General features: G+C 72.2%; 52 protein-coding genes and 1 tRNA gene (1 of these 53 running past the window's edge). 35 read left to right on the top strand and 18 right to left on the bottom strand.

The annotated features are described in order from the left end of the window. On the bottom strand, nucleotides 1-893 hold the beginning of the coding sequence (locus AB0M67_RS27480) for a transglycosylase domain-containing protein (protein WP_365749664.1). Its footprint begins 1,426 nt before the window's first position; only the first 893 of its 2,319 coding nucleotides appear in the window; its start codon is at nucleotides 891-893; the stop codon falls past the left edge of the window. A 397-nt stretch (nucleotides 894-1,290) separates the two neighbouring features. On the opposite strand from AB0M67_RS27480, the gene AB0M67_RS27475 reads away from it, so the two are divergent. Beyond that, entirely contained in the window at nucleotides 1,291-1,635 is a 345-nt protein-coding gene (locus AB0M67_RS27475) for a WhiB family transcriptional regulator (RefSeq protein ID WP_030353248.1), read from the top strand. Nucleotides 1,636-1,873: 238 nt separating this feature from the next. Here AB0M67_RS27475 and AB0M67_RS27470 read toward each other — a convergent pair whose 3' ends face one another. Continuing rightward, nucleotides 1,874-3,286 (bottom strand): ArsA family ATPase, encoded by a 1,413-nt coding sequence (locus tag AB0M67_RS27470; RefSeq protein WP_365749662.1) that lies wholly within the window; start codon nucleotides 3,284-3,286, stop codon nucleotides 1,874-1,876. Further along, nucleotides 3,283-4,248 (bottom strand): ArsA-related P-loop ATPase, encoded by a 966-nt coding sequence (locus AB0M67_RS27465; protein ID WP_365749661.1) that lies wholly within the window; start codon nucleotides 4,246-4,248, stop codon nucleotides 3,283-3,285. The genes AB0M67_RS27470 and AB0M67_RS27465 overlap by 4 nt, the downstream gene beginning before the upstream one ends. Before the next feature lie 86 nt (nucleotides 4,249-4,334). Between AB0M67_RS27465 and AB0M67_RS27460 the strand changes: the two genes are divergently transcribed. The 4 genes from AB0M67_RS27460 to AB0M67_RS27445 all read left to right on the top strand — a co-directional run bounded on the left by AB0M67_RS27460 (nucleotide 4,335) and on the right by AB0M67_RS27445 (nucleotide 7,018). Further along, a complete protein-coding gene (locus AB0M67_RS27460) occupies nucleotides 4,335-4,496 on the top strand; it encodes a DUF4177 domain-containing protein (protein WP_014178397.1) in 162 nt (53 codons plus the stop codon). Continuing rightward, nucleotides 4,493-4,963: a RidA family protein gene (locus AB0M67_RS27455; RefSeq protein WP_365749659.1), complete on the top strand. Its 471-nt coding sequence runs from the start codon at nucleotides 4,493-4,495 to the stop codon at nucleotides 4,961-4,963. Before AB0M67_RS27460 ends, AB0M67_RS27455 begins: the two co-directional genes overlap by 4 nt. Before the next feature lie 232 nt (nucleotides 4,964-5,195). Beyond that, nucleotides 5,196-6,191: an NUDIX hydrolase gene (locus AB0M67_RS27450; RefSeq protein ID WP_365749657.1), complete on the top strand. Its 996-nt coding sequence runs from the start codon at nucleotides 5,196-5,198 to the stop codon at nucleotides 6,189-6,191. Continuing rightward, on the top strand, nucleotides 6,188-7,018 hold the full coding sequence (locus tag AB0M67_RS27445) for an MBL fold metallo-hydrolase (RefSeq protein WP_365749655.1): 831 nt from the start codon (nucleotides 6,188-6,190) through the stop codon (nucleotides 7,016-7,018). Before AB0M67_RS27450 ends, AB0M67_RS27445 begins: the two co-directional genes overlap by 4 nt. 95 nt (nucleotides 7,019-7,113) lie before the next feature. Here the strand turns inward: AB0M67_RS27445 and AB0M67_RS27440 are convergent, their stop codons facing one another. Continuing rightward, entirely contained in the window at nucleotides 7,114-7,788 is a 675-nt protein-coding gene (locus AB0M67_RS27440; RefSeq protein ID WP_030353254.1) for a Crp/Fnr family transcriptional regulator, read from the bottom strand. Between the two features lie 315 nt (nucleotides 7,789-8,103). On the opposite strand from AB0M67_RS27440, the gene nth reads away from it, so the two are divergent. The 3 genes from nth to AB0M67_RS27425 all read left to right on the top strand — a co-directional run bounded on the left by nth (nucleotide 8,104) and on the right by AB0M67_RS27425 (nucleotide 11,355). After that, nucleotides 8,104-9,090 carry an endonuclease III gene (gene nth / locus AB0M67_RS27435; protein WP_365749654.1) on the top strand — a complete coding sequence of 329 codons (987 nt, stop codon included), beginning with the start codon at nucleotides 8,104-8,106 and terminating at the stop codon, nucleotides 9,088-9,090. A gap of 174 nt (nucleotides 9,091-9,264) precedes the next feature. Then, on the top strand, nucleotides 9,265-9,990 hold the full coding sequence (locus tag AB0M67_RS27430; protein WP_365749651.1) for a CoA pyrophosphatase: 726 nt from the start codon (nucleotides 9,265-9,267) through the stop codon (nucleotides 9,988-9,990). 165 nt (nucleotides 9,991-10,155) lie between these two features. After that, the gene (locus tag AB0M67_RS27425; protein WP_365749649.1) at nucleotides 10,156-11,355 is read left to right on the top strand and encodes a MarP family serine protease; all 1,200 of its coding nucleotides are present in this window, start codon (nucleotides 10,156-10,158) and stop codon (nucleotides 11,353-11,355) included. A gap of 56 nt (nucleotides 11,356-11,411) precedes the next feature. Here the strand turns inward: AB0M67_RS27425 and AB0M67_RS27420 are convergent, their stop codons facing one another. From AB0M67_RS27420 to AB0M67_RS27395, 6 genes are all read right to left on the bottom strand, one after another. Then, the gene (locus tag AB0M67_RS27420) at nucleotides 11,412-11,591 is read right to left on the bottom strand and encodes a hypothetical protein (protein WP_365749647.1); all 180 of its coding nucleotides are present in this window, start codon (nucleotides 11,589-11,591) and stop codon (nucleotides 11,412-11,414) included. A 241-nt stretch (nucleotides 11,592-11,832) separates the two neighbouring features. After that, nucleotides 11,833-12,822, bottom strand: coding sequence for an alpha/beta hydrolase (locus AB0M67_RS27415; RefSeq protein ID WP_365749645.1), 990 nt, complete (start codon nucleotides 12,820-12,822; stop codon nucleotides 11,833-11,835). Next, nucleotides 12,819-13,313, bottom strand: a complete 495-nt coding sequence (locus AB0M67_RS27410) for a phage holin family protein (protein WP_365749643.1) — start codon at nucleotides 13,311-13,313, stop codon at nucleotides 12,819-12,821. Before AB0M67_RS27410 ends, AB0M67_RS27415 begins: the two co-directional genes overlap by 4 nt. A gap of 62 nt (nucleotides 13,314-13,375) precedes the next feature. Continuing rightward, nucleotides 13,376-14,773, bottom strand: coding sequence for a Na+/H+ antiporter NhaA (gene nhaA, locus AB0M67_RS27405; protein ID WP_365749764.1), 1,398 nt, complete (start codon nucleotides 14,771-14,773; stop codon nucleotides 13,376-13,378). A 235-nt stretch (nucleotides 14,774-15,008) separates the two neighbouring features. Further along, a complete protein-coding gene (gene acs / locus AB0M67_RS27400) occupies nucleotides 15,009-16,964 on the bottom strand; it encodes an acetate--CoA ligase (protein ID WP_365749640.1) in 1,956 nt (651 codons plus the stop codon). Between the two features lie 255 nt (nucleotides 16,965-17,219). Then, complete coding sequence (locus tag AB0M67_RS27395; RefSeq protein WP_365749639.1) at nucleotides 17,220-19,934, bottom strand: SulP family inorganic anion transporter; 2,715 nt, start codon at nucleotides 19,932-19,934, stop codon at nucleotides 17,220-17,222. Between the two features lie 304 nt (nucleotides 19,935-20,238). Here AB0M67_RS27395 and AB0M67_RS27390 point away from each other — a divergent pair, with 304 nt between their 5' ends. Further along, the gene (locus AB0M67_RS27390) at nucleotides 20,239-21,516 is read left to right on the top strand and encodes a hypothetical protein (RefSeq protein ID WP_365749638.1); all 1,278 of its coding nucleotides are present in this window, start codon (nucleotides 20,239-20,241) and stop codon (nucleotides 21,514-21,516) included. Between the two features lie 47 nt (nucleotides 21,517-21,563). On the opposite strand, the gene AB0M67_RS27385 is transcribed toward AB0M67_RS27390, so the two are convergent. Both AB0M67_RS27385 and AB0M67_RS27380 read right to left on the bottom strand, forming a co-directional pair. Then, complete coding sequence (locus AB0M67_RS27385) at nucleotides 21,564-21,731, bottom strand: hypothetical protein (RefSeq protein ID WP_365749636.1); 168 nt, start codon at nucleotides 21,729-21,731, stop codon at nucleotides 21,564-21,566. A gap of 5 nt (nucleotides 21,732-21,736) precedes the next feature. Further along, on the bottom strand, nucleotides 21,737-22,723 hold the full coding sequence (locus AB0M67_RS27380; RefSeq protein ID WP_365749635.1) for an ATP-binding protein: 987 nt from the start codon (nucleotides 22,721-22,723) through the stop codon (nucleotides 21,737-21,739). Between the two features lie 102 nt (nucleotides 22,724-22,825). Here AB0M67_RS27380 and AB0M67_RS27375 point away from each other — a divergent pair, with 102 nt between their 5' ends. Then, a complete protein-coding gene (locus AB0M67_RS27375; RefSeq protein ID WP_365749633.1) occupies nucleotides 22,826-23,701 on the top strand; it encodes an oxidoreductase in 876 nt (291 codons plus the stop codon). A 419-nt stretch (nucleotides 23,702-24,120) separates the two neighbouring features. Here the strand turns inward: AB0M67_RS27375 and AB0M67_RS27370 are convergent, their stop codons facing one another. Further along, nucleotides 24,121-24,957: an HAD-IB family hydrolase gene (locus tag AB0M67_RS27370; RefSeq protein ID WP_365749631.1), complete on the bottom strand. Its 837-nt coding sequence runs from the start codon at nucleotides 24,955-24,957 to the stop codon at nucleotides 24,121-24,123. Between the two features lie 515 nt (nucleotides 24,958-25,472). Between AB0M67_RS27370 and ssd the strand changes: the two genes are divergently transcribed. The 7 genes from ssd to AB0M67_RS27335 all read left to right on the top strand — a co-directional run bounded on the left by ssd (nucleotide 25,473) and on the right by AB0M67_RS27335 (nucleotide 30,542). Next, nucleotides 25,473-26,570 carry a septum site-determining protein Ssd gene (gene ssd, locus AB0M67_RS27365; RefSeq protein WP_365749629.1) on the top strand — a complete coding sequence of 366 codons (1,098 nt, stop codon included), beginning with the start codon at nucleotides 25,473-25,475 and terminating at the stop codon, nucleotides 26,568-26,570. Nucleotides 26,571-26,605: 35 nt separating this feature from the next. Beyond that, complete coding sequence (locus AB0M67_RS27360; RefSeq protein WP_365749762.1) at nucleotides 26,606-27,754, top strand: TadA family conjugal transfer-associated ATPase; 1,149 nt, start codon at nucleotides 26,606-26,608, stop codon at nucleotides 27,752-27,754. A gap of 11 nt (nucleotides 27,755-27,765) precedes the next feature. Further along, on the top strand, nucleotides 27,766-28,632 hold the full coding sequence (locus AB0M67_RS27355) for a type II secretion system F family protein (protein ID WP_365749760.1): 867 nt from the start codon (nucleotides 27,766-27,768) through the stop codon (nucleotides 28,630-28,632). Then, the gene (locus AB0M67_RS27350) at nucleotides 28,629-29,396 is read left to right on the top strand and encodes a type II secretion system F family protein (protein WP_365749627.1); all 768 of its coding nucleotides are present in this window, start codon (nucleotides 28,629-28,631) and stop codon (nucleotides 29,394-29,396) included. Before AB0M67_RS27355 ends, AB0M67_RS27350 begins: the two co-directional genes overlap by 4 nt. A gap of 57 nt (nucleotides 29,397-29,453) precedes the next feature. Then, the gene (locus tag AB0M67_RS27345) at nucleotides 29,454-29,654 is read left to right on the top strand and encodes a DUF4244 domain-containing protein (RefSeq protein WP_365749625.1); all 201 of its coding nucleotides are present in this window, start codon (nucleotides 29,454-29,456) and stop codon (nucleotides 29,652-29,654) included. A gap of 61 nt (nucleotides 29,655-29,715) precedes the next feature. Continuing rightward, a complete protein-coding gene (locus AB0M67_RS27340) occupies nucleotides 29,716-30,141 on the top strand; it encodes a TadE family type IV pilus minor pilin (protein ID WP_365749758.1) in 426 nt (141 codons plus the stop codon). Beyond that, entirely contained in the window at nucleotides 30,138-30,542 is a 405-nt protein-coding gene (locus AB0M67_RS27335) for an Rv3654c family TadE-like protein (protein WP_365749623.1), read from the top strand. The genes AB0M67_RS27340 and AB0M67_RS27335 overlap by 4 nt, the downstream gene beginning before the upstream one ends. Here AB0M67_RS27335 and AB0M67_RS27330 read toward each other — a convergent pair. Continuing rightward, nucleotides 30,539-33,106 carry a DEAD/DEAH box helicase gene (locus AB0M67_RS27330; protein ID WP_365749621.1) on the bottom strand — a complete coding sequence of 856 codons (2,568 nt, stop codon included), beginning with the start codon at nucleotides 33,104-33,106 and terminating at the stop codon, nucleotides 30,539-30,541. The genes AB0M67_RS27335 and AB0M67_RS27330 overlap by 4 nt on opposite strands. Before the next feature lie 79 nt (nucleotides 33,107-33,185). On the opposite strand from AB0M67_RS27330, the gene AB0M67_RS27325 reads away from it, so the two are divergent. From AB0M67_RS27325 to AB0M67_RS27275, 11 genes are all read left to right on the top strand, one after another. Further along, complete coding sequence (locus AB0M67_RS27325; RefSeq protein ID WP_003967428.1) at nucleotides 33,186-33,539, top strand: STAS domain-containing protein; 354 nt, start codon at nucleotides 33,186-33,188, stop codon at nucleotides 33,537-33,539. 100 nt (nucleotides 33,540-33,639) lie between these two features. Beyond that, nucleotides 33,640-34,086: an ATP-binding protein gene (locus tag AB0M67_RS27320; RefSeq protein ID WP_365749619.1), complete on the top strand. Its 447-nt coding sequence runs from the start codon at nucleotides 33,640-33,642 to the stop codon at nucleotides 34,084-34,086. Between the two features lie 248 nt (nucleotides 34,087-34,334). Beyond that, on the top strand, nucleotides 34,335-36,746 hold the full coding sequence (locus AB0M67_RS27315; RefSeq protein WP_365749617.1) for a sodium-translocating pyrophosphatase: 2,412 nt from the start codon (nucleotides 34,335-34,337) through the stop codon (nucleotides 36,744-36,746). A gap of 276 nt (nucleotides 36,747-37,022) precedes the next feature. After that, nucleotides 37,023-37,610, top strand: coding sequence for a small secreted protein (locus AB0M67_RS27310; protein ID WP_365749616.1), 588 nt, complete (start codon nucleotides 37,023-37,025; stop codon nucleotides 37,608-37,610). A gap of 162 nt (nucleotides 37,611-37,772) precedes the next feature. Then, on the top strand, nucleotides 37,773-39,278 hold the full coding sequence (locus AB0M67_RS27305; RefSeq protein WP_365749614.1) for a methyltransferase: 1,506 nt from the start codon (nucleotides 37,773-37,775) through the stop codon (nucleotides 39,276-39,278). A gap of 195 nt (nucleotides 39,279-39,473) precedes the next feature. Further along, on the top strand, nucleotides 39,474-39,671 hold the full coding sequence (locus tag AB0M67_RS27300; protein ID WP_365749612.1) for a hypothetical protein: 198 nt from the start codon (nucleotides 39,474-39,476) through the stop codon (nucleotides 39,669-39,671). Between the two features lie 395 nt (nucleotides 39,672-40,066). After that, nucleotides 40,067-42,916 carry a type I DNA topoisomerase gene (topA, locus tag AB0M67_RS27295; RefSeq protein ID WP_365749610.1) on the top strand — a complete coding sequence of 950 codons (2,850 nt, stop codon included), beginning with the start codon at nucleotides 40,067-40,069 and terminating at the stop codon, nucleotides 42,914-42,916. Nucleotides 42,917-43,093: 177 nt separating this feature from the next. Continuing rightward, on the top strand, nucleotides 43,094-46,552 hold the full coding sequence (gene tmk, locus AB0M67_RS27290; RefSeq protein WP_365749608.1) for a dTMP kinase: 3,459 nt from the start codon (nucleotides 43,094-43,096) through the stop codon (nucleotides 46,550-46,552). Between the two features lie 149 nt (nucleotides 46,553-46,701). Beyond that, nucleotides 46,702-47,907: a DNA polymerase III subunit delta' gene (locus AB0M67_RS27285; RefSeq protein WP_365749606.1), complete on the top strand. Its 1,206-nt coding sequence runs from the start codon at nucleotides 46,702-46,704 to the stop codon at nucleotides 47,905-47,907. A gap of 167 nt (nucleotides 47,908-48,074) precedes the next feature. Beyond that, complete coding sequence (locus tag AB0M67_RS27280) at nucleotides 48,075-49,628, top strand: alpha/beta hydrolase (protein WP_365749605.1); 1,554 nt, start codon at nucleotides 48,075-48,077, stop codon at nucleotides 49,626-49,628. Nucleotides 49,629-49,737: 109 nt separating this feature from the next. After that, nucleotides 49,738-49,811: transfer RNA gene (locus AB0M67_RS27275), tRNA-Thr, on the top strand. Nucleotides 49,812-49,896: 85 nt separating this feature from the next. Here AB0M67_RS27275 and AB0M67_RS27270 read toward each other — a convergent pair. The 4 genes from AB0M67_RS27270 to AB0M67_RS27255 form a co-directional block, all read right to left on the bottom strand. After that, on the bottom strand, nucleotides 49,897-51,042 hold the full coding sequence (locus AB0M67_RS27270; RefSeq protein WP_365749757.1) for an acyl-CoA dehydrogenase family protein: 1,146 nt from the start codon (nucleotides 51,040-51,042) through the stop codon (nucleotides 49,897-49,899). A 75-nt stretch (nucleotides 51,043-51,117) separates the two neighbouring features. Continuing rightward, complete coding sequence (locus tag AB0M67_RS27265) at nucleotides 51,118-51,345, bottom strand: MbtH family protein (protein ID WP_365749603.1); 228 nt, start codon at nucleotides 51,343-51,345, stop codon at nucleotides 51,118-51,120. 4 nt (nucleotides 51,346-51,349) lie between these two features. Continuing rightward, complete coding sequence (locus AB0M67_RS27260) at nucleotides 51,350-59,698, bottom strand: amino acid adenylation domain-containing protein (protein WP_365749601.1); 8,349 nt, start codon at nucleotides 59,696-59,698, stop codon at nucleotides 51,350-51,352. Between the two features lie 92 nt (nucleotides 59,699-59,790). Further along, complete coding sequence (locus AB0M67_RS27255; RefSeq protein ID WP_365749599.1) at nucleotides 59,791-60,732, bottom strand: alpha/beta hydrolase; 942 nt, start codon at nucleotides 60,730-60,732, stop codon at nucleotides 59,791-59,793. Nucleotides 60,733-61,244: 512 nt separating this feature from the next. On the opposite strand from AB0M67_RS27255, the gene AB0M67_RS27250 reads away from it, so the two are divergent. The 7 genes from AB0M67_RS27250 to AB0M67_RS27220 all read left to right on the top strand — a co-directional run. Next, nucleotides 61,245-62,003 carry an alpha/beta fold hydrolase gene (locus tag AB0M67_RS27250; RefSeq protein ID WP_365749598.1) on the top strand — a complete coding sequence of 253 codons (759 nt, stop codon included), beginning with the start codon at nucleotides 61,245-61,247 and terminating at the stop codon, nucleotides 62,001-62,003. Nucleotides 62,004-62,283: 280 nt separating this feature from the next. Further along, the gene (locus tag AB0M67_RS27245) at nucleotides 62,284-65,199 is read left to right on the top strand and encodes a LuxR C-terminal-related transcriptional regulator (protein WP_365749596.1); all 2,916 of its coding nucleotides are present in this window, start codon (nucleotides 62,284-62,286) and stop codon (nucleotides 65,197-65,199) included. A gap of 119 nt (nucleotides 65,200-65,318) precedes the next feature. Next, the gene (locus tag AB0M67_RS27240) at nucleotides 65,319-68,117 is read left to right on the top strand and encodes a LuxR family transcriptional regulator (protein WP_365749595.1); all 2,799 of its coding nucleotides are present in this window, start codon (nucleotides 65,319-65,321) and stop codon (nucleotides 68,115-68,117) included. 259 nt (nucleotides 68,118-68,376) lie between these two features. Beyond that, nucleotides 68,377-86,847, top strand: coding sequence for a type I polyketide synthase (locus AB0M67_RS27235; RefSeq protein WP_365749593.1), 18,471 nt, complete (start codon nucleotides 68,377-68,379; stop codon nucleotides 86,845-86,847). A 22-nt stretch (nucleotides 86,848-86,869) separates the two neighbouring features. Continuing rightward, nucleotides 86,870-101,218: a type I polyketide synthase gene (locus AB0M67_RS27230; RefSeq protein WP_365749591.1), complete on the top strand. Its 14,349-nt coding sequence runs from the start codon at nucleotides 86,870-86,872 to the stop codon at nucleotides 101,216-101,218. Nucleotides 101,219-101,224: 6 nt separating this feature from the next. Next, complete coding sequence (locus AB0M67_RS27225) at nucleotides 101,225-113,044, top strand: SDR family NAD(P)-dependent oxidoreductase (RefSeq protein ID WP_365749589.1); 11,820 nt, start codon at nucleotides 101,225-101,227, stop codon at nucleotides 113,042-113,044. A gap of 140 nt (nucleotides 113,045-113,184) precedes the next feature. Beyond that, nucleotides 113,185-115,343: type I polyketide synthase (locus tag AB0M67_RS27220; RefSeq protein WP_365749587.1), on the top strand; the 2,159-nt coding region annotated here is incomplete at its 3' end.

Here is a 115,343-nt window from a genome sequence, read left to right as displayed (position 1 = left end):
GCCCCGGCGACTGCCGTGATGCAGCCGTTCTCGGGACGGCTCACCTTCAGCTTGATCTGCGTGGCCTTGGCGCGGTCGGCCTCCGCCTGGGAGATGTCACGGACGTCGGCCATCCGCTGCAGCACGATATTGCGCCGCTTGGTGGCCTCCTCCTCGTCATTGACCGGGTCGTACCGGCTCGGTGACTGGACGATGCCCGCCAGCATCGCCGCCTCTTCGAGCTTCAGGTCCTTGGCCGGCTTGGAGAAGTAACGCTGGGCGGCGGCCTCGATGCCGTAGGCCTGCTGTCCGAAGAAGGTGATGTTCAGATAGTTCTCAAGGATCTTCTTCTTGCCCAGCTCCTCCTCGACCTGGATCGCGTACTTCAGCTCCTGGATCTTGCGGCCCAGGGTCTGCTGGGTGGCCTGCGCGACCTTGTCCGGGTCGTCACCGGCCTCCTCGACGAAGACGTTCTTCACGTACTGCTGGGTCAGCGTCGAGGCGCCCTGGGCGACGCCGCCCGACTGCGCGTTGCGGTTGACCGCGCGCAGGACGCCCTTCAGGTCGATGGCCCCGTGCTCGTAGAAGCGCGAGTCCTCGATCGCGACGATCGCCTTCTGCATGTACGGGGAGATGTCCTTGAGCGGGACGACTGTGCGGTCACGTGAGTAGACCGTGGCGATACGGCCGCCCTGGGAGTCCAGGATCGTGGTTCGCTGACTCAACGGCGGCGTCTTGAGGTTGGCGGGGATCTCGTCGAATCCCTCGACCGTCCCCTTGGCGGCGAGCCCCAGCGCCCCGAAGGCCGGCAGGGCGATTCCCGCGAGCACCGCTCCCGCGAGCACGCTGACACCGAGGAACTTGGCGGCCTGCTGGGTCCCGGTCAGACCCCCGCCCGAGCGCTTCTTTGGCATGAGGGCAGCCTACGTTCTCAATCGCCGGACACGCGTCAAGGCTCTGGCCTAAGCTGTCCCCAACTGTCACAGCAGTGCGGTTGTGTATCAAGCACTCGGCGTGAACTTTCCATGAACCCGAAACATGGAGAATTGACGCCCGAATCCTCCGTATTTAGCGTGAGATGCCCCTTGTGGCCTTAGTGAAATACCCGACTCTGTCGGATGTGTCGGTTATGCCCTCGGCTCACTCCCCTGGGTGATCTGCCGCGTACGCATAGTCCGTTCGGGCCATTCAAGATTGGGCCCGAAGGGGGTGTTGCGCTGTGTCCGCCTTCCGTAACGTCCTCAACTGGCAACGGTGAATATGCCGCTGCCGCCGTGGGGGAGCCTCGATTCGGGAGAGGACGGCGCCAGCATGGGCTGGGTAACCGACTGGAGTGCGCAGGCAGCTTGCCGCACTACCGATCCAGATGAACTGTTCGTGCAGGGTGCGGCGCAGAACAGGGCCAAGGCGGTGTGCACCGGATGCCCGGTGCGGACCGAATGCCTGGCCGACGCGCTGGACAATCGCGTCGAATTCGGCGTGTGGGGCGGAATGACCGAGCGGGAGCGCCGCGCACTGCTGCGCAGGCGACCGACCGTCACCTCGTGGCGCCGGCTGCTTGAGACCGCCCGCACGGAGTATGAGCGCAGCGCGGGTCTGTTGCCCGTGGGCTTGGAGGATGACGAGACGTACGAGACGTACGCGGCAGTGGGGTAATCAGTGGGGGAGCCGGTGGGGTAACCCAGGCCAGGGGGTGGCCGGGGTGGCCACCAGCTCCTGCTGAGGGCGCCAGGACGCGGCGGTGAAGTGGGCGAAGCGGGCGGCGCGAAGTGGGCGTCGCTTCGGGCATGTCGTATCGATTCGATGGCGTAGCGAAGCGATGCCCTCGGTGGCTTGCTGTACGGCTTGCTGTGCCCGGGGCTCGCTGTATGGTGCTCAGCTCGCTGTACGGCGCTCAGCTCGACGTGCCACCCGCCGCGAGGCGGTCCGCGATGGCCCTGAGCCCGGCAAGGTCGTGAACGTCGCCGGGAAGGGCGGGGACCTCCGCCACCGCCACCTCGGGGTGCAGTGCGGTGAAGCGGTCGCGCGTGCGCTCTTCACGTGCGAGCACCTGCATCCGCTCGGCGTGCAGCCGCAGTAGACCCGCCGTCAGCTGTTCCACAGTTGTGACAGAAGGTGTGGCAGAAGCCGCGGCAGGCGTCGCGGCGGGCGTTGTGGAAGACGCTGTGACAGGCACGACCGATTCGGGTGCGGCCGAGGCGGCGGGCATGGTGGATACGTCAGATGTGTCAGATACGTCAGTCTTGGCAGACTCGTGAGGTGAGGCGGGAGCGAGGGGCTCGTGCGTCTCGGAGGCTTCGGGAGAAGAGCCGACCGCGACTGCACTGCCACGACTCTGAGCATTCCCTGCCCCCTGATCCACAATGCGGCCGTCTTCAAGATTTTCCGCCGCGGCCCGCGCCCGCTCCGCCGACAGCCGTGCCGCGCCACTGCCATGGACGCGGTTGAGTACCAGCCCGGCCAGTGGCATTTCCTCGGCGGCCAGCCGCTCCACGAAGTACGCCGCCTCCCGCAAGGCGTCCCGCTCCGGCGCCGCGACCACCAGAAACGCCGTCCCCGGCGCCTGAAGCAGCCGGTACGTCGCGTCGGCGCGCGTGCGGAAGCCGCCGAACATCGTGTCCATCGCGGTGACGAAGGTCTGCACATCACTCAGGAATTGGCCGCCGAGCAGCTTTCCCAGTGTGCCCGTCATCATCGACATGCCGACATTCAGAAACTTCATCCCCGCCCGGCCGCCCATCTTGGCCGGGGCCATCAGCAGCCTGATGAACTTCCCGTCGAGAAAGGAACCGAGCCGCTTCGGCGCGTCCAGGAAGTCCAGCGCGGAGCGCGACGGCGGCGTGTCGACGATGATCAGGTCCCAGTTGTCGCGGGCCCGCAGCTGCCCCAGCTTCTCCATCGCCATGTACTCCTGCGTGCCCGCGAACCCGGCCGACAGGGACTGGTAGAAGGGGTTCTCCAGAATGGCGCGGGCCCGGTCCGGGTCCGCGTGTGCCTCGACGATCTCGTCGAAGGTGCGCTTCATGTCGAGCATCATGGCGTGCAGTTCGCCGGGGCCCTCGACGCCCTTGACCTGCCGCGGCGTGTTGTCGAGCGAGTCGATCCCCATCGACTGGGCCAGCCGGCGGGCCGGATCGATGGTCAGGACGACCACCTTCCTGCCGCGCTCCGCCGCCCGTACGCCGAGAGCCGCCGCGGTCGTCGTCTTGCCGACACCGCCAGAGCCGCAGCACACGACGATACGAGTGGCCGGGTCGTCGAGCAGCGGATCGATTTCGAGTGGGGCGGCGGCGGAGTGCAGGGTCATGCGAAGACCTCCCCGAGTTGCCGTAGCTCCCCCGCCAGGCGGTACAGACCGGCGAGGTCCATTCCCTCGCCGACCAGGGGGAGTTCGTACGTGGGCAGCCCCAGCTTGGCCAGGACGGCCCGCTGCTCGCGCTCCAGCTCCACGCGCTGCGCGTGCTCGGCCGCCTGGTCGAGCAGCGGCCCTACGAGCTTCGTGGGCGCGGGCACACCAGCGGCGGCGAGCGCCTTGGCGACCTCCTTGCGGCGATCGCCGGCCGCGGCGCGAACGGCGGCCTCGTCCAGGAGATGCGGCCTGACCATGTTCACGATCACCTTGCCGACCCGCAGCTCCGCACCCCGCAGCTCGGCGACGCCGTCCGCGGTCTCCTGGACCGGCATCTCCTCCAGCAGCGTCACCAGATGTACGGCCGTCTCGGGTGACTTCAGGACCCGCATCACGGCCTGCGCCTGATTGTGTATCGGGCCGATCTTCGCCAGCCCCGCGACCTCGTCGTTCACATTGAGGAAGCGGGTGATGCGACCGGTGGGCGGGGCGTCCATCACGACGTAGTCGTAGACGAAACGTCCCCTCTTGTCGCGTCTGCGCACGGCCTCGCACGCCTTGCCGGTCAGCAGTACGTCCCTGACCCCGGGCGCGATCGTCGTCGCGAAGTCGATCGCGCCGATCTTCTTGAGCGCCCGGCCCGCGCTGCCGAGCTTGTAGAACATCTGGAGATAGTCGAGAAGGGCGCGCTCGGCGTCGATGGCCAGCGCGTACACCTCGCCGCCGCCCGAGGCGACGGCGATCTTCCGCTCCTCGTACGGAAGGGCCTCCGTCTCGAAGAGCTGTGCGATGCCTTGTCTGCCCTCGACCTCGACGAGGAGTGTGCGCTTCCCCTCGGTGGCGAGGGCGAGCGCGAGGGCGGCGGCGACCGTCGTCTTACCGGTACCGCCCTTGCCGCTGACGACCTGGAGCCTGCTCACGTATTCGAGCCTAACCAGTCGGGCCGCGGGCTACGCACGAGGCCGCCCCGCGCTACGACTCACGCGGTACGGCTACAGTCGCCTCCATGACCAAGTGGGAATACGCGACCGTGCCCCTTCTCGTGCACGCGACCAAGCAGATTCTGGACACCTGGGGCGAGGACGGCTGGGAGCTCGTCCAGGTCGTTCCCGGGCCGAACAACCCGGAGCAGCTGGTGGCTTATCTGAAGCGGGAGAAAGCCGCATGAGCGGAGCCGTCGAGGCCACCCTCGCCGAACTCGGGCTGAGGCTGCCCGAGGTCGTACCGCCGCTGGCGGCCTATCAGCCGGCCGTACGGTCCGGTGCGTACGTCTACACCGCGGGCCAGCTCCCGATGGTGGAGGGCAAGCTTCCGGTCACCGGCAAGGTCGGCGCCGAGGTCACCGCGGAGGAGGCCAAGGAGCTTGCGGCCACCTGTGCGCTGAACGCCCTGGCCGCCGTGAAGTCCGTCATCGGCGATCTGGACCGCATCGCGCGCGTGGTGAAGGTCACGGGCTTCGTCGCCTCGGCCGCGGACTTCACCGGCCAGCCGGGTGTCCTCAACGGCGCGAGTGAACTGCTCGGCCAGGTCCTCGGCGACAAGGGCGTGCACGCGCGCAGCGCCGTGGGCGTGGCGGTGCTGCCGCTGGACGCGCCGGTCGAGATCGAGATCCAGGTGGAGCTGACCGAGAGCTGAGCGAGGGCTGAGCGGAGGTTGGCCGCGGACTGAGCGAGGAGCGCGGGCCGCGTCTGGAGCTACCGCGTCTGGCGCTACCGCGGTTGGCGCTTCCGCGCTCGGTGCTTCGTTGGAGATCCCCCCGGTGCATGTATGTGTGCTGCACCGGGCGGGATCTTTCTGTACGTGGTGCCGCAACACATGGCCTCCAGCGCCTCTCGAACATCCCCGCGCCAGCGCATAGCATCCGGCCATGCCCAATGGTCAGTGGTACCCGCCCGAATGGCCCGTGCGGATCCGGGCCCTCGCCGCCGGTGAGATCACCGCGATGACTCCCCGGCGGGCCGCGACCGTGATGCTCCTGCGCGACGATCCCGCCGGTCCGGCCGTCCATATGCTGCGGCGCCGCGCCTCCATGGCGTTCGCCGCCGGCGCGTACGCGTACCCCGGCGGCGGAGTCGATCCCCGGGACGACGACAGGACCGTCGGCTGGGCCGGCCCCGGCCGTGACGTATGGGCGCGACGGCTCGGCGTCGACGCCGCGTCCGCGCAGGCCATCGTGTGCGCGGCGGTCCGCGAGACCTACGAGGAGGCCGGCGTCCTGCTCGCCGGGGAGACCGCCGACACGGTCGTCGGCGACACCACGGGCGACGACTGGGAGGCCGACCGCGACGCCCTCGCCGGGCACGAGCTGTCGTTCGCCGAGTTCCTCAACCGGCGCGGGCTCGTCCTGCGCAGCGATCTGCTCGGCGCGTGGGCCCGCTGGATCACCCCCGAGTTCGAACCGCGCCGCTACGACACCTGGTTCTTCGTGGCCGCGCTCCCACCGGGCCAGCGGACCAGGAACGTCTCCACGGAGGCCGACCGGACGGTATGGATCAGACCGGCCGAGGCGACGGAGGCGTACGACAGGGGCAAGCTGCTGATGATGCCGCCGACCGTCGCGACGCTGCGTCAGCTCCAGTCGTACGGTACGGCCGACGAGGCGCTCGCCGGCTCCGACGGCCGCGATCTGACGCCTGTACTGGCCACGGCCCGGCTGGAGGGGGAGGAACTGGTGCTCAGCTGGCCCGGCCACGAGGAGTTCACCAAGCGCGTGGAACCGCGTCCGGGCGAGCAGCAGGGCCGGAACCCCGGCCCCAGCCACAGCCCCAGCCCGGATCGGAGCCCGGGGCAGAGCCCGAGCTCCGATCCGAGTCCGAGGCAGAGCCCGAGCGCCCATCCGTATCCGTCCGGAGGTCCCCGATGACCGACGCCGCCGCCCTTCCGGGCCAGCCGCGCGGCGGGGTGCTCTCCGGCCCCGCCACGGCCCGCGCCATCAATGTCCTCGCCCCGAACGCCTCCGCGATGACCCTTGACGGCACCAACACCTGGATCGTCTCGGAGCCGGACTCGGAGTCGGCGGTCGTCATCGACCCGGGCCCGCTCGACGAACTCCATCTCAAGGCGGTCATCGATGTCGCGGAGAGGGCCGGGAAGCGGATCGCGCTGACCCTGCTCACCCATGGCCACCCGGACCACGCGGCCGGCGCGGCGCGCTTCGCCGCGCTCACCCGTACCCCTGTCCGTGCCCTGGATCCGGCGCTGCGCCTCGGGGACGAGGGGCTGACGGCCGGGAACGTCATCACCACCGGCGGCCTTGAGCTGCGGGTGGTGCCCACCCCGGGCCACACCTCCGACTCGCTCTCCTTCCATCTGCCCGCCGACCGCGCGGTGCTCACCGGCGACACCATCCTGGGCCGGGGTACGACACTCGTCGCGCACCCGGACGGCAGGCTCGGCGACTACCTCGACTCGCTCCGCCGGCTGCGCTCGCTCACGGTCGACGACGGGGTCCATACGGTGCTGCCGGGCCATGGGCCGGTTCTGGACGACGCCCAGGGCGCGGTGGAGTTCTATCTCGCCCATCGTGCGAACCGGCTCGCCCAGGTCGAGACTGCCGTGGAGAACGGGCACCGTACGCCCGCCGAGGTGGTGGCGTATGTGTACGCGGGTGTGGACAGATCCCTGTGGCCCGCGGCCGAACTGTCCGTAAGGGCGCAGCTGGAGTATCTGCGCGAGCACGGCCTTATCTGAAGAAGAAAAGGGCTCGGAAGGGATAGCGCGGCGAAGGGCCCCGCCAGGAGGCGGAGCCCTTCGTCAAGCCGGTCCGGTGGTGCCGGCGGTGGGTGTCAGCGGGAGCGCTTCGCGAGGCGCTCCACGTCCAGCAGGATCACCGCGCGCGCCTCAAGGCGCAGCCAGCCGCGCTGCGCGAAGTCGGCGAGCGCCTTGTTGACCGTCTCGCGGGAGGCGCCGACCAGCTGGGCCAGCTCTTCCTGGGTCAGGTCGTGGACGACATGGATGCCCTCCTCCGACTGGACGCCGAAGCGGCGCGACAGATCGAGGAGCGCGCGGGCCACGCGGCCGGGGACGTCGGAGAAGACCAGGTCGGACATCTGGTCGTTCGTCTTGCGCAGTCGGCGTGCGACGGCGCGCAGCAGGGCCGTGGCCACCTCCGGGCGGGCGTTCAGCCAGGGCTGGAGGTCGCCGTGGCCGAGCCCGAGGAGCTTGACCTCGGTGAGCGCGCTCGCGGTGGCGGTGCGCGGGCCGGGGTCGAAGAGGGACAGCTCGCCGATCAGTTCGCCGGGACCGAGTACGGCCAGCATGTTCTCGCGGCCGTCGGGGGAGGTGCGGTGAAGCTTGACCTTGCCCTCGGTGACCACATAGAGGCGGTCGCCCGGGTCGCCCTCGTGGAAGAGCGCGTCACCGCGCGCGAGCGTCGCTTCACTCATCGAGGCGCGGAGCTCCGCCGCCTGCTCGTCATCGAGCGCCGCGAAGAGCGGGGCACGCCGCAGAACGTCGTCCACGTGTTCTCTCCTTGTCGGACCTGCTCAGGGAACTGTGGTCCCCACCTGCGAAGGGACCGTGGTCCCATGATGCCGTACGTACCGCTTGTTCTCGGGTGGCTTGGCATCCCCGGGCTGATTGGCCCGGCTGTCGAAATCCGGTTGTTCGAAACCGTGCGATCAGTCACAAGTTTGACGTACGCGCGTGCCCAACTGTGCCCTGGATGCCGATTCGGGTGGCGATGGGCCGTGGCCGGGGCGGATGTCAGTGCGGGGCTTTACGCTGGCCGGGTGTCCAACTCGCCGGTGACAGCGCAGGCCAAGGGGGCTGGAAGAGTGTCCGCGGAGCAGAATTCCGCTGTGGGCGAACAGCCCTCAGCGAAAGGGAAAAAAGCCGCAAAAGGGTCAACGGGCAAGGCGGTGACCAAGGCCGCGGCGAAGACCACGGCCAAGTCCACGACCAAGTCCACGGCCAAGGCGGCGACGAAGGCGGCGGCCAAGACCACGGCCAAGGCCGCGCCCGAGACGGCCGCCAAGCCCGCCGCCAAGACCACGGCCAAGCCGGAATCGCATCTGGCGATGGTCCGCCGGGCCCGTCGGATAAACCGTGAGCTGGCCGAGGTCTATCCGTACGCCCATCCCGAGCTGGATTTCCGGAACCCGTTCGAGCTGCTGGTGGCGACGGTTCTGTCCGCCCAGACGACCGACCTGCGGGTCAACCAGACGACGCCCGCGCTCTTCGCGAAGTACCCGACCCCCGAGGACATGGCCGCGGCCGTGCCGGAGGAGCTGGAGGAGGCCGTCCGCCCGACGGGCTTCTTCCGGGCCAAGGCGAAGTCGCTCATCGGGCTGTCCACGGCGCTGCGCGACCGGTTCGACGGCGAGGTCCCGGGCCGGCTGGAGGATCTGGTGTCGCTGCCGGGCGTGGGCCGCAAGACGGCGAATGTCGTTCTCGGCAATGCCTTCGGGGTCCCCGGCCTCACGGTCGACACCCACTTCGGCCGGCTGGTCCGCCGCTGGAAGTGGACCGAGCAGGAGGATCCGGAGAAGGTCGAGGCGGAGATCGCCGCGATCTTCCCCAAGAGCGAGTGGACGATGCTCTCGCACCGCGTGATCTTCCACGGCCGCCGTATCTGCCACTCCCGTAAGCCGGCCTGCGGTGCCTGTCCGATCGCCCATCTCTGCCCCTCGTACGGAGAGGGCGAAACGGACCCGGAGAAGGCGCGCAAGCTGCTGAAGTACGAGATGGGCGGCTATCCCGGCCAGTGGCTGAGCCCGCCCGCCGACTACCCGGGCAAACCGGCCCCGGCGCGCGGTGAGTAGGCGAGCGGCCCGCTCCGTATGAGGACACGACACCAACCCGGCGCGCGCGACGCGAGCACGCGACGCGCGCGAAGCACGAAGCACGAAGCACCGAAGCACGAAGCACGAACGAGTGGAGCCGGATGCGGGCGGAACGATCCGGCCGACGGCAGGCGTTGTACGACAGGGGTGCCTATGACGCGAGCTGAAGAGACCTACCGAGCGAAAGAGACCTACGGCGACCCGGCGACGGCCGGCGTCACCGTCTCCACCGACGGGCTGCCCGACTGGCTGATGCCCGTCGTGCGCGCCGCGCGGACCGTCGTACCGGAGGAGCTCAGCCGCTTTCTGCCGCCGGAGAGCGGCGACGGACGGCAGTCCGCCGTCCTGATCCTCTTCGGCGAGGGCGCCCGCGGCCCCGAGCTGCTGCTCATGGAGCGTTCCAGCAGCCTGCGCTCGCATCCGGGGCAGCCCTCGTTCCCCGGCGGCTCCCTCGACCCCGCCGACGGCGATCCCGCCACCACGGGACCGCTGCGGGCGGCGCTGCGCGAGGCCGAGGAGGAGACCGGTCTCGACCCGTCCGGGGTCCAGCTCTTCGGCGTGCTGCCCAAGCTCTACATCCCGGTGAGCGAGTTCGTCGTGACCCCCGTGCTCGGCTGGTGGCGCAGCCCCACCCCCGTCGGCGTCGTCGACCCCGGCGAGACCGCCCGGGTCTTCACCGTCCCCGTGGCGGATCTCACGGACCCGGCCAACCGCGCGACCGCCCGGCACCCCAGCGGCCACCGCGGCCCGGCCTTTCTGGTCGCATCCGCGCTGGTCTGGGGCTTTACGGCCGGAGTGATCGACAGGATCCTGTACTTCGCGGGCTGGGAGCAGCCATGGGACCGCTCCAAGCAGGTCCCGCTGGACTGGCGTGCATGACAGGCTGACCCCCAATGTTCCACCCTTCGGAGGTCCCTGACCGCGGCGGCTCCGCCACCGGTCGCCGGGGCCGCCGGAACCTCCGTACCGACGGCCGGGCGTGGCACCCCGTCGACCGGGCGGGGCGATGGAGACGTATCCGCGAGGCAAGCGAGGCTATTGACGGTGAACGTGCTGGACATCCTGCTGCTGCTCGCCGCCGTGTGGTTCGCGGTCGTCGGCTACCGCCAGGGTTTCGTGGTGGGCATCCTGTCGGTGATCGGCTTCCTCGGTGGCGGTCTCGTGGCGGTCTATCTCCTGCCCGTGGTCTGGGCCGAGATGACCGCGGACTCCGAGGTCTCCACCACGGCCGCTGTCGTCGCGATCGTCATAGTGATCGTCTGTGCCTCGGTGGGCCAGGCCTTCACCACGCACCTCGGCAACAAGCTGCGGCGCTACATCACATGGTCGCCGGCCCGTGCCCTGGACGCCGGCGGCGGCGCGCTGGTCAATGTCGTGGCCATGCTGCTGGTGGCCTGGCTGATCGGCTCCGCCCTCGCCGGGACCTCACTGCCGACGCTCGGCAAGGAGGTCCGCAGCTCGAAGGTGCTGCTCGGGGTCTCCCGCGTGATGCCCACCCAGGCGTCCAGCTGGTTCACGGACTTCTCGTCGGTACTGGCCCAGAACGGCTTCCCGCAGGTCTTCAGCCCGTTCGCCAATGAGCCCATCACCGAGGTGCAGGCTCCCGATCCGGCGCTGGCGGGCAGCCCGGTGGCGGCCCGCGCCCAGCAGTCGATCGTCAAGGTCGTCGGTACGGCGCCCAGCTGCGGCAAGGTCCTCGAAGGGTCCGGCTTCGTCTTCGCCGACCGCCGGGTGATGACCAACGCGCATGTGGTCGGCGGCGTGGAGGAGCCCACCGTCCAGATAGGCGGTGAGGGACGGCTGTACGACGCCAAGGTCGTCCTCTACGACTGGCAGCGCGACATCGCCGTACTCGATGTGCCGAACCTCCCCGCCGAGCCGCTCCAGTTCACCGACAAGGACGCGGCCAGCGGCGACAGCGCGATCGTCGCGGGCTTCCCGGAGAACGGCTCGTACGACGTACGCTCCGCACGCGTCCGGGGCCGTATCGACGCCAACGGCCCCGACATCTACCGTCGCGGCGAGGTCCGGCGCGATGTCTACTCACTCTTCGCGAACGTACGCCAGGGCAACTCAGGAGGCCCGCTCCTCACCCCCGAGGGCAAGGTGTACGGAGTGATCTTCGCCAGGTCGCTCGACGACCCCCAGACCGGCTACGCCCTGACGGCGGACGAGATCCGCGACGACATCACGCTCGGCCGGAACGCCAACCAGCAGGTCGACACCCAGGGATGCGCGCTCTGACGCGTGTCCGAGGAGTCCCGCCCGGCTCGCACCGGGCGGAGCTCTGTGACGTGTCCTCAGGAACGCTGATGGCGCAGCCGGGCCGAGACCCAGCGCGCTCTGCGGCGGAGGATCAGGGAAATACCGAGCCGGGGATCATGGCCCTGCTCGTCGGACCCGCCCCTTCTGTGGATGATCGGCGCAGAGGCCGAGCGGCGGTTGCGTGCTGCGTCACCGTAGTCGTGCGTCCAGCCCATACTTCGACCTGTGCCCCTGGCCCATGGTCGGTAACCGCGCGGGAGAGGGCCAATTGGCCTATGCTCGAGGCATTTGGCTGTTCGTAGGACAAGCGTTCAAAGGGTGACAACCGGGGCGGGCGGCGCGTCGCTCTTCACCGGTCCGTGTCAGCCGTAGCCGACCGCCCGAAGCCGTCGGCGGTCCGGCTCAGCGGTCCGGCTCAGCGGTCCCGCTCGGCGCGCTCCGGCTCAGCGGTCCGGCTCAGCGGTCCGGCTCGGGGTCCTTGAGCCAGTTGATGAGCTCCGCGGAGAACGCGGCAGGGTCCTCCTCGTGCGGGAAGTGTCCCAGACCATCGAACAGCCGCCAGCGATAGGGCGCTTCCACATACTCGGCCGACCCCGCCGTGCTGCGGGTCCGCATCGCCGGGTCGAGTGACCCATGCAGCTGGAGCGTCGGCACCCGCACCGGTCGCTTCATCCGCCGGTTGAACTGGATGCCGTCCGGCCGCGCCATCGACCGCACCATCCAGCGGTACGGCTCGATCGAGCAGTGCGCCGTCGACGGAATGGTCATCGCGCGCCGGTAGATCTCGATCGCCTCGTCGTCGGGCGACCGGGGGCCCGACCAGTCCCGGATCAGCTGCCCCACCAGCGCCGCGTCCTCGGCCACGAGCTGACGCTCCGGCAGCCACGGTCGCTGGAAGCCCCAGATATACGATCCGGCGCGGCTCTGCGAGAAGTCGGAGAGCATCGCCGAGCGCCAGCGGCGCGGATGCGGCATCGAGGACACCGCGAGCCGGCGCACCAGCTTGGGCCGCATCACGGCCGCCGTCCAGGCGAGATAGCCGCCCAGATCATGGCCGACGAGCGCCGCGTCGGGCTCACCGAGGGAGCGCACCACCCCGGTGATGTCGAGCGCCAGATTGGCAGGGTCGTACCCCCGGGGCGTACGGTCGCTGCCGCCCACCCCCCGTAGATCCATGGCCACCGCGCGATACCCGGCGTCCGCCAGCGCGGTCAGCTGATGGCGCCACGTCCACCAGAACTGCGGAAAGCCATGGAGCAGCAACACCAGCGGCCCCTCGCCCATCTCGGCGATATGGAAGCGCGCACCATTGGCCGCCACATCGCGATGGGTCCAGGGACCATCGAGACGGACGGCGGAAGCCGGTGTCGCTCCTGAGGTCCCACCGGAGGGCGTGCCAGGCACCGTGCCGGAGGTCTTGCCGGGGTCGGATTCAGGGGCGGTCATGCAGACGAGCGTGCCACAGACTTGGTGCCTTCCCGGACCTGGCGGGGGTGCGGCTTCACGTTCTGCAGTACCGCCGCCGTCTCCTTGGCCGAGGCGATGGACTTCTCCGGCGGCTTCACCTTCTTGAACTTCAGCAGCGCGAGCCCGGCGAGCAGCCCCGCGAGGATCAGAAACGCTCCGCCCACGATCAGGAACGACCAGGCGAGCCCGAGCCCCAGATTGTGGATCCCGTACGCGGCGGCGAAGCTCAGCACCGGCAGAGAGAACAGAGCGAACACCGCCGCGATCGCGATGGCGGTCCCGCCCGTCACACCCCGCTTGACGTCCTGTCGGATCTCGGCCTTGGCCAGGGCGATCTCATCGTGCACCAGCGCGGACATCTCGGCGGTGGCCGAGGCGACCAGCTGGCCAATGCTGCGGTCGCCGGCGGCGGCTTCGATCACGGTGCCGGTTCGGACTGCGTCGGCGACGTGCTTGCCGGGGTCGCTCATCGGTGACTCCCTCTTCTCGCTCTTCTCGGCTACGGACCGTCGGCTACGAATCCGTTGTCCGATCATGCCGGACCGTCGCCGTCCCCGCGCGCTGCCCCCGCGTGTTCCGCCAGCCGACGGTGCTCGGCGGCCTTCGCCTCGTACAGCTCCGCCATACGCAAGTGGTACGCCGGATCGTCCTGTTCATAGATGTCGGGGACGCCGTCCCGGTCCTCGTCCCGCTCCTCCTCCTCGTACAGCGCACGGTACGTGCGGACCCGCAGCTTCAGCAGTACCCCGGAGAGGACGGCGGCTATGAGAGAACCGGTCAGCACCGCGGCCTTCACCTCGTCGGTGAGCGCGGGGTCCGTCGAGAAGGCCAGCTCGCCGATGAGCAGCGAGACCGTGAAACCGATCCCGGCCAGCGAGGCGAGTGCGAAGACATCGGGCCAGGCCAGGTCCTCGTTCAGCTCGGCCCTGGTGAAGCGCGCGGCCAGCCAGGTGCCGCCGAAGATACCGACCGCCTTGCCGACGACCAGACCCAGTACGACCCCAAGGGTCTCCGGCTGTGTGAAGACCTTGCCGAGCGCACCGCCGGAGACGGAGACCCCCGCGGAGAAGAGCGCGAACAGCGGTACGGCCAGACCGGCCGAGACAGGGCGCACCAGATGCTCGATGTACTCGCCGGGGGAGTGTTTCTCGCCCTCGTTCCTGGTGCAGCGCAGCATCAGCCCCATCGCGACACCGGCGATGGTGGCGTGAACGCCGCTGTTGTACATCAGGCCCCAGATGACCAGCGCCAGCGGGATATACACGTACCAACCGCGTACGCCCTTGCGCAGCAGGATCCAGAAGACGACGAGACCGGCGAGCGCGCCGCCGAGCGCCGCGAAGTTCAGATCACTGGTGAAGAAGACGGCGATGATCAGGATGGCGAAGAGATCGTCGACGACCGCGAGGGTGAGGAGGAAGGCGCGCAGCGCCGAGGGCAGCGAGGTGCCGATGACCGCGAGGACGGCGAGTGCGAAGGCGATATCGGTGGCGACGGGCACGGCCCAGCCACTCAGAGATCCGCCGCCGGTCTTGTTGACCAGCACATAGACCAGGGCGGGCACGATCATTCCGCAGAGCGCGGCGATCACGGGGAGCGCGGCGGCCTTGGGATCGCGTAGTTCCCCGGCCACCAGTTCGCGCTTCAGCTCGATACCGGCGACGAAGAAGAAGATGGCGAGCAGACCGTCGGCCGCCCAGTGCTGTATGGAGAGGTCGAGGCCGAGCGCGGCGGGTCCGATGTGGACGTCGCGTATGGTCTCGTAGCTGTGGCTCAGCGGGGTGTTCGCCCAGAGGATGGCGGCGATGGCGGCGACGAGCAGAAGGACGCCGCCGACAGTCTCCGTGCGCAGCGCCTCCGCGAGATAGTTCCGCTCGGGCAGTGGAAGACGTCCGAGGAACTTGCGGCCGGTGGGTGTGGGCGCGGATATGGGCACGGGGGAGGCCTCCGGTCGAGCTGCGGGCATGACGCATCACATGCCGACCAGACTTCCCGGCGCACCTTGAAAATCTTGTTGTGTTATTTACGCGCTGCCTACTTTACCTGGACGCGCCGATCACCGCGCAGGGGAGCACACAGCGGGGCGCCCGGCATCGCACGCCGAGCGCCCCGCTGCTTACCTCACTACGTACCTATGTACCTACATACGCACGTACCCGCCCCGCTCAGTCCTCGCTGGTCGCGCTGGGCAGCTGGGACTGGATGAGCTCCATGACCGACGAGTCGGTGAGCGTGGTGACATCGCCGAGCTGGCGGTTCTCCGCGATATCCCGCAGCAGCCGTCGCATGATCTTGCCGGAGCGGGTCTTGGGCAGTTCCGCGACGGGGAGGATCCGCTTGGGCTTCGCGATCGGACCCAGCGTGGTGCCGACATGGTTGCGCAGCTCGGCCACGAGACCGTCATCGACGACGGCCGAACCCCGCAGGATCACGAAGGCGACGATGGCCTGGCCGGTCGTCTCGTCCGCGGCACCGACCACGGCGGCTTCGGCGACCTTGGGGTGCGAGACGAGGGCCGACTCCACCTCCGTCGTCGAGATGTTGTGGCCGGAGACGAGCATGACGTCGTCCACCCGCCCGAGCAGCCAGATATCGCCGTCGTCGTCCTTCTTCGCGCCGTCCCCGGCGAAGTACTTGCCCTCGAAGCGGGACCAGTACGTGTCGATGAACCGCTGGTCGTCGCCCCAGATGGTGCGCAGCATCGACGGCCAGGGCTCGGTCAGGACGAGATAGCCGCCGCCCCCGTTGGGCACCTCGCGTGCCTCGTCGTCCACGACGGTCGCCGAGATCCCGGGCAGGGCGCGCTGGGCGGAGCCCGGCTTGGTCTCCGTCACGCCGGGGAGCGGGGAGATCATCATGGCGCCGGTCTCGGTCTGCCACCAGGTGTCCACGATCGGGGTCTTGTTGGCGCCGATGTTCTCGCGGTACCAGATCCAGGCCTCGGGGTTGATCGGCTCACCGACCGAGCCCAGCACCCGCAGGGAGGTCAGATCGAACTTCGCGGGGATGTCGTCGCCCCACTTCATGAACGTACGGATCGCGGTCGGCGCCGTGTAGAGGATCGTCACCCCGTACTTCTGGATGATCTCCCAGAACCGCCCCTGGTGCGGGGTGTCGGGGGTGCCCTCGTACATCACCTGGGTTGCGCCGTTGGCCAGCGGCCCGTACACGATGTACGAGTGGCCGGTCACCCAGCCGATGTCGGCCGTGCACCAGTACACGTCCGTCTCGGGCTTGAGGTCGAAGACGGCGTGGTGGGTGTAGGCCGCCTGGGTGAGATAGCCGCCCGAGGTGTGCAGGATGCCCTTGGGCTTACCTGTCGTACCCGAGGTGTAGAGGATGAAGAGCGGGTGCTCGGCGGGGAACGCCTCGGGGGTGTGCTCCGGGGACTGGCGCCCGACGATGTCGTGCCACCACACATCGCGGGAGTCGTCGAAGGCGGTGTCCTGGCCGGTACGGCGGACCACCAGCACATGCTCGACCTGCGGGCACTTCGCCACGGCATCGTCGATGGCCGGCTTGAGGGCGGTCGGCTTGCCGCGGCGGTAGCCACCGTCGGAGGTGATCACCAGCTTGGCGTCGGCGTCCTGGATACGGGAGGCGACGGCGTCGGCCGAGAAGCCGCCGAAGACCACGGAGTGCGCGGCCCCGATCCGGGCGCAGGCCAGCATGGCGACCGCGGCCTCGGGGATCATCGGCAGATATACGGCGACCCGGTCGCCCGCGCGCACCCCCAATTCGGTGAGCGCGTTGGCGGCCCGCGACACCTCGTCCTTCAGCTCCGCGTAGGTGATCGCGCGGCTGTCGCCCGGCTCGCCCTCGAAGTGGATGGCCACGCGGTCTCCGTGACCGGCCGCCACATGGCGGTCGACGCAGTTGTAGGCGACGTTCAGCTCACCGTCCGCGAACCACTTCGCGAACGGCGGGTTCGACCAGTCCAACGTCTCGGTCGGCTCGGTGACCCAAGTGAGCCGCCTCGCCTGCTCGGCCCAGAAGCCAAGCCTGTCCGCCTCGGCCTGCTCGTACGCCTCCGCCGTCACATTGGCGTGCGCGGCCAGCTCGGTCGGCGGTGCGAACCGCCGGTCCTCCTTGAGCAGGTTGGCCAGGCTTTCGTTGCTCACGACATCTCCCTTTCCCAGGGCGTCCTATGTCCTATGTGTCCCGGGCCTAGCTCATCAGGCGGATGACCGGGTGACAAGGGGCTTCCAGGAATTGGTTTAGACCTGTGTGATGGGATCGGATCCGCCGCCCGGTCACGGGTCCCGGATCCGCTGTCCCGCGTCCGACTGAGATGTGGCCCTCTGAGATGTGGCCCTCCTCCCCGGGATGGTGGGAAGGGGGGCCACAGACTCTCACGGATGCGGTACGAGTTCGGTTCAGGCGCGCGACTCCTCCAGCGTGGTCGGGGCCACCAGGTTGAACACCTCTTCGTCGCCGCGGTCATCGCGAGCCCCGACTCCGTCCGCCAGCAGATACGCCTGGGCCTCGCCGACATGGAAGTACATCCCGTGCAGTTCCAGCGTGCCCTCGGCCAGCCGTCGGGCCACCGACTCATGGGCCCGCAGATGCTCCAACTGCTGGACGACATTGGTCAGACAGAGCTGCTCGACCGCGTCGGCGGGCAGCCGTCTGGAGATCCTCGCCAAGGAGTGCTGACGGCTTCGCATCCGCTCCAGGCTGGGCAGCCCATGGCGCAGCCAGCGCCGCAGCGGGGTCGCGACCCCGTCCGCGTCGGCGGGGGTGTTCAGCAGGGCCTGCATCGCCCCGCATCCCGAATGCCCGCACACGGTAATGGACTCCACGCGCAGGACATCCACCGCGTACTCGATCGCCGCGGCCACCGAATCGTCCGCGCCATCCGCGCCGGGCAGCGGGACCAGATTTCCCACGTTCCGTACGGTGAACAAGTCGCCCGGACCACTGGACGTGATCATGCTCGTCACCAGCCGGGAGTCGGCGCAGGTGAGGAAGAGCTGCGAGGGCCGCTGCCCCTCACGCGCCAGCCGGGCCAGCTCAGCGCGTACCAGTGGGGCCGTATTGCGCTGGAAGGAGCTGATCCCGTTGGCCAGTTGACGGGCCCGGGGCGAACGCGCCACGCCTGCGGACGGGTGCGTCCCTGACAGGTCGGCTGTGCACAGGTCAGCCGCGCACAGGCCGACTGCGGACGGGGCGGCTGTGGATGGGCCGACTGCGGACGCGGCGGCTGAGGACAGGCCGACCGCGAACAGGTCGACTGTGGATGGAGCGGCTGTGCGCAGGTCGGCCGAGGATGGGCCGGCAGCGGGCGGGCCGAGTGTGGGTAGGGCGTCCGTGGGTAGGGCGTCCGTCCGCTCCGAACCGGGCGAGGCGCTCGGTTGCGCGAGGGCGTACTCCCCGCACTGGTGGTTGCGCCATGGCGTCCACGGCGGGCAGCAGCTGGGCGACTCCTTGGCGGGCTCGGTGATCCGGCTGCCCGCCCGGCCGGTGAACTCGGCCGTACCGCCATGGGCGATATGCGCGGTCTGCCAGTCGTGCAGGGCCTCGAACGCCGCATGGTCCATAAAGGATCCGTCCAGCTCGACCACGCAGTCCACGTCCCAGGGCACCTGGTGCAGCACCCGGCTGAGCCGCGGCACGGCGAGGAACGTCAACTGGCCCCGCGCGCGTACGCGATGGACCCCGTCCTCTACCTCGACCGTGATCCGGGTCCTGGTGAGCCGGTGCAGCGCCACCGCGACCGCCACCGCGATCCCGATCACCACGCCCTCCAGCACGCCGGTGAGCACCACGGCGGCCAGCGTCACCACGTACACCAGCATTTCGCGGTTCCGCTGCACACTGCGGAGATGGACGAGGTTCACCATCTGGACCCCGACGACCATCACCAGCGCGGCCAGGGCCGCCAGCGGGATCAGATCGAGCACGGGCACCAGCAGCAGGGCCGCGATGGCGATCCACAGCCCATGCAGCATGGTCGAATTCCGGCTCACCGCGCCGGTCGCCACATTGGCGGCGCTGCGTACGGCGACGCCGGTGATGGGCAGCCCGCCGAGCGCGCCCGAGACGACATTCCCCGCCCCTTGCCCGGCCAGCTCCCGGTCCAGCCGGGCGCGCGGGATCTGGACGCCCGGCGTCTTGCGGGCCGCCGCCAGCTTGTCCACGGCGACCGCGGACAGCAGCGATTCGACGCTGCCGACCAGAGTGACCGTGAGAACGGCCGCGAGCAGTCCGAGCACCGGACCCTCGGGCAGCGCCGGCATGGCATGGCTGCTCCAGGAGGGCAGATCGACACGCTCCAGGCTGACCCCGGCGAGCGCCGCCAGGGCCGTCGTGATCGCCACCGCGGCGAGCGTGCCCGGGATCTTGCGTACGATCCGACCCGTACGCCCCGGAATCCGTGGCCAGGCGAGCAGTACGGCGATGGTCAGCAGGCTCACGGAGAGCGCGCCCGGATGCAGATTGGCCAACTGGGCGGGCAGACCGCGCACATTGTCGACAGCGGAGCTCTGCGGCTTACCGCCGAGGACGATGTGGAGCTGGGCGAGCGCGATCGTGACGCCGATACCGGCGAGCATGCCGTGCACGATCGCCGGGCTGACGGCGAGCGCCGAGCGGGCCACCCGCAGCGCCGCGAGGCCGAGTTGGGCGAACCCGGCGCAGACGGTGATGGCACAGGTGACGCGCCAGCCGAACTGCTGGATCAGATCGGCGGTGACGACGGTGAGCCCGGCGGCGGGACCGCTGACCTGAAGCGGGGCCCCGCCCAGCCGGCCGACGACCAGACCGCCGACCGCGGCGGCCACCAGGCCGGCCTGGAGCGGTGCGCCGGTGGCGAGCGCGATGCCCAGGGAGAGCGGCAGCGCGATCAGGAAGACGGAGATCGACGCGGACACGTCGGCTCCGGCGATCCGGAACCCGCGCCCTCCGCGTCCTTCGCTCCCTCCGGGGCCGCGACGGTGGTCGCGGTCTCCACCTGGCGGTCTGCGTGGCCGTCGGAACTGTGAAATGCGCGTGAACCGGGACACGGTCTCAATGGGAGTGGTCCGGATCGTGGAGTCGACGCGGGCGGTCCAGGACACGGGGTTGGTGGGGGTGGGGATGGCGGCAGTCATATTTCCCGTCTCCTCCGGGCGGCGCGGTCGCAATGTGTGGGGGCGCGGCCGTGGGTCACGGCGTGCAGTGGCGGGGCGTCTTCCTCAACACTCGGTAAATAGATCGTAATGGAGAGTAAAGACTCCGGCACGACTTTCCGGGCAAATGGGGCAATGGTTCACCTGGGGGAGTGATTAGTGATCTTGTACGGCTTGTCGTTTCTTCTTCTCATCGGTCTCAGTGCGACGTTGTCGGCGCTCGGCGCCGTGCCGGCAGTCGCCGCTCGGCACTTCGGTACTGAAACCTGAAGGAAGAGGTGGGCGGATGCTGGCCGCCACAAGGAGAGTCGGCTGGGGTGCCGCCGTCATGGCGCTCGCCGTCGGGCTCGCGGGGTGTTCCGGGTCGCAGGGAGCCAATGACAAGGTCACGAATGGCGCCCCCGGACCCGAGAAGGCCCAGGGAGCCGCTGGGAACGCCGTGCAGCTCATCGGTGACGGCTCAACCGCTTTCACCGGCGCCCAGCCGAATATGCCGAAGCCTGAGCAGCTGAAGCCGGGCCAGAAGCCGCCCCAGTTCGTTGTGTTCTCCTGGGACGGCGCGGGCGAGGACAGCCAGAAGCTCTTCTCCCACTTCCGTGGGGTGGCCAAGAAGTACAACGCGAAGATGACGTACTTCCTGAGCGGTGTCTATCTCCTCCCTGAGGAGAAGGCCGATCTGTACGCCCCGCCCCAGCACGGTCGCGGCACCTCGGACATCGGTTTCAATGACAACGACGGGATCAAGGACACGCTGCGGGAGCTGCGTGCCGCCTGGCGCGACGGCAATGAGATCGGCACCCACTTCAACGGCCACTTCTGCGGCAACGAGGGCGGCGTCGGCACCTGGTCCGTCGACGAGTGGAAGAGCGAGATCAACCAGGCCAAGTCCTTTGTGAAGAACTGGAAGACCAACTCGGGCCTGAAGGAAGAGGCCCCGCTCCCCTTCGACTACGACAAGGAAATGATCGGCGCCCGCACGCCCTGCCTGGAAGGGCAGAAGAACATGATGCGGGCGGCGAAGACGATGGGGTTCCGCTACGACTCCAGCGGCATCGGCGACCAGGTCTGGCCGAAGAAGACGGACAGCCTCTGGGACATTCCGCTCCAGCTGGTCCCGGTGCCGGGGCGTGACTTCGAGACGCTCTCGATGGACTACAACTTCATGTTCAACCAGTCAGGAACGGTCAACGGCGATCCTTCGCAGCACGCGTACTGGGGCAACCAGATGCGTGACGGTCTGCTGGAAGCCTTCGACCGGGCCTACAACGGGAACCGCGCGCCGCTGATCATCGGCAACCACTTCGAGTCCTGGAACGGCGGCACGTACATGACCGCCGTCGAGGACACGATCAAGACGGTCTGCGTCCAGAAGGACGTGCGGTGCGTGACGTTCCGCCAGCTCACCGACTGGCTGGACGCGCAGGACCCGCAGACCCTGGAGAAGTACCGGGGCCTGGGCGTCGGCAAGGCACCCAAGGGCGGCTGGACGGCGCTCGCGGCCGCCCCCGCGAGCAAGAGCCCGTCCCCGCCCGCCCGCCCGGCCGACCACTCCGAAAAGCACTGACGGCGCTGCCGGCGGAACGGGGGCGGACGCGCTTCGACGTTCCTGGTTCAGGACGGCTGGGGTACGGCGAGTGTTTCGCTGAGGACGAAGGCGGGGTCGACCTGCGCGGCGAGGCAGATTCCTCCTTCTGCGTTCCTCGCACCGGTCGGCGCCAGGGCGCCTTCCGGGCTTCGGGACGCGGCGTCGGACTCCGTCCGCCGGCTGGGCTGAGGCATGGGGTTCAGGACGGCTGGGGTACGGCGAGTGCTTCGCTGAGGACGAAGGCGGGGTCGACCTGCGCGGCGAGGTCGACACCCGTCTTCGCGTTGCCCCAGCTCTCCGCGTTCCTGAGGTGGAAGTGGACCATCTGCCGTGTGTACCGCTCCCAGTCGCGTTGCTCGTACGAGTCCTCCGCCGCGTCCTGGAGGGTCTGGAGCGCGCAGCGGTTGTCCGCCTCCAGGAGCTCGAAACGGATCGGCCGGCCCTTTTCCATCGCACGGACCCAGTCGGAGTGGCCCACGGTGACGAGCAGGTCCTCGCCCACCTCCTCGCGCAGGAAGTCCAGATCGTCCCTGCCCTGGACCTTGTTGCCGATGACCTTCAGCGAGACGCCGAAGTCCCGCGCGTACTCCTTGTACTGGCGGTATACGGACACGCCCTTCCGCGTCGGCTCCGCCACCAGGAACGTCATGTCGAACCGGGTGAACATCCCGGAGGCGAACGAGTCCGAGCCCGCCGTCATATCGACCACCACGTACTCGTCCGGGCCGTCGACCAGATGATTGAGGCACAGCTCGACCGCGCCGACCTTGGAGTGGTAGCAGCTCACCCCCAGATCGGACTCGGTGAAGGGGCCGGTCGCCATCAGCCGGATCTCGCCATCGTCCAGTTGGACGGTACGGGCGCACGCCTCGTACACGGGGTTGTTCTCGCCGACCCGGAGGAGCCGCGACCCCTCACCCGGCGGTGTCGTCTTGATCATCGCCTCGGCCGACGGAATCCGCGGATTGCTGCCCCGCAGATAGTCCTTGATCAACGGAAGATGCGCGCCCATCGCGGGCAGCGCGGCGGCTTCCGTCTCGTCGAGGCCGAGCGCGGCCCCGAGATGCTGGTTGATGTCGGCGTCCACCGCGACGACGGTGGCCTCGTTGGCGGTCAGATGACGGATGAAGAGCGAGGACAGCGTGGTCTTGCCGCTGCCGCCCTTGCCCACGAAAGCGATCTTCATGTTCACCTAGAGTAGTGGCAATCTCGCTCAAGGTGAGGTGATTGAGTGAGGAAGACCACTCCAAGGTGGGGCGCGCGGCACGGGCGCGTAGCCTCCCTACTTATGAGTACGACCTCTGACGCCTCTTTCGCGCCTCGGCCGGACGACCCCCTGCTCGCGCTGGCCTCCCTGCCGGGGGTGCCCGACGCGGTGGATTCCGTGCGCAGGGCGGTCGACCGCGTCTACGGCCACCGCGTGATGCGCCGCCGCAGCAATGAGGTCACCTCCGAGGCGGCCCTGCGTGCGGCACGCGGCTCCGCGGCGCTGTCCGGTGCCGACTGGGCGCTCGAAGAGGTGCGGCGGCGCAGCGACTTCGGTTATGAGGCCGAGGCCCGTACGGTCGGCGCGGCGCTCCGGCTGAACGCCGAGGCGGGCCAACTCCTCTCCATCTGGGGGCAGTCGCCGCTGCGCGTGCTCGCCAGACTGCATCTGGTGGCGGCCGGGGGCGCGGGTGTCACGGACGAGACCGTGGGACGCCCCCGGCTGGCGGGCGAGCCGGTCGTGGAGGCGCCCGGGGGTGATGTGCCGGAACCACTGACCAAGGCTCCACTGCCGGAGGCCGACGAGGTGGCCGGGCGGCTGGAGGGGCTGTCGCGGCTGGTGGTCGCGCCGAGCAGGGCGCCGGCCCTGGTGACGGCGGCGGTGGTGCATGGCGAGCTGCTGGCGCTGCGCCCCTTCGGCTCGTACAACGGGCTGGTGGCGCGGGCGGCCGAGCGTGTGGTGCTGATCGGCAGCGGCCTGGACCCCAAGTCGGTCTGCCCGGCGGAGGTGGGTCACGCCGAGCTGGGGCGCGCGGCGTACGCCGCTGCCTTTGACGGGTATGTGTCGGGCACTCAGGAGGGCATGACCGCGTGGATCACCCACTGCGGTCGGGCGATCGAACTGGGTGTACGTGAGTCGACCGCCGTCTGTGAGGCACTTCAGCGGGGCGCGGCCTGAGCGGAGGTCGTCCGAGCGGATATGGCCCGGGGGAAAGTGGCCTGAACAGGGTTGCGGCGGCGCCTCATTGGCACCGCCGCTGGCATGTCCACCGAGTTACCAAGCGTCCTCGTTGTGTTGCCCATCAGGTCGGGTACTTCGCCCGTCACCTGGTGCGGCTGGCCCGTAATCGACGGGTCGACGTCGCGTGGGTGCTCAGTTTTCATGCTCGGTCCGTGGGGCCTGGTGCGTAAACAGGTGATCCTCTCGGATGTCCTTGGTCTCGCGGGCCGTTGACTCCTTTCTACTCCTGTCCGCAGGGATACGAAACCCCTGACTGAACTTCTTTACTTTTAGCTTCAAATAATGGCAAAACGGTCATAAGTTGCGGGTCTTGGCCGGCCCGGGGCCGTGAGGCCGGACGGCTTCAGGGGACGGCATCAGGCGAGCGTCGCCTGCCGTCGTCTGCTTGCGTACCAGACCAGCCCGGCCGTCGCCGCTGCCGCGCCCACCGCTGCCGCCGCGACCAGCGCCGGCCGGGCCGGCATGGAGAAGGCGGGCAGGCGCTGCTTGAGTCGCACGGGCCGGTTGAAGACGAGAATCGGCCAGTCGCGCGCCGTCGCCTCCCGGCGCAGCGCACGGTCGGGGTTGACCGCGTAGGGGTGTCCCACCGACTGGAGCATCGGTACGTCGGTGATGGAGTCGCTGTACGCGTAGCAGCGGGAGAGGTCGTATCCCTCGGACGCGGCGAGCGCCTTGATCGCCTCGGCCTTGGTGGGCCCGTACGCGTAGTACTCCACCTCGCCCGTGAAGCAGCCGTCGGCGCCGACGACCATCCGGGTGGCCACCACTCGGTCGGCCCCGAGCAGCTCGCCGATGGGCTCGACGACCTCCGCGCCGGAGGTGGACACGATCACCACATCGCGGCCGGCGATGTGATGGTCCTCGATGAGGGACGCCGCCTCGTCGTAGATGATCGGGTCGATGAGGTCGTGCAGTGTCTCGGCGACGATCTCTTTGACCTGCTGGACGTTCCAGCCCTTGCAGAGCGCGGAGAGATACTCCCGCATCCGCTCCATCTGGTCGTGATCGGCGCCTCCGGCGAGGAAGACGAACTGCGCGTATGCGGTGCGCAGTACGGCGCGGCGGTTGATCAGGCCGCCTTGGTAGAAGGACTTGCTGAAGGTCAACGTCGATGACTTCGCAATGACCGTCTTGTCCAGGTCAAAGAAGGCTGCTGTGCGCGGCAAGGAGTGGTTTTCCACGAGGCCGAGCATATGCGCCCACCATTCGGCGTAAGCTGGGGCGCGTGGGTTTGCCTGAGAAGGCTCTCGGGTACACCATGGAAGTCACGGATCGTTCGCGACCGTGCTAACCCGGTCCGGCTCCTCCCCCCCCGAGTCGGCCGTGGGGACGACCCCCGCTCTCCCCCCCCGGCGGGGGTCGTCGCATGTCCGGACGCGTTTTTGGCTCTTCGAAGCCACTCGTCCCCCTCTCTGAGAATCTGTGCGCGCCGGCGTCTCCGCGAGCATGTCCATCACTGTGTGTAGCCAATGCACTGCTCTCCGGAAGTCACTGGTATGAGCTACCGGGATATTCACAACTGGTGAGTTGTCCACAGTTTTCGAGCAAGATCCACACGATTTCTTGTTGCCCTGCACGGTGATTCCTGCCGCGAAGTTCGCGGAAGCCGGAATCGCGGATACCGGATCACTGCGAGATCGCGGAGAGAAGTGCTCGCGGATTGCCGGATCGAAGAAGAGATAGGGGGGTGGAGATCGTGGCTGGATCCATGACATCCGATCGTTCACGGATCGATGGGGGCAACGGAGCGGGACCGCTGATCCTGACCGAGGACGTGGAGTTGCTCGACGATCTGCTGAGGCTCTGCGCGGCGGCCGGAGCCGAGCCGCAAGTCCATCATTCGGTGCCGGAGCGGAAGGGGTGCTGGGAGGACGCGCCGATGGTTCTCGTCGGCGATGACGCGGCGGCACGCTGCCGTGGCGCCACCCGCAGGCGGGGTGTGCTGCTCGTCGGGCGGGACCAGGACGACCCCGGTGTATGGCGGCGAGCGGTGGAGATCGGCGCGGACTGCGTGCTGCGGCTGCCGGACGCCGAGAGCTGGCTCGTCGACCGGATCGCGGACGCCGTCGAAGGCGTCGGCCGGCCCGCGCTCACCGTCGGTGTGATCGGCGGGCGAGGTGGCGCGGGGGCTTCGACACTGGCGTGCGCGCTGGCCGTCACCGCCGCGGGCGCCGGTCGGCGCACGATGCTCGTCGACGCCGATCCGCTCGGTGGCGGCCTTGACGTGGTGCTCGGCGGCGAGCAGGCGGAGGGCAGGAGGTGGCCGGATTTCGCCGCTTCCAAAGGACGTGTCGCGGGCGGCGCGTTGGAGGAGTCGCTGCCCCGGCTCCATGAGCTGCGGGTGCTCAGCTGGGACCGCGGGGATTCGGTGGTGATTCAGCCGGAGGCCATGCGGTCGGTACTCGCGGCGGCTCGCCGACGCGGTGGTGTCGTGGTGGTGGATCTTCCTCGGCGCGTCGACGAAGCCGTGGCGGAGGCCCTGGCACAGCTGGATCTGGGGCTGTTGGTGGTACCCGCCGAGCTGCGGGCCGTCGCCGCGGCCGGTCGGGTGGCCTCGCTGGCGGGCATGGTCCTCAGGGATCTCCGGGTGGTGGTCCGGGGTCCGTACGCCGCCGGGCTGGACGAGCGGTGGATCGCCGACGCGCTCCGGCTTCCTCTGGTGGGCGAACTGCCCCTGGAACCGGGTCTGCCGGAGTCCCAGGACGGCGGAGCACCCCCGGGATCGCGTGCGCGTGGACCGCTGGCCGCGTTCTGTACGGCCTTCTGGGAGCGGGCGCTGGCCGGGGACGGGAGTGTGACGACATGAACGGCGGTTCGGCGGCTGGGGGGAACGGCGGCGCGGTGGCGCACGGGTTGCTGGACGCCGTACGGCAGCGGCTCGCGGAGAGCGGGGCGGACCCCACACCGGCGCGGGTGGCTGCGGCGTTACGGGCTCAGGGGCGGTTGCTCGGCGATACGGAAGTGCTCGGAGCCGCCGCGGAGTTGCGGTGCGAGCTGGTGGGGACGGGCCCTCTGGAGCCGCTTCTCGACGACCCCGAGGTGACGGACGTGCTTGTCTCCGCGCCGGACCGGGTGTGGGTGGACCGGGGCGGCGGTCTTGAACTGACGACCGTGTCGTTCTCCGACGCCTCCTCCGTACGGAGGCTGGCGCAGCGGCTCGCCGCCGTGGCCGGGCGCCGGCTCGATGACGCCCGCCCCTGGGTGGACGCGCGACTGCCCGACGGCACACGGATGCACGCGGTCCTGCCGCCGGTGGCGGTCGGCTCGACCTGCCTGTCGCTGCGGGTGGTGCGGCCCCAGGCGTTCTCGCTGGCGGAGTTGACCGCGGCGGGGACGGTACCGCCGGGCGGGGAGCGGGTGTTGCGGGCGCTGATCGAGGCCCGGCAGTCATTTCTGATCAGCGGTGGCACGGGCACAGGAAAGACCACACTCCTGTCCACCCTGCTCGGTCTGGTCGGGGAGCGGGAGCGGATCGTACTGGCCGAGGACTCCGCCGAGTTGAGGCCCGACCATCCGCATGTGGTGCGGCTGGAGGGGCGGCCGGCGAACCAGGAGGGCGCGGGCCTGGTGACGCTGCGGGATCTGGTCAGACAGGCGTTGCGGATGCGGCCGGACCGGCTGGTCGTCGGTGAGGTCCGAGGCCATGAGGTCACCGAGCTGCTCGCCGCCCTGAACACGGGGCACGAGGGAGGCTGCGGCACCGTACACGCGAATACGGCGGCGGACGTGCCCGCGCGTCTGGAGGCGCTGGGAACGGCGGCGGGCCTCGACCGGGCGGCGCTCCACAGCCAGCTGGCGGCCGCGCTGTCGGTTGTGATCCATCTCGTACGGGACCGCGACGGGCGGCGGAGGATCGCCGAGGTGCATGTGCTGGAGCGGGACGGCGCGGGGCTGGTGGTGCCGGTGCCCGCGTTGCGATGGGGCGCCGGAGGCTTCGCGTACGACCGTGGTTGGCCGCGGTTGCTGGAGCTGATCGGGGGCGCGCGGTGACGACTCTGATGATGTCTCTCACCGCCTTCGCGGCTGTGCTGTGTGCCGGGGGAGCTGTCCGGCTTGCCGTCGGCCAGGAACGGGGACTGTGGCGGGCCAGACGGCTGCTCGCGGCCCCCGGCGCGCCCGTCGCCGCGATGCCGGGGGCGCCGCCGTGGGAGCGATGGCTGCCGAAGGCTCGTGAGCGGGCGCTACGGCTGCGCGGGAAATGGCTCAGTCTGCCGCCCGCGGTGCTGCTCGCGCTGCTGGGTGAGTCGGTGCTGCCGCTGTTCGCGGGCGCGCTGGCGGTGCCACTGGTGGGGCGGTGGCTGCGCGCCAGGGAGCGGAGGAAGGCGTGTGAGCGGCTGGCCGACAGGATCGTCGCGCTGTGCGGCACGGCAGCGGGCGAGCTGCGCGCCGGTATGCAGCCCACCCAGGCCCTGCTGGCCGCGGCGGGATCGACCGGTGGCCTGGGAAGCGCGGAGGGAGCCGTGCTGGCCGCCGCGCGGTTTGGCGGTGACGTACCCGACGCGCTGCGGAAGGCGGCGCGTGAGCCGGGAGCTGACGGCCTCGTGGGGCTCGCGGCCTGCTGGCGGGTGGCCGTGGACGGTGGGGCGGGGCTCGCCGCCGGGCTGGATCGCCTGGACGCGGCGCTACGGGCGGAAAGAGAGCAACGGGAAGGACTGCGGGCCCAGTTGGCGGGGGCCTGGGCGACCGTCGCTGTGCTGGCGCTGCTTCCCGTGGTCGGCCTGGCGCTGGGCTGGGCCCTGGGCGCGGATCCGCTGCGGGTCCTGCTGCACACCCCGGCCGGGCTCGGCTGTCTGGTGGTGGGCGGCCTGCTGGAGGGCGTGGGCCTGTGGTGGGCCGCCCGGATCGTACGGACCGGGGAGGCACCATGACCGGGGAGTTCGTCCACAGGCTGTGGGTGGTCGTCCTGGTGCTCACCGTGATCGGTTCGCTGGCCTTCGCGGTGGCGGACCGGCGGTGTGAACGGCGGGCGCGGAGGCGGTTCGCGGACCTGCTGGCGGTCGAGTACGGACGGAGGTCACCGCCACGAGTGGCGGAATGGGCGCGGCGCTGGGGTCCGCCGGCCGGCGCGGTGATCTTCGGCTGGGTCATGGTCGGCGGGGTGGCCGGCTGGCTGGTCGGGCTCGCCGGGGCGTACGGGGTCCGCAGATGGCTGCGTACGAGGAAGCCGGACGACCGTGGCGGTACCGACGAGGCGGCCCGTCAGCTTCCGCTCGCCGCCGATCTGCTGGCCGCCTGTATCGCGGCCGGGGCGGGACCGCGTGACGCGGCGGAGGCGGTCGGCGAGTCGCTGGGCGGACCCGTCGGTGACCGGCTGGCACGGACGGCGGCGGAGTTGCGGCTCGGCGGCGAACCGGCCGAGGCGTGGAGGCGGTTCGGGGAGATACCGGGCGCGGCGGGGCTGGCCCGCTGTCTGGAACGGGCGGGATCGACCGGAGCGCCCGCCGCCGAGCCGGTGTCCCGGCTGGCCGAGGGCTTCAGGGCGGAGCGGGCCCGGGCCGCGGTTGCCAGAGCCCAACGGGCCCAAGTGCTGATCACGGCTCCGGTGGGGCTGTGCTTTCTTCCCGCCTTCCTGGCGGTGGGGGTGGCGCCGGTGGTCATCGGTCTGGCGAGCGGACTGCTGAACGGCGGCTGACCGATTCTCTGCGAACTGACCAATTTCTACTTTCTACGGCTTCTACGGGGAGATGGCATGTGGATGAGGATCCGACGAATCCGGCGGGCACGGTCGCGCGGGGCGCGGGCCGATGCCGGGATGACGACGTCCGAGTACGCGGTGGGGACGATCGCCGCCTGCGCGCTCGCCGCGGTGCTCTACAAGGTGGTCACGAGCGGGCCCGTGGCGGGTGCCTTGCAGTCGTTGATCGGGAGGGCTCTCAGTGTGCAGTTCTGAGACGGTCCGTACGCGCCCGGTCGGCGTCCGTCGCCTCGGTTCTCGGCTCGTCCTCCGTCGCCTGGTCCGTCGCCCGGCCCATCCCCGCGACCGGGGGTTCGTGACGGCGGAGTCGGCGGTGGCGGTACCGGCGCTGGCCGTGTTCGCCCTGGCCCTCGTCTGGGCGCTGATGGCGGCCTCCGCCCAGATCCAGTGCGTGGACGCGGCGCGGGCGGGGGCGAGAGCGGCCGCCAGAGCCGAGCCACGGGCCGCGGCGGTGGCCGCCGCCCGTTCGGCCGCCCCGGAGGGCGCCAGGGTCGCTGTGGGGCGTACAGGCGATCTGTGGCGGGTGCGGGTGGAGGCGCCGACGCCGGGGCCGGGCGCCCTGACCCTCACGCTCACCGCCGAGGCCGTCGCGTCGGCGGAGGACGCCATGGACGCGGTGGACCCCGCACAGGCCGCGAGAGACGGCTCCGGCGGCCCGCACGCGGCCGGGGCGGCGCCATGACCGGGGCTGAGGCGCCAGAGGCGGCCGGGGCCGGGGACCGGGGGTCGGCGACGGTGTGGGTGGCGATGGCGGCGACCGCGTTGTGTGCCGTCTTCGCCGTGGTGCTCGCCATGGGGCAGGCGGTCGTCGCCCGGCATCGGGCGGGAGCGGCGGCCGACCTGGCGGCTCTCGCCGCCGCGGACCACGTGCTTCTCGGGGCGGCGGACGCCTGCCGCCGGGCGGCCGAGGTAGCGGCGGCGCAGGGAGCGGAGGTGGTGCGGTGTGCGGTGAGCGGTGAGATCGCGGACGTGACGGCGCGGGCGGCCTTCGGGCCGTACACCCCGACGGTCAGGGCACGGGCGGGTCCGCCGCTGTCCGTACCCCCGCCGGGCGTCCTGTCAGGCCTCGCGGACACGTCCTAAGCCACGGTGGGCGCCTCCGCCTCCGCTTCCGCTTCCGCGACCATTTCCACTTCCACTTCCCCTCCGACGTCCACTGCCACGTCCGGATTCGTATGGGCATCGGCATCGGCCCGTGGGTCGGGGGCGGTGCTGAGCAGCTCGGTCAGGAGTCGTACGGCACCTCGTTTGTGCAGGGGGTCGTTGCCGTTGCCGCACTTCGGGGACTGGATGCAGGACGGACAGCCGGCGTCGCACTCGCAGGAGGCGATCGCCTCGCGGGTGGCCGTGAGCCACTCGCGGGCCGTCCGGAAGGCCCGCTCCGCGAAGCCCGCGCCGCCGGGATGGCCGTCGTAGACGAAGACCGTGGGAAGCAGCGTGTCCGGGTGGAGGGGGACGGACACCCCGCCGATGTCCCAGCGGTCACAGGTCGCGAAGAGCGGCAGCATCCCGATCGAGGCGTGTTCGGCGGCGTGCAGCGCGCCGCCCAGCTGCTCCGGGTTGACCCGGGCCCGGTCGAGCTGGTCCTCGGTGACCGTCCACCACACGGCCCGGGTACGGAGCTTCCGTGGCGGCAGATCGAGTTTGCTCTCGCCCAGTACCTCGCCGGTGATGAGCCGGCGACGCAGAAAGGAGACGACCTGGTTGGTGACTTCGACGGAGCCGTAGCAGAGGCGTCCCTCGCCCCACGGGATCTCCGTGTCGGTTTCGAGTACGGAGATGGCGGTGGTGTCACGGGCGGTGGTGGAGTACGGCGGGTTCGCCTCCTCGACCAGGGCGACCGAGTCGGCCAGGTCGAGCCGCTTCACCAGGTACGTACGGCCCTGGTGGAGGTGGACGGCGCCGTCGTGGACGGCTGTGTGGGAGGCGGCTTCGTCGACCGTGCCCAGCAGCCGTCCCGTCCCCGCCTCGACGATCTGGACGGGACTGCCGCCTTCGCCCCGGATGTCGGCGAGATCGGCGGCCCGCTCGCGACGGGTCCAGTACCAGCCCGAGTTGCGCCGCCGCAGCAGCCCCGCGCTCTCCAACTGCGGGAGCAGATCGGGTACGGCGGGTCCGAAGAGTGTCAGATCGGCTTCGGTGAGCGGGAGTTCCGCAGCCGCCGCGCACAGGTGGGGGGCGAGGACATACGGATTGTCGGGGTCGAGGACGGTGGACTCGACGGGCTGCTGGAACAGCGCCTCGGGGTGGTGGACGAGGAAGGTGTCCAGCGGATCGTCCCGGGCGACCAGGACGGCCAGCGCCCCCTGCCCCGAGCGCCCGGCCCGGCCCGCCTGCTGCCACAGGGAGGCGCGGGTGCCCGGATAGCCGGCGATGACGACGGCGTCCAGCCCCGACACGTCGATGCCCAGCTCCAGGGCGGTGGTGGCGGCGAGGCCGAGCAGCTCGCCGGAGTGCAGGGCGTTCTCCAGGGCGCGGCGTTCCTCGGGGAGGTAGCCGCCGCGGTAGGCGGCGACCCGGCGGGCCAGCGAACGGTCCACCTCGGCCAGCCGCTCCTGGGCGATGACGGAGATGAGCTCGGCGCCGCGCCGGGAGCGTACGAAGGCGACCGTACGGACGCCCTGGACGGTCAGGTCGGTGAGGAGGTCGGCGGTCTCGGCGGTGGCGGTACGGCGGACGGGGGCGCCCTTCTCGCCGTGCAGATCGGTGAGTGGCGGCTCCCAGAGCGCGAAGACCAGCTCGCCGCGCGGCGAGGCGTCGTCGGCGACCTCGTGGACGGGCAGACCGGTGAGCCGGCCGGCGGCCTGTGCCGGCTCCGCGGCGGTCGCCGAGGCGAGCAGGAAGACCGGATTCGCTCCGTAGCGGGCGCATACGCGACGGAGTCGGCGCAGTACCTGCGCCACATGGGAGCCGAAGACGCCGCGATAGGTGTGGCACTCGTCGATGACGACATAGCGCAGGGCGCGCAGGAAGGAGGCCCAGCGGGGGTGGGACGGGAGTATCCCCCGGTGCAGCATGTCCGGATTGGTCAGCACGTAGTTGGCGTACTGCCGGACCCACTCCCGTTCCTCGACCGGGGTGTCACCGTCGTAGACGGCGGGGCGCACGCGATTGCCGAGCGGGGCGGCCAGCGCCTTGACCGCGCGGCGCTGGTCGGCGGCGAGAGCCTTCGTCGGGGCGAGATAGAGCGCCGTCGTGCCCCGGCCGTTGGGCGCCTCGGAGCCGTCGAGGAGGGTGGTCAGTACGGGGGCGAGGTAGGCGAGGGACTTGCCGGAGGCGGTGCCGGTGGCGATCACGACGGACTCGCCGTCCAGGGCGTGCTCGGCGGCCGTCGCCTGGTGGGCCCACGGATGGTCGACACCGGCCTCTTGAATGGCGTTGATCACTTCTGGGCGGATGCGGTCGGGCCAGACGGCATGACGCCCCGCACGCGGGGGCAGGTGCTCCGTATGGGTGATGCGCGCAGCACGGCCCGCCCCCGTGGCGAGCCGGTCCAGGACCGTACGGGGGGAGAGGCGGTTGCCCCCGCTCTCGGGGGGTCCACTGGGGCGGTGATTCCTGGCCATCGGCATCGAGTGTGTCACTGGCGTGACGGACAATGGTCTCAAGGCGTCGTGCATGACTGCTGGTAAGTGATTGAATGCCATCGCGGCTGGCGATACGTCCCCTGGCTCCGTCGGGGAGACCCGAGGGGCGACCGCTCGATAGCAAGGTGCTGGAGGATCCGTGGACCTGTCCCTGTCGACTCGCAATGTGTCCGGCCCTGGTGGCGACCGTACGGTCGTCGAGGTCGGTGGCGAGATTGATGTGTATACCGCGCCCAAGCTGCGCGAGCAGTTGGTCGAGTTGGTGAACGACGGCAGCTACCACCTGGTTGTCGACATGGAGGGCGTGGACTTCCTGGACTCGACCGGGCTCGGCGTGCTCGTGGGTGGCCTGAAGCGTGTGCGCGCCCATGAGGGCTCGCTGCGCCTGGTCTGCAACCAGGAGCGCATTCTCAAGATCTTCCGGATCACCGGCCTCACCAAGGTGTTCCCGATCCACACCACGGTCGACGAGGCCGTGGCGGCCACCGACTGAGGTCGGCCGAGTCTTCCGGAGGAGAGGGCAGAGGCACCGGGCGTGATGCCCGGCGCCCGCGCCCATGAGTTTCGACGCTCGTACGTTCGAGGGGGATCGCATGGCCACCGTTGAACTCCGCTTCAGCGCCCAGCCCGAACATGTCAGAACGGCCCGTCTTGTGGCGGCCGCCGTGGCTCGTCGGGCAGGTGTCGATGAGGCTGTGTTGGACGAGGTCAGACTCGCGGTCGGTGAAGCGTGCAGCCGGGCGGTCGGGCTGCACCGCAGCCATGGCATCACCGCCCCGGTGAGAGTCGTGCTGAACGAGGAGGAGAAAGTCTTCTCCATCGAGGTCGGCGACGGGGTCACGGCCGTGAGCGGTGCCGCCGGGGAAGCCCGCGACGGTGTGGCTCCGGGCGATTCCCACGAGAGCGATGCCGAGGGCGAGGACGAGATGGGCCTCGCGGTCATCAGCGGGCTCGTCGACGATGTGGAAGTCACCTCGGGCGACGACGGTGGCGTCATCCGGATGAGCTGGCCGACGGCCTCGGCCGTCGCGTTGCCCTGACGGCGTTACCCCGGCCCTTTCGGGCAGCCGGCCGGAGAGCCGGTGATCCATTCTCCAGGAAGGCCCTGCTGAGCAGGGCCTTTCTCTTTTCCATCGGATTATCGATCACCCATTAACGCGCTTATCCCATTACCCATTCCAAGGTCATTCGATAAGTCAAGGTCAATTGCATGTGGCGTGCTCTGTTTTGATCAGGTTCCGCTCCCTACAATCCGTCCATCTTGAACGCTGAGCGTCAAGGAGGACGAATGGCGGGGCACTACCAACCACAACTGTCCGAGCACCCCACTTCTCTCGCTGCCGCGATACTCACGGACGACAACCGCGTCATCGTGATCGTCATCGCGGTCGTCGCGCTGGCGGCGCTGTTCGTGGCACAGCTGCTGGTGCGCCAGGTGCTGGCGGCCGGCGAGGGCACCGATTCGATGAAAGAGATCGCGGCCGCCGTACAGGAAGGCGCGAATGCCTATCTGGCACGGCAGTTGCGCACCCTCGGCGTATTCGCCGTCGTGGTGTTCTTCCTGTTGATGTTGTTGCCGGCCGACAACTGGTCGCAACGCGCGGGACGTTCGCTGTTCTTCCTGGTAGGTGCGCTTTTCTCGGCGGCCACCGGTTACATCGGCATGCGTCTCGCCGTACGCAGCAATGTGCGCGTGGCGGCAGCCGCGCGTGAGGCGACACCGGCGGCAGGCGAGCCGGAGAAAGATCTCACGGCCGTTTCGCACAAGGCCATGAAGATCGCGTTCCGTACGGGTGGCGTGGTCGGCATGTTCACGGTGGGCCTCGGTCTGCTCGGCGCCTCCTGTGTGGTCCTCGTCTATGCCGCCGACGCCCCCAAGGTGCTGGAGGGCTTCGGTCTCGGTGCCGCGCTGATCGCCATGTTCATGCGAGTCGGGGGCGGCATCTTCACCAAGGCGGCCGACGTCGGCGCCGACCTGGTGGGCAAAGTGGAGCAGGGCATTCCGGAGGACGATCCGCGTAACGCGGCGACCATCGCGGACAACGTGGGCGACAACGTCGGCGACTGCGCGGGGATGGCGGCCGACCTGTTCGAGTCGTACGCGGTGACGCTCGTGGCCGCGCTGATCCTCGGCAAGGCCGCGTTCGGGGACTTCGGGCTGGCCTTCCCGCTGATCGTCCCCGCGATCGGCGTGATCACCGCGATGATCGGCATCTTCGCCGTCGCCCCCCGCCGCGCCGACCGCAGCGGGATGAGCGCCATCAACCGCGGTTTCTTCATCTCGGCGGTGATCTCGCTCGCGCTGGTGGCCGTGGCGTCCTTCGTCTACCTGCCGTCCTCCTACGCCGAACTGGACGGGGTCACCGACCCGGCGATCCTGACGCACAGCGGTGACCCGAGGGTGCTCGCCCTGCTCGCGGTCGCCATCGGTATCGTGCTGGCGGCCCTGATCCAGCAGCTCACCGGCTACTTCACCGAGACCGGCCGGCGCCCGGTCAAGGACATCGGCAAATCGGCCCTGACCGGCCCCGCCACCGTCATCCTCGCGGGCGTGGCCATCGGTCTGGAGTCCGCGGTCTATACGGCGCTGCTGATCGGTCTCGCGGTCTACGGGGCCTTCCTGCTCGGCGGTACGTCGATCATGCTCGCCCTCTTCGCGGTGGCCCTGGCGGGCACCGGCCTGCTCACCACCGTCGGTGTCATCGTCGCCATGGACACCTTCGGGCCGGTCTCCGACAACGCCCAGGGCATCGCCGAGATGTCCGGCGACGTCGAGGGCGCGGGCGCGCAGGTGCTCACCGACCTCGACGCCGTGGGGAACACCACGAAGGCCATCACGAAGGGCATCGCCATCGCCACGGCCGTCCTCGCCGCGTCGGCGCTCTTCGGCTCGTACCGGGACGCCATCGCCACGGCCGTCGCGGATGTGGGCGCCAGGGCGGGGGAGCTGACACTCAGTCTGGACATCTCCCAGCCCAACAACCTGGTCGGGCTGATCCTCGGCGCCGCGGTCGTCTTCCTCTTCTCGGGACTGGCGATCAACGCGGTCTCCCGGTCAGCCGGTTCGGTGGTCTACGAGGTGCGCCGGCAGTTCCGTGAGCACCCCGGGATCATGGACTACACCGAGAAACCCGAGTACGGCCGGGTGGTCGACATCTGCACCAAGGACGCGCTGCGCGAGCTGGCCACCCCGGGACTGCTCGCCGTCCTCACCCCCATCGCCGTCGGTTTCACGCTCGGGGTGGGCGCGCTCGGCTCGTTCCTGGCCGGCGCGATCGGCACGGGCACGCTGATGGCCGTCTTCCTCGCCAACTCCGGAGGTGCCTGGGACAACGCGAAGAAGCTCGTCGAGGACGGTCATCACGGCGGCAAGGGCAGTGAGGCCCATGCCGCGACGGTCATCGGGGACACGGTGGGAGACCCGTTCAAGGACACGGCGGGCCCCGCCATCAACCCGCTGCTGAAGGTGATGAACCTGGTGGCGCTGCTCATCGCCCCGGCGGTCGTGCAGTTCAGTTACGGAGCCGACGCCAGCGCCGGCGTCCGCGCGCTGGTGGCGGTGCTCGCCCTCGTCGTCATCATTGGCGCGGTCTATGTCTCCAAACGGCGCTCGGTCACGGTGGACGGCGGAGGTGAGGGCGGCGGGGGCGGTTCCGGCGGCGGGAACGAGAAGTCACCCGACCCGGTGGCGGCCTCCTGACGACCGGTACGTCCAGTGAGCACCGGTCGGCGACCGTTCAGTGACCACGGGCTCGGCTGATCACTGACGTACCCGATCAGGAGCGGGCGGGTGGCGCGGAGTGATGTGCGCCACCCGCCCGCTCGCGCCGACCACGGGCGGCGCGCGCCCGGCGTGAGGTGTCTCTCCCTTGGTGCAAATGGCTGCAATAGGGCATGGACCGGACGTTCGACGTGTGGTTGTCGCCCACTTGGCGTGTATGTTCCGGGGCCGAGAGCCTTGGAAGGGACCCATCCGGTGAACAAGAAGCTTGTGGCCGCGCTGTCCGGCGGTGCGGTGGTGCTCATGGCGCTGTCCGGCTGCAGTGGTGATGACAGCGACCAAAAGGTGAACGCCTGGGCCAAGAAGGTCTGTGACCAGGTTCAGCCTCAGCTGACGAAGATCGCGAACTCCAACACCTCCATCCAGCAGGCGACCTCCGACAGCAGCAAGCCCGCTGATGTCCAGAGGGCCGACTCGGCCGCCTTCCAGTCCATCTCCGACGCCTACAAGGCGCTGGGCTCCGCCGTGGACAGTGCGGGCTCCCCGCCCATCACGGACGGCGAGAAGACCCAGAAGGAGGCCGTCAAGGAGCTCAACGCCACCGCGACGGCGTACGCGGGCCTCAAGACGAAGGTCGACGCGCTCGACATCAAGGACCAGGCGGACTTCGCCGACGGCCTCAAGGGCGTCGCGGACGAGCTGGACAAGCTCAGCAAGAGCGGTGACCAGGCGCTCCAGAAGCTCCAGTCCGGCGATGTCGGCAAGGCGATGGCGAAGCAGGCCGGCTGCCAGAAGCCACCGGTGGCGGCTGGTGGGTCCGGCTCTCCGGCGGCCGGGTCGTAACCCCCGGGGCCGGGTCGTAACCTCCCCGGCATCCGCTCCCGGACGCCCTCGGGCGCTTCATGCCGCTCCGGAACGCGGTCGCACGCGGCCCGTGGTCCGGTCCCCCCGAACGGAGGGGCCGGGCCGCGGGCCGTTGTCAGTGGCAGCCGCCACAATGAATGGGTGAGTACGACCAGCCTTCCCGCGCCCGACCACTCGCCCCGACTCCGTGCGGCCCTGCTCGCCGCCGACTTCACCGCCGACGGTCTGCTCGATCTGCTCGGCGCGGCCGCCTATGCCGCGCTGGCCCGTAGCGAGACCGTGCCCGCACTGCGCGCCACCCCAGGCGACACCCCGCTCGAAACGCTCGTACGGCTCTTCCTGCTCCAGCGCCCGGTCTCCGAGGAGCGCGCTGCCGCCGCGCTGCCGCTCGACGAGGCACTGGCCGACGGCTGGGTCGTCCAGGACGAGGACGACATCCACGCGACGGTGGACGTACGGCCGTACAGCGGGCCGGACGGACAGGACTGGTTCATCGTCTCCGACCTGGGCTGCGCGGTCGGCGGCGCCTCGGGCGCGGGCGGCCATGACGAAGGGGTGGTGCTCGGTGTCGGCGGCGCCTCGACGACCCTGGCCGGGATCACCGTAAGGACACCGGTCCGGAGCGCGCTCGATCTCGGCTGCGGCTCCGGTATCCAGGCGCTGCACGCCGCTCAGCACGCCACCCGCGTCACGGCCACCGATCTCAACCCGCGGGCGCTCGGCTTCACCCGGCTGACCCTGGCCCTCTCCGGCGCCCCCGCCGCCGAGCTGCGCGAGGGCTCGCTCTTCGAGCCGGTCGCGGACGAGACGTACGACCTGATCGTCTCGAACCCGCCGTTCGTGATCTCGCCAGGGGCCCGGCTCACCTACCGCGACGGCGGGATGGGCGGGGACGATCTGTGCCGCACGCTCGTCCAGCACGCGGGGGAGCGGCTGAACGACGGCGGATTCGCGCACTTCCTCGCCAACTGGCAGCACGTGGAGGGGGAGGAGTGGCAGCAGCGCCTGCGCTCCTGGGTGCCGCGCGGCTGTGACGCCTGGATCGTGCAGCGCGAGGTTCAGGACGTGACGCAGTACGCGGAGCTCTGGCTGCGCGACAGCGGTGACCACAGGACCGACCCGGAGGAGTACACCGCGCGGTACGAGGCGTGGTTGGACGAGTTCGAGGCCCGTAAGACCAAGGCCGTCGGCTTCGGCTGGATCACGCTCAGGAAGACGGGCGCCGCGGAGCCGTCGGTCGTCGTGGAGGAGTGGCCGCATCCGGTGGAGCAGCCGCTCGGCGAGACCGTACGGGCGCACTTCGAGCGCCAGGACTATCTGCGGGCGCACGACGACGCGGCGCTTCTCGCGGGCCATTTCGTACTGGCGCGGGAGGTGGTCCAGGAGCAGGTGGGGCTGCCGGGCGCCGAGGACCCGGAGCATGTGGTGCTCCGTCAGCACCGCGGTATGCGCCGGGCCACGAAGGTCGACGCGGTCGGGGCCGGTTTCGCGGGGGTCTGTGACGGGACCCTGAGCGCCGGGCGGATCCTGGACGCGATCGGTCAGTTGATGGGGGAGGACCCGGTGCTGCTCAGGGACCGCACCCCGCAGGCGATCCGGCTGCTGGTGGAGGAGGGCTTCCTGGAACCGGCGTCCGCGGCGCGCTGACGGTCGGCCCGCGCGGGGGGAGTGTCCGGCCTCTCGGCTGCCGGTCATGCCGAGCCCTCGGGCTCGCCGTGCGGGTGAAAGCGTGCGCGGCGTTCACCCGGAATTCGCGCAGGTGACGTCCCGAGGTGCCAGCCTCGGCGCTCAGAGACCTTGGCGCCCCGGAGCGGGCGCCCGCGGAGAGAGCGGGGTACGGACATGGAGAGTGGGCCGGCGATCTTCGCGGGGACGGCGTTCACGCTGTTCAGCTGTGCGCTGCTGCTGTGGACGGGGGCGCGCGTTCTGCACCGCGCGCCGGTGGCCCATGGAGTGCGGCCCGCGGCCTCCATCACGCTCGCGACACTCTCGGGCGTGGTCTTTCTCGCTCTCGGCGTGTGGTGTTTCGGTCGTATCTGAGCGCTCCCGATATCTCCGAGCCCGGTGTGAGGAAGCCGTACCGGAATCTCCGGCCATGATCGATCCGGGCCCGTGCGTGGCTCCGGCAGGCCGTCGGACCTGCGCAGGACGCGCCGGGGGACCGTGATCCGGAACCGTCGCCCAGGACCCTGGCGGAACCACCACCTCCGCGTTCCGACGCGACGAGCCCGGGGGTCCGGGCGGCAGGAATGACTGGAGTCGGGTTACCGTTCGAGTGGCCGTTGCGGGCTTTCGCCGTTTGACACGGGGGCGGGTTGTACCGTCACACTCCGCAGCGAAGCAGCGTCACCGCTGGGCCGTACCGGGCCCCGCCAAGGCGTACTGCCGTACTGCCGTACGGGCCCACCGAGCGTCGACCGGAGAGAAGAGCGAAGTTGTCCCCGACCAGCGAGACCGCACACGGCGGCCGCCGACTCGTCATCGTCGAGTCGCCCGCCAAGGCGAAGACGATCAAGGGCTACCTCGGCCCTGGCTATGTCGTCGAGGCGAGCGTCGGGCACATCCGCGACCTCCCGAACGGCGCCGCCGAGGTGCCCGAGAAGTACACCGGCGAGGTGCGCCGCCTCGGCGTGGACGTCGAGCATGACTTCCAGCCGATCTACGTCGTCAACGCCGATAAGAAGGCCCAGGTCAGAAAGCTCAAGGAGCTGCTGGCCGAGTCCGACGAGCTCTACCTCGCCACCGATGAGGACCGCGAGGGCGAGGCCATCGCGTGGCACCTCCAGGAAGTCCTCAAGCCCAAGGTCCCGGTCCACCGGATGGTCTTCCACGAGATCACCAAGGACGCGATCCGGGCCGCCGTCGCCAATCCGCGCGAGCTGAACACGCGCATGGTCGACGCCCAGGAGACCCGCCGTATCCTCGACCGGCTCTACGGCTACGAGGTCTCGCCGGTCCTGTGGAAGAAGGTCATGCGTGGCCTCTCGGCGGGCCGTGTCCAGTCCGTCGCCACCCGCCTCGTCGTCGAGCGCGAGCGCGAGCGCATCGCCTTCCGCTCCGCCGAGTACTGGGATCTGACCGGCACGTTCTCCACGGGCCGCGCCGGAGACGCCTCCGACCCGTCGTCGCTGGTCGCCCGGCTCAACGCGGTCGACGGCCGGCGCGTCGCCCAGGGCCGAGACTTCGGTCCCGACGGCCGGCTCAAGTCCGACCAGGTGCTGCATCTGGACGAGGCCAACGCACGGGCGCTCGCCACCGCCCTGGAGAACGCCTCCTTCTCCGTACGCTCGGTCGAGTCCAAGCCGTACCGCCGCTCCCCGTACGCCCCCTTCCGTACGACGACCCTCCAGCAGGAGGCCTCGCGCAAGCTGGGCTTCGGGGCGAAGTCCACGATGCAGGTCGCGCAGAAGCTGTACGAGAACGGCTTCATCACCTATATGCGTACGGACTCGACGACGCTCTCGGACACCGCCGTCTCGGCGGCCCGTGCGCAGGTCACGCAGTTGTACGGGGCCGGCTATCTGCCGGACAAGCCGCGTACGTACGCGGGCAAGGTCAAGAACGCGCAGGAGGCGCACGAGGCGATCCGCCCCTCGGGCGACCGGTTCCGTACCCCCGCCGAGACCGGGCTGACCGGCGACCAGTTCAAGCTCTACGAGCTGATCTGGAAGCGGACCGTCGCCTCTCAGATGAAGGACGCGGTCGGCAACAGCGTCACCGTCAAGATCGGTGGCAGGTCGAGCGACGGCCGGGACGCGGAATTCTCCGCCTCCGGCAAGACGATCACGTTCCACGGCTTCATGAAGGCGTACGTCGAGGGCGCGGACGACCCGAACGCGGAGCTGGACGACCGCGAGCGCCGGCTGCCGCAGGTCGCGGAGGGCGACGCGCTGTCCGCCGAGGAGATCTCGGTCGACGGCCATGCGACGAAGCCGCCGGCCCGATACACCGAAGCCTCGCTGGTCAAGGAGTTGGAAGAGCGGGAGATCGGCCGTCCGTCGACCTACGCCTCGATCATCGGCACCATCCTCGACCGCGGCTATGTGTTCAAGAAGGGCACGGCGCTCGTCCCGTCCTTCCTCTCCTTCGCCGTGGTCAACCTGCTGGAGACGCACTTCGGCCGACTGGTCGACTACGACTTCACGGCCAAGATGGAGGACGACCTCGACCGCATCGCGCAGGGCGAGGCGCAGGCCGTGCCGTGGCTGCGGCGCTTCTACTTCGGCGAGGGCGACGACCACAACGCGGGGGTCGCGTCGGGCGCCGGGAACGGCGACGGCGACCACCTCGGCGGCCTCAAGGAACTGGTCACGGACCTCGGCGCGATCGACGCCCGGGAGATCTCCTCGTTCCCCGTCGGCGACGGCATCATGCTGCGCGTCGGGCGGTACGGCCCCTATGTCGAGCGTGGTGAGAAGGACGAGGAGGGCCACCAGCGCGCCGATGTGCCGGAGGACCTGGCGCCCGACGAGCTGACGGTCGAGTACGCCGAGGAACTGCTGGCCAAGCCCAGCGGGGACTTCGAGCTGGGAGCGGACCCGGAGTCCGGCCATCAGATCGTGGCCAAGGACGGCCGTTACGGGCCGTATGTCACCGAGATCCTGCCCGATGGCACCCCGAAGACCGGCAAGAACGCGGTCAAGCCGCGTACCGCCTCGCTCTTCAAGTCCATGTCCCTGGACACGGTCACGCTCGCCGACGCCCTCAAGCTGATGTCGCTGCCTCGGGTGGTCGGTACGGACGCCGAGGGTGTCGAGATCACCGCGCAGAACGGCCGGTACGGCCCGTATCTGAAGAAGGGCACGGACTCGCGTTCGCTGGAGAACGAGGACCAGCTCTTCAACATCACGCTGGAAGAGGCGCTGGCGATCTACGCCCAGCCCAAGCAGCGGGGCCGGGCCGCGGCCAAGCCGCCGCTGAAGGAGCTGGGGACGGACCCGGTGAGCGAGCGTCCGGTCGTGGTGAAGGACGGGCGGTTCGGCCCGTACGTCACGGACGGCGAGACGAACGCGACGCTGCGGACCGACGACAGCGTCGAGGCGATCACTCCTGAGCGGGGTTACGAGCTGCTCGCGGAGAAGCGCGCGAAGGGGCCGGCCAAGAAGACCGCGAAGAAGGCGGCGAAGAAGGCTCCGGCGAAGAAGGCCCCGGCCAAGAAGGCGACGACCGCGAAGAAGGCCGCCGCGAAGACGACGACCGCCAAGACGGCGGCGAAGAAGACGACGGCGAAGAAGACGGCCGCGAAGTCGTCGGCGGCGTCGGCGTCGGCGAAGTCGGACGAGTAGGACATCGGTCGGGCAGGACGTCGGACGAAGCGGTCGGACGAAGCGGTCGGACGAGTGGACGGCTGAGTCGTGAGGGACGGCGGGAGCGGGCGATTCGCTGCTTCTCGCCCTCTCTGTCGCGTTCGTCTGTTCGGGTGGGGCTCCAGGGATGTCACTGGCTCCGGATAGGCTGGGCGGATGACGCGAGCCGAGCAGCCAACGGTCGTGAGCCCCACCTCCGACTCCGACGCACTTGCCGCAGACTCACGAGAGCGCGCCGTACGATCCCTGTTGCGCCTTCCACCGCTGCGGCGGCTTTGGGGTGCCCAGTTCGTCGGCGGGATCGGCGACGTACTCGCCGTACTCGTGCTTCTGCTGCTGTCGTTGCAGGCGGCGATCGCCGAGGGCTCGTTCGGTGCCGGATACCGGGGTGTGGCGTTCGCCGTCGCCGCCGTGTTCGGGGCCCGGGTTCTGGCCACGCTGCTGTTCGGGGCGGTGCTTCTCGGGCCGCTGACGGCGCTGATCGCGCCCAGTGGCGGGGCCGGGGCCAAGAAGACGGCTGACGCGGCCGGCACGGCCGGCACAGCTGAGACGTCTGCGGCGCCTGAGGCGTCCGTGGGGTCCGGAGTGTCCGAGGTCTCCGGGGCGTCCGGAGCCACGCCGGTCAAGAAGCCCGCCACGTCGGGCAAATCCGCGAAGCCCGCGCGGGACGGCGGTCCGCTGGACCGCCGCTGGACGATGATCGCCGCGGACATACTGCGCCTCGCGCTCCTCATCGTCGCGCCGCTGTGGCTCGAATGGACCCCCGACCGCGCCCTGCCGATCCTCCTCAGCACGGTCTTCGTCGTCGGCGTCGCCGAGCGCTTCTGGACGGTCGCCAAGGAGAGCGCGGCCCCCGCGCTGCTGCCGCCTCCGCCGCTGGAGGGCGCCGCGGTACGCCCGCTGCCCGACCACCTCGACGCGCTGCGCCGGCTCTCCCTCCGTACGTCCTTCGCCGCCGTCCCCGCCGCCGCCGCGGTCCTGCTCGTCGCCACACTGATCGGCAATCTGCTGGGCACCGGCATCGACTGGTTCTCGCTGCACCAGGCGGCCCTCGGGTCGTACGTCGCGGCCGGGCTGTTCGCCGCGTCGGTGTCGACCCTCTACTTCCTCGAACTGCCCGACGGCCATACGCCCCGTCCCCGTTCCCCGCTCGAAGGGCTGCGCCGGTCCGCGGGCGCCGCGGGCGGCAAGGGATCCGGCGGCAGCGGCGGTAGCGGTGGCCGGGACAAGGGGCGTACGGGCGCGGTGTCGCTGTTCGTCCTCGCGTGCGGCACGATCGCCGGCGCTGTCGCCGCCGCCGTGGGTGTCTCCGTGCTCCAGGCCAAGGACCTCGGGGGCGGTCCCGTCGCCTTCGCCCTTCTCGTCCTCGCCCTGGCCGGCGGTACGGGACTGGGTATCCGTGGCGCCGCCAAGGTGCTGCCCGCGCTGTCCCGTCGCCGTCTGTTCGCGCTGGCGATCGCGGTCACCGGTATAGCGCTGCTGGTCATGGGCCTTGTGCCGGACATGGCGACCGTGCTGTTCCTGGCGCTGTTCGCGGGCTTCACGGCCGGTGTCGCGGCGAATACCGGACACACCCTTATCGACCTTGAGACGGAGGAGTACCGTCGTGGTCTGGTCACCGAACATCTACAGGCTGTAGTCAGGGTGTTCGTCGGGCTCGGTGTGGTCGTCGCCCCCCTCGTCGCGGCGGCCATCGGCCCGCACCGCCTCGCCGGTGGCAACTCCGTCTTCGCCCACGACGGAGCGGCCTTCACGCTGATACTGGTCGGCGCGCTGCTGCTGCCCGTGGCGGCCGTCGTTCTCGCCAAGACGGACGACCGGTCCGGCGTGCCGCTGCGCCGCGATCTGCGCGACGCGCTGCGCGGTGGAGCCGACCCGGCGCAGGCCCCGGCCGCGACCGGCTTCTTCCTCGCGATAGAGGGCGGCGACGGCGCCGGAAAGTCGACCCAGGTCGAGGCGCTCGCCGACTGGATCCGGGCCAAGGGCCATGAAGTGGTGGTCACACGCGAGCCGGGCGCCACCCCGGTGGGCAAGCGGCTGCGCTCGATCCTGCTGGATGTGTCGAGTGCCGGTCTGTCGAACCGCGCCGAGGCCCTGCTGTACGCCGCGGACCGCGCCGAGCATGTCGATTCGGTCGTCCGTCCGGCGCTGGAGCGCGGCGCGATCGTCATCTCCGACCGCTACATCGACTCGTCCGTGGCCTACCAGGGCGCGGGCCGTGATCTTTCGCCGACCGAGATCGCCCGTATCTCGCGCTGGGCGACGGACGGGCTCGTACCGCATCTGACGGTGCTGCTCGACGTCTCCCCGGAGACGGCGCGCGAGCGGTTCACGGAGGCACCGGACCGGCTGGAGTCCGAGCCGGCGGAGTTCCATCAGCGGGTACGGTCCGGTTTCCTCACCCTCGCAGCCGCCGACCCCACCCGCTATCTGGTGGTGGACGCCGGCCAGGAGCCGGAGTCGGTCACCACGGTCGTACGGCACCGGCTCGACCAGATGCTGCCGCTCTCCGAGGCCGAGGTGAAGGCTCAGGAGGAGGCGCGGAAGGCGGCCATCGAGGAAGCCCGCCGCAGGGCGGAGGAAGAGGCCGCGCGCAAGGCGGAGGAAGAGCGGCTGGAGCGCGAGCGGCAGGCGCAGCTCGCCAAGCTCCGCGCCGAGGAGGAGGAGCGCAAGCGCCGCGAGCTGGAGGAGGCGCGGCAGCGCGAGGCCGAGCGGCAGGCGGAGGAGGCCAGGCAGCGCGCCGAGGAGGCGCGCGCGAAGGCCGAGGAGGAGCGGAAACGGCGCGAGGCCGAGGAGCGGGCGTACGAGGCGGAGCAGGCGCGCCTCAGGCGGCAGGCACAGGAAGAGGCCAGGCTCCGGGCGGAGGCCGAGGAGCGCCGCCGCGAGAAGCAGCGCAAGGCGGAGGAGGCGCTGCTGCGGGCCGAGGAGGCGCGGCGGCTCGCGGAGCAGGCGGCGGCCGAGGCGGCCCCGGCGGCGGCCCCCGGGGTCTCGCCGAACGAGATCACGGTCCCCACGCCCCTCGTCAAGAAGCCGGCGGTCGCGCCGGACGAGGTGACGCAGGAGGTCCCGGCGGTACGTCCGGCGGATCCGGAAGAGACGGCAGTCATTCCGCAGGTGCCGGATCCGGAGCGGCCCGCGGAGCGGGGTGACCGGGGTGACCGGGGTGAGCGGAGTGACCGTACGACGGACCGGGCGGACCGTACGGACCGGGCGGCTGACGAGACGACGGTGCTCCCGCCGGTACGGGACGACGGGCCCGGCGGCGCACGGGGTACGGGTGACTCGGGGGGCAGCCGGGACGCCCGCGCCGCCGACGAGACCGCCGTGCTCCCGCCCGTACCGAACGCCGATCCGGCGGACCGGGTGCCGCGTGGCTTCTTCCGGGACGACGCGCGGCCGTCGCCCGCCGAGGGCGGCAACGAGCGCACGCGCGAACTGCCGCAGGTCAACCCGGAGGCGCATCGGGAGGGTGGTCCGGGACGTACGCCCGAGCGACCGCGGCGCCGCTCCGACTGGGCGGAGGAGACTCCGCTGGACGACCTTCCGACCCTGGCGGACGAACTGCTCGGCCCGCATGACGAGGCTGACGACCATGACGGCGGGCGCCGCCGCTAGGTCCCCGCGAGGATCGACCCGGACAGTCCGGCCTGTCCCGCCGTCCAGCCGGCGGCCGGGACAGGCCGGACTGTCAGACCCCGACCCCACAATGGGGTCCGGGGCTCACACAGGTGGGGACCGCACATGCATGGAGGTGGTGGCGGCGCATGACCGTTTGGGACGACTTGGTCGGGCAGGACCGCGTTCGGGCGACGCTCGCCGCCGCCGCGCGTGACGCGGACGCGCGCGTGACCGCCGAGGCCGCGGGCACCGAGCCGCCGGAGGCGTCGAAGATGACGCACGCCTGGCTGTTCACCGGGCCACCCGGTTCTGGCAGGTCCACCGCGGCCCGCGCCTTCGCCGCCGCTCTGCAGTGCACCAGTCCGGACCGGGCGCTCGGCGGTGAGCCGGGCTGCGGGTTCTGTGACGGCTGCCATACGAGCCTGATCGGTACGCACGCCGATGTGGACATCATCCGTACCGATCTGCTCTCGATCGGCGTCAAGGAGACCCGCGAGCTGGTCCGCCGCGCCCAGCTCTCGCCGGCCGGCGGACGCTGGCAGGTCAATGTGCTGGAGGACGCCGACCGCCTCACCGAGGGTGCGGGAAACGTCCTGCTCAAGGGGGTGGAGGAGCCGGCGCCCCGTACGGTCTGGCTGCTCTGCGCGCCCTCCCTGGAGGACGTCCTGCCCACGATCCGTTCGCGCTGCCGCCATCTCGTGCTGCGTACTCCGACCGTGGAGGCCGTCGCCGATGTCCTGATCCGGCGCGACGGTATCGAGCCGGAGGCCGCCCACGCCGCGGCCGAGGCCACCCAGGGGCATATCGGCAGGGCCCGTCGTCTGGCCACCGATGAACGGGCCCGGGCCCGCCGCGCCACCGTTCTCAAGATGCCGCTGCGTGTGGACGACATCGGCGGCTGCCTCAGGGCGGCCCAGGAGCTGATCGACGCCGCCACGGAGGACGCCAAGCAGGTCGCCGAGGATGTCGACGTCAAAGAGACCGAGGACATGAAGGCCGCGCTCGGTGCCTCGGCGGGCGGCCGGATGCCCCGGGGCACGGCGGGCGTGATGAAGGAGCTGGCCGACCGCCAGAAGCGCCGGTCCACCCGTACGCAGCGGGACAGCCTGGATCTGGCCCTCACCGATCTGACCGGCTTCTACCGCGATGTGCTCGCCATCCAGCTGCGCTCCCGTGTCGCGCTCGCCAACGGGGACGTACGGGACGCGCTGGACCGGGTCGCCCGCGCCTCGACGCCCGAGCGCACGCTGCGCCGGATAGAGGCGATCGTCGCCTGCCGCCAGGCGCTGGACCGCAATGTGGCGCCGCTGCTGGCGGTGGAGGCGATGGCGGTCTCGCTACGGGCGGGCTGACGGGGAGCGGGCTGACGGGGAGCGGGCCGACGGGGAGCGGGCCGGCCGGCCGTACGGGGCAACGGGGCCGTGAACAGCCTGATCGTACGAGCGGGCCGATTGTCCGGGGAATCACCCGTACGAGCATGGACGGGCGGTGTACGCGATTCGGCGGCTAGGCTCCCAGAATGGACACCAGGCGCCTGTTCCGTATCACCGCCACCGCGTTCGTGGCGGCCGGTCTGCTGATCTCCGGCTGCAGTTCCGGCGGGTCCTCGTCGGAGGCATCGTCTTCGGGCGGGGATTCGGGCTCCGGCGCCGTGTCCATCGATCCTGCCGCGCTGAAGAAGTACTACGACCAGAAACTCACCTGGCGCGCGTGCGGAGTCCCCGGTTTCGAGTGCGCCACGTTGAAGGCTCCGCTCGACTACACGAAGCCGGACGGTACCCGGATCGACCTGGCCGTCTCCCGCAAGAAGGCCACAGGCCCCGGCAAGCGCCTCGGCTCCCTCATGGTCAACCCGGGCGGTCCTGGCGGCTCGGCCATCGGCTATCTCCAGGCGTACGCGGGCATCGGCTACCCCGCCCAGATCCGCGCCCAGTACGACATCGTGGCCATCGACCCGCGCGGCGTCGCCCGCAGCGAGCCCGTCGAATGCCTCACGGGCAAGGAGATGGACGCGTACACCCAGGTCGACCAGACGCCCGACGACCAGGCCGAGACCGCGAAGCTGGCCGCGTCCTTCAAGAAGTTCGCCCAGGGCTGCGAGAAGCGCTCAGGCGCGATCCTGCCGCATGTGTCCACGGTCGAGGCGGCCCGTGACATGGACATCTTCCGTACCGCGCTGGGCGACCAGAAGCTGTCGTACGTCGGGGCGTCGTACGGCACCTTCCTCGGCGCGACCTACGCCGAACTGTTCCCGAAGCGCACCGGCCGCCTCGTCCTCGACGGCGCGATGGACCCGTCCCTCCCGGCCCGCGAGCTGAACCGCGATCAGACGGCCGGCTTCGAGACCGCCTTCCGGGCCTTCGCCGAGGACTGTGTCAAACAGCCCGGCTGTCCCCTCGGCACGAAGTCGGCGGCCGACGTCTCGAATCGTATGAAGACCTTCTTCACCACACTGGACGCCAAGCCCGTCCCGACCGGCACGAGCCGCCCCCTGGGCGAGTCGCTCGCCACGACCGGCGTGATCGCCGCGATGTACGACGAGTCCGCCTGGCCCCAGCTCCGCCAGGCCCTCGCGGACGCCATGAAGGGCGACGGCGCGGCCCTGCTCTCCCTGGCCGACTCGTACTACGAGCGCGACAGCGATGGCTCGTACGCCAATCTGATGTACGCCAACTCCGCCGTGAACTGCCTGGACCTCCCGCCGGCCTTCAGCGGCCCAGAAGAGGTCACCCAAGCGCTCCCCTCCTTCGAAGAGGCCTCCCCGGTCTTCGGCAAGGGCCTGGCCTGGGCCTCCCTGAACTGCACCTACTGGCCCACCAAGGCCACCGGCAGCCCTCACCGCATCGAGGCGAAGGGCGCGGCCCCGATCGTCGTGGTCGGCACCACCCGCGACCCGGCGACCCCGTACAAGTGGGCGCGGTCCCTGGCGGCCCAGCTCTCCTCCGGCACCCTCCTCACCTACAACGGGGACGGCCATACGGCGTACGGCCGCGGCAGCGACTGCATCGACACGGCGATCAACACGTACCTCCTGGAGGGCACACCCCCGACGGACGGCGAGAAGTGCTCCTGACAGCGCCCCTGACCTGCGGGAAGACCCCCGCGGGAGGCGTGTGCGGAGCACCCTCCAAAACTGTGTAGACTTGGCCGCGCTGCTGATCGCACCATGGTGCGGAAGGCGCGCCGCCTTAGCTCAGTTGGCCAGAGCAACGCACTCGTAATGCGTAGGTCTCGGGTTCGAATCCCGAAGGCGGCTCCGAGGAACCCCAGGACTCACTCGCCGTGACCTGGGGTTTTTCCTTGTCCTCTACCAGCCGGGCGGCAGGCGGCCAGGCGGCCAGTCACGCCTGGGACGCCAGGCCGCGCCCCACGATCAAGCGCATGATCTCGTTCGTGCCCTCCAGGATCTGGTGGACCCGCAGGTCGCGGACGATCTTCTCCAGCCCGTAGTCGGAGAGGTATCCGTACCCGCCGTGCAGTTGCAGAGCCTGGTTGGCAACCGAGAAACCCGTGTCGGTGCAGAAGGCTTTGGCCATGGCGCACAGGTCGACCGCGTTCGCGGATTTCTGGTCCAAGGCAGCCGCGCTGCGCTGGAGGAGTGCCTGGGCGGCCTCCAAGGCAATTGTCATATCCGCCAGTTGGAACTGAATCGTGGGCATGTCCAGCAGCCGGCCGCCGAATGCCTCCCTGCCTCCGAGATAGGAGAGGGTGAGCTCCAGGGCATTCCGTGCGCCGCCCAGGGAGCACGCGGCGATATTGAGCCGACCTCCGTTGAGGGCATTCATGGCGATCTTGAAACCCGCGCCCTCGACGCCGAGCCGGTTCTCCTCGGGGACTCTGACCCTGTCCATGATCACTTGACGGGTCGGCTGGGCACTCCAGCCCATCTTGCGTTCCTCGGCCCCGAAGGAGAGTCCGTCCGTGTCTTTGTCCACGATGAAGGCAGTGATGCCACGAGCACCGTTCTCGCTGGTGCGGGCCATCACCAGGTACGTCTGCGATGTACCGGCTCCGGAGATGAACTGCTTCGTACCGCTGAGCACATACGAGTCGCCCTCGCGTACCGCCTGAGTCCGGATGGCCGCCGCGTCCGAACCGGTGCCCGGTTCGGTCAAGCAGTAGCTGGCCAGATCGTCCATGCGGCAGAGCCGGCCCAGCCAGCGATCCCGCTGTGCCTGGTCGCCGTGGGTGTCGATCATTGTGGCGACCATATTGTGTATGGACAGGTACGCGGAGATCGACGGGCACCCGCCTGCCAGGGCCTCGAAGACAAGAACCGCGTCGCTCCGCGACAGCCCCGAACCGCCCGACTCCTCCCGAACGGTGATGCCACCCATACCCAGCTCGGCGGCCTTGCGCAGAACGTCGACCGGGAAGTGCCTTTCCCGGTCCCAGTCCACCGCGTTGGGCGCGAGATACTCCCTGGCGAAGGCCACCGCGGAGCTTCGTATGGCTTTCTGGTCGGCCGTCATGACGAACATGGTGATCAGCTCCCGGATCCGGTGGCTGCGTAGAGGATGTTGTCGGCGAGGCCGCTCCAATGGGTCGTGGGCCTCGTTGGTTCACTGCCTGCCGGTGCCGGCGCTGTCCATGGCGTCGATCAGGCTCTTGGGGCGTAGGTCCGTCCAGTGCTCGTCGATGTAGGTCAGACAGGCGAGGCGGGAGTTCTCGGGACAGACGATGCTCCAGCCCGCGGGCAACGCGGCGAAGGCAGGCCACAGGGAGTGCTGGCCCTCCGCGTTGACCAGGACGAGGTAGGTTCCGTTGTCGTCCTCGAAGGGGTTTTCCACGGGTTCAGCTCCTGGGGGTGTGATCGTTACGGGTGGTCCGGTCGAGTGCGGCGCGCAGGATCGGCCCGAGCTGGGACAGGGCCTGAGGCCGCATCAGGTTCTGGTGTTCGCCGACGATCGGGTGTGTGGTGATGGTGCCGGTCACATAGGGCTCCCAGAGCTCCGGTGTGACGTCCGTGCCCGCGTCGGACGGTGTCGCGGTGAACAGCAACAGATCGGCGTCGAGGCGCCCAGGCGTGAACCTGTGCTGCAGGCCGACGTTGTGGCTGTAGGTATCGACCATGGCGGTGAGCGCGTTGTCCTCAAGGATCTCCGGCGGCAGGAGGCCGCTGCGGCGCAGGAGGTCCACCACGAGGTCGCGGTTGAGTTCCTGCCCCTCCACGTCCTCCGGGCCGTATCCTGCGGCGTCCAGCAGAAGCCCGAAGATCTGCTGTTCACCGGCCTCGGGAGCTTCCTCCGGGGCTCCCTCGCCGCGGACGTAGGTGTCGAGCAGCACCAGGAGGCCGACTTCTTCGCCCTCCTCCCGCAGCCGGGTGGCCATGGCGTGGGCCACCATCCCGCCGAAGGACCAGCCGAGCAGATGATAGGGACCGGTCGGCTGGACCGTGCGGATCTCCCGCACGTAGTCGGCGGCCATCTCCTCCATCGACCCCGGGAGCGCGTCCGGGTCGGTCAGCCTGCGCGCCTGCACGCCGTACAGGGGGCGGTCCGGGCCGAGGTGGCTCAGCAGTCCGGCATAAGGCCAGCTGATTCCGCCGGCCGGATGCGTGCAGAACAGCGGAGGACGACTGCCGCGGGACCGCAGGGGCAGCAGGATGTCCAGCGCGGGGCGCGCCGCTTCGGTCTGGTTCAGTGCCAGGGCGAGTTCGGCCGGCGTGGGCGCCTTGAAGAGGGTACGGATCTGGAGCTCGGCTCCCAGGGTCGTGCGGATCCGGGAGATCAGCCGGGTGGCCAGGAGGGAATGCCCGCCCAGGTTGAAGAAGTCGTCCTCGGCGCCGACCACCGGCACGCGCAGCACCTGGGCGTACAGGTCGCACAGAACCTGCTCGATCGGGGTGAGCGGGGGCCGTGAGGTACCGGCGGCGGGCTCGGGCGCGGGCAGGGCACGCCGGTCGAGCTTGCCATTGGCCGTCACCGGCAGCTCGTGAAGAACCACGACCGCGGACGGGACCATGTGCTGCGGCAACCGCTCACCGACGAAGTCGCGCGCCTCGGCGCCCAGGGCGGTGATGCGGTGGGAGGCGGCGGGGTGGTTGGTGAGGGGGTCCGACGGGGGGCGGTCCGCCGCGGCCGACCGGTACACCTCGACGGGCACCTCACCGGTCGAGCGGTCCGGCGTGACGAATACGGCGTCGAAAGAGCCGTCGCCCGCGGGTGACCATGTGGTGAAGGTGCGGTAGCCGAGCTGTTCACCGAGACGGTGCACCGCCTCGGGGTCGATCCCCGGGGTATCGGGATGGGTGAGCGCGCGCTGGGCGTCCGTGACCGAGCGTCCGGTGATGACCGCCCGCAGTGCGGCTGCCTCGCCGGCGATCCGCTGGTTGGGGATTGCGGACACGCGCAGGTGGGCAGGGCGCCGGGTGCGCAGATGGGAGTCCAGGTCCGCTGTTCCGCTCACCTCTCCGCCCCAGGTCAGGTGGGATACCGGTGCCGGGTCCGAGGTGCTCGGGACGGGTCCGGTGGGGTGTTTGTGGAGGATGGCGTCGTAGCGGTGGCGGGTGAGTTCGTTGTGGTGACGGCCTCGCTTGAGGCGGATGTCCACGCCGGCGATGGCGGGCATCCGGGTGCGCAGGGCAGTGAAGAACTCCGGAGCGACCAGCAGTTCCTTCTCCAGCAGCAGGTCGTGCTCGACCGCCCGGCGTATGTCCGCCGGTTGCGCGGCGGTGGAGGCACGGTGGAGCTGGACAGCGGTACGCAGGCCGCGGACCAAGCGCAGATTGCGAACGTCTCCGATGAAGACCCGGCCTCCCGGAGCAAGGAGTTCCATCGCCGAGCCGAGCACGTTGGCCAGGTAGTCGGCATGGGGGAAGTACTGGACCACCGAGTTCACGACGACCGTGTCGAAGAAGTGGGTGGGCAGGCCGGTGAAGTCGTCGGCGGCCCGGCAGCGGAGGTGGACCCGGTCGGCCAGATCGGGACGACCGGCGATCTGCCGGCCGAGGCGGTCGATCACCGGGGCGGAGATGTCCGTGCCCCAGTAGGACTCGCACCGCGCTGCCAGGTGTGCGAGCAACAGCCCGCTGCCGGCGCCGATCTCCAGGATCCTCCGCGACCCGAACTCGCGGATACGCTCGACGGTGGCCTGCCGCCATTCACGCATCTGCTCCAGCGGAATGGGTTCGCCGTCGTAGCTGCTGTTCCACCCGGAGAAGTCCTCCCCCATCGCGGCGACAGCGGGTTCCTGCTCGTAGATCGCGTCGTAGATGTCCCGCCACTCGTCGATGTGCTCGCCGGTTTCCGGCCCGCCCGTCTCGTCCTGTGCGGGTGCGGGGACGACGTAGCCGACGAGGCGTTTGTTGCCGGGGTGGTCCTCGCGCACCATCACCGCTGCTTGTGCCACGGCGGGATGGGCTGTGAGTGCGGATTCCACTTCGCCGAGTTCGATCCGGAATCCGCGGATCTTGACTTGGTCGTCGGTGCGGCCGTGGTATTCCAGTTGGCCGTCGGTGCGTCGGCGGACCATGTCCCCGGTTCGGTACATGCGTTCGCCGGGTTGGCCGAACGGGTTGGCGACGAAGCGCTGCGCGGTCAGTCCTGGCCGGCCCAGGTAGCCGCGGGCCAGGCCCGGTCCGGTCACGTACAACTCGCCCACCACGCCGGGCGCTACGGGGTGCAGGCCCTCGTCGAGCACGTACACGCGGGCGTTGGCGATCGGGTACCCGATCGGCGGAGCGTTCCCGTCGGGAGTGAGGGGATCGGTCATGGTCGCGCACACCGTCGCCTCGGTGGGCCCGTAGCCGTTGATCATCCTGCGGCCGGGGGCCCAGGTCTCGACCAGCCCGGCCGTACACGCCTCACCGGCCACGATCAGCGTGATGTCGGGAGGCAGACTGTCCGGCGCCATCGCCGCCAATGAGGTGGGGGGGAGGGTCAGATGGGTGATCCCGAAAGCGGCACAGGTGGCGGCCAGCGGCTCGCCGGGCAGCAGCCGGTCGCTGGGAGCCATGACCAGGGTCGCGCCGGAGAGCAGGGCGAAGCACAGTTCCCAGACGGCGGAGTCGAAGCTGGTGGACGCGAACTGCAGCACCCGGCTGCCCGGCTTCGCCCCGAAGCGCTCGACCTGCAACGCCGTCACATGGGGCAGGCCGAAGTGGGTGGCCACCACGCCCTTGGGCCTCCCCGTCGAGCCGGAGGTGTAGATGATGTACGCCGGATGCGTCGGCAGGAGGGGCGCCGTCCGGTCCTCGTCGGTCAGCGCGGCATCCGACAGATCGCCGAGGACCTTGACCGTGACCGGATCATCCAGCAACAGCTGGCGGACGGAGGACTTCGGCAGCCCGTCCACCAGTCCACTCGTGGTGATCAGCAGATCGGGCATGGAGTCCTCAAGCATGAACGCGAGCCGCTCGGCGGGATAGTCCGGGTCCAGCGGCAGGTAGGCCGCCCCGGCCTTCAGCACGGCGAGGATCGCCACGATCAGCTCGGGCGAACGCGGGAAGGCCAGCGCCACCACCTGCTCCGGGCCCACCCCGTCGTCCGCCAGCATCCGAGCGAGCCGGTTCGCCGCCCCGTCCAGCTCGCCGTACGTCAACGACCTCTCCGCGTACATCACCGCGACAGCCCGCGGATCCCGCGCGACCTGGGACTCGAACAGCTCCGGGAACACCACCTGCGGCACATCACGGACCGAGCCGGTGCCGGCCGCCAGCGACTCCCGCCGCTCCTCGGCGGTCAGCAGTCCGATACCGCCGACGGGCTGGTCGGCATCGGCGACAGCCGCTTCGAGCAGCAGCCGCAGGCGGACCTCCAGCGCCTCGACGGTGGAGGGATCGAAGATGTCGGAGCTGTATTCGAGGAGACCCTCGATGCCCGTCGGCACCTGGCCGGCTGTGTGCTGCTCGGTCAGATGGAAGGACAGGTCGACCTTCGACGTGCCGGTGTCCACGGTCTCCACCGCGGCCTCCAGGCCGGGGATGGTCAGGTGTCCCTGGGGCGTGTTCTGCCAGGCCAGCGCGACCTGGAACAGCGGCTGGTGGGAGAGGGTGCGGGTGGGGTTGAGGATGTCGACCAGAGTCTCGAAAGGGAGGTCCTGATGTGCGTAGGCCTCAAGGCTCTTGTCCCGTACACGGTGGACGAGGTCCCGGAAGGTGGGCCGGCCGGAGGTATCCACCCTCAGGACCAGGGTGTTGACGAAGAACCCGACGAGGTCCTCGGTCGCCTGGTCGGTGCGCCCCGCGATGCCGATGCCCACGGGCACGTCGGTGCCGGCGCCCAGGCGGGAGAGCAGGGCGGTCAGCGCGGCATGGACGACCATGAACGGGCTGGCCTGGCAGCCGCGGGCCAGCTCCACCAGACCCGCGTGCAGCTCGGCATCCCAGCGGAACGACAGGATACGACCGCGGTGGGAGGCCTGTTCCGGGTGCGGGCGGTCGGCCGGCAGCTCGATGCGTTCGGGCAGGGCGGCCAGGGCCTGCTTCCAGTAGGCCAACTGCCGTGCCCAGAGGCTCTCCGGGTCCTGGACGTCGCCCAGGACCCGGCGCTGCCACAGGGTGTAGTCGGCGTACTGCACCGGCAGCGGGGCCCAGCCCGGGGCCCGGCCGCCACGGCGGGCCGCGTAGGCGGTGGAGAAGTCGCGCCACAGCGGTCGCATCGACCAGCCGTCGGCCGCGATGTGGTGGACCACCAGCACGAGAACGTGCTTCTCCGGAGCGACGGCGAACAGCCACGCCCGTACCGGCACGTCGCGGGACAGGTCGAAGACATGGCTCGCCGCCGCGGACACGGCATCGTCGAGCTCCGCCGCGGCCGGCGCCGCCACGACCAGGTGCGGGGCAGCGTCCCGACTGTCGAGAACCTGCTGGTAGGGCACACCGTCGACCTCGGTGAACACCGTACGCAGCGCCTCGTGACGTGCCACCACATCCGTCAGCGCCGCACGCACCGCGTCGGTGTCCAGTTCGCCGGTCAGGCGTACGGCCAGCGGGATGTTGTAGGTGGCCGACGGCCCCTGCAACCGGTTCAGGAACCACTGCCGCCGCTGCGCGAACGACAGGGGTAGCCGCTGCGGCCGTACCTCCGGCACCAGCGGTGGACGCGGCGCCTCGGTCTGATCCAGTGCCTGTGCGATCTCGGCGGGGGTACGTGCCCGGAAGAGGGTGGGCAGCTGGATCTCGGCTCCCATGGCGGTTCGGATCCGGGAGACCAGGGTGGTGGCCAGGAGGGAGTGCCCGCCCAGCTCGAAGAAATCGTCCTCGGCGCCGACCACGTGTACGCCCAGCACCTGGGCGAACAGGTCGCACAGGATCTGCTCGACCGGGGTGCGTGGTGGGCGGGAGGCGCTGGTGGTGGTTTCGGGGGCGGGCAGGGCGCGCCGGTCGAGTTTGCCGTTGGCGGTCACCGGCAGCTCGGGCAGAACCACGACGGCGTCCGGGACCATGTGTCGGGGCAACCGTTCGCCGGCGAAGGCGCGCACCGATGCGATGGAGGGGTCGTCCTGTGTGGGTGCGGGGATGACGTAGCCGACGAGGCGCTTGTTGCCGGGGTGGTCCTCGCGCACCATCACCGCTGCTTGTGCCACGGCGGGATGGGCTGTGAGTGCGGATTCCACTTCGCCGAGTTCGATCCGGAATCCGCGGATCTTGACTTGGTCGTCGGTCCGGCCGTGGTATTCCAGTTGGCCGTCGGTGCGTCGGCGGACCATGTCCCCGGTTCGGTACATGCGTTCGCCGGGTTCGCCGAACGGGTTGGCGACGAAGCGCTGCGCGGTCAGTCCTGGCCGGCCCAGGTAGCCGCGTGCCAGGCCCGGTCCGGTCACGTACAGCTCGCCCACCACGCCGGGTGCTACGGGGTGCAGGCTCGCATCCAGTACGTACGAACGGGTGTTGGCGATCGGGCTTCCGATCGAGGGCGAGCCCGCGTCCGCGGCGAGCGGCTCGGTCATCGTCGCGCACACCGTCGCTTCGGTGGGCCCGTAGGCGTTGATCATCCTGCGGCCGGGGGCCCAGGTCTCGACCAGCCCGACCGTGCACGCCTCACCGGCCACGATCAGCGTGATGTCGGGCGGCAGGCTGTCCGGTGCCATCGCCGCCAGTGAGGTGGGGGGCAGGGTCAGATGGGTGATCCCGTAAGCGGCACAGGTGGCGGCGAGCGGCTCGCCGGGCAGCAACCGGTCGCTGGGAGCCATGACCAGCGTCGCGCCGGACACCAACGCCATGCACAACTCCGACACGGCGGCGTCGAAGCTGGTGGACGCGAATTGCAGTACCCGGCTGCCCGCTTGTACCTCGAAGCGTTCGATCTGTGCCGCCGCCAGGTTGGGCAGGCCGGCATGGGTGGCCGCCACGCCCTTGGGTGTACCCGTCGAGCCGGAGGTGTAGATGATGTACGCCGGATGCGTCGGCAGGAGGGGCGCCGTCCGGTCCTCGTCGGTCAGCGTGGCATCCGACAGATCGCCGAGGACCTTGACCGTGACCGGGTCATCCAGCAACAGGTGCCGGACGGAGGTCTCCGGCAAGCCGTTCGCCCATTCCTGGGTGGTGACCAGCAAAGCGGGCGCGGTGTCCTCGATCATGAACGTCAGCCGCTCGGCGGGATAGCCCGCGTCCAACGGCAGATACGCCGCACCGGCCTTCAGCACCGCCAGAATCGCGACAACCAGCTGTGGCGAACGCGGCAGGGCCAACGCCACCACGTGCTCGGGCCCCACCCCGTCATCCGTCAGCAAGCGCGCGAGACGATTCGCCGCCGCGTCCAACTCGGCGTACGACAAGGAGTCATCGCCGCACACCACGGCTGTGGCCCGGCCGTCCCGGGCCGCCTGAGCCTCGAACAACTCCGGCAGCACCGCCTGCGGCACATCCCGGACCACCCCGGATCCGGCGGTCAGTGCCCTCTGCCGCTCCTCGGAGTGCAGCAGATCAATGCCGCCGACGGACTGATCGGTATCGGTGGTGAAGGCCTCAAGCAGTCGGAGCAGGCGCTCGGAGTGAGCGGCCAGGTCGTCCGCTTCGTACAGGTCGGCGTTCCCTTCGAGGTTGATCCGCACCCCCGCGCCGTCGGAGCGGTCGTATGCCATCACGAACAGGTCCGCGACCGGTCCGGAGTAAAGGCTGTGGGCAGTGGCGCGGGCCTCCGCGAAGCGCAGGTTGTAGTCGAAGAACATGATGTTGACCTGCGGCCCGGTGAGATCGTTCATCCCACCGGGCAGGCCGAGGTCCCGGACCAGGTCCTCGACTCGGTAACGCTGGTGCCGCAGCACCTGGCCGACCTCTTGGGATACCTGCCGCATCAGTTCCGAGACCGTGGTGTGCGCATGCACCTCCACGCGCAGGGGCAGCGCGTTGACGACCATGCCGGGGATGCTGCGCAGCTCGGCGTCCGTACGGGTCGAGAGCGGCAGGCCCAGCACGACCTGGTGTGCTCCGGTCATGCGGTGCAGGTAGGCGGCCGTGACGGCGATCAGCACGGCGGATGGCCGCACCCCGGCTTCGCGGGCCGCCTCATGCAGTCGTGTCTCCATCTCCCGGGGCAGGGCCGCGGTGTGGCACAGCCACGCGGTCGGGGGCCGGCTCGGCCGGCCGGCGAGACGGGGCGGCTCGGGCCGGTCGGCCAGGCGCCGCATCCAGTAGCGCCGGTCCTCGGCGTACTCCTCGGAAGCCTCGTACTCGGCGTCCCGCTCCAGCAGCACGCGCAGGTCTCCGAAGGGGGTCTCCTCGGCGGGCACTCCGGCTGCCGAGGACGTATACAGCTCGGCCACCCGCCGGGCGAAAAGCGCCCAGGTGAACGCGTCCACCACGATGTGGTGGTACCCCTGGTACCAGATGAACCGCTGCGGTCCGAGCCTGAGAAGGGCGAAGGAGAACAGGGTGTCACGAGCCGGGTCCATCGGCCGGGCGGTCTCGGCCCGCATCCATGCCTCGGCGGCTCCTCGCGGATCCGCTTCGCCGCTGAGGTCGAGTACCGGGAATTCCCAGTCCGTACGCGGTGCGGTGACCTGCCACGGTGTCCCGCCCTCCTCGAAGAACCGCGCGTGCAGGGCTTCGGCCTCCCCGACGGCGCGCCGTAGCGCCGCCTCGAACAGCGAGCTGTCGATCTCACCGGCGATGTCCAGGAACTCCGCTATCCGGTAGAGCCGGCTCTTGGGCGCCAGCTGCTGGGCCAGCCACACTTCACGCTGAGCCGCCGACAGTGGCATGCGCGCAGCGTTTATGTCGGACAGTGTCATGTGTGGCCCTTTCGGATGATCTCGCGAAGCGTTCGCGTGGTGAGGGAGCGCGAAGACGGGGGTCAGATGCCCTCGGCCGGGTCCCGGGAGTCGGCTTCGTCCATGAAGTCCAGCATCTTGGGGTTGAGTAGTTCGGGGTGGTCGAGCGCGGGGCCGTGGCCGGTGTTGGCGATGATCTCGGCGCGTGCCCCGGGGACCAGGCGCGGGACCCGCTCCGCTTGCCGTTTCGCGTTCACGAGCAGGCTGCGTTTGCCGAGGACGAGGTAGAGCGGTGTGCGGATGGTGCGCAGTTCGGCCTCGGTCATCGGCAGCGGCACGGGGCGGCTGATCCGGAAGGCGCGGACGCGCGCCTGGATCCACGCGCGCAGCTCGGGAATGACGATCACCGGCTGTTCCAGCCAGGAGGCGAGACGTGGGCGCAGTGCCTTGGGGGCGAAGGTCGCGAAGAAGCTGATGAAGATCCAGATCCAGAAGCGCAGGCCCTCCTTCTCCAGGCCGCGGGGGTCCAGGAGGGTGACGGAGACGAGCTTCTCGGGTTTGGTCCGCGCCTGGTTGAGCGCCAGAAAGCCGCCGTAGGAGTAGCCGATGACGTGCACCCGGTCGAGGCCGAGCCCGTCGAGTGTCTCGTCGAGCCACTGTGCCGCGCGCTCCGGCTGCCACATCGGTTCGCGGTGGACACTGCGGCCGGGGTCGCCGGGGGTGTCGAGCGCGTACACCGTGCGTTCGGCGCTGAGCGCGGGGGTGTTGGGGTACCACTGGGCGGAGCAGCTGCCTGAGCCGTGGATCAGGACGACCGGTGTACGGGCCGCGGCGGTGGTGTCGGCGGGGCCGTACCGGTAGACGTGTGTGGTGCCGAAGCTGGTTTCGACGTCCGTCTCGGACTGTGCGGGCGCTCCCATGGCGAAGAGGACGTCACAGGCGGCGAAGTACTGGTCGCGTAAGGAGTCGTTGAGGTAGCGGCCGATGTCGCTGCGTGGACGGGATCGGGTCGTGTTCTTGGGCACGGAAATACCTCCAGAAAGGTCTGTTCACCGCGGCGTCGGTCCACCCGCCAGGTGCTTCGCCCACCTCACAGGGAATGCGCGGAGCGTCTCGGTGCGGCGTACAGGCCGCGGTTCCTACCCGAATATCCGGCCGCACCGCCCCTAGCCCCAACCACTACCCGACCCCTTACAGCGGCTGACAAAATGAGCCGATTTGTCGGTAGGTGCCGAGGTCCGTGCGGTAGGCAACGGTCCACCAGGGGCCGGTACTTGAGCTCGCCGCGCAGTTCGCCGACGTCGCCGGGCGCGGTGGCTCAGGCTGTGCTGCGCGACACCCGCGGCCGGGGTCCTGGAAGGGGCGGGATTGAGCCAGGAACGGCACGGCGGCCGTGTAGGGGGGGTGCGCGTCCGATTAGGGGTTGTGGGGGAGTAAGGGGTCGCGAAGCATGGGTTCCGAGACGATGGGGCCCACGGGTCGCAGTCCGATGGCCACGTGCAGTCCGATGGCCACGTGTAGCACGAAAGGTTCTATTGTGAGTGCCAACCGCGTTGACGAGAACCTGTGGGTCCGCCAGTTCCATCCGGCGCCCACCGCGGCCACCAGGCTCGTCTGCTTCCCACACGCCGGTGGATCCGCTTCGTACTTCTTTCCGGTCTCCAAGGCGCTCGCCCCGGGGGTCGACGTTCTCGCCGTCCAGTACCCCGGTCGGCAGGACCGTCGGCATGAGGAGTGCATCGACAACATCGCCGAGCTGGCCGAGGTCGTGACGGCCGAACTGCTGCCGCTGGCCGACCGGCCGCTCGTGCTTTTCGGCCACAGCATGGGGGCCAGTCTCGCCTTCGAGGTGGGCGTGCTGCTGGAGAAGGCGGGCATCGTGCCCCTGGCGCTGTTCGCCTCGGGCCGGCGTGCTCCGTCCCGGCACCGTGACGAGACCGTTCACCTGCGCAGCGACGACGAGATCATCGCCGAACTCAAGGCGTTGAGCGGGACGCAGTCCGCGGTGCTCGCGGACGAGGAGATCCTGCGGATGGTGCTCCCGGCCATTCGCAGCGACTACAAGGCGGCCGAGACGTACCGCCACACCGGCGGGGCGCGGCTGGCGGCGCCGATCCAGGCGCATTTCGGGGTGGACGATCCGCGGGTCAGCCGTGACGAGGCGGCGGCCTGGGCGGATCACACGAGCGGCGGGTTCGAGCTGCGGAGCTATCCCGGTGGGCACTTCTACCTCAATGAGCAGGCGCCCCGGGTCATCGAGGCGATCGCGCGCGTGACCACCACCGCTGTGGCGTAGCCAATTCCCGGCCCGGATATTTCAATCTCTCACTTCCCCCCTTACATCACTCTTATTTAATTTTCATTTTCCTGATCATCCAGGCGTGCGCGATGGTTGGCCGAATCTTTGCCATACCTGTCCGAATATTTTCGCATGTTGACATTTGTGATGATCAAGTGATTGAATCGGACAGATTTTTGGCGTTTATGGAGAGGTGAACTGCCGAAGAAAGGAATTCCTCCCGTTACGCGCCACGGCTTCTGAATTGTTCTGAACGATACGGGGTGTTTTACAATTCATGGTGCTGATTGGGCGAGCCCAGGAAAAATACCGATTGCTCACAGCCTTTGCTTCGGTTCAGGCCACCGGCAGATCGCGGACGGTACTCATCGAGGCGTCGGCGGGCTGTGGCAAGAGTGAGCTTCTCGGGGAATTGGTACGGCATGTGGAGTCACTCGGTCTCACCGTGCTGCACACCACGGCCATCGAGGGGGAGAGGGACAACCCACTCGGCGTGATCCACAGCCTCGTCAACGGGGCTCCCTTCCCTGACGAACTGGTGCGGCGGTTCCACAGGATGGGCGACGCCGCGGCGGGCCGGATCGCGGCCGAGCGCAGGGACGACCCTCGCAGGGACGACACCCGCAGGGACGCCGACTGGTACGAACTGATGCGGATGTTCTGCACGGAGGTCCGGGCGCTCGCCCGGCGCGCGCCTGTCGTGGTGGCGGTCGACGACGTTCACCACGGCGACGCCGACTCCTTGCGCCAGCTGCTGCACCTGGCCCGGCACTGCTGCAACGTCCCGGTGCTGCTGGCCTTCACCCGGCCGCTCGTCGGCGGACCGGCGGGCTCCGGCTTCGGCGCGGAGCTGCTCAGGCAGCCGAACCTCGACCGGATCCCGCTCTCCAAGCTCGACCTGCGCGGCGTCGGTGACTTCCTCGCCGAACTCGGTCACCCGGGCGCCAGCGCCGAGCTGGCCGAGCGCTGCTTCGCGATCAGCGGCGGCAACCCGCTGCTGCTGCGCGCGCTGCTTGAGGACACCCGGCTGGACGCCGAGAGCTCCGCCGACGGCCCCGCCGTCGCGGTGCCGAGGGCAGGACAGGCCTACGGCAAGGCCATCGTCACCTGTCTGGACCGCAGCGGCGAGAAGGTGCGCGAGGTCGCCGCCGGGCTGGCCGTGCTCGGCCGGGCGTACACCCACGACCTGCTCTCCCGTCTGCTCGACATGTCCGCCGCCGAGCTCACCGAGAACCTCCAGGCACTGCGCGGCGCCGGCATCGTGGCCGGTACGTCCTTCCAGCACCCGGCGGCCAAGAACGCCGTCCTGGACTCCCTGGAACCCTCGCACCGCCTCGACCTGCACCAGCGCTCCGCGGAGCTGCTGCACGCCTTCGGCGCCGCGCCCGCCGTGGCGGCCGAACACCTCCACAAGGCGGGACAGGCCGACGGCGCCTGGGCCGTCGAAGTGCTCGAACAGGCCGCGGAACAGGCGCTGCTGGAGGACAGGGCACGCCGAGCCGTGTCCTATCTCGAACTGGCCCACGCCGCCAGCGAGGACCCGCTGTCCCGCGCCGAGATCAAGATCAGGCTCGGCTCGGTCGCCCGGCGGATCAGCGTCACCGACGCCGAACGCCATGTCGACGACGCGCTGCGGGTGCTGCGTACCGGCCGGCTCGACCCCTCGGACGCGGGCGGGCTCGGTGAACTGCTGCTGGCCCATGGCCGGCTGGAGCAGGCGCGCACCCTGCTGGGGCAGACGCCCCGGCGGTCCACCGACGAGGCGAGGATCCGGGAGCGGATCGGCGAGGCCCCCGACAGCCCGGCGCGGCGCCGGACCCGGCGCCTCGGCGGCTGGTCGGCCCGGCCGGACGACTCCACCGGCCCCCACCCGCCCGCCGACCGGGCGGCCACCGGGCTGCGCGCCCTGCTCGGCGGCTCGCACTCCGGGCGGCGGACCCAGCGCATCGCCGCCACCGAGGGCATCCTGGAGATCACCCAGCTGACCGACGCCACCTTCGACCTCGTCGTCGACGCCATCTGGACGCTGCTCGCGCTCGGCGCGGTGGAACGGGCCCTGCACTGGTGCGACACCTTCCTGCGGGAGTCGGCGGCGCGCAACGCGCCCGGCTGGGAGGCGGCCTTCGCGGCCGTCCGCTCCGAGGCGGCCCGGCACGGCGGCGACCTGGCCGAGGCCGAGCGGGCCGCGACGCGCTGTCTGGCGCTGCTGCCGGAGCGCTACCCCTCGGCCCTGGAGTCGGCGGCGATCGCCCGCCTGGTGAGCGTCCAGATCGCCCGGGGCGACCATGAGGCGGCGGCCCGGCTGCTCAGCCGCCCGGTGGCGGATTCCCTGCCGGACACCGTCCACTGGCTGCACTACCTGCGCGCCCGCGGCCTGTACTACCTGGCCACCCGTCAGTACGACTCGGCCCTGCGGGACTTCCGTGAGGTGGGCCGGGTCGCCGAGCGGTGGGGCACGGACTGGCCCGCCCTGCTGCCCTGGCGCACGGACATCGCCGAGGTGCTGCTGCGGCTCGGCGAACGGGAGCAGGGGCAGCGGCTGGCCACCGAGCAGCTGGCGCTCGTCCAGCAGGGCGCACCGCGCGTGCGGGGCATCTCGCTGCGCCTCCAGGCACTCGCCGCGAAGCCCAGCGCCCGGCTCGCCCTGCTGAACCGGGCCGTCGTGGAGCTGAACCGGGCCGACGACCCGCTGGAACTCTGCCGCACCCTGTTCGACCTGGCCGATGCCCACCGGCAGGCCAGGCAGCCCAGACAGGCGGCGATGGCCCTGCGCAGGGCGCGACTGCTCGCCAAGAACTGCGGGGCGGAGCCGCCCCGGGACCGGATCGGCTCGCACGACCCGGCTCAGGAGCCGGTGGAACGGCTCTTCACCGAGGGCGAGGGCGAGGGCGAGGGCGAGGGCAAAGGCGAAGGCAGAGGTGGAGGCGAAGGCAAGGGTGAAGGCGGCGGCACGGGCGGGGGCGGGAGCGGAGGCCGGGGGTCCGGGCCGGCCACCGGCTGGGAGCACCTCAGCGAATCCGAACGCCGGGTGGCGAGTCTGGCCGCCGACGGCTGCACGAACCGGGAGATCTCCGGGCGGCTGCACATAACGATGAGCACGGTGGAGCAGCACCTGACACGTGTCTACCGGAAGCTGAGCATCAATGGACGTGAAGAATTGATGTCAGAAATCTGTACGGGCGCGCAGGTTTAATTGCGCCTCTGTTGATCGGGCCTTCATCGGGCCCTCTGAGAGTTATCCATGGGGGGGCTCATAGGGGGGTTCCGATTTTATAGGGGTTGGGGACAGGGGTGGTTCCGGATAGCCTCGAATTGATCGAACGATCTTTCGAGGCGGGGGAAAAAGTGAAACTGGTGGAGCGGGCCGAGGAAATAACGTTGCTCACGAGTGTGCTGGCCCGGACCGCGAGAGGCGAGGGAGGTGTCGTTCTTCTCGACGCGGGACCCGGAGTCGGTCGCACGGCATTGCTCGACGAGTTCCTGCGCCGGGCCGCCGCCACCGGCGCCCGGGTGTGCGCGGCCACCGGATCGTCCGCCGAGAGAGACGTCGAGTACGGCATCGTCGACCAGCTCTTCCCCCCGGACGGCGGTCTGAGCGCCGGACCGCGGCTCGCGAGGGCGCTCGGCCGGGGCGCGGCCGACACCGGGTCGGGCCACGACGCGGGCGCCCTGTTCGACGCCCTGTGCCAGGAGTTCCGGCAGGGGCCGGTGGTGATCGCCGTCGACGACGCCCAGTACGCCGACGCGGTCTCCCTGCGGTTCCTGCTCCACCTCGTACGCCGGCTGCGCACCGCCCCCGTGGCGATCGTCCTCACCGAACCCACCGGGCCGGACTCGCTGTCCCCGTCCTTCCAGGCCGAACTCCTGCGCCAGCCCCAGTGCCGGCGGCTCGGACTGCTGCCGCTGTCCCGGGCCGGCGTCGCCCGGGTGATCGCACCCCAGGTGGCCGCGGCCGAGGCGGCAGAGCTGGCCGCGGACTTCCACGCCGTCAGCGGCGGCAACCCGCTCCTCGTCCAGGCGCTCGTGGCGGACCGCCGGGACGCGTACCGGCTGGACCAGGAGCCCGCCGCCGCGCCCGCCACCGGGCCGGCCTTCGCCAAGGCGGCCCTCGCCTGGGCCTACCGCGACGACCCCGTCCTCTTCGACGTCGCCTGCGGCTTCGCCGTGCTCGGCCGGGCGGCGACCCCCGCCCTGGTCGCCTGTCTGGTCGACCGGGGCGCCGACGCCGTCGCCCGGGTCATGACCGCCCTGGACTCGGCCGGACTGCTGGACGGCGGCACGCTGCGCGGCACGGTCGTCGGCCGGGCCCTGCTGGAACACGTCGATGTGCAGACCCGGGCCGAACTGCACCGGCGGGCCGCCGGACTGCTGCACGCCGACGGCGCGCCCGCGACCGTCGTGGCCCGCTGTCTGCTCGCCGCCCCCGTCGCCGAGCCCTGGGCCTGCCGCACCCTGCTCACTGCCGCGGAGGAGGCCATGCGGGACGACGAGACCGAGTTCAGCCTCGACTGTCTGCGGCTGGCCGGACAGACCGCCGCCACCGGACACGACCACGCGGCAGTCGTCATGGCCCGGGTGCGGATCGGCTGGGAGATCGACCCCCGCCTGGTCAGCCCCTGGCTCGACGAACTCGTCGACGCCCTCGAACAGGGCAGCCTGCGCAGCGCGGACGCCGCCTGGATCGTCAAGCACCTTGCCTGGCAGGACCGGTTCCCGCAGGCCGCGGACGGGCTGCGCGCGCTCACCGAACGGGCCGACCTGGACGAGCCGGGCGCGGGCGCCGAACTCCATGTCGTACGGCAGTGGTTGCGGCACTCCTGCCCGCCGCTGGACACCGGCGCCCCCGACCTCGGGATGCCGCGCACCCCGCAGGCCAGGCGGATGAGCCCCGCCTCGTACGCCTCCGACGTGCTGGTCCAGGTCCTCGGCGAGGGGCCCGGCGAGCACGCCGTCGGCATGGCCGAGGAGATCCTGCGGGGCTGCCGGTACGGCGAGAGTCCCATCGAGGCACTGGAGGCGGCGCTGCTGGCCCTGCTCTACGCCGACCGTCCCGACCGGGCGCTGTACTGGTGCGACGCGCTGCTGAAGCAGGCCGGCGACCGCTCCACCGGCACGTCCATGGCGATCCTGTCCGGTGTACGGGCCGAGATCGCGCTGCGGCACGGCACCCCGCACCTCGCACAGGAACACGCGAGCAGCGCCCTGTCGGCCATCTCACGGTCCGGCTGGGGGGTGGCGATCGGCTCCCCGCTGGCCGCCCTGGTGCAGGCCGCCACCGCGTCCGGCATGAGCGGCGCGGCCGGCGCCTGGCTCAACCAGGATGTGCCGGAAGGCATGTTCCAGACCCGCCACGGACTCCTCTATACGCACGCCCGGGGCCACTACCACTTGGCCGTCGACCGGCCGGGCGCCGCCCTCGACGACTTCCTGACCTGCGGCGACCTCGCGAAGCGCTGGGGCATGGACGTACCCACCTTCCTGCCCTGGCGCACCTCGGCGGCCCAGGCGCACCTCGCCCTGGGCAACGCAGGCCAGGCCCGGACGCTGGTGCGGGAGCAGCTGGCCCGGCCCGGCGGATCCACCCCGCGGGCCCGGGGCGTCTCCCTGCGGCTGCTCGCCGCCACCAGCGAACTCGGCCAACGCCCCGCCCTGCTGCGGGAGTCGGTCAACCTGCTGGAGAACTGCTCGGACCCGGTGGAGCTGATGCGCGCCCTGGCCGACCGCTGCCAGGTCCTGCACGAGGTCGGCGCGCCCGCGAAGGCGCGGATGACCGCACGCCACGCCAGGAAAGTCGCCGACGCCGGCGGCGGACACGCGCTGTTCCGCAAGCTCTTCAAGGACGAGATCCCCGAGGACGCGGTCGCCCCCGACGACCTGGGCGAGGAGGACCGGGGCTCGGCGAGCCTGACGGCGGCGGAGCGGCGGGTCACCGCCCTGGCCGCCCTCGGCCACTCCAACCGCGAGATCGGCCGCAAGCTGTTCATCACCAAGAGCACGGTCGAGCAGCACCTCACCCGCGCCTACCGCAAACTCGGCGTCCGCAACCGCACCGACCTGGGTGATCTGCTGGCCGGCACGAACCTCGCGGCGGGTGCTTCAGCACTGGGCTGACCGGGCGGGGCGGCGGCAGTGGCAGGGGCAGAGGCAGAGCGAGAGGCACGGAGACAGGGCGAGCGGCGGTGCGGCCGGGTCGGTGCGCCGCCGCTTCGCCATGCCCGCCCGCGGGCCCTTCACCACCGCCCCTGTCGGGCCTAAGGGGTCGGGTAGTGGTTGAGGCTAGGGGCGGGGAGGCCGGATATTCGGAATGAGCTGCGGGCTGTACGCCGCATTGAGCGCGCTTCGCGTATTCCTAGTGAGGTAAGGGAATTACATGGCGGGTGGATCCGAGTCAGAGGCTGCTGAATTCCGGGCAGGATCCACCTGGCCGATAGCCGTAGTGGGAATGGCGTGCCGACTGCCCGGCGCGGCGGGCCCGGACGAATTCCGCGGACTTCTGCGGAAGGGCACGGACGCCGTCGGGGCCCCCGCCCCCGATCGCCCCTACGCACCCCGCAGGGGCGGATTCCTGGAGTCGGTCGACCGGTTCGACGCCGCCTTCTTCGGCATCTCGCCCCGCGAGGCCGCGGCGATGGACCCGCAGCAGCGGCTTGTCCTGGAGCTGGCCTGGGAGGCGCTGGAGGACGCGGGCGCCCGCCCCGCCCGGCTCGCCGGCACCGGCACCGGCGTCTTCATGGGCGCCATCGCCGACGACTACGCCAGCCTGTCGAAGGCCGCCGGCCCGGCCGCCGTGACCCCGGAGACGTCGACCGGCCTGAACCGGGGTGTCATCGCCAACCGGGTCTCCTACACGCTGGGTTTGCGCGGTCCGAGCTTCACCGTCGACTCGGGACAGTCCTCTTCGCTGGTCGCCGTGCACCTGGCCGCCGAGAGCCTGCGCCGCGGCGAGTGCTCCGTGGCCCTGGCCGGCGGGGTGAACCTGATCCTCGCCGAGGACAGCACCGTCACCGTGGAACGCTTCGGCGCGCTCTCCCCGGACGGCCGCTGCTACGCCTTCGACGCCCGCGCCAACGGCTATGTGCGCGGTGAGGGCGGCGGGGTCGTCGTCCTCAAGCCGCTCGCCGACGCGCTCGCGGACGGCGACGACATCTACTGCGTGCTGGCCGGCAGCGCCGTCAACAACGACGGCGGCGGCGACGGCCTGACCGTGCCCGACCGCGACGGCCAGCAGGCGGTGCTGACCGCCGCCTACGAACGGGCCGGGATCTCCCCGGACGCCGTCGGCTATGTGGAGCTGCACGGCACCGGAACCCCGGTCGGCGACCCGGTCGAGGCCGCCGCGCTCGGCGCCGTCCTCGGCAGCCGCCGGCCGGCCGGACAGCCGCTGCTGGTCGGCTCCGTGAAGACCAACATCGGTCACCTGGAGGGCGCGGCGGGCATCGCCGGGTTCCTCAAGGGCGTTCTGAGCGTGCGGTACCGGGAGATCCCCGCGAGCCTCAACTTCACCGCCCCCCACCCCGATATCCCGCTGGCGGAACTGGGGCTGCGGGTGAACACGGCACTCGCGCCCTGGCCGGAACCGACAGGGTCGGAGCAGTCACGGCCCGACCCGGCAGGACCGCTGGTCGTCGGCGTCAGCTCCTTCGGCATGGGCGGCACCAACTGCCATGTGGTCCTCACCGAGTGGACCGGCACCGCCGCCGAGCAGCCCGCCGCCGGGCACCCCGCCGCCGAGCAGCCCGCCGAGCCCGCGATCCGCCCGGCCGGCACACCGGCCCCCCTCCTCGTCACCGGCCGCGACGAACCGGCGCTGCGCGAACAGGCCGCACGGCTGCGGGCCCACCTCGACGCCCACCCCGGCCTCCGGCTCACCGACGTCGCCCACACCCTCGCCACCGCCAGGACCGCCTTCGACCGGCGCGCGGTGCTGCTCGCCGACGGACCCGACGACGTGTCGGCCGCACTCGCCCGCCTCGCCGACGGCGCCCCCGGACCGGACGTCGTGCGGGGCGCGGTCACCGACGGCTCGCTCGCCTTCGTCTTCACCGGACAGGGCAGCCAGCGGCCCGGCATGACCGACGGGCTGTACCGGACCTCGCCGCGGTACGCCGCCGCCCTCGACGAGGTGTGTACGGCCCTGGACCCGCACCTGCGCCTGCCGCTGCGGGACGTGCTGTTCGCCCCGGCGGGCTCGCCCGAGGCCGCCCTGCTGGACCGCACCGAGTTCACCCAGCCCGCGCTGTTCGCCGTCGAGGTCGCCCTCTTCCGGTTCGCCGAGCACTGCGGCCTGACCCCGCACCTGCTCCTCGGCCACTCCGTCGGCGAACTCGCCGCCGCACACGTCGCCGGAGTGCTCACCCTCACGGACGCCTGCACTCTGGTCGCGGCCCGCGGCCGGCTGATGCAGGCACAGCCGGAGACGGGCGCGATGGTCTCGATCCAGGCCACCGAGGACGAACTGACGCCGTTCGTCACCGAGTCGGTGACCCTGGCCGCCCTCAACGGCCCGGCCTCCACCGTGATCGCGGGCGACGAGGACGCCGTGCTCGCCGTCGCCGCCCACTGGGCGCGGCAAGGACGCAAGACCAAGCGGCTGCGGGTCAGCCACGCCTTCCACTCCCCGCACATGGACGGCATGCTCGCGGAGTTCCGCGAGGTCGCCGAGGCCCTGACCTTCCACGCCCCCCGGATCCCGGTCGTCTCCAACGAGACGGGCGCCCTCCTCACCGACGACGAAGCCCGCTCGCCCGAGTACTGGGTACGGCACGCCCGCGCCGCCGTCCGCTTCCTGGACGGCGTCCGCCTCCTGGAGGACCGGGGTGTCACCACGCTCCTCGAACTGGGCCCCGACGGAGTCCTGTCGGCCATGGCACGGGACTGTCTGCGAGGCGCCACGACGGTCGCGGTGCCCCTGCTGCGCGGCGGCGACCGCCAGGAGCCGGCGGCGGCCCTCGCCGCGCTGGCCGCCCTGTACGTCCGTGGCGTTCCGATGGACTGGGAGCGACTGGCCGGCGGGGCCGGCGCCCGACGCGTGCCGCTGCCCACGTACGCCTTCCAGCGCCGCCGGCACTGGCTGTCCGGCCCGGGCGCGGTCGGTCCGGGCGCGGCCGAACCGGCGGAGGGGCGGATCCGGCCGGTCCACGGGCGGGCGACGCCGGAACTGGTCCGGCAGGCCACGGCCCAGGTGCTCGGCCACGACTCCGCTCACGACATCGCCCCGCACACGCCCTTCAAGGAACTGGGCTTCAGCTCCCTGATGCTGGCCGAACTCGGCGAACTGCTCACCGAGGCGACCGGCCGCCGGATCCCCACCACCCTCCTCTTCGACCACCCGACCCCGGATGCCCTGGCCCGCGGGCTCCAGGCCGACGGGACCACCCCGCACACCGAGGACATGACCGAGGCGCCCGCGCTCGTTCAGGACGATCCCGTCGTGATCGTCGGCATGGGATGCCGTCTTCCCGGCGGGATCCGGTCGCCCGAGGACCTCTGGCGGTTCGTGTCCGGCGGCGGCGACGCGATCTCCGCGCTGCCCGTGGACCGCGGGTGGGAACTCGCCGCTGACTTCCCCGGCGAGGGCGGTTTCCTCGCGGACGCGGCGGAGTTCGACGCGGCGTTCTTCGGTATCTCGCCGCGTGAGGCGCTGGCGATGGATCCGCAGCAGAGGCTGTTGCTGGAGACGTCGTGGGAGGCGCTGGAGCGGGCGGGTGTGGACGCGCTGTCCCTGCGCGGCAGCCGCACCGGCGTCTTCGTCGGCGCGAGCCCCTCGGAGTACGGCCCCCGACTGCACGAACCCTCGGACGCAGACGGACATGTGCTGACCGGTACTGCCCCCAGCGTGCTGTCCGGCCGGGTCGCCTACGCCCTGGGGCTGGAGGGTCCGGCCCTGACGGTGGACACGGCGTGCTCGTCGTCGCTGGTCGCGCTGCATCTGGCGGCGCAGGCGCTGCGGGGCGGCGAGTGCGACCTCGCTCTCGTCGGCGGCGTGACCGTGATGGCGACCTCGGGCATGTTCGCCGAGTTCTCGCGCCAGGGCGGTCTGGCATCCGACGGCCGCTGCAAGGCGTTCGCCGCGGGCGCCGACGGCACGGGCTGGAGCGAGGGCGTCGGGATGCTGGCCGTCGCCCGGCTCTCGGACGCGGTGCGGGACGGGCGGCCGGTGCTGGCGGTGCTGCGCGGCTCGGCGGTGAACTCCGATGGCGCGTCCAACGGGCTGACCGCGCCCAGCGGTTCCGCGCAGCGACGGGTGATCCGGCAGGCGCTGGCCTCGGCCGGTCTGTCGGCGGTGGATGTCGATCTGGTGGAGGCGCACGGCACGGGCACGGCGCTGGGCGATCCGATCGAGGCGCAGGCGCTGCTGGCGACGTATGGCCAGGAGAGGTCGGCGGAGCGGCCGTTGTGGCTCGGCTCGGTGAAGTCGAACATCGGTCATACGCAGGCTGCCGCGGGTGTGGCGGGCGTTATCAAGTCGGTGTTGGCGATGCGGCACGGTGTGCTGCCCCAGACCTTGCATGTGGATGAGCCGACGCCCGAGGTCGACTGGTCGGCGGGCGCGGTGGAGCTGTTGACCGAGGCGCGGGAGTGGCCGCGGGCGGATCGTCCTCGGCGTGCGGGTGTGTCCTCGTTCGGGATCAGCGGCACGAACGCGCATGTGATCTTGGAGCAGGCGCCGGAGCTGTCTGAGGAGGTGCCTGCGGGTGATGTTGCGGGGTTGGTGCCGTGGGTGGTGTCGGCTCGGTCTGCGGAGGCGTTGCGGGAGCAGGGGCGGCGGCTGGCCGGGCATGTGCGGGCGGGGGAGTTGCGCCCTGTCGATGTGGGTTTCTCGCTGGCCACGGCGCGTGCGGCGCTGGAGTACCGGGCGGTGCTGGTCGGGACCGAACAGACCGACTTCCTGCCGCAGTTGGAAACGCTGAGCGGGGGTGTTCCGGTCGGTGAGGGCGGGACCGCGTTCCTGTTCTCCGGTCAGGGCTCCCAACGTGCCGGTATGGGCCGCGAGTTGTACGAGACGTACCCCGTCTTCGCGAGCGCCTTCGACGAGATCTGCGCGGGCTTCGACGGGCTGCTGCCCGGTTCCCTGCGGGATGTCGTCTTCGGCGGCGAGGGGCTGGACCGGACGGAGTGGGCCCAGCCGGGTCTGTTCGCGCTGGAGGTGGCGCTGTTCGAGCTGGTGGGTTCGTGGGGTGTGCGGGCGGATGTGCTGCTGGGGCACTCGATCGGTGAACTGGCGGCGGCGTACGTCGCCGGTGTGTGGTCGCTTGCGGACGCGTGCCGGATCGTGGCGGCGCGGGGCCGGCTGATGGAGGCGCTTCCGGCGGGCGGCGCGATGGTCGCCGTCGAAGCCCTGGAGTCGGAGTTGCCGGAACTGCCGGCGGGTGTGTCGGTGGCGGCGGTGAACGGTCCGCGCTCGCTGGTGCTCTCCGGTGACGAGGAGCCGGTGGCCGCCGTTGCCCGTACTTTCGCCGAACAGGGGCGCCGGACCAAGAAGTTGGCCGTCAGCCATGGATTCCATTCGGCCCGGATGGAACCGATGCTGGCGGAGTTCGCCGAGGCCCTCGCCTCGGTGGAGTTCCGTGCGCCGCGTATCCCGGTCGTCTCCAACCTCACCGGTCGCATCGCGGGTGAGGAGCTGACCACCCCCGAGTACTGGGTGCGCCATGTCCGCGAGGCCGTCCGCTTCGCCGACGGGATCAGCGCCGTCCACGGTGAAGGCGTAAGGCACTTCCTCGAACTCGGGCCCGCCGGCACCCTGACCTCGCTCGCCCACGACACCCTCGCCGAGCAGGGCCGCGAGCGCGGGGTGGCCGTCGTTCCCCTGCTGCGGGGCGATCAGCCGGAGGCTCGCAGCGCGGTGAACGCCATCGGCTCTCTCCATGCCGCCGGAGCGGCCGTGGACTGGGCCGCGTTCTTCGCCCCCTACGGGACCCGCCGGGTCGAGCTGCCCACCTATGCCTTCCAGCGTCGCCGGTACTGGCTGGAGCAGACCGCGCCGGTGTCCGCGCCCGCCGGGGATCCGCTGCGCTACCGCGTCGAGTGGGCGTCCGTGCCGGACGGCTCCCTGCCCTCGTTGGGCGGCGGCTGGGCCGTCGTCGTGCCCGCGGGCGGGGAGCACATGGAGGTCGTTCGGGAGGTGACGGCCGCTCTGCGGGAGCACGGTGCGCTGCCCGTGACGGTCGAGGTCGACGCCGTCGCGCCCGATCGCGCCGAGGTCGCGGACGCGCTGCGGGCCGCGCTCGGTGCGGACACCCGGGGAGTGGTGTCGCTGCTCGCGCTCGACGGCGGGCCGTCCTCGGGGGCCGCCGCCACCGCCGTCCTGCTTCAGGCGCTGACCGATCTCGGTGGCGTCGGACGGCTGTGGTGCGTGACCCGGGGGGCGGTGGCGGTGAGCCCCTCCGAGGCGCTGCCGGCTCCGGCGCAGGCCCAGGTATGGGGCATGGGGCGGGTCGCCGCGCTGGAACATCCGCAGCGGTGGGGCGGTCTCGTCGATCTGCCGGTCGTGCTGGACGAGGTCGCGCGGGCCCGGCTGTGTGCCGTACTGGCGGGCGGGACGGACGAGGATCAGGTGGCGGTACGGGCCGCCGGAGTGTTCGCGCGCCGGCTGGGCCGGGCCGCCGCGGTCCGTCCGAGCGCCGACGACGACCGCGGCGCGGGCCCGCGTCTGCCCGCCGACGGCACCGTGCTGGTGACCGGCGGGACCGGGGCGCTGGGCGCGCGTCTCGCCCAGTGGCTGGCCGAGGCGGGAGCCGGGCATGTACTGCTCACCAGCCGGCGCGGACCGGAGGCCGAGGGGGTCGGCGAACTGACCGCGCGGCTGCGCGAGTCGGGTGCGGACGTGACCGTCGCCGCGTGTGACGTGGCCGACCGGGACGCCCTCGCGGCGCTGATCGCGGGGCTGCCCGCCGACCGGCCGCTGACCGGGGTCGTGCACGCCGCCGGTGTACTGGACGACGGCGTACTGGACGCGCTCACACCGGAGCGGTTCGCCGCGGTCGCCGGTCCCAAGGTGACCGGGGCGTGGAACCTGCACGAGCTGACCCGGGACCTGGAGCTGTCGGTCTTCGTGCTGTTCTCGTCCTTCGCGGGGTCGGTCGGGCTGGCAGGACAGGGCAACTACGCCGCCGCCAACGCCTACTTGGACGCCCTGGCCGTCCACCGGGCCGGGCTCGGTCTGCCCGCGACCGCGGTGGCCTGGGGCTCCTGGGCCGGCGGCGGCATGGCCGCCCACACGGACGCGGCCCGGGACCGGCTCGCCCGCACCGGCCTGGTGCCCCTCGACCCGGCCGCCGCGCTCGCCGTCCTCGGGCGGGTCGTCGCCGAGGGCGATCCCGCGGCGACCGTCGCCGACGTCGACTGGGAGCGGTTCGCGGCCGGCTTCGGACCGGGACGGCCGAGTCCGCTGCTCACCGGGGTCCCCGAGGTGCGCCGGGCCGGGCAGCGGGAGCTCGAACGCGCCGCCGCCGCACCCGTGACCGACTCGCTGGGCGCGCTCGGCGGACTCAGTGGTGACGAACGTCGCTCGGCTCTCGGTGAGGTGGTGGCCGGTGAGGTCGCCGCCGTGCTGGGGCTCCAGGGCGCCGACCGGGTGCCGGAGGACCGGACCTTCCGCTCGCTCGGCTTCGACTCGCTGATCGGCGTCGAGTTCCGCAACCGGCTCGCCGCCGCCCTCGGGAAGCGGCTGCCGACCGGCCTGATCTTCGACCATCCCACGCCCGGCAGGCTCGTCGAGCACCTCACAGCCGTCCTGGAAGGCCCGCGGGCCGCGCCTGACGGGCAGCGGCCCGGCGCGCCCGCGCGGGTCCAGGACGATCCCGTCGTGATCGTGTCCGCCGCCTGCCGGTTCCCCGGCGGGGTGCGGACCCCGGAGGAGCTCTGGCGGTTCGTCCTCGACGGCGGGGACGCCATCGGCCCCTTCCCCGAGGACCGGGGCTGGGACCTCGACCGTATCTACCACCCCGAACCGGACCACCCCGGCACCAGCTACGTCCGGGAGGGCGGCTTCCTCGATGGCGTGGCGGAGTTCGACGCGGCGTTCTTCGGGATCTCGCCGCGCGAGGCGCTCGCGATGGACCCGCAGCAGCGGCTGCTGCTGGAGACCTCCTGGGAGGCGCTGGAACGGGCGGGCATCGTGCCGGCCTCGCTGGCCGGCAGCAGGACCGGCGTGTTCGTCGGGTCCAACGGCCAGAACTACTCCACCCTGCTGGGCTCCGCCGACGTCGAGGGCCATGTCCTGACCGGCACGGCGTCCAGCGTGCTGTCCGGCCGGATCGCCTACACCCTGGGGCTCGAAGGCCCCGCGATGACCGTCGACACCGCCTGCTCCTCCTCGCTGGTCGCCCTGCACCTGGCCGTGCGGGCGCTGGCCGCGGGCGAGTGCGACCTGGCGCTCGCCTCCGGGGTGACCGTGATGTCCGGCCCGGAGATCTTCCTGGAGTTCTCCCGGCAGCGCGGCCTCGCCGTGGACGGCCGCTGCAAGGCGTTCGGCCCCGGCGCGGACGGCACCGGCTGGGGCGAGGGCGTCGGCACCGTCCTGCTGGAGCGGCTCTCCGACGCCCGCCGCCTGGGACACGAGATCCTCGGCGTCGTCCGCGGCACCGCCGTCAACCAGGACGGCGCGTCCAACGGGCTCAGCGCGCCCAACGGGCCCGCCCAGCAGCGGGTCATCGCGCAGGCGCTGGCCGACGCGGGCGTCGCGCCGGCCGACGTGGACGCCGTCGAGGCGCACGGCACGGGGACCCGGCTGGGCGACCCGATCGAGGCGCACGCGCTGCTGGCGACGTATGGGCAGGGGCGTTCGGAGGAGCGGCCGTTGTGGCTCGGCTCGGTGAAGTCGAACCTCGGCCACACCCAGGCCGCGGCCGGTATGGCGGGCGTGCTGAAGATGCTGTTCGCGATGCGGCACGGGAAGTTGCCGCGGACCCTGCATGCCCCGGAGCCGACGCCCGAGGTCGACTGGTCCGAGGGCGCGGTGGAACTGCTCACCGCCAACCGGCCGTGGCCGGACGTGGACCGGCCGCGCCGGGCCGGGGTGTCCGCGTTCGGGGTCAGCGGCACCAACGCACACGTGATCCTGGAGCAGGCCCCCGAGCCCGCCGCCCTTGAGGCACCACAGGTGGAGCAGGAGCCGCCCGTCCTCGGCCCGGCGGTGCTGCCCTGGGTGCTGACCGCCGCGTCCGGCCAGGCGCTGGCCGCCCAGGGCGACCGGCTGCGCCCCCTGCTGTCCGAGGCGGCGCCGGCCCGGGTCGGCCGGGCCCTGGTGACGACCAGGGCGCTGTGGCAGGAGCGGGCCGTCCTGCTCGCCGAAGGACCCGAGGACCGCGCGGCGGGGCTCGCCGCGCTCGCAGACGGGGAGGAGGACCCGAGGGTGGTGCGCGGCACCGCCGACACCCGGGGCCGGGTCGTCTTCGTCTTCCCCGGCCAGGGCGCGCAGTGGGCGGGCATGGCCGCCCGGCTGTGGGAGTCCTCGCCGGTGTTCGCACAGTGGATGGACCGCTGCGCCGAGGCGCTGGCCCCGCTGGCCGACTGGTCCCTGGCCGAGGTCATCCGGCAGACGGACGGCGCGCCGGGACTGGACCGGGTGGACGTGCTCCAGCCCTCCTCCTGGGCGGTCAGCGTGTCGCTGGCCGGGCTCTGGCGGTCCTGCGGCGTCGAACCCGCCGCCGTGGTCGGCCACTCGCAGGGCGAGATCGCCGCCGCCTGCGTGGCCGGCGGGCTGTCCCTGGAGGACGGCGCCGCGCTGGTCACCCTGCGCAGCGGGCTCATCGCCGAGGAACTCTCCGGCCGGGGCGGCATGATGACGGTGGCGCTGCCGCCCGCCGAGACGGCCGAGCGGATCCGCCGCTGGGACGGCCGGATCTCCGTCGCCGCCGAGAACAGCCGTCGCTCCACCGTCGTCGCCGGTGAACCCGATGCGCTCGACGAACTCCTCGCCGAGTGCGAGACGGCAGGCGTACGGGCCCGCCGCATCCCCGTCGACTACGCCTCCCACTCCGCCCAGGTGGAGCTGATCGAGGCACGGCTGACCGAACGGGCTGCCGGGATCGCGCCGCGCCCCGGCCGGATCCCGTTCCACTCCACGACGACCGGCGAACCGTTCGACACCGCGGGCCTGGACGCCGCCTACTGGTACCGAAACCTGCGCCGGCCCGTCCTGTTCGGGCCGGTCACCGAGCGGCTCCTCGCCCAGGGCCACGACATGTTCCTGGAGATGAGCCCGCACCCGGTGCTCGTCCCCGCGGTGCAGGACGCGATCGACGCGGCCGACGGGGTCGGCGCCGTCGCCGCCGCCGTGGGCAGCCTCCGCCGGGACGACGGCGGCCCCGAGCGGTTCCTGCGCTCGCTGGCCGAGGCGTTCGTCCGGGGCGCCCCGGTGGACTGGCGGACGGTGCTCGGCACCACCGACATCACGGGTACTACCGATGCCACCGGCACCAGCGGCACTCGCCCGGTCGAGTTGCCCACCTACGCCTTCCAGCGCGTCCGGTTCTGGCCCGAGCCGGCCCCGACGGGGGGTGGCGGTGGCCATGCGGAGGAGGACGCGCCGCTGTGGCGGGCCGTGGACCGCGGGGACCTGGACGCCGTGGCCACCGAACTCGCCCTCCCCGACGGGCGGTCGCTGGGCGAACTCGTCCCCGCGCTGTCCGACTGGCGCCGTCGGCACAAGGACTCCGCCCTCGTCGACGGCTGGCGCTACCGCGTCTCCTGGACCCCGGTGACCTCGACCACCTTCTCCGTCCCGGCCGCCGCCCCGACCGGCGACTGGCTGCTGGTGACCGACGAACCCGACGCGGCCGTCGCCCGCTGGGCGGCCACCGCGCTCGACGCGACCGTGACGACCCTCGCGGACCTCCGCCGGACCACGGCCACCGCCACCGCCACGGCCACCGCCTGGACCGGCGTGGTGTCCCTGCTCGGGCTCGCCGACCGGCCGCATCCGCGGCACCCCGCCGTACCGGTGGGCGTCGCGGACACGCTGACCCTGCTGACCGCACTGCGCGAGACGGGCGTCGACGCGCCCCTGTGGTGCCTCACCCAGGGCGCCGTGGGCATCGGCCGCTCCGACCAGGTCACCGCCCCCGACCAAGCCCAACTCTGGGGCCTCGGACGGGTGTCGGGACTGGAGAACCCGACCCGCTGGGGCGGACTCGTCGACCTGCCCGCCGACCCCGACGACCGCGCCGCGGGCCTCCTGCGGGCCGCGCTCACCGGCGACACCGACGAGCAGGAGTACGCCCTGCGCCCCGCCGGCCTCTATGTGCGCAGGCTGGTCCGCGCACCCCTGGACCGGTCGGCCGTACGACGCCCCTGGCGGCCCCGCCAGGACGGCACCGTCGTGATCACCGGCGGCACCGGCGCACTCGGCGCGCGGATCGCCCGCCGACTGGCCGACGCGGGCGCCGGACACCTGCTGCTGACCAGCCGTCGCGGTCCGGCCGCCGACGGCGCCGCCGAACTGGCCGAGGAACTGCGCGCGTCGGGTACGGAGGTGACGGTCGTCGCCTGCGACGTCGCCGACCGCGACCGGCTGGCCGCCGCGCTCGCCTCGGTGCCCGACCGCTTCCCGGTCACCGCCGTGGTGCACACCGCGGGCGTCAGCCGCGACGCGCCACTGGCCGGGACCACCCTCACCGAACTCGCCGACGTCGTCGCCGCCAAGGCCCTGGGCGCCCGTAACCTGGACGAACTCCTCGCCGGACACGACCTCGACGCCTTCGTCCTGTTCTCCTCCGGCGCGGCGATCTGGGGCAGCGCCGGCCAGGGCGGCTACGCCGCCGCCAACGCCTACGCCGACGCGCTCGCCGCGGACCGGCGCAGGCGCGGACTCGTGGCCACATCGGTGGCGTGGGGCAGCTGGGCCGGCGGCGGCATGGTCGACGACACCCTGGCGCGCGAACTCGCCCGCGGCGGAGTGCGCTCGATGGACCCGGACCGGGCGGTCGACGCCCTGCAACAGGCCCTCGACCACGACGAGACCGCCCTCACCGTCACCGACATGGACTGGGAGCGCTTCGCCGCGGCCTACACCGCGGCCCGTCCGCGCCCCTTCCTCGACGACATCCCGGAGGCGAACCGCCCCACAGCCCCGGACCGGGCCGACACGGGCGCCGACGGTCCCGGCCTGGCCGCGAGGCTGGCCGGACTGTCCGCCGCCGAACGCGACCGGGAACTGCTGGACCTGGTCAGGACGGCCGCGGCGGCGGCCCTCGGGCACACCGGCACCGAGGCCGTCGCACCGTCGAAGCCCTTCAAGGACCTGGGCTTCGACTCGCTGACCGCCGTCGAACTGCGCAACCGGCTCACCGCCGCGACCGGCCTGCGGCTGCCCGCCACCCTCGTCTTCGACCACCCGACGCCCACCGCCGCCGCGGCCCGGCTGCGCGGCTTGCTGCTCGGCGACTCCGAGCACCCCGCCGCCCCCGCCGCCCCCGCCGCCTCCGCGCCCCTCGCCGACGACCCGGTCGTCCTGGTCGCGATGGCCTGCCGCTACCCCGGCGGCGCGACCACCCCCGAGAAGCTCTGGGATCTGATCGCCGCAGGCAAGGACGGCATCGGCGACTTCCCCGCCGACCGCGGCTGGGACATCGCCCCCGACGCGGCCTTCTCCCGGACGGGCGGTTTCCTCGCGGACGCGGCGGAGTTCGACGCGGCGTTCTTCGGTATCTCGCCGCGTGAGGCGCTGGCGATGGATCCGCAGCAGCGGTTGCTGCTGGAGACATCGTGGGAGGCGCTGGAGCGGGCGGGCGTGGACGCGCTGTCCCTGCGCGGCAGCCGCACCGGCGTCTTCGTCGGCGCCGGCTCCCACGACTACGGCACCCTCCTCACCTCCCTGGACTCAGGTCAGGACTACGCCCTCACCGGAGCCGTCGGCAGCGTGCTGTCCGGCCGGATCGCCTACGCCCTGGGGCTGGAGGGTCCGGCTCTGACGGTGGACACGGCGTGCTCGTCCTCGCTGGTCGCGCTGCATCTGGCGGCGCAGGCGCTGCGGGGCGGCGAGTGCGATCTCGCCCTCGTGGGCGGCGTCGCCGTGATGGCCACCCCCGACGCGTTCGGCGCCTTCGCCCGCCAGGGCGGTCTGGCGCCGGACGGCCGCTGCAAGGCGTTCGCCGCAGGCGCCGACGGCACGGGCTGGGGCGAGGGCGTCGGGATGCTGGTGCTGACCCGGCTCTCGGACGCACAACGCCGAGGCCATCAGGTGCTGGCGGTGCTGCGCGGCTCGGCCGTGAACTCCGATGGCGCGTCCAACGGGCTGACCGCGCCCAACGGGCCCTCGCAGCAGCGGGTGATCCGGCAGGCGCTGGCCTCGGCCGGTCTGTCGGCGGTGGATGTCGACCTGGTGGAGGCACACGGCACGGGAACCACGCTGGGCGACCCGATCGAGGCGCAGGCGCTGCTGGCGACCTACGGCCAGGAGAGGTCGGCGGAGCGGCCGTTGTGGCTCGGCTCGGTGAAGTCGAACATCGGTCATACGCAGGCTGCTGCCGGTGTGGCGGGCGTTATCAAGTCGGTGCTGGCGATGCGGCACGGTGTGCTGCCCCAGACCTTGCATGTGGATGAGCCGACGCCGGAGGTCGACTGGTCGGCGGGCGCGGTGCAGGTACTGGCCGAGGCGAGGGAGTGGCCGCAGACGGACGACCGTCCCCGGCGGGTGGGCGTCTCGGCGTTCGGGATCAGCGGGACCAACGCCCACGTGATTCTGGAGCAGGCGCCGGAGGTATCGGAGGAGGTGCCTGCGGGTGATGTTGCGGGGTTGGTGCCGTGGGTGGTGTCGGCTCGGTCTGCGGAGGCGTTGCGGGAGCAGGGGCGGCGGCTGGCCGGGCATGTGCGGGCGGGGGAGTTGCGCCCTGTCGATGTGGGTTTTTCGCTGGCCACGGCGCGTGCGGCGCTGGAGTACCGGGCGGTGCTGGTCGGTGCCGAACAGGCCGACTTCCTGGGGCAGTTGGAAACGCTGAGCGGGGGTGTGCCGGTCGGTGAGGGCGGGACGGCGTTCCTGTTCTCCGGTCAGGGTTCCCAACGTGCCGGTATGGGACGCGAGTTGTACGAGACGTACCCCGTCTTCGCGAGCGCCTTTGATGAGGTGTGCGGGCGGTTGGATGTGTTGTTGGAGCGGCCGGTGAAGGAGGTCGTCTTCTCGGACGGGCCGGCGTTGGATCGGACGGTGTTCACGCAGGCGGGTTTGTTCGCGTTGGAGGTGGCGCTGTTCGAGTTGGTGGGTTCGTGGGGTGTGCGGGCGGATGTGCTGCTGGGGCACTCGATCGGTGAGCTGGCGGCTGCGTACGTCGCCGGTGTGTGGTCGCTTGCGGACGCGTGCCGGATCGTGGCGGCGCGGGGCCGGCTGATGGAGGCGCTTCCTGCCGGGGGCGCGATGGTCGCTGTCGAAGCCTTGGAGTCGGAGTTGCCGGAGTTGCCGGCGGGTGTGTCGGTGGCGGCGGTGAACGGTCCGCGTTCCCTGGTGCTCTCCGGTGACGAGGAGCCGGTGGCCGCCGTTGCCCGCACCTTTGCCGAACAGGGGCGTCGAACAAAGAAGTTGGCCGTCAGTCATGGATTCCATTCGGTCCGGATGGAGCCGATGCTTGCGGAGTTCGCCGAGGTTCTTGCCTCGGTGGAGTTCCGTGCGCCGCGTATCCCGGTCGTCTCCAATCTCACCGGTCGCATCGCGGGTGAGGAGCTGACCACCCCCGAGTACTGGGTGCGGCATGTCCGTGAGGCTGTCCGTTTCGCCGATGGGGTCGGGGCTGTGCTGGCTCGGGGTGTGGACAAGTTCCTGGAGTTGGGTCCGGGCGGTGCGTTGACCGCGATGGCGGAGGAGAGCCTCGACCAGACCGGGGCCGACGCCGTCTGTGTCCCCGTCCTGCGCGCCAAGCACCCCGAGGCGGACTCTGCCGTTCGCGCCCTCGGTCGGATTCACGAGGCCGGCGCCGAGGTCGACTGGGCGGCCCTGTTCGCCGGTACCGGCGCTCGCCGGGTCGAATTGCCGACGTACGCCTTCCAGCGGCGGCGCTTCTGGCCGCAGCCGGTCGTGGGCGCCGGGGACCTGGCGGCGGCCGGGCTGGCGGAGGCCGGGCATCCGCTGCTGACGGCGTGGCTGCCCGCGCCCGAGGGTGACGAGGTGCTGTGCACCGGCCGGGTGTCGCTGGCCACGCATCCCTGGCTGGGCGACCACATGGTGCTGGGCACGGTGCTGGTGCCGGGGACCGCGTTCGTGGACCTGGCCTGCTGGGCGGGCGACCGCGTCGGGTTCGGCACGCTGCGTGAACTGACCCTGGCCGCGCCGCTGGCGCTCGCCGAGAACGCCGCGGTCCGGTTGCGGCTGGTGCTCGGTGCGCCCGACGGCACCGGGTGCCGTGCGATCGCCGTCTACTCGCAGCCCGACGACGATGCCGAGCGGGCGCGCTGGACCCGGCACGCGGAGGGGCTGTTGGCCCCCACCGAGGACGTCGGCGCCGTGGCGCCCGTGGACTTCGGGGTCTGGCCGGTCGAGGGGGCCGAACCCGTCGCCCTGGACGGCTTCTACGAGGGGCTCGTGGACGCCGGGTTCGCCTACGGACCGGTCTTCCGGGGGCTGCGGGCGGCCTGGCGGCGCGGCGAGGAGGTGTTCGCCGAGGTGCGTCTGCCCGTGGACGAGACGGGCGGGTTCGGCGTCCACCCGGCCCTGCTGGACGCGGCCCTGCATGCGATGGGGCCCGCCGCCCGGGCCGCGGACGAACCGGGCTCGGCCCGGCTGCCGTTCTCCTGGGGCGAGGTACGGGTGCACGCGGTCGGCGCCGATCTGCTCCGGGTCCGGCTGCTGGTCGGGGGCGAGGACGGCACGGTCACCCTGCACGCCGCCGACGCGGCCGGCCGGCCGGTGGTCTCCATCGGTTCACTGGTGCTGCGTCCGGTCTCGCCGGAACGGCTCCGCGACAGCGACAGCGGCGGCAGCGGCGGCAGCGCTCGGGCCCTCGGCGACTCGCTGTTCGCCACCCGGTGGGCGCCGTTGGAGGACGCGGGCGACGAGTCACCGGACTCCGCCTCCTGTGTGCTGCTCGGCGGCGATCCGGTGGACGGCGTCGGCTGGCGTTGGCACGCGGATCTGGCGGCCTTCGCGGCGGCCGTCGCGGACGGAGCCGAGGCACCGGGCAGCATCGTGCTCGCCCGCTGCCCGCGGGACATCGCCGACGAGGCCGTGGGCGATCTCGCGCGAGCGGCCCGGCTCAGCGCCGAGTGGGCCCTCGATCTGCTCCAGCGGTGGCTGGCCGACGACCGGCTGGCTGACTGCCGGCTGGTGATCGGCACCTCGTACACGGCCGCGGTAGGGACCGGGGAGCCCGTGCGGCCCGACCAGTCCACGGTGGCCGGGCTGGTGCGCTCGGCGCAGACCGAGAACCCCGACCGGATCACGCTCGTCGACCTCGACGACGCCGCTCCGGACCCCGCGCGCATCGCGGCGGCCGTACGGCGGGACGAGCCCGAAGTGGCCGTACGGCAGGGCGTGTCGTACGTCCGGCGGCTGGCGCGTGCGGACTCCGGGCGGTCTCTGGCCGTGCCCGCCGGGTCCGGGCCGTGGCGGCTGGACAGCACCGGCCGGGGCACGCTGGACAACCTCGCCCTGGTGCCGTGCCCCGAGGCCGCGGAGCCGCTGGCCGACGGCATGGTGCGGATCGCCGTACGCGCCGCCGGGATGAACTTCCGGGACGTCCTGATCGCCCTGGACATGTACCCGGGCCACGCCGACCTGGGCACCGAGTGCGCCGGCGTCGTCCTGGAGACCGGGCCGGGCGTTGCCGGACTGGCTCCCGGGGACCGGGTGATGGGCATGGTCGCCGGGGCGTTCGGGCCCGTAGCGGTGGCCGACCGGCGGGTTCTGGCGCGGATACCCGACGGCTGGACGTTCGAGACCGCCGCCGCCACGCCGGTCGCCTTCCTCACCGCCTACTACGGGCTGGTGGACCTGGCGGGGCTGGGCGCGGGCGAGAGGGTGCTCGTGCACGCGGCGGCCGGGGGCGTCGGCATGGCCGCCGTCCAGGTGGCCAGGCACCTCGGGGCCGAGGTGTTCGGCACCGCCTCGGAACCCAAGTGGGACACCCTGCTCGACGGCGGCCTTGACCGCGCGCACATCGCCTCCTCGCGGACCCTGGACTTCGAGGCGTCCGTGCGGGCGGCGACCGGCGGCGCGGGTGTCGACGTCGTGCTCAACTCGCTCGCGGGGGAGTTCGTCGACGCGTCGCTGCGGTCGATGCCGCGCGGCGGGCGGTTCGTCGAGATGGGCAAGACCGACCTGCGCGCGAGCGAGCGGATCGCCGCGGACCATCCCGGCGTGCGCTACCGGTCCTTCGACCTGGGGGAGGCGGGCCAGGACCGGATCGCCGAGATCCTCGACCACCTCGTGGAACTCTTCGACTCCGGTGTGCTCGTCCCGCTGCCCGTCACCACCTGGGACGTCAGGGACGCCACCGCCGCCTTCCGCGCGCTGAGCCAGGCCGCCCTCACCGGCAAGGCCGTGCTGACCGTACCGGCCGTCTCCTTCGAGCCCGGCGAGACGGTCCTGATCACCGGCGGCACTGGCACCCTCGGCGCCCTGCTGGCCCGGCACCTTGTCACCGAGCACGGCCTGCGGCATGTGACGCTCGCCGGGCGGCGCGGCGAGGAGACGCCCGAGGTGCGCCAACTGCGCGAGGATGTAAGCGAGTTGGGTGCCGAAGTCCGGGTCGAGGCCTGTGACGCCGGGGACGAGGACGCCGTGCGGCGGCTGCTGGAGACCCTCACCGCCGGGCATACGCTCGCCGGGGTCGTCCACGCGGCCGGGGTCACCGACGACGGGGTCGTGTCCGCGCTGGACCGGGACCGGCTCACCGCCGTACTGCATCCGAAGGTGCGGGGCGCCTGGAACCTGCACCGGCTCACCGAGCCCCTCGCGCCCCGCATGTTCGTCCTGTTCTCCTCCGCCTCGGCCACGCTCGGCGCGGCGGGACAGGGCAACTACGCCGCCGCCAACGCCTTCCTGGACGCCCTCGCCGAGCACCGGCACGCCCGCGGCCTGCCCGCCACCAGCCTCGCCTGGGGGCTGTGGGGCGAGGCCAGCGGCATGACCGGACGGCTCCAGGAGCGCGACCGGCAGCGGATGAGCCGCTCCGGAGTCGCCCCGCTCGGCACGGCCGACGGCCTCGCCCTGTTCGACGCCGGACGGCTCGGCCGACTCCCCGCGCTGACCCCCGCCAGGCTCGACCTGGCCGGCCTGCGCGCCCGGTACGCGGATCAGCCGGTCCCGGCCGTGCTGCGGGACCTGGTCCGGGTCCGGCGGACGGCGGCCACCGGCACCCCGGGCACCCCGGGCGCACCGGCGGGGGCGGCGCCGGCCGGTCTGGGCGAGCGGCTCGCCGGGCTGTCCCCGGCCGAGTGCCAACGGCTCGTCCTGGACCTGGTGCGCGAGCACACCGCGGCCGTGCTCGGGCACGGCTCGGCCGACGACATCGACCCCGACCAGGCGTTCAAGGCGCTGGGCTTCGACTCGCTCACCGCCGTCGAACTCCGCAACCATCTGCGGACCGCCACCGCCCTGACGGTCCCCGCGACCCTGGTCTTCGACCATCCCACCCCGGCCGCGCTCACCGCGCATCTGCTGGAGCTGGCCGCGCCCGCCGAGCACGACCCGGTGCTCCAGGTCATGGGCGAACTCGAACGGCTGGAGGCCGGCGTCGAGGCGCTCGGACCCGACGCCGAGGCACACGGCGAGGTCGTCGCCCGGCTCCGCCGGATCCTGCGGCGCGTCGAGGCCGACGCGCCCCGGGCGGGCGGCGAGGAGGACTCGCTCGCCTCGGCCTCCAGGGCGGAAGTGCTCGCGTTCATCGACAGCGAATTCGGCGATCTTGCCTAGACCACATACGGAGTTGAGCGCAGTGGCGGATGACGACAAGCTCGTCGAATATCTGAAGCGGGTCACCGCGGACCTCAAGCGGACCCGGCAGCGGGTGCAGGAACTGGAGGCGGGCGCCGCCGAACCGATCGCCGTCGTCGCCATGGGCTGCCGCTTCCCCGGCGGCATCGCCTCCCCGGAGGACCTGTGGGAGGTCGTGCGCACCGGCGGCGACACCATCACCGGATTCCCCACCGACCGCGGCTGGCACACCGACCACCTGACCGGCTCCTACCGCCGGGCCGGCGGCTTCCTCGGCGACGCCGCCGCCTTCGACGCCGGCCTGTTCGGCATCTCGCCCCGCGAGGCGCTGGCAATGGACCCCCAGCAGCGGCTGCTGCTGGAGACCTCCTGGGAGACCCTGGAGCGGGCCGGCCTCGACCCCACCGCACTGCGCGGGACCGACGGCGGCGTGTTCATCGGCATGGCCGACCAGAAGTACGGCCCGCGCGGCGCCGAACAGCTCGACGAGGTCAAGGGCCTGGTCCTGACCGGCACCACCAGCTCCGTCGCCTCCGGCCGGATCGCCTACTCGCTCGGCCTCCAGGGGCCCGCGATCACCATCGACACCGCCTGCTCCTCCTCCCTGGTCGCCCTGCACCTCGCGGTGCGCGCGCTGCGCTCGGGGGAGTGCTCCTTCGCGCTGGTCGGCGGGGCCGCGGTGATGGCGGAGCCCCAGCTCTTCGCCGAGATGGCCGAGCAGGGCGGCATGGCGGGCGACGGCCGCTGCAAGGCCTTCGCCGCCGCCGCGGACGGCACCGGCTGGGGCGAGGGCGTCGGCGTCGTCCTGCTGCACCGGCTGTCCGCCGCCCGCGAGGCGGGCCTGCCCGTCCTGGCGACGATCCGCGGCACCGCCGTCAACCAGGACGGCGCCTCCAACGGCCTGACCGCGCCCAACGGGCCCGCCCAGCGCCGCGTCATCCGCAAGGCGCTCGACGACGCCCAGCTCAGCGTCGGCCAGGTCGACGCGGTTGAGGCGCACGGCACCGGCACCCGGCTCGGCGACCCCATCGAGGCGCAGGCCCTGCTCGCCACCTACGGCCAGGACCGGGTCGGCGGGGGGCCGCTCTGGCTCGGCTCGATCAAGTCCAACATCGGCCACACCCAGGCCGCGGCCGGCCTGGCCGGCGTCATCAAGATGGTGCTGGCCATGCGGCACGGGCTGCTGCCGCGCACCCTGCACGTCGACGAGCCGACGACCCAGGTCGACTGGTCGGCGGGCGCGGTGCGGCTGCTGACGGAGGAGCAGGAGTGGCCGAGCACCGGCCGGCCGCGCCGCTCGGCCGTCTCCTCGTTCGGCATCAGCGGCACCAACGCGCACGTCGTCCTCGAACACGACCCCGCCGCCGAGCCCGCCGCCCCCGTCTCCGAGCCGGATCCCTCCCCGGGCGCCCCCGTGCCCTGGCCGGTGTCGGCCGCCGACGAGGAGGCGCTGCGCGCACAGGCCAGGCGGCTGCACCGGCACCTCGCCGACCGGCCGGGACAGGCGCCGCTGGACACCGCCTGGTCCCTCGCCGCCGGCCGTGCCCGGCTCGCCCACCGCGCCGTCGTCCTCGGCGCCGACCGCGACGAACTCCTCGCCGGGCTCGCGGCGCTCGGCGCGGCCCAGCCCCACCCGCGCGTCGTCCGCGGCCGGACCGCGCCGGCGGGTCCTGTCGCCTTCCTCTTCACCGGGCAGGGCTCGCAGCGGGCCAGCATGGGCCGGGAGCTGTACGCCGCGTTCCCGGCGTTCGCCGAGGCCTTCGACGCGGTGTGCGCGGAGCTCGACCGGCACCTGCCGGGCCCGCTGAAGCCGGTGGTGTTCGCCGAACCGGGCTCGCCCGACGCGGAGTCGATCGACCGCACCCTGTACACCCAGACCGGCCTGTTCGCGCTTGAGGTGGCGCTGTTCCGGCTGTTGGAGCAGTGGGGCGTCCGCCCCGGCCTGCTGCTCGGGCACTCCGTCGGCGAACTCGTCGCCGCCCATGTGGCGGGCGTCTGGTCGCTGCCCGACGCGGCCCGTGTGGTGGCCGCCCGGGCCCGGCTGATGCAGGCACTGCCCGAGGGCGGGGCGATGCTGTCGGTCGCGGCCACCGAGGAGCGCACCGCCGAACTCCTCGGCGGCTTCGGCGAGGTGGCCGTCGCCGCCGTCAACGGTCCCGCGTCGGTGGTGCTCTCCGGCGCCGAGGCGGCGATCGAGGCCGCGGACGGACAGCTTCGCGAGGCCGGGCTGCGGACCAAGCGGCTCGCCGTACGGCACGGCTTCCACTCGGCGCTGATGGAGCCGATGCTCGCCGAGTTCGAACGGGAACTGACCCAGGTGGAGTACGCCGAGCCCACCCTGCCGGTGGTGTCTAACCTGACCGGTGAGACGGCCACCGCCGGACAGCTGCGCGACCCCGGCTACTGGGTGCGCCAGGTACGGCACGCGGTGAGGTTCGCGGACGGCGTCGCGCACCTCGGCGCGCAGGGCGTCACCGCCTGCCTCGAACTCGGCCCCGGCGGTGTGCTCACCGCGATGGCCCGCGACTCCTTCGAGGACCTCGGCCTCGACGTGGCTCTCGTGCCCGCCCTCCAGCGGGACAGGTCCGAGCCGGCCACACTCCTGACCGCACTGGCCGAACTGCATGTGCGGGGCGTCGCGGTGGACTGGGCCGCGGCGCTGGCCGACCGCGGCGGCCGCCGTGCCGAACTGCCCACCTACGCCTTCCAGCGGGAGCGCTACTGGCTGTCGGCCCCATCGGGCGGCGCCGCGGCGCCGGCCCCCGCCGACGAGACGGACCGCCTGCGCCACCGCCTGGACTGGACGCCGGTCACCGGCACCGACAGCGACGCCCGGCCGGACGGCGCCTGGCTCGTCGTCGCCCCCGACGGCACCGACGGGGCTCGGGTCGCCGAGGCGCTCGGACCGCGCACGGTTCTGCTGCCGGCCGGGCCGCAGGACCGGGCCGCCCTGGCGCGGCGCCTCGCCGCGACGCTTCCCGCCGACCGGTCCCTGGCCGGAGTGCTCGCCCTCCCCGCGCAGACCGGAGCCCCGGCCGTGGGAGCCGTGCTGACCCTGCGCGAGGCCCTCGCCGACGCCGGCGTGGACGCACCCCTTTGGTGTGCCACCCGGGCGGCCGTCTCCGTCGCCGGGGAGCCCGTGCCCGGCGCGGCACAGGCCACACTGTGGGGACTGGCCCGCGCCCTGGACGCCGACGGCGGCATGCTGGACCTGCCGGCCGACCTGGACGCGCGGACGCTGCGGCTGCTCGCGGCCGTCCTCGCCGACCCGGGCGACGCCGACGAACTCGCCGTACGCCCCGGCGGGGTGTTCGCCCGCCGACTGCTGCCCGCCCGGCCGCCCCGGCACAGCCGTGCCTGGCGCGCCGACGGCACCGTCCTCGTCACCGGAGACGTCGCCGCGGTCACCGCCGACCTGCTGCGGCTGCTGGCCGGCGACGGCGAACGCACCGTCGTACTGGCCCACCGCCCCGGCGCCCCGACGCCCGGCGCCGACGTGCTGAACGGCGCGGACGGCCGGTGCACGCTCACCGAGTGGGACCTCGCCACGACCGGGGCGCCGGCCACCGACACGCCGGTCACCGCCGTCGTGCACCTGGACAACATCGACCCGGCCGCCGCCTACCCCGACCCGGCCGACCTGGTGCTCGCCGTCGGCGAACGGCTCCGCACGGTGGAGCGGCTGACCGAGCTGTACGCGGACCGGGACCTGGACGCCTTCGTGCTGCTGTCCTCGCTCTCCGGCACCTGGGGCGGCACCGAGGACGTCGCGCACACCGTCGTGCACGCGGCCCTCGAAGCCGCCGCCGAACGCCGGACGGCCGACGGCCTGCGCGCCACCTGCGTCGGCTGGGGCCCCTGGGCGGGGGCCGTCGGCGGCCCGGTCGTGCCCGGCCTGCTGCCGATGGCGCCCGCGCTCGCCCTGACCGCGCTGCGCCGGACCCTCGACGCCGACGAGGCCGTGTTCGCCGTCGCCGACATCGACTGGGCCGCCGCCCACCCGGTGCTCACCGGCCGCCGCCCCCGGCCACTGCTCGCCGACCTGCCCGAGGTCCGCGCCCTTCCCGAGCCCGTGGCGCCCCCGGCAGCCGGCGACGCCATCGCCGACGCGGACGCCGCCGACCTCGCGCACCGGCTGCGCGAACTGGTCCTCACCGAGGCCGCGGCCGTCCTCGGCCATGTGTCAAGCACCGCCGTCGACCCCCTGCGCCCGTTCCGTGACGCCGGGTTCGAATCACTGGCCGCCGTGCGGCTGCGTGACCGGCTCGCAGCCGAGACCGGGCTGCGCCTGCCGGCGACACTCGTCTTCGACCATCCGACACCGGACGAGGTCGTCGCCCATCTGATGGCCGAGCTGACCGGCGAACGGCCCGACGAGGCCGGGGGCGCACGCGTCGCCTCGCACACGGACGACCCGGTCGTCATCGTCGGCATGGCCTGCCGGTACCCCGGCGGGGTCCGTGACCCCGAGGGGCTGTGGGACCTCGTCCACTCCGGGCGCGACGGTGTCGACGACTTCCCCGCCGACCGCGGCTGGGACCTGCCCGCGCTGCGGCGGGCCGCCCCCGGGCTGGCGCTGCGGGCCGGATTCCTGCCGGACGCCGTCGAGTTCGACGCGTCGTTCTTCGGGATCTCCCCGCGCGAGGCGCTGGCCATGGACCCCCAGCAGCGGCTGCTGCTGGAGGTGACCTGGGAGGCCCTGGAGCACGCCGACATCGACCCGTCGACGCTGCGCGGCAGCCGCACCGGCGTGTTCGCGGGCGCCGCGGCCTCGGACTACGGCGCCCTGATCGCGGGCGCGCCGGAGGCGGAGGGCTACCTGATGACCGGGACGGCCGGCAGCGTCGTCTCCGGCCGGATCGCGTACGCGTTCGGCCTCCAGGGCCCCGCGATGACGATCGACACCGCCTGCTCCTCCTCGCTGGTCGCCCTGCACACGGCCGTGGCCGCGCTGCACCGCGGCGAGTGCGACCTCGCGCTCGCCGCGGGTGTCGCCGTGATCTCCACCCCCGCCGCGTTCCTCGACTTCGGCAAGCAGGACGGGCTGGCCTCGGACGGCCGCTGCAAGGCGTTCGCGGCGAGCGCCGACGGCACCAACTGGGCCGAGGGCGTGGGTGTCCTGCTCGTCGAACGGCTCTCCGACGCACGGCGCAACGGACACACCGTCCTGGCGACGGTCCGCGGCACCGCGGTCAACTCCGACGGCGCCTCGAACGGACTCGCCGCGCCCAACGGCGGCGCACAGCAGCGGGTGATCCGGCAGGCGCTCGCCGACGCGGGCCTGTCCACGGCCGACGTCGACGCCGTGGAGGCGCACGGCACCGGCACCGCGCTCGGCGACCCGATCGAGGCCCAGGCGGTCCTCGCCACGTACGGGCAGGACCGGCCCGCCGAACGGCCGCTGTGGCTCGGATCGCTGAAGTCGAACATCGGCCACACCGCGGCCGCGGCCGGCGTCGGCGGCGTGATCAAGATGGTGCAGGCCATGCGGCACGGCGTGCTGCCCCGGACGCTGCACGTCGACGAGCCGACCCCCGAGGTGGACTGGTCGGCGGGCGCGGTGGAACTCCTCACCGCGAACCACGCCTGGCCCGCCACGGACCGCCCCCGCCGGGCCGCTGTGTCGTCGTTCGGCGTCAGTGGCACGAACGCGCACGTCATCCTGGAACAGGGGCCGGTCGAAGCACCGGGGCCCGACGGCACACCGGGCGCGGGCGGTGAGCCCGGCGGCGCCGTGCCGTGGCTGCTCTCCGGGCGGTCCGCCGACGCCCTGTGCGGACAGGCCGCACGGCTCGCGGCGCGGCTGGCGGACCGTGAGGTGTCCCCCGGGGCGGTCGGACACGCCCTGCTCACCTCGCGTGCCGCCCTGGAGCACCGGGCCGTCGTCCTCGGCGGCGAGCCGGGTCACCTCGTCGACGGCCTGAACGCCGTCGCCGCCGGAGAGCCCGCCCAGGGCGTGGTGACGGGCGCCGTGCGGCCGTTCGGCCGGGGGCCCGTCCTCGTCTTCCCCGGGCAGGGCGGCCAGTGGCCGGGGATGGCGGCCGAACTCCTCGACACCTCGCCGGTCTTCGCCGCCCGGTGGGCCGAGTGCGAGCGCGCGCTGGCCCCGTACACCGACTTCTCCCTCACCACCGCGGTGCGCCAGGGCACGGCACTGGACCGGGTGGACGTCGTGCAGCCGGTGCTGTTCGCGGTCATGGTGTCGCTGGCCGCCCTGTGGCGCGCCCACGGAGTACGGCCGGCCGCGGTGATCGGGCACTCCCAGGGCGAGATCGCCGCGGCCTGCGTGGCCGGCGCGCTGTCCCTGGACGACGCGGCCCGGGTGGTCGCGCTGCGCGCCAAGGCGCTCGGCGCACTGGCGGGCCACGGCGGCATGATGTCGGTCGCCGTGCCCGTGGCCGAGGCCGAACGGTGGCTGGCGCGCTGGGACGGCCGGCTGTCGGTGGCCGCCGTGAACGGCCCGTCCTCCGTGGTCGTCTCCGGTGAGCCGGCGGCGCTGGACGAACTTCAGGCCGATGCCGGGCGACGCGACGTCAGGGTCCGGCGCATCGAGGTGGACTACGCCTCGCACTCCGCGCAGGTGGGCCGCATCGAGGACGAGATCCGCGATGTCCTCGCCCGGGTCGAGCCCCGGCAGTCGGAGATCCCGTTCTTCTCCACCGTCACCGCGCAGTGGCAGGACACCACCCAAATGGACGCCGGGTACTGGTACCGGAACCTGCGCGAGCCCGTGCTCCTCGACCGGTCCGTCGGCGCGCTGATCGAACAGGGCTACCACGTCTTCGTCGAGGTCAGCCCCCACCCGGTTCTCGGATCAGGACTCCGGGAGACCGGCGAGGCCGCCGGAGCGGACCCGGTGGTGACCGGGACGCTGCGCCGCGGCGAGGGCGGACTCGCGCGGATGCGCACCTCGCTCGCCGAACTGTGGGTGCACGGCGTCGCGGTCGACTGGACGGCCGCCTTCGAAGGACACCCCACCGCGCGCGTGCCGCTGCCCACCTACGCCTTCCGGCGCGACCGCTACTGGCCCGAGGCCCGTCCGGCGGCCGGCGACCCGGTGGACGACAGCTTCTGGCGGGCCGTGGAACACCAGGACCTGCCCGCGCTGGCCGGCACGCTCAACCTCGCCGACGACCAGCCGCTGCGCGAGCTGGTGCCCGCGCTGTCGGCCTGGCGGCGCGGCCGCAGGGAACAGGCCGTGCTCGACTCCTGGCGCTACCGGATCGTCTGGACACAGCTCCCCGAACCCGGCACCGCCGAACTGCCCGGCAGCTGGCTCGTCATAGCCCCGGCCGGCGCTGCCGACGACCCCGTGGCCACCGCCGCCGTACAGGCAGTCACCGAGGCCGCGGAACACGCCGTGGTGCTCACCGTGGCCGCCGGCGACGACCCGGCGACCCTGGCGGCCGCCGTCCGGGACGCGCTCGGCGCGGCCACCCCGGTCGCGGTCGTCTCCCTGACCGGCGCCGACGCCTCAGCGCACCCGGAACGCCCCGTCGTACCCCTCGGCACGGCCCTCACCGTCACCGTGCTGCAAGCGCTCCAGGAAGCCGGCGTCGAGGCGCCGCTGTGGTGCCTCACCCGCGGCGCGGTCGCCACCGCCGACGACGGCGACGGACCGGCGAGCCCGCTCCAGGCGGCCGTATGGGCACTGGGCCGGATCGCTGCCCTGGAGTCCCCGCGGACCTGGGGAGGCCTCGTCGACCTGCCCGACACCTTCGACGAGCGCACCGCGAACCGGCTCGTCGCGGTCCTCGCGGGACAGGACGACGAGGACCAGGTGGCGCTGCGCCCCGCGGGCGTCTTCGGCCGCAGGCTGGTCCGTCTCGCCCCCGGCACCGCGCCCGGCGAGGGCTGGCGACCGCACGGCACCGTGCTGGTGACCGGCGGCACCGGAGCCCTCGGCGGACGGGTGGCCCGCTGGTTGGCCCGCGAGGGCGCCGAGCACATCGTGCTCACCAGCCGACGTGGCGCGACCGCCCCCGGAGTGGACGACCTGGTCGCCGAACTGACCGGCCTCGGGGCCAGGGTGAGCGTGCTCTCCTGCGACCTCGCTGTGCCGGGCGCGGCGGTCGCCCTGGTCGCCGAGGTCCAGCGGGACGGCGACCGCATCGGCGCCGTGATCCACACCGCCGGCGCCGGCGGACTCGGACCGCTCGTCGACGCACACCTGGACGACATGGAACTGGCCATGGCGGGCAAGGTGGCCGGCATCGAGAACCTTGAGGCCGCGCTCGACCCCGAACAGCTCGATGTCGTCGTCTACTTCTCCTCCATCAGCGCCTCGTGGGGCGCCGGCGACCACGGGATCTACGCAGCCGCCAACGCCGTCCTCGACGCCCGCGCCGAGGCACGGCAGGCCACCGGAGTCCACACCGTGTCGGTGGCCTGGGCGCCGTGGGGCGGCGGTGGAATGATCGACGACCCGGTCGTCGCCGACACCCTGGCCCGCATGGGTCTGCCGCTCGTCGACCCGGATCTGGCGATCAGCGGGCTCGCCCGGGTGCTCGCCGAGGGCGAGGAGTCGCTCCTCCTCGTGGACGTCGACTGGAGCCGCTTCGTACCGCAGTTCACCCTGCGGCGCCCCAGCCGACTGCTCGACGAACTGCCCGAGGCCAAGGCAGAGAACCTCGACGAGGCGCCAAGCGCACCCGGCGCCGCCTCCCCGCTGGCCCGCCGGCTCGCCGGGCTGACCGGCGGCAAGCGCGCGAACGCCCTGCGCGATCTGGTGCGCGAGCACGTCGCCGCGGTGCTCGGCCACGGCGACGCGCGGTCCGTGGACGCCACCCGCGCCCTGCGGGACCTCGGCTTCGACTCGCTGACGGCGGTCGAACTGAGGGACCGGCTGAGCACCGTGGCAGGTCTGCGGCTGCCCGCCACGATGGTCTTCGACCATCCGACGATCGACGCGCTGGCGGACTTCCTGGCCCGCGCCGTGGACGGGGAGAAGGCCGCCGAGCCCCCGCGGCAGGTCGTCGTCCAGGTCGACCAGGACGAACCGATCGCCATCGTCGCCATGGCCTGCCGCTACCCCAGCGGCATCGCCTCCGCCGACGAGCTCTGGCAGGCCGTACGCGACGAGGCCGACCTGATCACCCCGTTCCCCGCCGACCGCGGCTGGGACCTCGACCGGCTGCTCGACACCGACCCCGACCGGCAGGGCGCCAGCTACGTCGACCACGGCGGGTTCCTGCACGACGCCGCCCTGTTCGACCCTGGCTTCTTCGGCATCTCGCCCCGCGAGGCCCAGGCCATGGACCCGCAGCACCGGCTGCTCATGGAGACGACCTGGGAGGCCCTGGAGCGCGCGGGCATCGCCCCGAAGTCGCTGCACGGCAGCCGCACCGGGGTGTACGTCGGCATGACCGACCAGGCTTACGGCACCCGGCTGCGCGGCGCCGCCGACGGCATGGAGGGTTACCTGGTCAGCGCCTCCTCCAACGTCGCCTCCGGCCGTATCTCCTACTCGCTCGGCTTCCAGGGCCCCGCGCTCACCGTGGACACCGCCTGCTCCTCCTCCCTGGTCGCGCTGCACCTGGCCGCCCAGGCGCTGCGCAACGGCGAATGCGATCTGGCGGTCGCGGGCGGCGCCACCGTCATGCCGGATCCCACCTCCTTCGTGGCGTTCAGCAGGCAGCGCGGACTGGCCGAGAACGGGCGTTGCAAGCCGTTCGCCGCCGCCGCCGACGGGTTCTCCCTCGGCGAGGGCGCCGGCGTGCTGCTCGTGGAGCGGCTCTCCGACGCCCGTCGGCACGGCCATCCCGTGCTGGCCCTGGTCCGCGGCAGCGCCGTCAACCAGGACGGCGCGTCCAACGGGCTCACCGCGCCCAACGGCCCCGCCCAGGAACGCGTCATCCGGCAGGCGCTGGTCAACGCCGGACTGTCCGCCGCCGCCGTGGACGTCGTCGAGGCGCACGGCACCGGCACCACCCTCGGCGACCCCATCGAGGCGCAGGCGCTGCTGGCCACCTACGGCCAGGAACGCCCGGACGGCCGTCCGCTCTGGCTCGGCTCGGTCAAGTCGAACATCGGGCACAGCCAGGCCGCCGCCGGTGTGGCCGGGGTCATCAAGATGGTGCAGGCCATGCGGCACGAACTGCTGCCGCGCACCCTGCACGTCGACGCCCCGAGCCCGCACGTCGACTGGACCTCGGGAGCCGTGGAACTGCTCGCCGAGGCCCGGCCCTGGGACCGGGACAGCGACGGCGCACCCCGCCGCTCCGCCGTCTCCGCCTTCGGTATCAGCGGCACCAACGCGCACGTCATCCTGGAGGAGGCGCCCGCCGAGCCCGTGGCGCCCGCCGAGCCCCTGGGGGAGACCCCGGGCGGGACCGGCGGCCTCTCCGTGCCGCTCGTGCTGTCCGCCCGGACCCGGGAGGCGCTGCCCGAGCAGGCCGCCCGTCTCGCCGCCCGGCTGGACGGGGGAGCGGCCGGGGTCGCCGACCTCGCCTACTCCCTGGCCACCGCCCGCAGCGTCCTGGACCGCGCCGCGGTCCTCGTCGCCGCCGACCCGGACGAACTGCGCCGGGGCCTCGCCGACCTGACCGCGCACGCCGTCGCCGAGGACCGCGCCGACGGCGGGCTCGCCTTCCTCTTCACCGGGCAGGGCGCCCAACGGACCGGCATGGGCCGGGAGCTGTACGCCGCGTACCCGGTCTTCGCCGCCGCCTTCGACGAGGTGTGCGACGCGCTCGACCGGCATCTGCCGCGCCCGCTGCGCACGGTCGTCTTCGCCGAACCCGGCACGCCCGAAGCCGAGTCGATCGACCAGACCCTCTACACGCAGACCAGCCTGTTCGCCTTCGAGGTGGCGCTGTTCCGGCTGCTGGAGCACTGGGGCGTCCGGCCCGACGCCGTCCTCGGTCACTCCGTCGGCGAACTCGCCGCCGCGCATGTGGCCGGCGTCTGGTCGACCGCCGACGCGGCCCGTGTCATCGCCGCCCGGGCCCGGCTGATGCAGGAACTCCCCGAAGGCGGCGCGATGCTGTCCGTCGCCGCGTCCGAGGACGAGGTGGCCGCGGTGCTCGGCGATGCCTTCGCGGAGGTCGCCGTCGCCGCCGTCAACGGTCCGGCCGCGATCGTGCTGTCCGGCGCCGAGGAGGCCGTCACGGCGGCCGGCGCACGGCTCGCCGGGGCGGGGCTGCGCACCAAGCGGCTCACCGTGAGCCATGCCTTCCACTCGCCCCTGATGGAGCCGATGCTCGCCGCGTACGAGCGCGAACTGGCCGAGGTCACCTTCGCCGAGCCCGAACTGCCCGTCATCTCCAACCTGACCGGCGAGCCCGCCAACCCGGGGCAGCTCCGCGACCCGGCCTACTGGGTACGGCAGGTCCGGCACGCGGTGCGGTTCGCGGACGGCGTACGGAGCCTCCTCGACGACGGTGTGACGACGTTCCTTGAGCTGGGCCCGCACGGCGTGCTCACCGCCCTGGCCGAGGAGTCCGCCGCCGACCGCGCCACCGGCATCCCCGCCCAGCGCCGGGACCGCGACGAGGTGAGGACCCTGCTCAGCGCCCTCGGCAGGCTGCATGTGCGCACCGAACGCGTCGACTGGTCCGCCTACTTCGACGGGACCGGCGCCCGCCGCGTCGATCTGCCCACCTACGCCTTCCAGCACCGGCGCTACTGGCTCGACGCGCCTGCCGGCGGCGCCGAGGCACTCGCCGGCGCGGGGCTGGCGGGCACCGGCCATCCGCTGCTCACCGCGGCCGTGCCGCTGCCGCACACGGGCGGCCACCTCTTCAGCGGCAGCCTGCCCGGCACGGGCGAGGCGGCGGCCGTCGGCGACCTGCTCGACCTGGTGCTGTGGGCGGGCGGTGGCCTCGGCTGCGACCGGATCGCCGCACTCGACGTCGATACCGCCCTGCCCGACGCCCCGCACGCCCCGCTGCAACTGGTGGTGACGGCCCCGGACGACGACGGCGACCGCGACTTCGCCCTCCATCTCGGGGTCGGCTCCGGCAGCACGAGTGAGGAGTCCTGGACCCGGATCGCCTCCGGCGTACTCGGCCGGGCAGCCGCCCGGCCGACGCCCGCACCGGATTCCGCCGGCGCCGAGGACGAGCTGTTCGCCGAACTCGCGCTCACCGAGCAGGAAGCCGCCGACGCCGACCGCCACGGACTGCACCCGCGGCTGCTGGCGGGCCTGACCGACCTGATCGCGGAACTCACGGCCGGGGAACCCGTTCACTTCGCCGGCGTCACCCGGTACGCCACCGGCGCCACCGAACTCCGCGCCCGACTGACCCGCTCGGGCCCCGACACCGTCACCGTGCTCCTCTCGGACCCGGCGGGCGAACCCGTACTCGCGGTGGACCAGGTCCGGGTGCGTCAGGGCCGCTCCGCCGACCGCCGGGCCGTGACCGCCTCCGCCACCGCCCCCGACGGGCTCTACCGGCTGACCTGGACGCCGGTCACGGAAACCGCCCCGGAACCGGGCGCCACCTGGGCCGTGGTGGGCGCCGCCACGGACGCCCTCGCCAAGGCCCTCGCCGACCGGGGCGCCGATGTGGAGACCCATCAGGACCTCGCCTCCCTCGACCGCGCCGTGGACCTCGTCGTCCTCGCCGTGGACACCGAACGGGGCGACGACCCCGTCGAGTCCGTACGGCACACCACTCACCGCACCCTGGAGCAGGTCAAGGAGCTGCTCGCGGACGGGCGGCTCGCCGGCGCCAGGTTCGTCTTCGTCACCAAGGCGGCCGTCGCCGCCGGGGAAGCCGGAGCCGTCGGAAAAGCCGGAGCCGTCGGGGAGCCCACGCCGGTCGATCCGGCGCAGGCGGCGGCCCGCGGGCTGCTGCTGTCCGCGCAGGCGGAGCACCCGGACCGGTTCGTGCTCGCCGACCTCGGCGGGCGGGACGCCGGCGCCGAGCTGCTGGCCGCGGCCGTCGGCACCGCCCTGGCCGAGGACGAACCGCAACTCGCCGTCCGCGACGGACGGTTGCTCATCCCCCGGCTGACCCGGGTCACCGAACGGCCCGAGCCCACCACCGAGCCCGCGAGGGCGTCGGACGCGCCCGGCACCGTGCTGGTCACCGGTGCGAGCGGCGGCATCGGCACCGAGATCGTGCGGCATCTGGCGGGCGCCCACGGCGTCCGCAGGCTGCTGCTGCTCAGCCGGAAGGGACCGGACGACCCGCGCGCGGCCGAACTGGTCCGGGAACTCGCCCGGTCCGGCGCCGAGGCGACCCTCGTGGCCTGCGACACCGCGGACCGCACGGCCCTCGCCGCGGTCCTGGCCGACGTCCCCGCCGAGCACCCGGTGACCGCCGTCGTGCACATCGCCGGGGTCGTCGACGACGGCGTGCTCACCACCCTCACCCCGGAGCGGGTCGACACCGTGCTGCGGCCCAAGGTCGACGCGGCGCAGCACCTGCACGAGCTGACCGCCGGACTGGACCTGACCCACTTCGTGCTCTTCTCCTCCGGCGTCGGCACCTTCGGCGGTGCCGGACAGGCCAACTACGCCGCCGCCAACGCCTTCCTGGACGCCCTCGCCCACCACAGGCGGGCGGCCGGCCTTCCGGCGACCTCGCTCGCCTGGGGCCTGTGGGAGACCGCCGCCGGTATGTCCGCCGACCTGTCCGACGTGGACCGGCGGCGGCTGGACCGGTCCGGTGTCCTCGCCCTCACCGCGCGCCAGGGGCTCGCACTGTTCGACGCGGCCTGGCACTCCGACGCGGCGACTCTCGTCCCCATGGGCCTCGACCCGGCCGTACTGCGCCGCAAGGCGGCCGAGTCGACGCTGCCCGCCGCCTTCCGCGGGCTGGTGCGGACACCGCTACGGCGGGCCGCGGCGGCCGGCGCGCGAACGGCGGGGGAGTCCTTCGCGCAGACGCTGGCCGGGCAGTCGGAGAGCGGGCGCCGCAAGCTGCTTCTCGAACTGATCCAACGGCATGTGGCCACCGTGCTCAACTACTCCGCCGACGCGCCCTTCGACGCGAAACTCCCCTTCCGGGAGCTGGGCTTCGACTCGCTCACCGCGGTCGAGCTGCGCAACGCCCTGATCGCCGCGACCGGCGTCCAGCTCTCCGCCGCGCTGGTCTTCGACCACCCCACGGCGACCGCCCTCGCCGAGCACCTGGAAGGCAAGGTGCTGCGGTCCGTCGCTGGGGCGCCGCTGCCGGTGCTCACCCAGCTCGACCAGCTGGAGGCCGCGCTCGCGGGCGGCCCGGCCAGGGCCGCCGACCGCGAACAGATCGCCGCCCGGCTGCACACCCTGGCCGCCGCCTGGACCGCCGACGACCACAGTGCCGACGACGCCGACGGCACCGACATCACCAGCAAGCTCGATTCCGCCACGGATGAAGAGCTTTTCGACTTCATCAACGCGGAACTCGGAGAGGACTGAACCCCGATGGCCAACGAGCAACAGCTGCGTGACTACCTCAAGCGGGTCAGCGCGGACCTGCACCGCACCCGCCGGCGCGTCACCGAACTGGAGTCCCGGAGCGTCGAACCCATCGCGATCGTCGGCATGGCCTGCCGCTATCCCGGCGGGGTGACCTCGCCCGAGGACCTGTGGCGGCTGGTGGCCGAGGAGACCGACGCCGTCGGCCCCTTCCCCACCGACCGGGGCTGGGACCTGGACGCCCTCCAGCACCCCGACCCCGACCACCCGGGCACCTGCTACGCCACCGCGGGCGGGTTCGTCGACGACATCGCCTCCTTCGACGCGGCGTTCTTCGGTATCTCCCCGCGCGAGGCCCAGGCCATGGACCCCCAGCAGCGGCTGCTCCTGGAGACCTCCTGGGAGGCGCTGGAACAAGCGGGCCTCGACGTCCAGGCGCTGCGCGGCACCCGTACCGGGGTGTTCGCCGGACTCAATCAGCAGGACTACGGCACCCTGCTGGCCGCCTCCCGGGACGGGCTGGACGGCTACGGCGCGACCGGCACCTCCAACAGCGTGCTGTCCGGCCGGGTCTCCTACGTCCTGGGCCTGGAGGGACCCGCGGTCACCGTCGACACCGCCTGCTCCTCCTCCCTGGTGGCCCTGCACCTCGCCGCCCAGGCGCTCCGCGGCGGCGAGTGCGACCTCGCCCTGGCCGGCGGCGCGACCACCCTGTCCACCTCCGCGGTCCATGTCGCCCTGTCCGCGCAGCGGGCGCTGTCGCCCGACGGCCGCTCCAAGGCGTTCTCCGCGGACGCCGACGGCGCCGGCTGGAGCGAGGGCGTCGGCGTCCTCGCCGTCGAGCGGCTCTCCGACGCCCGCCGTCACGGCCACCGGGTGCTGGCGGTGCTGCGCGGCTCGGCCGTCAACCAGGACGGCGCCTCCAACGGGCTGACCGCGCCCAACGGCCCCTCCCAGCAGCGGGTCATCCGCCAGGCGCTGGCCAACGCGGGCGTGTCGCCCGGCGAGGTGGACCTCGTCGAGGCGCATGGCACCGGTACCAGTCTCGGCGACCCCATCGAGGCCGACGCGCTGCTGGCCACCTACGGCAGGGCCAGGACCGCCGACCGGCCGCTGTGGCTGGGTTCGCTGAAGTCGAACATCGGGCACAGCGGTGCCGCGGCCGGTGTCGGCGGGGTGATCAAGGCGGTGCAGGCGCTGCGGCACCGGGTGCTGCCCCGGACCCTGCACGCCGAGGAGCCCACCCCGAACGTCGACTGGTCGGCGGGCGCCGTCGAGCTCCTGAACGAGGCCCGCGACTGGCCCGCCTCCGACACACCCCGGCTGGCCGCCGTCTCCTCCTTCGGCATCAGCGGCACCAACGCCCACGTCATCCTCGAAGAGGCCCCCGAACAGGAGGCGGAGCACGAAGAGGCGCCCGGGACAGCCGTCCCGCCGCTGCTGCCCTGGGTGCTCTCCGCCCGCGGCGAGCAGGCGCTGCGCGGCCAGGCCCGGGCCCTGCGCGAGCGGCTGCTGGCCCGGCCCGAGGTGAGCGACGCCGATGTGGCGCTCTCCCTCGCCACCACCCGCACCGGTCTTGAGCACCGGGCCGCGGTGCTCGCCGCCGACCGGGACGGCTTCCTCGACGCCCTGGACGCGCTCGCCGCCGACCGCCCGGCCGAGGGCGTGCTGCGCGGCAGCCCCGCCGAGGGCAAGGTCGTCTTCGTCTTCCCCGGTCAGGGCTCGCAGTGGACCGGTATGGCCCGTGAACTCCTCGACACCTCACCGGTGTTCGCGGCCAAGGCCACCGAATGCGCGGCGGCGATCGAGGAGTTCGTGGACTGGAACCTCCTCGACGTGCTGCGCGACAAGCCCGGCGCCGCCTCCATGGACCGCATCGAGGTCATCCAGCCCGTGCTGTTCACCGTCATGGTGTCGCTGGCCGAACTGTGGCGCTCCTACGGCGTGCGGCCGGACGCCGTCGTCGGCAGCTCACAGGGCGAGATCGCCGCCGCCCATGTCGCCGGCGGCCTCAGCCTGGCGGACGCGGCCCGGGTGATCTGCCTGCGCAGCCAGTTGCTGGCGGACACCCTCGTCGGCAAGGGCGCCGTGGCCTCCGTCGCCCTGCCCGCCGACGAGGTGCGCGAGCGGCTGACCCGCTGGACGGACCGGCTGTCCGTGGCCGGTGTCAACGGCCCCCGCATCGTGGCCGTCGCCGGGGACTCCGAGGCGCTGGAGGAGTTCGTCGCCGAGTGCGTCCGCGACGAGGTGCGCGCCAGGATCGTCGCCGCCACCGTGCCGACGCACTGCCCCCTCGTCGACCCGCTGCGCGACCGAATGCTCGCCCTCCTCGCCCCGGTACGCCCGCGCACCGGGACCGTGCCGCTGTACTCGACGGTGACCGGCGGCCTCCTCGACACCGCCGTCATGGACGCCGGGTACTGGTACGACAACACCCGTGCGCCCGTCCTGTTCGAACCGGTCGTGCGCGCCCTGCTCGACGACGGCCACAGCGCGTTCGTCGAGTCCAGCGCCCATCCGGTGCTCGCCATGGGCGTCGAGCAGACCGTCGACGCGGCCGGCGCGCCCGCCGTCGTCGTGGAGTCCCTGCGTCGTGAGGAGGGCGGCCTCGGCCGGATGCTGACCTCGCTGGCCAAGGCGCACCTCGGCGGTGTACGCGTCGACTGGCCCGCGGCGTTCGCGGGCACCGGCGCCCGTACCGTGGAACTGCCCACCTACGCCTTCCAGCGCACCCGGTACTGGGCCGAGGCCGCCGACCGCACCGGCGACGTCGGCTCGGTCGGACTGTCCTCGGTCGACCACCCGCTGCTCGGCGCCCTGGTCCGGATGGCCGACGGCGACGGCGCGGTCCTCACCGGCCGGCTGTCCCTGACCGCGCAGCGCTGGCTGGCCGGGCACGGCGTCGCCGACCGGATCATCTTCCCGGGCACCGGGTTCGTGGAGCTGGCCGTGCTCGCCGGGGACCAGGTCGGCTGCGGGCGGATCGAGGAACTCACCCTGCACACCCCGCTCGTCGTGCCCGCCACCGGCGCGGTCGTCGTCCAGGCGCATGTGGAGGCGCCCGACGAGAGTGGCGCCCGCCCGGTCGGCGTGTACTCCCGGCCCGACGACGCCACCGCCGACACGGTCTGGACCCGGCACGCCTCCGGCCTCCTGACCGCGGACGCCGTGGACGCCGCCGGCCCGGACGCCGCGGCCGAGGGGCCGGCCGGCAGCTGGCCGCCCGAGGGCGCCGAGGCCGTGGACATCACCGGCCTCTACGACCGGATGGCCGCCGCCGGCTACCAGTACGGGCCCGAGTTCCGCGGCCTGAGCCGGGTGTGGCACCTCGACGGCGAGATCTACGCCGAGGTGGCCCTCCCCGCCGACCAGCACTCCACGGCGGAGCGCTTCGGTCTGCACCCCGCCCTCTTCGACGCCGCCCTGCACTCCATGTTCACCTGGGAGGGCGACGACGGCGGCGGAGTCGGCATGCCGTTCTCCTGGGCCGGGGTGCGGCTGCACGCCACCGGCTGCGCCCGGCTGCGGGTACGGCTCGCCCGGCGCGGCGACAACGAGTTCACGCTCACCCTCGCCGACGAGGCCGGCGACCCGGTCGTCTCGGTCGACTCCCTCGTGGTCCGCCGGATGACCGAGTCCGCGCTGAACACCGTCCGCACCGACACCCTGCACCTCCTCGACTGGAAGACCGTGCGGTCGCAGGAGACGCCGGCCGGGACCCGCCGGGTCCTGCTGGGCGCCGACCCGCTCGGTCTCACCACCGCCCTGCCGGGCGCCGAGCGGGTCGCGGATGTCGCGGAACTCGCCGCGCTCGTGGCCGCGGACACCGGCGCGGTCACCGCGCTGCTGTCGGTCGCCGGTGACCCGGGCCCGGGGGACGACTCCGTCGAACGGCTCGGCGACCCGGTCGTCGACACCGTCGCCCTGATCCAGGCCTGGATCACCGACGAACGGCTCGACGACACCCGGCTCGTCGTGGTCACCCGCGGCGCGGTGGCCACCGCGGCCGGCGAGGACGTCACCGACCTCGCCGCGGCCGGCGTCTGGGGCCTGCTGCGCTCCGCCCAGAACGAGCACCCCGGACGCTTCGCCCTCCTCGACCTCGACACCACCGAGGCGTCCGCCGCCGCGCTCGGCCAGGCGCTGGACTCCCCGCAGGAGCAACTCGCCCTGCGCGCGGGCGCCGTGCGCGGCCCGAGCCTGACCCGCTGGGACCCGGCCGGCACCATCCTGGCACCGGCGGGGGAGAGCGCCTGGCTGCTGGAGAACACCCGGCCAGGCACCATCGAGGGCCTGACGGCCGTCCCCCGCCCGGAGCTGCTCGGCCCGCTCGAACCCCGGCAGGTACGGATCGCCGTCCGTGCCGCCGGCGTCAACTTCAAGGACGTCGTCGTCGCCCTCGACCTGGTGCCCGGACTGACCGGGCTCGGCGGCGAGACCGCGGGCGTCGTCACCGGCGTCGGCGCGGACGTCACCCACCACCGCGTCGGCGACCGGGTGTTCGGCCTGTCCACCGAGGTCTTCGGCCCGGTGACCGTCGCCGACGAACGCACCGTCCACCGCATCCCCGACGGCTGGACGTTCGAGGAGGCCGCCTCCGTCTCCGTCGCCTATCTGACCGCGTACTACGGACTCGTCGACCTCGGCGGGCTGCGCCCCGGGCAGAACGTCCTCGTGCACGCCGGGGCCGGCGGCGTCGGCAGCGCCGCCGTCCAGCTCGCCCGCCACCTCGGCGCCGACGTCTACGCCACGGCCAGCCCCGGCAAGTGGGACGCCCTGCGCGCCCACGGCCTGGACGGCGCGCACATCGCCAACTCGCGCACCCTCGACTTCGAGCAGTGGTTCCTGCAGTCCACCGACGGCCACGGCATGGACATCGTCCTCGACTGCCTGGCCGGCGAGTTCGTCGACGCGGGCCTCAGGCTGCTGCCGCGCGGCGGACGCTTCCTGGAGATGGGCAAGACCGACAAGCGCGACCCCGCCGCCGTCGCCGCCGCCCACCCGGGCGTCGCCTACCAGGCGTACGACCTGCCCGAGGCCGGGCTCGACCGCATCCACGAGATGCTGCTCACCCTCACCGAGCTGTTCGAGAGCGGCGTCCTGCGGCCCCCGCACCTCAACACCTGGGACATCCGCGACGCCCGCGCCGCCTTCCGGGCGCTGAGTCAGGCCGCGCTCGTCGGCAAAGCGGTCCTCACCCTCCCCGGCGACCCGTTCCCCGCGCACGGCACGGTCCTGATCACCGGCGGCACCGGCATGCTCGGCGCGCTCCTCGCCCGCCACCTGGTCACCGGACACGGTGTGCGCAGCCTGCTGCTCACCAGCCGGCGCGGCGCCGACGCGCCCGGCGCCGCCGCACTCGCCGCGGAGCTCACCGAGGCCGGCGCCCATGTCACCCTCGCCGCCTGCGACATCGCCGACCGCGGCCAGCTCGCCGCCCTGCTCGCGGACATCCCCGCCGAACGCCCCCTCACCGCCGTCCTGCACACCGCGGCGGCCCTCGACGACGGGCTCATCGAGTCCCTGACCCCCGAACGGGTCCTGGACGTGCTGCGCCCCAAGGCGGCCGGTGCGGTCAACCTGCACGAGCTCACCCGCGACCTCGACCTCGGCGCCTTCGTGCTGTTCTCGTCCATGGCGGGCACCCTGGGCGCCCCCGGCCAGGCCAACTACGCGGCGGCCAACGCGATGCTCGACGCCCTCGCCGCCCACCGGCGCGCCCAGGGACTGCCCGGACTCTCCCTCGCCTGGGGCTTCTGGGCCCAGCGCAGCGAGATGTCCGGCCACCTCGACGAGCGCGACATGCAGCGCATGAGCCGCGGCGGCATCGTGCCCATGACCAGCGACGAGGGCCTCGCCGCCTTCGACCTGGCCTGCCGCACCGACCGCGCCCAGTTCGTCCCCGCCAAGCTCAACCCCGCCGCCCTCGCCGGCACGACCGGCCGCGTCCCGCCCATCATGCGGGCACTGGTGCCCACGGCGGCGGCCCGCAGGACCGGGCGCCGCGCCGCGGACACCGACGGCGGTTCGCTGCGCGAGCGGCTGATCCCGCTCACCGGCACCGAACGGATGCGGATCCTGAACCAGCTGGTCCGCTCGCACGCCGCCACCGTCCTCGGCCACGCCGACCCGGACGCCGTCGGCTCGACATCGCCGTTCCGCGAACTCGGCTTCGACTCGCTGACCGCCGTCGAGTTCCGTAACCGGCTCACCGGCGCGGTCGGCTTCCGGCTGCCCGTCACCGTCGTCTTCGACCACCCGACCCCCGGCGAGCTCGCCGACTTCCTCGCCGCCGAACTCCTCGACGGCCTGGACGAGCCCACGACCGCCCCCGCCGCGGCCCGTACCGCCCCCGCCGCCGTCGCCCGCACCGACGACGAGCCCCTCGTCGTCGTCGGCATGGCCTGCCGCTACCCGGGCGGCGTCAGCTCCCCGGACGACCTGTGGGACCTCTGCCTGGAGGAGCGCGACGCCATCTCCGGCTTCCCCGTCGACCGCGGCTGGACCGACACCGCGCCCGCCGACGGCTCCGTGCCGCAGCAGGGCGGATTCCTCGACCGCGTCGCGGACTTCGACCCCGGCTTCTTCGGCATCTCCCCCCGCGAGGCCCTCACCATGGACCCCCAGCAGCGGCTGCTGCTGGAAACCTCCTGGGAGGCACTCGAACGCGCCGGCATCGCCCCGGCCACCCTGCGCGGCAGCCGCACCGGCGTCTTCGTCGGCGCCGCCGCCTCCGGCTACACCGGCCTGTTCCGGCGCGGCTCGCAGGCCCTCGCCGGCTACGGCGTGACCGGCGCCTCCACCAGCGTGGTGTCCGGCCGCGTCGCCTATGTGCTCGGCCTGGAAGGGCCGGCCGTCACGGTCGACACGGCCTGCTCGTCCTCGCTGGTCGCCCTGCACACCGCCGCCCAGTCGCTGCGCGACGGCACCTGCGATCTCGCCCTGGCCGGCGGGGTCGCCGTGATGACCAGCCCGTTCCTCTTCGACGACTTCGCCAAGCAGGGAGGGCTCTCGCCCGACGGCCGCTGCAAGGCCTTCGCGGCCGGCGCCGACGGCACCGGCTGGGCCGAGGGCACCGGCATGATCCTCCTCGAACGGCTCTCCGACGCCCGCCGCCACGGCCACCAGGTGCTGGCGGTGCTGCGCGGCTCGGCCGTCAACCAGGACGGCGCGTCCAACGGCCTCACCGCGCCCAACGGCCCCTCGCAGCAGCGGGTCATCCGCCAGGCACTCGACCGGGCCGGGCTGACCCCCGAGGACGTCGACGCCGTCGAGGCGCACGGCACCGGCACCACCCTCGGCGACCCCATCGAGGCCCAGGCCATCCTGGCCGCCTACGGACGCGACCGGGACCCGGACCGGCCGCTGCTGCTCGGCTCCCTCAAGTCCAACATCGGGCACAGCCAGGCCGCCGCCGGCATCGGTGGAGTCATCAAGACCGTGCAGGCCCTGCGGCACGGTGTGCTGCCCCGCACCCTGCACATCGACGAGCCGACCCCGCACGTCGACTGGACCTCGGGCGGCGTCGAGCTGCTCACCGAGACCCGCCCGTGGCCGCGGACCGACCGCCCCCGCCGGGCGGGCGTGTCCTCGTTCGGCGTCAGCGGCACCAACGCCCACATCATCCTCGAACAGGCCGTCGAGCCCGAGCCCGCGGCCACCGACCCGACGCCCCTGCCCGTCACCCCGTGGCTGCTGTCCGGGCACGACGAAAGCGCCCTGCGCGCCCAGGCCGAAACCCTCCTGACCTGGCTGCGGGACCGGCCGCAGGGCACGGTCGCCGACGTCGGCCACGCGCTGGCCACCAGGCGCGCCGCCCTCGAACACCGGGCCGCGCTGTCCGTCACCGACCGGGACCAGGCACTGTCCACGCTCGCCGAGTTCGCCGCCGGACACACCCCCGAAGGGCTGCTGCGAGGCACCGCGGGCGAAGGCGGTCTCGCCCTGCTGTTCGCCGGGCAGGGCTCCCAGCGGCCCGGCATGGGACGCGAACTGTACGAGGCGTTCCCCGCGTTCGCCCGCGCCTTCGACGAGACCTGCGCCCACCTCGACCCGCTGCTCGGACGGCCGCTGCGCGACACCGTGTTCACCGCCGGGCCGGCCGAACTCGACCGCACCGCGGTCACCCAGCCCGCCCTGTTCGCCCTCGAAACGGCCCTGTTCCGGCTGCTCGCCTCCTGGGGCGTAACCCCCGACTACGTCCTCGGCCACTCCGTCGGCGAGATCGCCGCCGCCCACGCGGCAGGCGCCCTGGACCTCGCCGACGCCGCCCGGCTCGTCGTCGCCCGCGGCCGGCTGATGCAGGCCCTGCCGGCCGGCGGCGCGATGCTCGCCGTCCAGACCGGGGAGACGGAGGCGCGCGCCGCGCTCACCGAGGTGCTCGGCGACCACGCCGACGCCGTGGACCTCGCGGCCGTCAACGGCCCCCGTTCGGTGGTGTTCTCCGGCACGGCCGAGGCCGTGGAGTCGCTCGCCGCGCACTTCACCGAGCAGGGCCGCCGCACCCGGCGGCTCGACGTCAGCCACGCCTTCCACTCGCCGCTCATGGAACCGATGCTCGCGGAGTTCGGCGAACTGGTCGCCGCACTGGACTTCGCCGCGCCCCGCGTCCCGGTCGTCTCCAACCTCACCGGAGCCGTCCTCGGCGCCGACGAGATCGCCGACCCGGCGTACTGGGTGCGGCACGCCCGGCACACGGTCCGCTTCGCCGACGGCGTCGCCGCCCTCGCCGACGCGGGCGTCACCGGCTTCCTGGAACTGGGCCCCGACGCCACCCTCACCACCATGGCCGAGGACTGCTTCGACACCGCCCCCGCCGGCGTGTTCACCTCGCTCCTGCGCCGCGACGCGTCCGAACCCGCCACCCTGCTGACCGCCCTGGCCCGCGCCCATGTGCACGGCGTCACCGTCGACTGGGACGCCGTCCTCGACGGCACCGGCGCCCGCTGGACCGACCTGCCCACCTACTCCTTCCAGCGGGCCCCCTACTGGCCCGCCGAGTCCACCGCCGAGCGCGGCGACCTCTCCGCCGCCGGCCTCGACGACACCGGGCACCCCCTGCTCGGCGCGATGGTCAGCGCCGCCTCCGGCGGCGACGTCCTGTTCACCGGCGAACTCTCCCTGGCCGCCCAGCCCTGGCTGGCCGACCACCGCATCCTGGACGCCGTCCTGTTCCCCGGCACCGGCTTCCTCGAACTCGCCCTCTGGGCGGGCGGCCGGCTGGACGCCGCCACCCTGGAGGAACTCGTCGTCCACCGCCCGCTGCTCCTGCCCGAGCACGGCGGCGTCACCGTCCAGGTCGTCGTCGGCGAGGCCACGGACGACGACCGCAGGCCGGTCGCCGTCTACTCCCGCCCCGCGGGCGCCGCCGACTGGACCCGGCACGCGGAGGGCCACCTCGCGGCCACCCCCGTCCCCCACCCCGAAGCCCCGCCCGCGCTCTGGCCGCCGCAGGGCGCCGAACCCGTACCGCTCGACGCGCTCTACGCCGACCTGGCCGCCGCGGGCACCGCCTACGGCCCGGTGTTCCAAGGCCTCACCGCCGCATGGCGGCACGGCGACGAGGTCTACGCCGACGTCACACTGCCCGAGCGGGCGGCCGACGACGCCCGGTCCTTCGGCGTCCACCCCGCCCTGCTGGACGCCGCCCTGCACACGCTCGCCTTCCTGCCCGCCGCCGACCGCGGCAACGGCCCGTTCCTGCCGTTCGCCTGGCGCGATGTCGCCGTACCCGCCCCCGGCGCCACCGCCTGCCGGATCCGGCTCGCCACGGGCCCCGGCACGGACGAGGTGACCGCCACCCTCTGGGACGGCGACGGACGCCCCCTCGTGACCGTCGGCGGACTCAGCCTGCGCACCGTCTCCCGCGCCCAGCTCGGCTCGTCCGTGGCCGCGTCCTCCCTGTTCCGCCTGGACTGGACGGCCGCCGCCCGGCCGGCGACCGCGGGCGCCCCGGCCATCCGCTGGGCCCTGCTCGGCCCCGACGCCCTCCAGGACCCCGAGGTCGACCACTACCCGGACCTCGCCGCCCTGCGCCGGCACCTCGCCGACGGCGGCGCCGCCCCCGACCAGGTCCTCCTGGCCTGCGCCCCGACCACCGCGGCCATCGACCCGACGGCCGCACGCACCGCCGTGCACACGGCCCTGGACACCCTGCGCACCTGGGTCGAGGACGAACACTTCGTCAAGAGCCGACTCGTGCTGTGCACCCGGGGCGCGGTCGAGGCCCTCCCAGGCGAAGGCATCGGCGACCTGGCGCACAGCGCCATCTGGGGCCTGGCCCGCAGCGCGCAGCTCGAACACCCCGACCGCCTGGTCCTGGTGGACCTCGACGCCGACACCACAACGGAGGACCTCACCCGGTCCCAGATCCTGGCCCGCACCGAGACCACGGAAGCGGCCCAGTTCGCGATCCGCGGCGACCTGACCCTCGTACCGGCCGTCGCCCGCCACACCGAACAGGAGACCGCGCCGGCCGGCACGGCCCCGGCCGGCCCCTGGCCGACCGAGGGCACCACCCTGATCACCGGCGCCGGCGGCATGATCGGCGGACTGCTCGCCCGCCACCTCGTCCACCAGCACGGCGTACGCGACCTCCTGCTCCTCGGCCGCCGAGGAGAGGAGACCCCCGGCATGGCCGAACTCCGCGGCGAACTCGCCGAGTCGGGAGCCGACGTCCACATAGCCGCCTGCGACGCGGCCGACCGGGACGCCCTGGCCGCCGTACTCGACCGGATCCCGGCCACCGCGCCCCTGACGGCCGTCGTGCACGCCGCGGGCGTCGTCGACGACGGCATGCTCGGCACGCTCACCGACGACCAGGTCGACCGGGTGCTCCGCCCCAAGATCGACGCCGTGGCGAACCTGCACGACCTCACCGCACCGCTCGGCCTGCGCGCCTTCGTCGTCTGCTCCTCCCTCGCCGGCGCTCTCGGCGGCGGCGGCCAGTCCGCCTACGCCGCCGCCAACGCCTACCTCGACGCCCTGTGCCTGCGCCGACGGGCCGAGGGCCGGCCCGCCCTCTCGCTCGCCTGGGGCCCCTGGGAGAGCAGCACCGGCATGACCGCCCAACTCGCCGCCGCCGACCTGCGCCGCATCGCCCGCGCGGGCATGCTGCCCCTCACCCCCGACGACGGACTCGCCCTCTTCGACGCGGCCCACGCGAGCGGCGAACCCGTGCTGCTGCCCTTCCGCTTCGAACCCGGCGGCCTCTCCACCACCGACCGGGCGGCCCTGCCCGCCGCCCTGCGCACCCTGGCGCCCCCGCCCCGACGCCGCACCGGCGACCCCGGGGGCCTCACCGGGCTCCGCGACCGGCTGCGCCCGCTGTCCCCGGACGACCGGGTCGGCGCCCTGGAGAACCTCGTACGCACCGAGGTCGCCTCGGTCCTCGCCCTGCCGTCGGCGGACGCGGTACCGGTCACCAGGGCGTTCAAGAGCCTCGGCTTCGACTCCCTGATGGCCGTCGACCTCCGCAACCGGCTCAGCGCCCTCACCGGCGTACGGCTCTCCGCGACCCTCGTCTTCGACCACCCCAACACCCGGGCGCTGGCCGCCCGTCTGCTCACCGGAATGGAACTGGACGCCGCCACCGCCACCGACCCCGCCCTCGACGCCCTGCGCGAACTGGAGAGCGCGCTCCGCACGTCAGCCCCGGCCGCCGAGGACCGCGGGCCGCTGACCACCCGTCTACGGGTACTCCTGGCGGCCCTGGAGGAGACCGTGGAAGCCACCGACACCGAGAACGAGGACGGCCCCGTGAACCTCGACTCGGTGAGCGCCGAGGAACTCGTCACCCTGCTCGGAGACGAGTTCGGCCTGTCGTGAAACGCGGCCCCTACCCGGGCCGACAGGCCCAGAACTTAGGGGTGCTCGCGGTCCTGATCTGGGGCCGGGATCCAGCTCCCGGCCCCATAGCCTGAAAAACAGGCCTGTCCTTGCGCATTGACGAATCACGTGAGTGGGAGTTGAGCATGAGCAGTTCCATGTCGGAGGTCGTCGACGCGCTGCGGGCCTCGCTGCTGGAGAACGAGCGGCTGCGCACCCAGAACCAGCGGCTCAGCGCGGCCTCCTCGGAGCCCCTGGCCATCGTGGGCATCGGCTGCCGCTACCCCGGCGGCGTCCGCGACACCGACGGTCTGTGGCAGCTCATCACCGAAGGCCGCGACGCCATGTCGGGCTTCCCCGTCGACCGCGGCTGGGAGAACTGGGACGTCCCCGCCGCCAAGACCGGCGCCTTCCTCCACGACGCGGGCGACTTCGACCCCGCCTTCTTCCGGATCTCGCCGCGCGAGGCGATGGCCATGGACCCCCAGCAGCGGCTGCTCCTGGAGACCTCCTGGGAAGCCCTGGAACGCGCCGGCATCGCCCCGAGCACGCTCAAGGGCAGCCGCACCGGCGTCTTCGTCGGCGGCGCACCGCAGGAGTACGGCGCGCTGGTGATGAACTCGGCCGAGGGCGCGGGAGGTTACGCACTCACCGGCGCCCCCGGCAGCGTCCTGTCCGGCCGTATCTCCTACGTGCTCGGCCTGGAGGGCCCCGCCGTCACGGTGGACACGGCGTGCTCCTCCTCCCTCGTCGCCCTGCACCTCGCGATCAAGTCACTGCGCACCGGCGAATGCGACCTGGCCCTGGCCGGCGGCGTGCTCGTCCTCATCACCCCCTCGATCTTCGCCGAGTTCTCGGCGACCGGCGGATCGGCCGGCGACGGCCGCTGCAAGGCGTTCTCCTCGGACGCGGACGGCACCGGCTGGGGCGAGGGCGCCGGCGTCCTCGCCCTCCAGCGCCTGTCCGACGCCCGCCGCGACGGCAACCCCGTCCTCGCCGTGATCCGCGGCTCCGCGGTGAACCAGGACGGTGCGTCGAACGGTCTGAGTGCGCCGAACGGCCCCTCGCAGCAGCGGGTGATCCGGCAGGCGGTCGCCAACGCCGGCCTGACCCTCGCCGACGTCGACCTGGTCGAGGCGCACGGCACCGGCACCACCCTCGGCGACCCCATCGAGGCCGAAGCGCTGCTCGCCACTTACGGCCAGGAACGGCACGACGGCCGACCCCTCTGGCTCGGCACCCTGAAGTCGAACATCGGCCACACCCAGGCCGCGGCCGGCATCTCCGGAGTGATCAAGGCCGTACTCGCCCTCCAGCACGGAGTGTTGCCCAAGACGCTGCACGTGGACGAGCCGACGCCCGAGGTCGACTGGTCGGCGGGCGCGGTGGAACTCCTGACGGAGGCACGGGACTGGCCGGAGACGGGACGCCCCCGGCGTGCGGGTGTGTCCTCGTTCGGGATCAGCGGCACCAACGCCCACGTCATCCTCGAACAGGCCCCGGAACCTGAGCCCATGGAGGAGCAGGGGGCCGAGGGGCGTCCCGCGCTGGAGGGCGGCCCGGTCCCGTGGGTGGTCTCGGCCCGCGGCGAGGCAGCACTGCGGGAACAGGCGGCACGACTGACCGCCCACCTGTCGCGCACGGCCGAACTGAGCCCGGCTGATGTGGCGTTCTCGTTGACGGGGACGCGGTCGGCGTTCGAACAGCGGGCGGTCGTCCTCGGGGGCGACCGGGAGGGGTTGTTGGCGGGGTTGCGGTCGGTGGCCGAGGGGGCGCCGGGGGCGGGTGTGGTGAGCGGGCGGGCGTCCGCTGACGGCGGTGTGGTCTTCGTGTTCCCCGGTCAGGGATCGCAGTGGGTGGGGATGGGGCGTGAGCTGTGGGACGCCTCGCCGGTGTTCGCGGCGCGGATGGAGGAGTGCGCGCAGGCGCTGAGCCCGTACGTGGACTGGTCGTTGCGGGATGTGGTGTTCCGGGACGGGGATGATCCGTTGTGGTCCCGGGTGGATGTGGTGCAGCCGGTGTTGTGGGCGGTGATGGTGTCGCTGGCGGCGGTGTGGCGGTCCTTCGGCGTGGAGCCAGCGGCGGTGGTGGGTCACTCGCAGGGTGAGGTGGCTGCCGCGTGTGTGGCGGGCGGGCTGTCGTTGGAGGACGGTGCGCGGGTGGTGGCGGTGCGTTCGCGTCTGGTGCTGGAGAAGTTGTCCGGCAAGGGCGGGATGGTGTCGGTGTCCCTGCCGGTCGCCGATGCGGAGGAGCGGCTGACGCGCTTCGAGGGCCGGATCGGGATCGCGGCGGTCAACGG

Origin of the sequence: Streptomyces sp. NPDC051662 (genome assembly GCF_040681655.1) — a bacterium.
Taxonomy (GTDB): domain Bacteria; phylum Actinomycetota; class Actinomycetes; order Streptomycetales; family Streptomycetaceae; genus Streptomyces.
This window is presented reverse-complemented; position numbering and strand designations above follow the sequence as displayed.

Excerpts from the sequence above, each read along its gene's own strand:
- AB0M67_RS27475 (WP_030353248.1), top strand. The coding sequence starts at position 1,291 with ATGGGCTGGGTAACCGACTGGAGTGCGCAGGCAGCTTGCCGCACTACC.
- AB0M67_RS27470 (WP_365749662.1), bottom strand. The coding sequence starts at position 3,286 with ATGACCCTGCACTCCGCCGCCGCCCCACTCGAAATCGATCCGCTGCTC.
- AB0M67_RS27460 (WP_014178397.1), top strand. The coding sequence starts at position 4,335 with ATGACCAAGTGGGAATACGCGACCGTGCCCCTTCTCGTGCACGCGACC.
- AB0M67_RS27455 (WP_365749659.1), top strand. The coding sequence starts at position 4,493 with ATGAGCGGAGCCGTCGAGGCCACCCTCGCCGAACTCGGGCTGAGGCTG.
- AB0M67_RS27450 (WP_365749657.1), top strand. The coding sequence starts at position 5,196 with ATGCCCAATGGTCAGTGGTACCCGCCCGAATGGCCCGTGCGGATCCGG.
- AB0M67_RS27445 (WP_365749655.1), top strand. The coding sequence starts at position 6,188 with ATGACCGACGCCGCCGCCCTTCCGGGCCAGCCGCGCGGCGGGGTGCTC.
- AB0M67_RS27430 (WP_365749651.1), top strand. The coding sequence starts at position 9,265 with ATGACGCGAGCTGAAGAGACCTACCGAGCGAAAGAGACCTACGGCGAC.
- AB0M67_RS27420 (WP_365749647.1), bottom strand. The coding sequence starts at position 11,591 with ATGGGCTGGACGCACGACTACGGTGACGCAGCACGCAACCGCCGCTCG.
- AB0M67_RS27415 (WP_365749645.1), bottom strand. The coding sequence starts at position 12,822 with ATGACCGCCCCTGAATCCGACCCCGGCAAGACCTCCGGCACGGTGCCT.
- AB0M67_RS27410 (WP_365749643.1), bottom strand. The coding sequence starts at position 13,313 with ATGAGCGACCCCGGCAAGCACGTCGCCGACGCAGTCCGAACCGGCACC.
- AB0M67_RS27395 (WP_365749639.1), bottom strand. The coding sequence starts at position 19,934 with ATGACTGCCGCCATCCCCACCCCCACCAACCCCGTGTCCTGGACCGCC.
- AB0M67_RS27390 (WP_365749638.1), top strand. The coding sequence starts at position 20,239 with ATGCTGGCCGCCACAAGGAGAGTCGGCTGGGGTGCCGCCGTCATGGCG.
- AB0M67_RS27385 (WP_365749636.1), bottom strand. The coding sequence starts at position 21,731 with ATGCCTCAGCCCAGCCGGCGGACGGAGTCCGACGCCGCGTCCCGAAGC.
- AB0M67_RS27380 (WP_365749635.1), bottom strand. The coding sequence starts at position 22,723 with ATGAAGATCGCTTTCGTGGGCAAGGGCGGCAGCGGCAAGACCACGCTG.
- AB0M67_RS27375 (WP_365749633.1), top strand. The coding sequence starts at position 22,826 with ATGAGTACGACCTCTGACGCCTCTTTCGCGCCTCGGCCGGACGACCCC.
- AB0M67_RS27370 (WP_365749631.1), bottom strand. The coding sequence starts at position 24,957 with ATGCTCGGCCTCGTGGAAAACCACTCCTTGCCGCGCACAGCAGCCTTC.
- ssd (WP_365749629.1), top strand. The coding sequence starts at position 25,473 with ATGACATCCGATCGTTCACGGATCGATGGGGGCAACGGAGCGGGACCG.
- AB0M67_RS27355 (WP_365749760.1), top strand. The coding sequence starts at position 27,766 with ATGTCTCTCACCGCCTTCGCGGCTGTGCTGTGTGCCGGGGGAGCTGTC.
- AB0M67_RS27350 (WP_365749627.1), top strand. The coding sequence starts at position 28,629 with ATGACCGGGGAGTTCGTCCACAGGCTGTGGGTGGTCGTCCTGGTGCTC.
- AB0M67_RS27345 (WP_365749625.1), top strand. The coding sequence starts at position 29,454 with ATGTGGATGAGGATCCGACGAATCCGGCGGGCACGGTCGCGCGGGGCG.
- AB0M67_RS27335 (WP_365749623.1), top strand. The coding sequence starts at position 30,138 with ATGACCGGGGCTGAGGCGCCAGAGGCGGCCGGGGCCGGGGACCGGGGG.
- AB0M67_RS27330 (WP_365749621.1), bottom strand. The coding sequence starts at position 33,106 with ATGGCATTCAATCACTTACCAGCAGTCATGCACGACGCCTTGAGACCA.
- AB0M67_RS27320 (WP_365749619.1), top strand. The coding sequence starts at position 33,640 with ATGGCCACCGTTGAACTCCGCTTCAGCGCCCAGCCCGAACATGTCAGA.
- AB0M67_RS27315 (WP_365749617.1), top strand. The coding sequence starts at position 34,335 with ATGGCGGGGCACTACCAACCACAACTGTCCGAGCACCCCACTTCTCTC.
- AB0M67_RS27300 (WP_365749612.1), top strand. The coding sequence starts at position 39,474 with ATGGAGAGTGGGCCGGCGATCTTCGCGGGGACGGCGTTCACGCTGTTC.
- tmk (WP_365749608.1), top strand. The coding sequence starts at position 43,094 with ATGACGCGAGCCGAGCAGCCAACGGTCGTGAGCCCCACCTCCGACTCC.
- AB0M67_RS27285 (WP_365749606.1), top strand. The coding sequence starts at position 46,702 with ATGACCGTTTGGGACGACTTGGTCGGGCAGGACCGCGTTCGGGCGACG.
- AB0M67_RS27280 (WP_365749605.1), top strand. The coding sequence starts at position 48,075 with ATGGACACCAGGCGCCTGTTCCGTATCACCGCCACCGCGTTCGTGGCG.
- AB0M67_RS27260 (WP_365749601.1), bottom strand. The coding sequence starts at position 59,698 with ATGCCACTGTCGGCGGCTCAGCGTGAAGTGTGGCTGGCCCAGCAGCTG.
- AB0M67_RS27245 (WP_365749596.1), top strand. The coding sequence starts at position 62,284 with ATGGTGCTGATTGGGCGAGCCCAGGAAAAATACCGATTGCTCACAGCC.
- AB0M67_RS27235 (WP_365749593.1), top strand. The coding sequence starts at position 68,377 with ATGGCGGGTGGATCCGAGTCAGAGGCTGCTGAATTCCGGGCAGGATCC.
- AB0M67_RS27225 (WP_365749589.1), top strand. The coding sequence starts at position 101,225 with ATGGCCAACGAGCAACAGCTGCGTGACTACCTCAAGCGGGTCAGCGCG.